Below are 113,594 nucleotides of genomic sequence, written 5' to 3'. Positions count from 1 at the left end.
CCTCGTCATCGACGCATTCGTCCGCGTCTCGCTCGTGGGCATCGAGATCATCACCATCGACGCCCGGGTGGTGGTGGCGAGCGTGGACACCTACCTGCGTTTCGCCGAGGCGGTCAACAGGCTCGAGATCTCCACCACCGAGCCGAAAGGCCTGACGGACATCGTCGGCGGCCCGGCCGGGAAACTCACCGAGAAGGCCGCCGCGCACAAGACGAGAGGCGCCCTGGACTCCGCGGGCGAACGGGTCAGCGGCCTGCTCGCCGGCGGTCAGGACGAACGCGAGGCGGCGCCACGCAGGTCCCGGGACGGGTGACGTTCGTCGGCGGCGGCCGGTGGCACGAGCCGACGGCGGGAGCCCGAATTCCGGTCATCTCTACCCGGTTCCCCGGCGACCCGGAGCGGGTCTAGTCTCCTCCGGGTGAGAACACCCGCCGGCGCATCCGCGCCGTCCCTGCTGCGGCGACTGGCGGCGCGGGCGACCCTGACCCCGGTCAGGGTCGTGGCGCTGAGCTTCGCCGCAGCGATCGCCGTCGGCACGGCCGCGCTCCTCACCCCCGCGGCGCGCCGGCCCGACGCCGCGGCCTCCGTCGTCGACGCCCTGTTCACCGCCACCTCGGCGATGTGCCTGACCGGGCTGGTCGTCGTCGACACGCCCACCCACTGGTCCGGTTTCGGCCAGGGCGTCATCCTCGCCCTGATCCAGGCCGGGGGGTTCGGGATCATGACCATGGCCTCGCTCGTGGGCCTGCTGCTCGCGAACCGGATCGGCCTCAAGGCCCGACTGAACACCGCCGCCGAGGCGCGTGCATCCGGACTCGGCGACGTCCGCTCGGTCGTCGTCGGCGTCGTGCGGATGAGCGTGCTCATCGAAGCGGTCACTGCGGTGGCGCTCGCAGCGCGGTTCGCGCTCGGCTACGAGGAACCACCCCTGCGGGCGGTGTGGCTGGGGGTGTTCCACTCCGTCTCGGCGTTCAACAACGCCGGCTTCGCCCTCTACAGCAACAACATGATCGGCTTCGCCGAAGATCCCTGGATCTGTGTGCCGCTCATGATCGCGGTGATCCTCGGCGGAATCGGGTTCCCGGTCCTGTTCGAAGTGACCCGGCACCTACGGGGCCGCAGCACTCGATGGAGCCTGCACACCCGGCTGACCGTGACCGTCACCGCGGTGCTGCTGGTGGTGGGACCCGCGCTCGTGCTGATCCTCGAATGGACCCGCACCCTGCAGCACTACCACTTCGGCCAGAAGTTGCTCGTCGCCACGTTCCAGGGCGTCATGCCCCGCACGGCGGGGTTCAACAGCGTCGACTACGCGCAGGTGGACGACGCGACGCTGCTCGTGACCGACGTGCTGATGTTCATTGGCGGCGGCAGCGGCGGCACCGCAGGCGGGATCAAGGTGACCACCTTCGTGCTGCTGCTGTTCGTCATCGCGGCCGAGGCCCGTGGTGAGCGTTCGGTGACCGTGTTCGACCGGCGCATCGACACCCGGGTGCAGCGCCAGGCGCTGTCGGTAGCGTTGATCGGCGTCGGTCTGGTGGCGGTGCCGACCATCGTCCTGCTCGCCGGCACCGGATTCGATCTCGACGTGCTGCTGTTCGAGGTCACCTCCGCGTTCGCCACGGTCGGGCTGTCCACGGGAATCACCGCTCAGCTTCCGGCCTGGGGACAGCTCGTCCTGGTACTGCTGATGTACCTCGGCCGGATCGGCTCGATCACCCTGGTCAGCGCCCTCGCCGCCCGCGAACGCGGACGGCGCTACGAACTTCCCACCGAAAGGCCCTTCATTGGCTAGGAAACCTGCCTCCGACGTCGTGGTCGTGCTCGGACTCGGCCGCTTCGGCAAATCACTGGCGCTGGAGTTGATGGCCCAGGGCACGGAAGTGCTCGGCATCGACTCGAGCGAGGCGGTCGTGCAGAAGGTCGCCCACCGCCTCACCCATGCCGTGGTCGCCGACACCACCGACGAGGAATCGCTGCGGCAACTGTCGGTGCACGAGTACGGGCGCGCCGTCGTGGGCATCGGTTCCGACCTCGAGGCCAGCCTGCTGACGGCCTCGGCGTTGATCAACATGGCGGTGCCGAACGTGTGGGCCAAGGCCATCAGCAACGCGCACGCGAAGATCCTCAGCCAGATCGGCGTGCACCACGTCGTCCGGCCCGAACACGACATGGGCAAGCGCGTCGCCCACCTGGTCCGCGGCCGGATGATGGACTACATCGAGTTCGACGACGGTTTCGCGATGGTCAAGACCACCCCGCCCGCATTCGCGATCGGCCGGCGTCTCGGCGACACCGCCGTCCGCTCCGATTTCGGTGTCACCGTCGTGGCGATCAAACGCCCCGGCGAAGGCTTCACCTACGCCACCGCCGACACCGTGCTCGCTCCGGGCGACACCATCATCGTCTCCGGCCAGGTCCGCAACACCGAGCGCTTCAGCGAACTGACCTGACGGCCGTCGGAACGACGTAGGCTGCTGACGATGTCTCCGACAGCGCACCAGGCGCCCCCGGGCCCCCGCCGGGCCGCGGCACCGAACGAAGCCGGCCGTGCCCGGTAGCACGCTCCGGGCCCGGTTCAGCCGCTCCGACACCCTGACCGAGCGACCCGATTTCGCACTGGTGGGCATCCTGCGGGTGCCGCAGTTGCAGACCAGTCCGGGCCGCGCGATCGTGCGCCGAATCGGGTACGCCCTGATCGCCCTGACCCTGGTGGTGCTCGTCGTCTACCTGGACCGCGACGGCTACTCCGACAACCAGGACAACGAGCTGTCGCTGCTGGACTGCATCTACTACGCGACAGTATCGCTCTCGACCACCGGCTACGGCGACATCACTCCCATCACGCCCGCGGCCCGTCTGGTCAACGTCCTGGTCATCACCCCGCTTCGGATCTTCTTCCTCATCATCCTGGTCGGCACCACCCTCTCCGCCCTGACCGAGAGTTCCCGGCAAACCTTCCGCATCCAACGCTGGCGACACGGGGTGCGCAACCACACTGTGGTCGTCGGCTACGGCACCAAGGGCCGCACCGCGGTCGATGCGATGCTCGGCGACGGCGCCGCGCCCTCGGACATCGTCGTCGTCGACACCGAGCCGGTGGTGCTCGACGCCGCCAACGGCCGGGGTCTGGTCACCGTGCAGGGCTCGGCGACCAAATCGGATGTGCTGCGTCTGGCCGGGGTGCCGCACTGCAACTCGATCGTCGTCGCCGCCAACCGCGACGACTCCGCGGTACTCGTCACCCTCACCGCCCGCGAACTCGCCCCCGCCGCCAAGATCGTCGTGGCCATCCGCGAATCGGAGAACACCCACCTGCTGCGCCAGTCGGGCGCCGACACGGTGGTGATCTCGTCCGAGACGGCGGGCCGGTTGCTCGGAGCCGCCACCATCACCCCGAACGTCGTGGAAATGATCGAGGATCTGCTCACTCCGGAGGAAGGCTTCGCGATCGCCGAACGCGACGTCGAAGCCGACGAGGTCGGCGACTCACCGCGGCACCTGCCGGATATCGTCCTGGGCATCGAACGCAACGGCCGCCTGCTGCGTGTCGGGTCCCCGGAGGTGGAGACGGTCATGACCGGCGACCGGTTGCTCTACATCCGGCGCGTCTCGGACTGACGTGCTGCCGCTATCCGGCGGGCGCGCACAGCTTCGCCGACAGCTCCCAGAGCCCACGGGCGACAGCCTCGTCGTGCGAGCGGGAGTTGGATTCGACACGCTCGGGACTGCCGCGCATCTCGAACAGTCCGCCCGGCCCGTAGTACCCGCCGGGTTCGACGCCGGGCGCGGTGGCCGCATACAGCAGTGGTAGCGCGCCGGTCTGGGCGGACTGCCCCACCAGCTTGTTCGCCACGCCCAGGAACAGGTCCTGGATCGACTCGGTGTGCGACTGCAGGTTCGTCGACGAGTACCCCGGGTGGGCGGCCACCGCCACGACCGCGGACCGCCGCTCGGTGAGCCTGCGCTGCAGCTCCTGGGTGAACAGCAGGTTGGCCAGCTTCGACTGCCCGTACGCCAGCCACCGGTCGTAGCGGCGGTACACCCAGTTCAGGTCGTCGAGGTCGATGCGACCGATCCGGTGCATGATGCTCGACATCGTCACCACGCGGTCCGTGACGCGGTCGAGGAGCAGGTCGGTGAGGGCGAAGTGGCCGAGGTGGTTGGTCCCGATCTGCATCTCGAATCCGTCGACGGTGCGACGCAGCGGCACCGCCATCACACCTGCGTTGTTGACCAGCACGTCGACCTCGTCGATACCCGCTGCGAACTCCCGCACCGACGCCAGGTCGGCCAGATCGAGGCGCCGGACCTGCGCGGCGGGCCCGATCTCCCGGGCGACGGCCTCGCCCGCGGCCACGTTCCGGCACGCCAGCACCACCCGCGCCCCCGCGGCCCCGAGGGCACGGGCGGCCACCGCGCCCAGCCCGCTGTTCGCGCCGGTCACCACGAAGGTGCGGCCGTCCTGCTTCGGGATGTCGCGTGTGGTCCAAGCCGTCATGTCGGCCACCCTACGGTGAGCGGACTACGCGGGGGAAGGAACGCGTCCCGGGTCGGCGCCCCGGCCGGACGCAGCGCGGCGCCCCCGGGACCGTGACCTTCCACCCCGACGGGTCACGACATCACGGCGTCCCCGTCGACGCCGCAGGCCGGCGCCGTTCGCTACAGGCGCGTTCGCTACAGGTCGAACCGCACGCCCGTGAGCTGCTCCGACAGCTCCCACAGTCGCCGGGCGGTCTCCGGATCCGCGGCGTGTCGGCTGTAGGCGGCCACGGTCGGCGGGCCGTACAACTCGAAGAAGCGGTCCGGTCCGATGTAGCCGCCGGTCACCTCCGGATCGGTGGCGGCGACCACGACGGATTCCGCGCCCTCGGCGGGGGTGCGTCCGAGCACCTTCTTCCCGAGTCGGAACAGCTGGTCGAACCACGTCCCGGTGTGCGTGCCGACCTCGGTGGCCGCGTACCCCGGGTGCGCGGCCACGGCCTTCAGCGGCGAGCCGGCGGCCGCCAGCCGCCGGCCGAGTTCGAGGCTGAACATCAGGTTCGCCAGCTTGGACTCCGCGTACGCCAGGGAACGGCTGTAGTGCCGCCGGCGCTCCCAGTTCAGGTCGTCGAGGTGGATCCGGCCGAACCGGTGACTCGTGCTCGAGACCGTCACCACCCGATCGGTGAGCCGATCGAGCAGCAGCCCGGTCAGCGCGAAGTGCCCGAGGTGGTTGGTGCCCATCTGCATCTCGAAACCGTCCGCCGTGCGGCTCAGCGGCACGGCCATCACGCCCGCGTTGTTGACGAGCACGTCGGCGGTCTCGATGCCCGCCGCGAACTCCCGCACCGACGCCAGGTCGGCGAGATCGAGCCGTCGCACCTGCGCACGGGGACCGATCTCCGCCGCGACCGCTTCACCTCGGGCGACGTTCCGGCACGCAAGCACCACGTCGGCACCGGCGGCGCCGAGGGCCCGGGCGGTGGCCTCACCGAGGCCACTGTTCGCCCCGGTCACCACGAAGGCGCGGCCCTGCAGGACGCCCGGGGCCGGCGGGGAGAACCGTTCAGGCACCGATGGAGGACTTCATCATGGGCAGCATCGCCCACAGCTGGTCCTGCCAGTAGCCCCACGTGTGGGTACCGGCGGCCGGGAAATCGAAGTGGGCGGAGTTGATGCCCAACGTCGCCAACCGCACCTGGAACGCGCGGTTCTGCGCCAGGGCGAGCGCCTCGAGTCCCATCGCGTTGCCCGTGTTGAACACGCCGATCGCGGAGTTCGGCCGATCGTGCTGGCCGGGCAGGCCGCTGCCCGCGGAGATCCACATCGGCAGCCCCCGCATGCTGGGCGCGGCGACGAACGGATCGTTGCGCAGCCACGCCGAGTTCCACGGCGGGCCCCACATCGAGTCGGCGTTGTAGCCACCGGAGTCGAGCATCGCCAGGCGGATCGCCTCACGCATGCCCGGCGCGGACAGGTTCAGGTAACCGGACATCGAGCCGGCGAACCGGAACTGGTCCCGGTGATAGGCCGCGAGAATCAGCGCCGCGTTGCCGCCCATCGACAGACCCACGACGGCGTTGCTGGACCGGTCGATGCCGTACGTACCGGCGAGGAAGTCCGGCAGGTTCTCGGTGAGGAAGGACTCCCACTTGTAGGTGTAACGCTGACCGTTGAGGTTGCTCGGCGCATACCAGTCCGTGTAGAAGCTGGACTGGCCGCCCACCGGCATCACGACGTTGACGCCGTGGTCGGACAGCCACGCGGCGTTCGTCTCGTGCTCCCACCCGCTCACGTCGTCGGTGGCGCGCAGACCGTCGAGCAGATACATGGCCTTGTTGCTGCCGTTGTTCGCCAGCCAGATACGGACCTTGATCTGGCCGACACCGCCCGGCGCGGGCACCCAGTGCTCCCGCAGGCGGGAGTACGGGTCCGCCGACGCGGTGCCCGCGCCGGCGAAGGCCACGGCGAGCGGTAGCACGAGCGCCGCGATCAGGAATCGGACGAGCGCCCGAGCCCCCCGAGGTCCGGCCTTGGTTCTGGAAGTATGAGTCACACCAGGCTCCATCAGCACATCATGTATCAACAACAACTGGGGCCCCGACAGTTACGCAACAACACGGTAGAGGTCCACGTCGGCCCGTACGAGGCTTGCACATAATCGTTATCGAGCAAAGCCGAACCGAAAGGCAGACGCAATGAGCAGCGACCGCGGCAGGCCGCCCGTCACCGCCGGAATCGACGGCTCGGACGCCGCGAAACAGGCCGCCACCTGGGCCGCGGCCGTCGCCGAGCGGCTCGGCACGGACCTGCAGCTCGTCCACGCGCTGCCCGGCCCCCGGAATTATTTCAGTGACGCCGCGCTGCGCGCGCGGGCCGAATACAGCCAGCGTCTCGCCGAGTGGGGCCGCGAACTGCTCGACGACACCGCGGCCGAGCTGCGCCGGCAGCGCCCGCATCTCGAGGTGGTCACGACCGTCCACCCGGGCCCGGCCGATCTGGCGCTGCTCGAACACGGCGACCGCAGCCGGATGCTGGTGCTCGGCGCCACCGGCTCGGGTGCGCTCGGGTCGCTGCTCGCCGGTTCGACCGCGCTGCGCGTCGCCCACCGGTCCACGTGCCCGGTCGTCCTCTGGCGGGGCGATCCGGCACCCGAACCGGGCACGGACCGCCGGCCGGTGCTGGTCGGCATCGACGGCAGCGCGGACGCCGGCCCACTGGTCACCGCTGCGTTCGACATGGCGGCGGCGCTCGGGGTCGGCGTCCTCGCCGCCCACGCGTGGGGCGCCGGCGACGTCGCGGACCGCACCGCGGCGCTGGAGCTGATCGACTGGGCGGTCGTCGAGGCCGAAGAGACGGCCTTGCTGTCCGAGTGTCTCGCCGGGCAGCGCGAGCGGTACCCGGACGTGCCGGTCACCGAGATCGTCGAGCAGATCGGCGCCCGGCACCTGCTGCTGAGACTGGCGAAACGGGCCCAGCTGAGCGTCGTCGGCAGCCACGGCCGGGGCCTGCTCGGCGGCCTGCTCCTGGGCTCGACGAGTCAGGCGCTGCTGCACCACGCGCCGTGCCCGACCATGATCTGCCGACCGGGGGTCTGACGATGCTGCGCGGATCGGTCCGGCTCGGCCGGGTCGCGGGGATAGAGATCCGGGCCCACTGGTCGCTGCTCGCGACGCTCGGGCTGCTGTCGTGGCTGCTGGCCGCGACGATCCTGCCGGCGCGGATCAGCGGTCCGAGCACCACGCAGTTCTGGATCGCGGGCGTCGCCGCGGCGCTGGGCCTGCTGGTATCGCTGCTCGCCCACGAGCTTGCGCACTCGGTGGTGGCGGGCCGCTACGGAGTGGGGGTGGACGGGATCACCCTGTGGCTGCTCGGCGGGGTGTCCGAACTGCGCGACGAGCCGCCGAGCCCGAAGGCCGATCTGCGGATCGCGCTGGCCGGGCCGCTCGCGAGCGTCGTGATCGGCATCGTGGCGCTGGCGGCGGCCTCGTTCCTCGGTCCGCCCGTCCCGGCGCTGGTGACCGCGACGATCGGCTGGCTGGGCGCGACCAACCTGGTACTCGCCGTGTTCAACCTGCTGCCGGGTGCGCCGCTGGACGGTGGGCGGGTCGTGCGGGCGGTGTTGTGGCGCCGCACCGGCGACCGGCTCGCCGCCGCGAGCGGCGCCGCCCGCGCCGGCCGCGCGGTGGGGTTGGCGCTGATCGTGCTCGGCGCCGCCGAGACGCTCGCCCTCGGCAGCGCGGGCGGCCTGTGGATGATGCTCCTCGGCTGGTTCCTGCGGACCGCAGCCAACGCCGAGCTGGCGAACGCCTCGCTGGGGCACCAGCTCGGCGACACCCGGGTCGGTGACGTCATGACGGCGTCGCCGGTGACCGCACCCGGGAGTGCGAGCGTGGCGCAGCTCCTCACCGTCGCGGCCCGCGGCACGCACCACCGGGTGTTTCCTGTGGTCGACGACGGGAACCGGCCCATCGGCGTGGTGTCGCTGGCCGACCTGACCCCCGTCCCGGAGGGCGAGCGCACGGTCGTCACCGTCGCGGACCGGGCCCGGCCGCTGCCCGCGGCGGCGCGAGTACCGGCCGACGCCTCGCTCGCCGAGGTCGCGAGCCGGGTGCTGCTGCGGCCGGGGCTCGACCTCGTGGCCGTCGTGTCGGGAGACCGCCTCGTCGGCATCGTCACGGCAACCGACCTGGTGCGGGCCTGCGATCGCAGCGCCCTCGGCCTGCCCGTCCGCCGCACTCCGCCGCCGGACGAGCAGCCCCGGCCGGAGTAGTCCCTAGCTGCGCCGGACGACGAGCAGCGGGCACGGCGTCGTGTGCAGCAGTGCCCGGCTGGTCGAGCCGAGCAGCATGCCCTCGAAGCCGCCGCGGCCGCGGCTGCCGACGACCAGCAACCGGGCGTTCTCCGCCCGTTCGAGCAGGTGGCGCACGGGCCGGTCCCGCACCACGACCCGTTCCACCTCGACGTTCGGATAGTCCTGCGCGCGTCCGGCGAGGGACTCGGCCAGCACGACGCTCTCCTGCTGGTCGACGTCGTCCCACGTCGCTCCGGGCGTGCCGGCCACCACGTCGACGAGGTCACGGTCCGACCAGGCGTGCACCGCCACCAGCGGCGCCCCGTAGCGGTCGGCGGCCTCGAAAGCGACGTCGAGGGCGTGCAGGCTCGCCCGCGAACCGTCGACGCCGACCACGACGGGACCGTCCGCACCGCGTCCGGCCTCGTCGGGGCCGGGGATCACCGCGACGGGGCAGCGTGCATGCGCGACCACCGCCGAGGTCACCGATCCGACCAGACCGCCGGTGAACTCGCCGAGCCCACGTCGGCCGAGGACGAGCATCCGTGCCCGGCCGGAGTGCCCGAGCAGCGCCTGTGCGGCCACCAGACTCGACTGCTCGGTGCGGACGGACAGGTCCGGGTGCTCCCGCTGCACGGACTCGGCGGCGGACGCCAGGTTCCGTCGCGCGGTGAAGCGCAGTTCGTCGACGAACGGCGACGAGGCGCCGATTCCGCCGGCGTTCGCGCTGGAGACGAGCAGCAGCGGCACGTCCGTGGCGGCGGCCTCGGCGGCTGCCCACTGCAGCGCGGCGCGCGCGGGCGCCGATCCGTCGATACCGACCACGATCGGCGCATCGTCCATTGCCCGCTCCTCAGTCTCGTCCCGCCCGGTTGTTCCGACACCAGTGTCGCCATACCCCGGTCGCTGCGCGGACGGTTGACGGAAACAGTTACCGTGCGGGGGTGCGCCGCGCTCCGCTGCCCGTCCGCGACGGCCTGAATCCGACCCGCCTGCGGCTGCCCGACGGCGGCTCCTGGGCGACGGTGGCGGAGTTCCTGTCGGCGCGGTTCCCCGCCGACGTCGCACGCGTGCGGGAGAAGGTCGCAGGCGGCGAGGTCGTCGACGGCGCGGGCACGGCGATCACCGAGGACACCCCGTACGCGGCGGGCCGATTCGTGTACCTGTACCGCGACCCGCCGGTCGAGGAGCGGGTGCCGTTCGAGATCGACGTGCTGCACCGCGACGAGCACCTGCTGGTGGTGGACAAGCCGCATTTCCTGGCGACGACGCCGCGCGGGTCGTGGGTGGCCGAGACCGCGCTGGTGCGGTTGCGCCGCGAACTCGACCTGCCGGAACTGAGTCCGGCGCACCGGCTCGACAGGCTGACGGCGGGCGTGCTGGTGTTCACCGTCCACGCCGGCGCGCGCCGGGCCTACCAGTCGCTCTTCGATGCGCGGCGGGTGGACAAGGAGTACGAGGCCGTCGCGCGGCACGTGCCCGGTATGCGGTTTCCGCGGGAGGTGCGCAGCCGCATCGTCAAGGAACGGGGCGTGCTGCAGGCGCGTGAGGTGCCGGGCGAGGTCAATGCCCTCAGCCGGGTCGAACTGCTCGACACGGACGCCGGCCTGGGCCGTTACCGCCTGCTGCCACGCACCGGCAAGACGCACCAGCTGCGCGTCCACATGAATTCCCTCGGTCTGCCGATCCTCGGCGACAACCTCTACCCGAACGCATACGACGTTGCGCCCCAAGACTATTCGAATCCCCTGCAGCTGCTGGCCCGCGCGGTGGAGTTCGACGATCCGTACACAGGTCGGCGGACCCGCTTCGTCAGCGCACGAAACCTGGCAGCATGGAGGCACAGCACACCAGGACCCCGTTGATCGCGCGGGCTCACGTCTTGGAGGACCCCATGGATAACGGCATCGTTTCGCGCACCTACGACGGTCGCGTCGCCCTGCGCTTCCAGCATGCCTTCGCCCATCCCCCGGACCGCGTATGGCGGGTCATCACCGACCCCGAGTATCTGCGCGCCTGGTTCCCGGCCCGAGTGGAACTGGATCTGACCCCCGGTGCCCAGCTCGTCTTCCATGCCACCGAGCAGCAGGCCGAGCGCCTCGGGCTGCCCGCCGACCACACCGCCACGGGCACCGTCATCGCCGTGCACCCCGGACGCATTCTCGAATACATGTGGGACGCCGAGGTGCTGCACTGGGAACTGGTGCCGGACGGTTCCGGCGGCTGCTGGCTGACGCTCACGCACACCGTCGAGGACGAGGACTCTGCCTACGCACACGGTGCCGACTGGCACGCCGGATTCGAGGTCCTCGAAGCCCAGCTGGAAGGTCGCGACGTGGACTGGTCACCGGGAGATCGTGCCCGGGAACTCGCCGAGATGTACCGCAACCCGTCCGACTGACCTGCCCGCCCGGGACTATCCGGCCCCTCCGCTCCGGTCGACGAAGACCTCGTCGACCGGACGCCGCGACGTGGTCGGCAGCCCGCGGGCGCTGCGTGCCCCCAGCCGGATCACCACCTGAGGGAATCCTGCGACCTCCCCGGTCCGTGCCGTCGCCGTGCGCACGATGCCCCGGCTGGCCTCGATCTCCGTCACGTGGGTGAGCGGGCACGTCGCCAAGTGCGCCGCGGTGGCTTCGAGCAGCACCGCAGACATCGCCTCCCCGGCCCGCAGCCAGTCGATCCGTTCGTCGCTCCGGGTGCTCAGGACCGCCAGCGCCGACGCGTCCACCTTCGGCTGCACGGTGTCCAAATTCCCTGCGCCCGTGGGAAATCGACGCGCAACGTCGACGTCCCCGGCGGCTTCGTCGTCGAGCAGTGCGGATGCCGGAACGCCGGTGTCGCCGGGTTCCGCGCGACCGGTCCACCAGGCCAGCTCCTGCCGGTAGGCGTCGTCGCCCTCGCGGATCGCCGTACTCAGTTCCGACGCCCGCGCGAGATCCGAGCGGGCACCGGCGTCGAGGATCGACAGCGATGCACCCTCCCGGCGGGCGGCGTTCTCCAGGTCCACCAGGCTCTCGCGCAGGGTCGTGGGCGCCGCGAACGGCCGCCGGTCGGTGTGCCGGGCGTCGATCGCGAGGGCGAGGGCTGCGTCACGGGCGTCGACCGTGTGCGGCCGGTCGAAGTCGAGCACGGCCAGCAGGTCCGGCCGCGACGGATCCGGAAGCCGGGTCACCGTGGGGATCCACGACGCGGCGGACAGCGCCACGCGGACGTGGTGCAGCGCCGCACCGCAGCCGAGGAGCAGCTGCCGGCCGCCGGGATCGGTGCGACCGAGCATCCGCTCGGCCACGGCATACAGTTCGAGTCGTCCGCCCGTCCACTCCCAGCGCCACGGCTGGCTGTTGTGCAGGGACGGCGCCCGGCACGCCGACTCGACCGCATCGCGGATCGTGGCGACGTCCGGCCGGATCTCAGTGACCATCGCTGTCTCTCCCCCAGCCGCTCGACTCGACCGCCTGCCGCCCCACGGACTCGACGATCTGCGCCGCCCAGTTTCCGATCGCGTCCCAGTCCCGGAAGTCCCCGGTACGCCCTCCGGTCATGCGGGCGACCACGCGTTCGCCGGCACCGAGGACCTCCGGATCCAGCTTCCCGGCGAACATCCGGTGTTCCCGCGCGCCGGTGCGCTCCGACGCGTGCGACGCGTCGTACGGCCTGTTCACGGGCCGGTCCTGATCGCCGATGGGGCCCGAGGAGAACAGGAAGACCGCGCGCTCCCGCAGGGCGCCGGCATGCCGATCGACGAAGGTCTTCGCGGGGTGCAGCCAGTGCCCGAGGTAGACGGCGCTGCCGAGGACCACCGCGTCGTAGCCGTCCACGGCGTCGACCTGCTCGGGGGCGACGACGTCGACGCGCGCTCCCTTGTCGCGCAGGGCGGCCGCGAGAGCTGTGGCGATCTCCGTGGTCGAGCCGTGCCTGCTCGCCGCCGTGACCAAAATCCTCATCTGCGTCCTCCCCGGCCCAGGTTATTCGATGATCGCCCGGCGGGCACGCGGTCGGCCAGAGTCGAAGGACCCGCGCACAGGCCCCGCAGCGGCGTCCGGCGGCGGGGGCGCTGCGCCGATCGCCGGCGACAGGCGCAGGGGGGCGACCGGGTGGCAGAGTGGTCTGACGGACGCCGCCGACGCGCGCGGAGAACACCAGGGAACCTGCCGGAACAGGAGTCGGACGCATGACCATGCCGCCCAGGATCGACACGGTCGAGGAATCGGAACGCAAGTACACGGTCGGGCACGGGCAGCAGCTGCCGGACCTGTCGGGCCTGCCCGGCGTCGACGCTCACCCCGAACCCGAACTGCAGCAGCTGTCCGCGCGGTACTACGACACCGACGACCTGCGGTTGCTGCGCGCCGGGATCACCCTGCGCCGCCGTGAGGGAGGGCACGACGCCGGCTGGCACACGAAGCTCCCCGCCGGCACCGACACCCGGACGGAGGTGCGCTTCCCGCTGGGCGACGACACCGACCGGCCCCCGGCCGAACTGCTCGCCCTGTTGCGCGGGGTGCGCCGTGCGCGTCCCGTCACGCTCGCGGCGGCGCTGAACACGCAGCGGTGGCGCCATCGCCTGATCGACGAGGAGGGCCGGGTCCTCGCGGAAGTCGTCGTCGACGACGTCTCGGCGACGCGGGAGGAGGGCAGCGAACCGCAGCAATGGCGCGAGATCGAGGTCGAGCTCGCGTCGGGCGGCACCGAGCTGCTCGACGCCGTCGAGGAGCGGCTGACCGAAGCCGGAATCACGCGGGCACCGAGTCCTTCCAAGTTGCATCGGGCGCTGGCCGATCTGCTGCCGGCCGAGGAGCAGGTGCCCGGTCCGGCCGGACACCTGCGCGATTACCTGCGCGGCGAGCTGCGCACCCTCGAACTCGCCGAGATCGGCGTGCGCCGGGACGCTCCGGACTCCGTCCACAGCATGCGCAAGGCCCTGCGCCGGATCCGCAGCGCGCTGCAGACGTATGCGGGAACGTTCGCGATCGACGACGGCCTGGTCGAAGAACTGCGTTGGACGGGAAGGAAACTCAGCCCCTCGCGGGACCTGGAGGTGCAGTGGGAACGCCTCGTGGGCCGCATCGCGGAGGTGCCCGTGGAGGCGCAGCGTGAGGCCATCCGCGCCCGCGTCGACGAGTACTTCTCCGCCCGGTCGGACGCGGCGCGACTCGAGGCCGTCGCCGCCCTCGACTCGGACCGTTACGCGGCTCTGCTCGAGGCGCTCGACACACTGATCGACGGGCTCGCGGCGGGGACGGTCAGGTCCGGCGCCGGCCGGGAGGCACGGCAGGTCCGCCCGAAGGATCTCGACCGCGCGCTCGCGCGTCTCGCGAAGAAGGTCTCGCGCCGGGTGCGTCACGCCGGGGAGGCCGCGACGCACGTCGAGCGGGACGAACTCGTCCATCGGGCCCGCAAGGGCGCCAAGCGGATGCGCTACGCCATCGAGGTGCTGCGGCCGCTGCACCGCAAGCGCGCCGAACGCGCCCTCGATCACTTCGACGACTTCCAGGATCTGCTCGGCGAGTTCCAGGACTCGGTGGTCGCGCGCGAGCACCTGCTCGAGATGGTGTCCGAGCAGGAGCACACCGCCGAGTCGAGCTTCGGTCTCGGGGTCGTCTACCAGCGCGAACTCGAGGTCGGCGAGGAGCAGGTCGCGCACCTCGAACGTGCCTGGAAACGGGCGCGGCGAGCATCGAAACCCCTGTGGAGGTGAACCACCCGCGTCCGGGTCCTTCTCCCCTGGCCGACCACCGCCGCGAGGGGGCATGCTGAGCCCGGACGACGGAAGGAGACGCCCGTGAGCACCCACGGAGAGATGCGGGCATGGCGGGTCGACCGGCCGCGGCCCGCGGCGGAACACCCGCTGCGGCCGGTTCGGGAACCGATCCCCGAACCCGCTTCCGGGGAACTGCTGGTGCGAGTCCTCGCGTGCGGGGTGTGCCGGACCGACCTGCACGTGAGCGAGGGTGACCTGCCGGTGCACCGGCCGCACGTCGTCCCCGGCCACGAGATCGTCGGCGAGGTGGTCGGCGGCGACGTCGGCACACACCGGGTCGGCGACCGGGTGGGCATCCCGTGGCTGCGCAGTACGTGCGGCCGGTGCCGGTACTGCCTGCGCGGGGACGAGAACCTGTGCCCGAACTCCACCTACACGGGCTGGGACGCGGACGGCGGATACGCCGAATATGCCACCGTCCCTGCCGCTTTCGCCCTCCCCCTGCCGTCCGGGTACTCGGACGCCGAACTCGCCCCGCTGCTGTGCGCCGGCATCATCGGCTATCGGGCTCTGGAGCGTGCCGAGGTTCCGGAAGGCGGCGTGCTCGGTCTGTACGGCTTCGGCGGCAGCGCCCACCTCGCCGCGCAGGTCGCTCTGGCCCGGGGTGCGCGCGTGCACGTCATGACCCGCGGCGAGACCGCCCGGCGGCTCGCTCTGGACCTCGGTGCGGCCTCGGCTCAGGGCGCATACGACGCGCCGCCCGAGCCGTTGAACTCGGCGATCCTGTTCGCCCCCGCCGGGGAACTGGTGCCCACCGCGCTCGCCGCACTGGACGCCGGCGGCACCCTCGCGGTCGCCGGCATCCACCTCAGCGACGTGCCGCCGCTGAACTATCAGCAGCATCTGTTCCGCGAACGGCAGGTGCGCAGCGTCACGGCCAACACCCGCTCCGACGCACGCGAATTCCTCGGCTTCGCGAACGAACACCACCTGCACGTCACCACCACCGCGTACGGGCTCGACCGGGCCGACCGCGCGCTCGAGGACCTGTCCGCGGGCCGTTTCGGCGGCGCGGCGGTCCTGGTTCCGTGAAACACTCGTCCTGCGCCCCGAGCGCGGAGAACGCACCGAGAAGGAGAACGAATGAGCACACTTGCCAACCGGAATGCCGTCGTAGCGGGCGTGGACGGTTCCGCCGTCGCCACGAGTGCGGCCCGGTGGGCGGCCGCCCTCGCCGCGCGGCTGGGAGCGCCCCTGCACCTGGTGCACTCGCTGCCCAGTGAAGGGATCTTCTACAGCGAGGCCGCGGTGCTCATCCAGTCGCAGATGGTCGACCAGCTCCGGGAGGACGGCGAAGCGATCCTGGCGAGCGTCACCGACGTGATCCGCTCCGACCATCCGGATCTCGAGGTGCAGGGCTTCATGGGGCCGGGCCCCGCCGCCAACTCCCTGCTCGAGGCCGCCGAGGACGCCCGGCTCGTGGTGATGGGCGCCACCGGCGCCAACGCCGTGGAGAACTTCCTGCTCGGCTCGACCGTGCTGCGCGTGGCCAACCACGCCCCGTGCCCGGTGGTGGTGTGGCGCGGCGACACCGAACGTCCGTTGCCGGACACCCGTCCCATCGTCGTCGGCGTCGACGGCAGTGAGCTGTCGACGGCGGCGGTCGGGCACGCCTTCGAGTACGCAGCCCTGTTCGGTGTACCGCTGGTCGCGGTGCACTCGTGGATCGGCGACGCGGCACTCGGCGTCGGCACGGTCGCGACGCTCGTGGACTGGGAGGCGGTGGGCGAGTCCGAATCCGCGGTCCTGGCCGAGACTCTCGCCGGCTGGCACGAGAAGTTCCCCGACGTGGAGGTCCGCCGCGTCGTGGACCGGGGTCCCGTCGCCAAGGTGATCCTGCGGCAGCTCGAGGACGCGCAGCTCGTCGTGGTGGGCAGTCACGGTCGCAGCCAGTTCACCGGGGCGCTGCTCGGGTCGGTGAGCCAGAATCTTCTGCACAACGCGCCCTGCCCGATCATGATCAGCCGCAAGAAGTGACGACCGTCCGGTGCCGCCCGTCCCGGGGCGGCGCCGGGCTCAGGCCGTCGCGGTCCCGAATGCCAGACCCACCGCGTACGTCACGATCATCGCGAGCGCACCGCCGATCACGACGCGGGACATCGCCCGCCCGCGCCGCGCCCCACCGAGCCACGCGCTGACCGAGCCCGTCAGGGCCAGCGCCACGAGCACCGACACGAAGGTGACGGGAACCCGCAGGTCCGCCGGCGGCAGCACGATCACGAGCAGCGGCACGAGTGCGCCGACGGTGAACGCGACCGCCGACGAGAGCGCCGCGGCCCACGGATTCGCCAGCGCCCCGGGGTCGATACCGAGTTCGACCTCGGCGTGTGCAGACAGCGCGTCGCGCTCGGTCATCTCCTTCGCCGCGGTGCGCGCCGTCACCCTCGACATCCCCTTGCCTTCGAGCAGCGCGGTCAGCTCCTCGAGCTCGGCGTCCGGCATCTCCTCGAGCTCGCGGCGTTCCTTGTGCAGCAGCGCCCGCTCGGTGTCCCGCTGCGCGCTGACCGACACGTACTCCCCCAGGGCCATCGACACCGCACCCGCCGCGAGGCCGGCGAAACCCGCTGTGAGAATGGTCGATTCGTCGGTGGTGGCGGCAGCGACACCGACGACGAGACCGGCCGTGGAGACGATGCCGTCGTTCGCGCCCATGACGCCGGCGCGCAGCCAGTTCAGTTTCGCCGAGATGCCGCCGGAATGCGGTTCGACGTCGGCGTGGCTGAGCGAGGGATCGGTCGACATGCCCTCAGGCTAGGGCGATTCCACCCGTCGCGGTAGCAATGCGAGCCTGTCCTTACCACGGCCGGGGGCCGAGTTCCCGTTCGAGCCACGCGCCGTCGGGAAGGCTGTCGCCGCTCGTGTCCACGACGCGCGCCGTGGGCCATTCGTCGCGCACGTGGAGCTGGTCGTCCAGGACCGCGGGCGTGGCATCCGACGCGTCGCCGCCCCGCTCACGCCGGGCCACGATGCGGCGGACCAGCACTGCCGGGTCCGCCCGGCACTCGATCTCGACGAGGTCGGCGGTCGCGGCGGCGGCGACCGCCCGCGCCGCCTCCCGCCGGGGCTCGGTGAGCCACGTCGCGTCCAGGACGACCGACTCGCCGTGACCGAGGGCGACGGCGGCGCGGCGCAGCAGCTCGTCGTAGGTCTCGTCGGTGTGGGCGGCGCTGTAGAGCCCGGCACCGACGGCGGCGGTGGCATCGGCGGTCGGGGCGAGACCGGCCAGTTCCTTTCGGACCACATCGCTGCGCAGCACGGTCGCGCCCAGGTGCTGCCCCGCCAGGTGCGCCACGGTCGTCTTGCCGGTGGCGGACAGACCCCCGACGACGACGAGCCGGACGCGGCCCCGATCGAGGTTGCGCCGGGTCTGGTCCAGCAGCGCGAGCGCGCTGCCCCGGGAGTGCTCGTCGCCCTGCTCGTGCCGCAGCGCGGCGACCTTCGCCCGGACCACGGCCCGGTACGCGATGTAGTGGTGCATCAGCGACGACGGGAACGCGTCGGCAGAGAACTCGGCGTAGGCGGGCAGCAGTTGCCGCGCCGCCGCCTCACCGCCGAGCCGTTCGAGGTCCATCGCGAGGAAGGCGATGTCGAGAGCGGCGTCGCCGTAGCGCAACCGGTCGTCGAACTCGAGACAGTCGATGATCCGGGGGCCGTCGTCGAGGCAGAAGATGTCGTCGGCGAGCAGATCCCCGTGCCCGTCGACGGCGCGCCCCGCGGCGATCCGCTCGTCGAGCAACCGCTCGCGGCCCGCGAGATAGCGGCCGGCCATGTCCCGGATCGCGGTGAGCAGGTCCGTCGCCTCCGCCCCGACGGGCAGCCGGTCGAGGTGATCCAGGCTCTCCCGCCACAGTCCGCCGAGGAACTGCGCCGTGGCACACTGGTCGATCGCCGGCTCGTGCGGCGACGCGGCGTGCAGGGCGGCGACCTGCCGCGCGACGGCGGTGACGACCGCGGCGACGGGCTCGCCGCGCTGCACCAGGGCGGCGAGGCGACGGTCGTCGGGCAACCGGCGCATCTCGACGAGGTGCTCGCACACCAGACCGTCGGGCCCGTGCACGTCGGCGACGCCGAGGTAGACGTCGGGGGCGAGACGCCGGTTGAGTTCGACCTCACGGTGGCAGGCCCGCTCCCGCGCCTGCCGGGTCCGGTTGTCGAGGAACCCGAGGTCGAGCGGCTTCTTGAGCTTGTGCACGCGGCCCCCGACGAAGAACACCACGGAGGTGTGGGTCTCCCGGATCGCCGCGTACGCCGGTTCGGATCGGTCGGTGCCGGTCACGGAGTTCCTCCCCGATGAAGCCTGTCGAACTTCGGTACGTTGCCCACCTTGCCTCAGCGTGGACCGGATCGCGCGCCGGCAGAAGTGCCGAAGGTCTCTCGTGTGGTTGTGCCGGAGCGGGCGGCCGATCCGCGGTACGTTTCATTCGGACTATCCGGGAATGGGGAGACATGAGCACGAACGGGCGGGACTCGGACATCGGCGGGCACCCGACGGTGGTTCTCACCGAGACGACGACACCGATCGAGCGCAGGTTGATCTCGCACTGGCTGCGGTCGGACGAGGTGCCGGCAGAGTACCGCGCGGACGGGCCGGTCGAGGAGATGGACCTCGACCCACGTCGTCTCGCGCAGGATCTCGTCGGCCGGGACGACGATCCCCTGGTGCTGCCCGTGGGAGTGGTGTGGTTGCCGGAGGCCCGCGACGGCGAGCGGCGGGTCCGGTTCTCCGACATCGTGGCGCTGACCAACCCGCGCAATCCGAACCGGTTCCTGCAGAAGTGGCTGGTCGGGCGTTCCCCCGACCGATTCCGGATCGTCCTCGCCGAGCCGGCACGGCTGAGCGAGTTGCGGTCCCGGCACCTCGCCGAGGACGGCGATCCGGCACCCGAGTCGTTCGCCCGGTTCGTGACCCACCGCGCGGTGGTGGGTCTCGATCGCGCCGAGCGGGCCGTCATCGGCGACCGGTACAAGGTGCCGAAGCTGGTGGCGGAGCAGATCATGGATTCGGCGTCGTTCCGGCGCCGGCTCGACGCGATCGGCACCGAGCACAACATCGCGCCCGAGGAGGTGCGGGCACGCGCGACCTCCGCGCTCGGGGAACTCGTCGCCGTCCAGTCCCGGCTGGTGACGGACCTGTTCACCGAGATGATGCGGCCGCTGCACTCCGCGGCGTGGACCGTGCACGCCGATGAAACGGGGCTGCGGAGTCTGCGCGACCTCAACCGCCGCTACCCGCTGGTGTTCCTGCCGTCGCACCGGTCCTACGCGGACGCCTTCGTGCTCGGCGACGTGCTGGCCCGGAACGACTTCCCGCGGAACCACCTCATGGGTGGCGCCAATCTGACGTTCTGGCCGATCGGTCCGATCGCCCGGCGCACCGGCACCGTGTTCATCCGTCGCAGCTTCGGTGACGACGCCGTGTACAAGGCGGCGCTGGAGGAGTACTTCGCATATCTGCTGACGAAGCGGTTCAACCTGGAGTGGTACTTCGAGGGGGGCCGCACCCGCACCGGCAAACTCCGCTCGCCCCGCTACGGCCTGCTCAACTACGTCGCGAACGCGATCCGGGGCGGCCGGGTGGAGGACGCGATGCTCGTGCCGGTCTCCATCACCTACGAGGGGCTCGCCGAGGTCGCGGCCGTCGCGGCCGAACAGACCGGCGCCCAGAAGAAGCCCGAGGGTCTGGCCTGGCTGGCGAGGTACGCGCGCAACCAGCGACGCCGCGCAGGCAACGTGTACGTGCGGTTCGGGGAACCGCTGTCGATGCGCTCGCAGCTCGCCGCGAGCGGGGACCCGGAGCTGTCCGGCGAACCCGCCGCGGACGAGACCGAATACACCGAGCGCAGCCGCAAGGCGCTGCAGAAGGTCGCGTTCGAGGTGGCCGTGGGCATCAACTGCCACACCCCGGTCACCGTGAACTGCCTGGTCACGCTCGCCCTGCTCGGTGTCCGGGACCGGGCGCTGACCCTCGACGAGGTGCGGGCGGTCATCGCACCGGTCCGCCGGTACATCGACGCCCGCGGGATACCGCAGGGCGAACTCGACGTCCTCGACGTCGAGGGCGGCCTGGAGAACGTCCTGTCCGCGCTGAGCGATGCCGGCGTCGTCACCACCTACGCCGGTGGGGACGAGCCGGTCTACTCGATCCAGCCCGGGCAGCACCTGGTCGCCGCGTTCTATCGCAACAGCGGCGTGCACTGGTTCGTCAACCGCGCCCTGATGGAGCTGGCGGTCCTCCACGCGCACGCCAATCCCGGCCTCGATCCGGTGCGGGCGGCGTGGGAGGAGGCCAAGGCGGTGCGCGACCTGCTCAAGTTCGAGTTCTTCTTCCCCGACCGGGACCGGTTCGAGGCCGACATGCGCGACGAGATCGCCCTGCTGATGCCGTCCTGGCGTGACGCCCTGCCGGATGTGGAGCTGGCGCTGACCGCGCTGCTCGAAACCGGGTTCTTCATGGCGCACCGCGCGCTGCGGTCCTTCTTGGACGCGCAGCTCGTCGTCGCCGAACGCCTTGCCCGGCGTGACCCGGCCCTGCAGGTCGACCGCAAGACGTTCCTGGACGAGTGCGTCGCCGTCGGCCGGCAGATGCTGCTGCAGGGCCGGCTGTTCGGGCCCGAGTCGGTCTCGTCGGAACTGTTCGCGACGGCGCTGCAGCTTGCCGCCAACCGCGGGCTGCTGGAACGTGGAGGCGACGAGATCCGGCAGCGACGGGAGGAGTTCGCGGCGCAGCTGCTCGCGGTGGGTGAGCGGGTCCGGCTCGCCGAATCTCTCGACGTATCCAACAGAAAGGCGGAGCGGTGATCCTCGAGGAAGCGCTCGAGCGGGTGCGAACCGGGCCGAAGGGTCCGGAGATCGCGGCGTTCTTCGATTTCGACGGCACGATCGTCCACGGCTTCTCCGGCCTGCACTTCTTCCGCGACCGGTTGCTCGCCGGGAAGGTCGGCGCCGCCGAACTCGCCGCCACCATGCTCAACGGTTTGCGTGGCCACGACACCGAGGCGGACTTCGAGCGGTTCGTCGCGGTGGCGTTCAAGGCGTGGGGCGGGCACACCGAGGACGAGCTGTACGAGATCGGGCGCCGGTTGTTCGCGTCCACGATCGCCGGCCACATCTATCCCGAGGCGTGGCAGCTCATCCGGGCGCACCAGGCGGCGGGGCACACGGTGGTGATCGCGTCCTCGGCGTCGCGCTACCAGATCCAGGCGACGGCGGATGCGCTCGGCGTCGAGCACGTCCTGTTCAGCCCGCTCGAGGTGCGCGACGGGGTGCTCACGGGTCGGGTGGACGGAAAGTCGTTGTGGCGCAGCGGCAAAGCGCAGGCCGTGGCGGCGTTCGCCGAGGCGAACAACATCGATCGCGAGCAGAGCTACACGTATTCCAACGGGGGCGAGGACGCCGACTTCCTCGCCACGATGGGCAATCCGACGCCGACCAACCCGGACCGGAACCTCGAGCGCACCGCCGCCGCGCAAGGCTGGCCGATCCTGCGATTCAGGCCGCGCGGAACGCCGGGCACCAAAGAGGTGGTCCGCACCCTCGCCGCGTACGGCGGCCTGTTCGGCTCGGTGTGGACCGGTGTCGGCCTCGGCCTGCTCAACCGCAACAAGAAGGTGGCGCTGGACTCGATCGCCACCCTGGCGGGCGAGGTCCCGCTGGCCCTCGCCGGCATCGATGTCGACATCCGGAACGAGGCCAACGCCTGGTCACAGCGTCCCGCGGTCTTCATCTTCAACCACCAGAGCCAGCTCGATCCGGTGATCATGGCGCGGGTGCTGCGGCACAGCTTCACCGGGGTCACGAAGAAGGAGATGGCGAGCGACCCGCTGTTCGGGCTGGTGCTCCGCTTCGTCGGGGCCGCGTTCGTGGACCGGGCCAACACCGAGCAGGCGAAGGCGGCACTCGGTCCCGTGGTCGACACACTGCGCGAGGGCACCTCGGTGATCATCGCGCCGGAGGGCACCCGCTCCCTGACCCCGGAGATCGGCCGGTTCAAGAAGGGCGCGTTCCACATCGCCATGCAGGCGGGCGTCCCGATCGTGCCGGTGGTGATCCGCAACGCCGGGGAGGTGCTGTGGAAGCACTCCACGGTACTGCGGCCGGGAACCGTCGACGTGGTGGTTCTCGACCCCATCGACGTGAGCGACTGGACGCTCGACGAGCTCGGCGCGCGGGTCGCGGAGGTGGAGGACCTGTACCGGAAGACGCTCGCGAATTGGCCCGCATGACCGATGCGGGTGAGAACGGGGACGCGGCCGTGGGAGAACACGACCGCACCCCGGGCCACGGCAACGGCAACGGCAACGGCAACGGCAACGGCAACGGCAACGGCAACGGCGGAATGTCGCCGACCCGGCGCCGGCGCCTCAAGTGGCTGCTCGGACTCGTGCTCGTCGTCGTCCTCACCGTCGAGGTCGTCCTCGTCTGGCCGGAGCTGAAGACCAGCGTCAGCAACCTCTCCGACCTGCGCTGGTGGTGGGTGGGCGCGGCAATCCTGGCCGCACTGACCGAGATGTCGAGCTTCGCGCGCGTGCAGCGCACCCTGCTGTCCGCGGCCGGGGTCACGGTGACGCAGCGCCAGTCCCTGTCGGTGGCGTACGCCGCGAACTCGATGAGCGTGACCCTGCCGGGCGGCCCGGTGGTGGCCACCACCTTCACGTACCGGCAGATGCGCAAGTGGGGGGCGAGCCCCGTCGTCTCCACCTGGCAGCTCGTGATGGCCGGTCTGCTGCAGGCGGCAGGACTGGCACTGCTCGGCATCGTGGGCGCGCTGCTCGTGGGCGCCACCACCAACCCGTTCTCGCTCATCTTCTCCCTCGGCGGGTTCGCGGCGTTCGTCGTGCTCGTGCAGTACGCGGCCAGCCGGCCCGATGCATTCGAATCGATCGGCATCATCGCGCTGCGCGGCGTCAACCGCCTGCGCAAGAAGCCGGCACAGGCCGGTGCCCGGGCCTGGAAACGCATCGTGGCTCAGCTGCGGGCGGTCCAACTCGACCGCACCCACGCCGCCCGGGCGTTCGGCTGGTCGCTGTTCAACTGGCTGTGCGACGGCGCGTGCCTCGCCTTCGCCGCGTACGCGATCGGCGGCAAGCCCAGCCTGGCCGGCATCGCCGTCGCATACGCCGCGGGGACCGCCGCCAGCCGCGCGATCCCCCTCCTGCCGGCCGGGCTCGGCGTGATGGACGCCGTGCTCGTGCCCGCGCTGACGGCCAGCGGAATGACCGGCGCGCAGGCCCTGTCCGCGGTCGTCGTGTACCGGCTGGTGAGCTTCCTGATGATCGCGGCCATCGGCTGGGTGATCTTCGCCCTGCGCTACCGCGGGGCCCCGCCGGACGAGGAACCGGGCCCCGAACTCGACAAGCTGTGGCAGGACTGAGCCCCGCTCCGACACGCCGTGCCCGTCCGCCCGGATCACCCACGGAGCAGGCCCGCGGGCGCTAGCGTCGACAGTCTGAAACCGAGGAAAGGTACGTCAGTGACTGAGGACGCAGCGGTGCGCACGAGAGAGGTCTGGTCCGGCCGGTCGGTGTTCATTCTCGCCGCCATCGGCTCGGCGGTCGGACTGGGCAACATCTGGCGCTTCCCGTACATCGCGTACGAGAACGGCGGCGGCGCATTCATCGTGCCGTATCTGGTGGCCCTGCTGACCGCGGGCATTCCCTTGCTGTTCGTCGACTACGCGATCGGGCACAAGTTCCGCGGGTCGCCGCCGCTGGCGTTCCACCGCCTCAAGCGCGCGACCGAGAGCCTCGGCTGGTGGCAGGTGGGCATCTGCTTCGTCATCGGCGTCTACTACGCGGTGATCATCGCGTGGGCGCTGCGCTACACGTTCTTCTCGGCGACCCGGGCGTGGGGTGACGACGCGGAAGCCTTCTTCCTGCAGGACTTCCTGCAGATGGATGCCGACGCCACGTTCGGCCTCGACTTCGTGCCGGGTGTGGCGTGGCCGCTGCTCGGGATCTGGGTCGTGGTGCTCGTCATCCTGGCGCTGGGGGTGCAGCGCGGCATCGGGGCCGCGAACCGGTTCTTCGTGCCGCTGCTGCTGCTGTTGTTCGCCGGCATGGTGGTGCGGGCGCTGACCCTCGACGGCGCCGCGACCGGTCTCGACGCGTTCTTCCGGCCCAACTGGTCGGCGCTCACGGACACCGGCGTGTGGATCGCCGCCTACGGCCAGATCTTCTTCTCGCTGTCCGTCGCCTTCGGCATCATGGTCACCTACTCGTCGTACCTCAAGCACCGGACCAACCTCACGGGCTCCGGTCTCGTCGTCGGCTTCTCCAACTCGAGCTTCGAGATCCTCGCCGGCATCGGGGTGTTCTCGGCGCTGGGCTTCATGGCGCAGGCGCAGGGCGTGGGTGTGGACGAGGTGGTGAGCGGCGGGATCGGCCTTGCGTTCATCGCGTTCCCGACGATCGTCTCGCAGATGCCCGGCGGTGCATTGTTCGGCCTGCTGTTCTTCGGCTCGCTCGTCTTCGCGGGTTTCACGTCGCTGATCAGCATCATCCAGGTGTGCGTATCGGCGGTCGAGGACAAGACCGGCCTTACCCGCGTGCCGGCGGTCCTGCTCGTCGGCAGCGTCGCGACGATCACGTCCGTTCTGCTGTTCCCGACCACCACCGGCCTGAACACCCTCGACGTCGTCGACCGCTTCGCCAACCAGTTCGGCATCGTCGGGGTCGCTCTCGCCACGCTCGTCGTGCTCGCATGGGGCTTGCGCCGGCTGCCCGAGCTGCAGGATCACCTGAACTCGGTGTCGTCGTTCAAGGTCGGCCTCCTCTGGCGGATCTTCGCCGGCGTCCTCACCCCGGTCGTGCTCGGGTACATGCTGATCAGCGAGATCGTGGACCGGATCGACGAAGGTTACGGCGACCTGCCCGACGCGCTCGTCGCCACCTTCGGATGGGGTGTGCAGGTGGCGGTGATCGTGATCGCGGTGGCGCTGTCGTTCGCCCCGTGGGGGTTGACGGACGCCGAGTTGGCGCACACCGAATCGACGGAAGCGGGAGAGAGACTGTGAGCGGATCTGCGATCGCGATGATGGTCGTCGCACTGGGGTTGGTGTGGGGCGGTCTCGCCGCCAGCCTGATGCATCTACGCCGGAATCCGGACGACACCTCGGGCCTGGAGTCGGCCGAACGCCCTCACGAGTGAAATGTCCGGTCTCGAACCGGACACGACTCGTTTCGTTTGCATAACACCACGCCGCGCCGGACTGGCCGGTCTGTTCTCGCTGTGTTCTGCTTGATCCCACCAACACCACGAGTCACACAGGTAACACGTGACTCGCAGGTCTCCGCCCCGGAGCCGTCGCACGACTACGGGGCGGACGGTGTTCCGGTTCCGACCACGTACAGGAGCGAAGCATGACCACCAGGACCACCCCGCGCGGGCTGCGCCGGCTCACCGCCGCAGCCTCCCTCACCGTGGCCGCTGCCCTGGCGCTGCCCGCCGTCGCGGCCGCCGAACCCCCCGCGGACCCCGTCGTCGCTGCCGCGCCGGCACCCGATCCGCTCGTCGGCGCCCTCGAGACGCTCCGGGCCCAGCCGGGCGCCGATGCCCTCGCGGTCGCCGCCGCCGAGGCCATCGGCTCCGCGCGCGGGGGCGCCACCGACGTCGCCGAGGACTCGCCGCTCTCCGCCTACGAGGACGCCGTGGAGTTCCTGCGCGGCCTCGGCATCGAACCGTTCCTCTACCCCACCGGCGCGCCCTTCTGCACCGAGGGCGGCAGCCTGCCGCTCGGCATCGCCCCCGCCGTCGCCGGGGCTGCCCCCGGCCCGTGGCCGAACCTGAACATCCCGATGGTCGGGCCCGTCAACGCCGTCGATCCCGGGGAGACCCTGTTCGCCTTCGTGCCGATGGGCGTGGAGAAGGACGGCGCGAACACCACCGGGATGCAGGTCGCGTGGTTCAACGTCAACACCTTCCAGGGCGGGTTCGTGCCCATGGGCACCATCGCCGAGGCCGCGGCGCTCGCCGTCCCCGGGGGCGTGCCCGAGTTCGCCCGGCCGCTCGTCGCCACCGCGGTGCAGAACTTCTTCGCCGGTGCGGTCCCGCTCGGCGGAGTCCGCGCAGCACCGGTCGCCACCGGCTCGGGAACCGTCCTCGCCGCCGTGTTCGGCACGGTGCAGAACGGCGAGACGTCGTGCTTCTTCCTGCCGACCGTGGGCATCGTGGAGGTCCCGGCCTGATCGTCCGCGTCCGGGGTGTGTGTGCACGCCCCGGACGCGGACGATCGCGTCAGCCGATCGCCTGCAGCTTCTCCAGCCGGTCGAACACGAGCCGGACCACACTGTCCATGTGCGCCATCACCTGGTCCGCGGTGGCCCGGCCGGCCGCCCAGCTCACCAGGTTCGACATCCACACGTCGGCGATCACGTGCACCGCGTTGAGCAGTTGCTCGCTCACCACCTCGACGCCCGCCGCGCGGGCGTACATCCCGGTCATGATCGCTCCGAGCCGGTCGAGTTCGGCCGAGGACGACGCGTCCGCGAACATCGCTGCACGCACGAGCGCGTCGTAGAGGTTGTGGTCGCTCTCGAGCCGGCCGATGTAGCCGTGCAGCACCGACATGATCCGCTCGTGCGCCGAGTCACCGGGGATCTCGGTCTCGCCGAACCGGTTGCTCAGGTCTTCGAACAGCAGCACCATCGCCACCACCAGCAGGTGGTTCTTGGACGGGAAGTAGCGGTACACGGTGCCCAGGGCCACGCCCGAGCGCTCGGCGACGGCGCGCATCTGGACCGCGTCGTAGCCGCCTTCCGAGGCCAGCTCCTTCGCGGTCTCGATGATCCTCAGGTAGCGGGCGCGCTGGGCCGGCTTCAGGTCCGCGCCCAGAAACGACGCGGGCCGCACCTTCGATCGCGATGCTGCGCTCGCCTCCGCCATCGTCCTCACCTTTCGTACGTCTGTCCGCCAGCGTAGTGCGCTCCCCGTCCCGCGGCGCCCGGACCCGTGCGGATTGAATGGACAGCTGTCTGGAACGAGTTCCACCGCACACTAGAACGCGTTACAGTTGCCTGGACTCGACCAGTAGGGAGGCAGCGTCCGTGCGTCACGGCATCACCCTGTTCACCAGCGATCGCGGCATCCGGCCGGAGCGGGCCGCCCGGGCAGCCGAGGAACGCGGCTTCGACGCGTTCTACGTCCCCGAGCACACCCACATCCCCGTGCGCCGCGAATCCGCACATCCCGGCACCGGCAACGAGACGCTGCCCGACGACCGGTACCGCCGGACCCTGGATCCGTGGGTCGCGCTCGGGCTCGCCGCGGCCGTCACCTCGACCATCCGGCTCGGCACCTCGGTCGCCCTGCCCCTCGAGCACGACCCCATCACGCTGGCCAAGACCGTCGCGACCCTCGATCACCTCTCCGGCGGGCGGGTCGTCCTCGGCGCCGGATTCGGCTGGAACGCCGAGGAACTCGCCGACCACGGCGTACCGCCCGGAAAACGGCGCACCGCGCTGCGCGAGTACCTCGAGGCGATGCAGGCCCTGTGGAACGAGGACGAGGCGGCCTACGCCGGGCAGTTCGTCTCGTTCGGCCCGAGCTGGGCCTGGCCCAAACCGATCCAGCAGCCCCGCCCACCGGTGCTGATCGGCGCGGGCGGCACCGACCGCACCTTCGCGTGGATCGCCCGCTCCGCCGACGGCTGGATCACCACCCCGATCGAACGCGACATCGACGACCGCGTCGAACGGCTGCGGACCACCTGGACCGAAGCCGGCCGCGACGGCGCCCCGGAGATCGTGGTCCTCGCCGGCCGGCCCGACCCCGCCCGGCTCCAGCGGTGGCGCGACCTCGGCGTGACCGAAGTGATGTTCGGCCTGCCCGACCGCCCCGAGGACGAGATCCTCGCCTACCTCGACAAGCTCGCCGCCACGCTGGACTCGACCCGCTGACGGTCCACGACAGAGAAGGAACACCTCCATGACCACTGCCGCCTTCCGCCCACTGCGCGCCGCCGAGATCACCGCCTGGGACCACGAGGCCGACGTCGTCGTCGCCGGCTACGGCATCGCCGGGGTCTCGGCCGCCATCGAGGCCGCCCGCGCCGGCGCCGACGTGCTGATCCTCGAACGCACCGGCGGCTGGGGCGGTGCCGCGGCCCTGTCCGGCGGCATCGTCTACCTGGGCGGCGGCACACCGCTCCAGCGCGAACTCGGATTCGAGGACACCCCCGAGAACATGAAGACGTTCATGCTCGCCGCCCTCGGCCCCGGCGCCGACGAGGCCAAGATCGCGGACTACTGCGACGGCAGCGTCGAGCACTACCGGTGGCTCACCGAGAACGGAGTGGTGTTCAGATCGGCGTTCTGGGGCGAGCCCGGCTGGGAGATCCCCGGCGACGAGGGCCTGATGTACTCGGGCGGCGAGAACTCCGCACCCTTCAACGAGATCGCCACGCCCGCTCCGCGCGGCCACGTGCCGCAGATGAGCAACAAGCGCACCGGCGAGCAGGGCGGCGGGTACATGCTGATGAAGCCGCTGGCCGAGACGGCCGAATCCCTCGGGGTGACACCGGTGTTCGACATCCGGGTGCAGCGGTTGATCGTCGACGACGCGGATCGGGTCGTCGGGATCGCCGCGAAGAAGTTCGGCGACGAGGTCTTCGTGCGGGCACGTCGCGGCGTCGTGCTCACCACCGGTAGCTTCGCGTACAACGACGCCATGGTCACCGCGTTCGCCCCGCAGCTCATCGGCCGGCCGGCCGCCGCGATCGAGGAGCACGACGGCTGCTCCATCCGGATGGCTCAGGCCCTCGGCGCCGACCTCGCGCACATGGGCGCCACCGAGGTGGCGTTCTTCGCCGATCCGCAACTGATGGCACGCGGCATTCTCGTCAACGCCCGCGGCCAGCGGTACGTCCCCGAGGACACCTACCCCGGACGCGTCGGACAGCTCACCCTTCTGCGCAACGACAACCAGGCGTACCTCGTCATCGACGAGGCTTCCTACGAAGAAGGCTGTGCCACCACCAGTTCCACTCCGTACTTCCGGTTCCCGCCGAAATGGGCGGCGGAGACGGTCGCCGAACTCGAATCCGACATGGGCCTGCCGGAGGGCACTCTGCAGGCCACCGTCGAGGTGTACAACCGGCACGCCGCGGCCGGCACCGACCCCGTCCTCGGGAAGAAGCCCGAGTGGGTCAGACCGATCGGGACCCCCGTCGCAGCGCTCGACCTGCGCAACTGCACCGCGGGCTTCACCCTCGGCGGCCTGCACACCACCGTGAACTCGGAGGTCCTGCACGTCTCCGGCGAGCCGATCCCGGGCCTGTACGCCGCGGGCCGCTGCACCTCCGGTGTGTGCGCAGGCGGCTACGCGAGCGGCACGTCGCTCGGGGACAGCAGCTTCTTCGGCCGCCGCGCCGGCATCGCCGCCGCCGCGACCTGAACGTTCCCCCACCCCGTCGGTGTGGCCGAATGTCACATCGGTTCGATCGAATCGAACCGATGTGACATTCGGCCGGTACGGGCCGGACGGATGGGGGCGGGGCGTTCAGACGACGGTGAGCGGCAGGGGGATTCCCCGGTCGGCGAACGCGAAGGTCGCGCCGGTGCTGAAGCGGGTGATCGCGACCTCGCCGCACTCGCTCGCGGGTTCGGCCTCGCGGATCACCTCGACGGTGAGCGCGTGGGCGTCCTCGGACACCACGCGCGCGGTGAAGTGCGGGTCGACGCCGCGCACCAGCGCCTGCAACGGCCCGAGGTGGTCCCCGTCGATCAGGGTGGGCCACGATCCGTCCGCGTCGGCACCCCCGGACCGCCCGAGGCGCAGGTGCAGCCTGCCGGGCTCCCAACTGATCTCGCAATCGACGTACTGCCTCGGCGCGAACACAGGGTGGACCGAGAGCACCGTCGCCAGTCCTTCGACGTCGCGCGGCAGGCCGAGGGCGTCGCGTAGCCGCTCGGACGCCAGCCCCGCAATGCCGGTCAGCTGCTTGCGGGCGAGGGACAGCGCGGTGTCCTCGTCGGTGCGTTTGCGCACGCCGAGAAGGAAGCCCAGCGTGAGCAGATGCTGTTGCAGGCACACCTCCTCCGCGATCCGTACGAGGGCCGAGTGCGAGAAGTCCGCGAACCGCAGGTCGGCGAGCAAGGGGCCGGAGTAGTCGCCGCGTCCCTCGTCCGCCGGGTCGATCGGACCGAGTTCCACCGCGACGGCCGCGGTAAGGCCGATCGCCTCGGTGTGCGGGGCGGTCTCCGGCGGCACGTGCGACGGGTCGATCGTCACCGTCCACGCGCAGTGCGGGTGGCGGTCGGCCGGCCGGCGCGGGGGCCGGTGGATCGGCCGCACCTGCGCGTGCGGGTTGGTGGCGAGGGCGGTCGCGTCGAAGGTGGGGTCCTCGATGTCGTGGCACATGGCCGTCACATACGCCTCGCCCAGCGGCTCGACGTCCATGAGCGCGCCGCAGTGGTCGAGCCGGAACTCGCCGTGGTCGTGGTCGTCGACGCGGAACCGGAAGTCCATGAACTGTGGCGGCGCACCGATGTCGAGCTGCAGCCCCTTGAAGATCGTCTCGACGCCGTCGCCCTCGTACCGCAGGGCGCGCTGCATGCGCCGGGTGTACCACGGGCTCGACGCCTGCCACTCCTCGACGGCCACCTCGGCCATCCCCTGCCGTCCGAACGCCGAGATCAGGTGGGCCATCCCGGACCGGTCGACGAGCTGGCCGCACAGAAGCAGTTCGGGGACGAGGACGGCGAGGTCCGACCGGGTGAGCGCGGCGAACGAGTCGCGGACGTTCACCGGGCTCACCACAGCGGCACCGGTGCCTGTCCGGCCGGGTACCAGCCGGGCAGGCGTTTCGTCGACGTCGACCGTTCGATCCGCCTGTTCATGCCGTCGGACAGGGTGCCGGCCGTGATCATCTCCAGGAACAGGTGGGAGACGTTGCCGAAGTCGAAGAAGTCGCGCTGCCAGGACCACTGGAAGTCCCCGCCGTAGCGGAACCAGCTGCCGCCGAAGCCGTACACCTCGTAGTGTGATCCGTCGTCGCGGGTCGCGTCGGCGACCTGCTTCCAGAAGCCGATGACGTCGCCGGTCCGCTCGTCCACGACGAACCGCTGGTAGGGGTACTGCCATCCCTCGAGACCGGCCATCTCCTGGCCGAGGGCGAGTTCGCGGATCTCCGCCCTTCCGACGGCCATGAAGTCGTCCTTCGGGCCGTAGTTCCAACCGTAGGTCGCGTCCTCGGTGTACATCTCGGCCAAGGGCTTCCAGTCGCCGGCTGCCTCGGCCTTCATGTTCGCTCCGATCCAGCGTTCGATCATCTCGTCGAGTTCGGCTCGGTCGAACGGTGCCATGACGTGTCTCCTCGGGATCAGTCCTCGACGATGCGGAGGGCTCGGGTGGGGCAGTACCGGACGGCGGATTCGACGTCGCCGCGCAGGTTTTCGGGTATGTCGTCCATCAGGATCCGGACCGTGCCGTGCTTTGGAACGTCGAAGACGTCCGGTGCTTCCAGCGCGCACATCGCATGCCCCTGACACAGGTCGAGGTCTGCTTCCACTTTCACGGGGGGTGTCCTCACATCCGACGGCGGTAGCGCACCGCACACGGCTGCGCGAGCTGAACCACCATCTTGGAATGGTCGTTGCGGTAGGTTCCGGACGGCTGGGACATCTCGAATTCGTAGTCCCGCAGCAGGACCGAGAAGATCGCCTTGAGCTGCATGAGGGCGAACGCCGCGCCCACGCACCGGTGCCGGCCCGCCCCGAACGGAATCCAGGTCCAGCGATTGACGATGTCCTCCTGCCGCGGATCGATGTAGCGGCCCGGATCGAAGGAATCGGGCTCCGGGAAGTCCTCCGGGATGCGGTTGGAGATCGCCGGGGTGGCGCCGACGAGATCGCCCTCCCCGATCCGGTAACCCTCGACCTCGAACTCGCCGCGCGCGACGCGCAGCAGCAGGATCAGCGGCGGGTGCAGCCGCAGCGTCTCCTTCAGTACCGCCTCGAGCAGCGGGATCTGCCGCAGCGCATGGTAACTCACGCCCTCACCGTCGGCGTAGAGGACGTCGAGCTCGTCGGTGACCCCGCGCAGGTACTCCGGATTGCGCAGCAGCTCGATCAGCGCCCAGGCCGCCGTTCCCGACGTGGTGTGGTGGCCGGCGAACATCATCGAGATGAAGATGCCGGTGATCTCGTCCGCGCTGAACCGCTTGGCGCCGTCCTCGTCCTCGATCGAGACGAGGACGTCGAGCATGTCGCGGTCCTCCCTGCCTCGGGGCGGGTTCGCGATGCGATCGACCATGATCTCCTCGACGAGGGCGACCAGCCCGCGACGAGCCTCGTCGCGGCGACGGAAGCTCTCGATGGGCGCGTAGGGGTCGACGAAGGCGAGCGCGTCGGTGCCCTTTTCCAGGTCGTGGTACAGGCGCGCGAACCGGCTGTCGAGCTGGCCGCGGAACTTCTTGCCGATCAGGCAGGCCGAGGACGTGTAGATCGTCAGCTCCGCGAAGAACTCCAGCAGGTCGATCTCGCCCTCGTCGCCCCAGCCCGCGACGATGTCCCGGACCTCGCGCTCGATCGTGGCCGCGTGACCCTTCATCTGCTCGCCGCGCAACGCCGAGTTGTGCAGCATCTCCTTGCGGCGCTCGGGGCTGGCGTCGAAGACCACACCCTCCCCGAAGACCGGCTTCATGAACGGGTACGCGGCCTGCTGGTCGAGGTCCTCGTCGGCGGAGCGGAAGAAGAACTCGTTGGCCCGCGCGCCGGAGAGCAGCACGACGTTGCGGTCGGCGAGCTGGAAGACCCCCACGTCGCCGCACTCGTCGCGGACGCGCTGCATCAGTCCGATGGGGTCGGTGCGCAGCTCCTCGAGGTGGCCGTGTTCGTGCTCGCCCCCCGAGACACGCGTGGGAGTGACGATCGTGGTCATTCAGGGTCCTTTCCCCGAGAGTCCTTCAGCAGCGGCGCTTCCGGTTGCACTTCGGTCAGTACCAGGTGGGTTCCGCGCGGGGCCGACACGACGGCGACGACGGCGTTCGCGATCTCGGAGGCGCGGAGGAAGTAGGAGTGCCGGGCGAAGCCCCATCTGGTCCAGTCGGCGAGCAGCGGCTCGATGACCTCCGCGGGGGCGTCGAGCCCCATCCCGGTCTGTGTCGGGCCGGGACGCACCACCGACGCGCGAACCCCCGTGCCCTCGAGTTCCATCCGCATCTGGCGCACGAGCGCCTCGAGACCGGTCTTGGCGGCGACGTAGGCGCCCATGCGGGGCCGCGCGACGTCGGCGCAGTCCGAACCGATGACGACGAAGTCGCCGCGGCGCCGTTCGATCATCCCGGGGAGCACGCGATGGGCGAGACGCTGCGTGCCGACGAGGTGGACGTTCACCTGGAACTCGAACCGGTCCGGATCCATCTCGTGCACGAGCCGGAAATCCATGTCGCCGGCGCCGGACAGGACGATCTCGGTGGGGCCCAGGGCGTTCTCGGCGGCGGTGACGAACTCGTCGACCGAGTCGGTGGACGACACGTCGAGGAAGTGCGCGACGGCCTCGCCGCCTTCGCCGCGGATCTTCTCCGCGAGGGCCTCGCACTGTTCGACGCGCCGGGCGCCGAGGGCGACCGGGTGACCGAGGGCGGCGAGTGCGAACGCGGTGGCCGTACCGATGCCGGAGGAGGCGCCGCCGACGATCGCGGGCCGGCGCGGCGGATTGGGCTCGAATCTAGGCATGGCGCCGGGTCACCTCTACGGGCAGGGCCGCGAGGCCTCGGACATTGGTCGAGTGCACGCGCTCGCAACGGTCGAAGTCGACGTCGTAGTCGGCGACGCGCGCGGCGAACTGTTCGAGCGCGATGTTCGCCTCGAGGCGCGCGAGGTGGGCACCGAGGCAGAAGTGCACGCCGCCACCGAAGCTGGCGATCCTGGACGCGCTGTCGCGGCCGATGCGGAAGGTGTCGGGATCGGCGAACACCTCGGCGTCGCGGTTTGCCGAACCGATGAGCAGCAGTACCTTGTCGCCCGCGCGGATGGTGCCGTCGTGCCGTTCGATGTCGGTGGCGGCGGTGCGCGCGACGATCTGGCTGGAGGTGTCGTAGCGCAGTGTCTCCTCCACCCAACCGGAGACGGCGTCCGGGTTGCCGAGGACGCCGGCCAGCTCGGTCTTGTTCTTCGCACCCCAGTACAGCGCGTTGCCGAGAAGTTTGGTGGTGGTCTCGTTGCCCGCGACGACCATCAGGAACATGAAGCCGATGATCTCGTCGTCGTCGAGGCGGTCTCCGTCGACCTCGGCGTCGAGCAGGGCCGAGGTGAGGTCCTCGGTCCGGTGTGTGCGGCGCTGCGCCAGCATGTCCGCGTAGTAGCCGACGAGGTTCAGCGACGCCTCCATCGCCGCGACGGGCACGTCCAGCACGCCCTGCTCCCGGTGGACCACGAGATCCGCCAGCCGGCGCAGTTCGGCGCGGTCGGCCTCGGGCACACCCAGCAGTTCGGAGACGACGTCCATCGGGAGCTTGCCCGCGAACTCCGCGATCCAGTCGAATTCGCCCGTGTCCAAGGCGGTGTCGAGGTATCGGAGGGTCAGCTCGAGGATGCGGCCGCGCAGGTCGGCGACCCGGCGCGGGGTGAAGCCCTTCGAGACGAGCCGGCGCATGCGCATGTGGTGGGGGTCGTCCATCGCGAGAAACGACATGACCTTGTGGGCGTGGGGTCCGTAGGCCGACGGGTCGAGGGAGACCCCGTTGGCGCTGGAGAGCCTGGTGTGGTCGCGGAAGCCCGCGACGACGTCGGCGTGCCGGGACAGGGCCCAGAAGCCGAGGTCGTCGTTGCGATAGAGCGGCGCCTCCTCGCGCAGACGCCGGTAGACCGGGTACGGATCCTCGTGGAAGCCGTAGTCGTAGGGATCGAACAGGAGCGGTTCGAGCGAAGCCTGGGTCATGCGCTACTCCAATAGAAGTGCGGCGGAGGTCTCCAGCCGATCGGCGATCTTCTCGTAGGTCTCGTATCCCATGCCCGCGCGGACGAGGGCGCCGGCGTAGAGCATTTCCAGCGCCTCGATCTCGTCGGGATCGGCGTCGGGGCCGAGCGCGGTGGCGAGCCGCGCCCGGATGTCGAGGCCGATGCGGGCGCGCAGGTGTTCGACGTCGGGGTCGCGGCCGAGCAGTGCGCTGGTGACCGCGCCGGCGAGTTCGGGCTCGTCGGCCATCATCAGCGCGACGTTGCGCAACACCGCGACCACCCGGGCGACGCGGTCGGTCGTGGCCGCCTCGGGTTCGGGCGAGGCGGCGAGCCGGCGCCAGAACACTTCGGCGACAAGGTGTTCCTTGGACGAGAAGTAGGTGTAGGCGGTCGCCGGTGCGACACCGGCCCGGGCGGCGACGTTGCGTACGGTCAGTCCTGCGAACCCCTCTTCCCGCAGGACCTCCACGGCAGCGCGCGTCAGGCGATCCACGGTGTCGGCCTGCCTCTCGGTGAGACGGCGGCGGGTGGATTCGAGATTCACATTTCTGGACACGTGTCTGGACATTACTACGGTCGACTGCCCGGGGCAACGATCTCCGTACACCGGTCACCCCTTCGGGTACACGCGTACGGGCATGGATTTGATGCCGTTGACGAAGTTCGAGCGCAACCGCCGGACCGGGCCCGCGGGCTCGACGCGCTCGATCCGGCGTGCGAGCGTCTCGAACAGGATCCGCAACTCCAGCCGCGCCAGGTGCGCACCCAGGCAGAAGTGCACCCCGGTGCCGCCGAACGCCACATGCGGATTGTGGGTGCGCCCGATGTCGAAGACGTGCGGATCCTCGAAAACGTCCTCGTCCCGGTTCGCGCTCGGGTAGTAGACCACCACCTTGTCCCCCGCCTCGACGGGCTGGCCCCCTATCGTCGCCGGGCACGTCGGCGTGCGGCGGAACCCGATCACCGGGGTGACCCACCGGAGGATCTCCTCGACCGCACCGGCGGCGAGTTCCGGCTCGGCCTGCAGGCGGCGCCACTGCTCCGGATGGTCGACGAAGGCCTGCATGCCGCCGGCGGCGGCGTTGCGCGTCGTCTCGTTCCCGGCCACCACCAGCAGCACGAAGAACATGTCGAACTCCATCTCGGTCAGCGTGTCACCGTTCTCGTCCGGCCGGACGAGCCGGGAGACGATGTCGTCGCGCGGCTCCGCCCTGCGCGCCGCGGCGATCTCGTTGGCGTACAGGAAGATCTCCGCGGCGGCGAGTTCTCCGTCGGCCCGGGTGTTGCCGAATTCCGGGTCGTCGAACCCGATCATCCGGTCGGACCAGTCGCAGAGCCTGTCGACGTCCTCCCCGGGTGCGCCGAGCAGGGCGGCGATCACCTCGAGCGGAAGCGGAGCGGCGGCCACCGGTACGAAGTCGACGACCGCGCCGTCGCGGCCCCGCTCGACGAGATCGTCGACGACGCGGTTGCAGATGTCGCGGATGTGTCCCTCGAGCGTCCGGACCGCCCGGGGAGTGAATCCGCGGCTGACGAGCTGGCGCAACCGGGTGTGCTCGGGCGGATCGAGGTTGACGAGCATCGCCGCCTGTTTGCGGCGGGTCTCCTCGTCGAACTCGTCGATCTGCGTCGTGCCGAGCGCCGACGAGAACGTGGTGCTGTCGCGCGAGACCGCGGTGACGTCCGCATGCCGCGTCACCGCCCAGTAGCCGGGTCCGTCCTCCTCGTCCTGCCGGTAGACCGGGCAATTGCGCCGCAGCTCGGCGAAGACGTCGTGAGGGACGCCCTCGGTGTAGAGGTCGGGGTTCTTCAGGTCGATACGGGATGCCGTCACGGGACCACCTCGCACGTGTCTACGAATGACCGTCGTTTACAAGCTACACACATTCGTTTGAAATGGAAGATCCGTAGGATGGCTGCATGGGGACCGGAGAGCACAGGCCGATACGCCGTCGGAATCTCAGCCGCGAGAAGGTGATCGACGCGGCCTCGGCGGTGGTGGACGAGTCCGGCTGGGAGCAGCTGACGATGAGCACCCTCGCCGGCCGTCTCGGCATCGTCACCGCCTCGCTCTACAACCACGTCCGCGGACTCGACGACGTCCGCGGTGAGATCCAGGTGCGGACGATGACCGAGCTCGGCGCCCGGCTCCGCGAGGTGGCAATGGGCCGCAGCGGGCCCGAAGGCCTGCGCGCTCTCATCGATGCGCACCGGGCGTGGGCCGCCGAGCATCCGCACCGCTACCAGGCGCTGACGGTGGCGCCGGGCGACCGCAGCGCCCTGCTCGCGGCGGCCCTCGACGCGAATTCGGCCCTCCGCTCGATGCTCGCCTCGTGCGGGGTGCCGGAGGAGGACACGCTCGAGGCCGCGGTGAGCCTGTTCACCGCGATGCACGGGTTCGCCGTGATCGTGCGCAGCGGCTTCCTCGGCGACGAGCTCGACCTCGACCGCATCTACGAGAACGTGGTCGCGGGCGCCCTGGCCGCCGCTCGCGCGGCCTCCGCGCGATCCTGAGTCCGTCCCACGCCGTCGCCGGAGGAGAAACTGCCGGCCGTCCCGAGTGCCCGTGCCGGCGCGTCCCTGCCGCCGCGCGGACCGGTCCGGCGGCATTGCGCCACCCCCCTGGCCGAACTATAGTCCAGACAGCTGTCCAGAAAATGAGGGGCCTCACATCGTGCCGCCCGGCACTCGACGCCCCGCCGGACCCGTTCCGATACCGCCCGCCACGCCGCCCCGACGAACGGAAGCACCGATGTCCCTGATTCCGACCGGCAGCTCGGCACTGCTCATCGACGGCAAACTCGTTCCCGGTTCGGGAGGCACGTTCGAGGTCGTGAACCCGGCGACGGAGGAAGTCCTCGGCACCGCCGCCGACGGCACCGCCGCCGACGCGGACGCCGCGATCGAGGCGGCCCGTCGCGCCTTCGACACCACCGGCTGGTCCCGCAACCATTCCTTCCGGGCCCGCTGCCTGCGTCAGCTCCGCGATGCGCTGCGCGGTCACCTCGAGGAACTGCGGGCGATCACCATCGCCGAGGCCGGCGCCCCCCGATTCCTCACCACCGGAGCCCATCTCGAGGGCCCCGTCGGCGACCTCGGGTACTTCGCCGATCTGGCCGAGAACTACGCGTGGCGCCAGGATCTCGGCAACGCCGCGCCGATGGGCATCCCCACCCACCGCTACGTGCTCCGCGAGGCGGTCGGTGTCGTCGGGGCGATCACCCCGTGGAACTTCCCGCACCAGATCAACTTCGCCAAGCTGGGCCCCGCGCTCGCCGCCGGCAATGCGATGGTGCTCAAGCCCGCGCCCGACACGCCGTGGTGCGCCGCGGTCGTGGGCCGGATCCTCGCCGAGGAGACCGACATCCCGCCGGGCGTGGTGAACATCGTGACCTCGAGCGACCATGCCCTCGGCGCCCTGCTCGCGACCGACCCGCGGGTGGATCTCGTGTCGTTCACCGGATCCACCCCCACCGGACGGTCGGTGATGCGCGCCGCCTCGGACACCGTGAAGAAGGTGTTCCTCGAACTCGGCGGCAAGTCGGCGTTCATCGTGCTCGACGACGCCGATCTCGGCGCCGCCTGCTCGATGGCCGCCTTCACCGTGTGCACCCACGCCGGGCAGGGGTGCGCCATCACGACCCGCCTGCTCGTCCCCCGCGGCCGCTACGAGGAGGCGGTCCGCGTCACCGCCGACGCGCTGCGCGGCATCCGGCCCGGCGACCCGGACGACCCCGGCACGGTATGCGGTCCGCTGATCTCCGAGCGCCAGCGCGCCCGGGTCGAGGGCTATCTGCGGCTCGCCGTCGAGGAGGGCGGGACGATCGTCGTCGGCGGTGGCCGCCCCGCCGAGCACGAGCGCGGCTTCTTCGTCGAACCGACACTGATCGCCGGGGTCGGCAACGACGCGCGGGTCGCCCGGGAGGAGATCTTCGGGCCGGTCCTCGTGATCCTCCCCTACGACGGCGACGACGAGGCGATCCGCATCGCGAACGACTCCCCCTACGGCCTGTCCGGAGCCGTCTGGGGGACCGACGAGGACCGGATCCGCCGGGTCGTCGAGGGGGTCCGCACCGGCACCCTGAGCGTCAACGGCGGGATCTGGTACGCCGCCGACGCTCCCTTCGGTGGCTACAAGCAGTCCGGGATCGGCCGCGAGATGGGTGTGGCCGGCTTCGAGGAGTACCTGGAGACCAAACTCGTCGCCGAACCCGCGGCGAAGCAGAGAGGCTGACGAACATGATCCGCAGCACAACGCGTTTCGCCGACCGTACCGCCATCGTCACCGGGTCGGCCCAGGGCATCGGCGAGGCGTACGCCAAGGCCCTTGCCGCCGAGGGCGCCTCGGTCGTCGTGGCGGACATCGACACCGAGCGCGGCGGGCACGTGGCCGAGCAGATCGTCGCCGACGGCGGGACCGCCGTCTTCAAGACCGTCGACGTGTCCGATCCCGGTTCGGCCGGCGAACTCGCGGCATTCACGGTCGAGACGTTCGGCGGCATCGACCACGTCGTCAACAACGCCGCGATCTACGGTGGCATGAAACTCGATCTGCTGCTGACGGTTCCGTGGGACTACTACAGGAAATTCATGAGCGTGAACATGGACGGCGCGCTGAACGTCACCCGCGCGGTGTGGCCGCACATGACGGCGAACGGCGGCTCGCTCGTCAACCAGTCGTCGACCGCCGCATGGGTGTACTCCGGCTTCTACGGCCTGGCCAAGGTCGGCGTCAACGGACTCACCCAGCAGCTGGCCACCGAACTCGGCGGCTCGAACATCCGCATCAACGCGATCGCCCCGGGCCCGATCGACACCGAGGCCACCCGCACCGTCACACCGGGAAACATGGTGGCGGACATGGTTTCCAGACTGCCACTGAAACGGATGGGCACCCCCGGGGATCTGGTGGGCATGTGCCTGTTCCTGCTCTCCGACGAGGCGGACTGGATCACCGGGCAGATCTTCAACGTCGACGGCGGCCAGGTGATCCGCTCGTGACCCGGCTCGGCTGCATCGGCCTCGGCAACATGGGGGCCCCGATGGCGAAGCGACTGCTGGACCGGCCGGGTGGGCTCACCGTGCTCGACACCCGGCCCGAGGCCGTCGCGCCGTTCACCGCGGCCGGCGCGCGAGCCGCCGACGACCCCGCAGACCTCGCGCGCGAATGCGACGTCGTCTGCGTCACCGTCGTCGACGATGCCCAGGTCCGCACAGTCGTCGCGGGACTGCTCGGCGGCGCGCGGCCCGGCACGGTCATCGCGGTCCACTCGACCGTCGCCGACACCACCGCCGTGGAACTCGCCGCCGCATGCGCCGAGCGCGGGCTCGAGCTCGTCGACGCTCCCGTCAGCGGCGGGGCCCCCGGCGCCGAGCAGGGCCGGCTCGCGGTGATGGTCGGCGCCTCCGACGCGGCGTTCGACATGGTGCGCGAACCGTTCTCGTGGTTCTCCGACCTCGTCGTGCACGCCGGTCCGGTCGGCGCGGGCACCCGGATGAAGCTGGCCCGGAATCTGCTGCACTTCGTGTCGTTCACCGCTGCCGCGGAGGCGCAGCGGCTCGCCGAGGCGGCCGGGCTGGACATCACCGCGCTCGGGAAGGTGGTCCGCCACACCGACGCGATCAGCGGGGGCGTCGGGGCGATCATGCTCCGGGACACCACCGCACCGATCCCACCGGACGACTTCTGGTTCCCGATCCTCGACCACGTGCGTGCGCTGGGCGAGAAGGACCTGTCGCTGGCCCTCGGTCTCGGCGCTCGGCTCGGCGTCGACCTGCCCCTCGCGGCGCGCGCGCTCGGCGACCTCGGTCCGGGTCTCGGGGTGGGCCGGGGAGAGAACGCACGACAGGAGGAGCCCGCATGACCGACGACCGCCGCCGCCGCGGCCTGGACATGATGTCGCAGGTGTACGGCTGGGAGATGCAGGACGGGCCCGGCGACCATTTCGCCGTCACCGCAGACCACCTCTTCGCCGACATCTGGTCCCGGCCCGGGCTGAGCATCCGCGACCGGCGGCTGCTGTTGCTCGGCGCGCTCACCGCACAGGGGCTGATCGACGTGGCCGAGATCCAGGTCGGGGCCGCACTCCACAACGAGGAACTCGACGAACCGCAACTGAAGGAGATCGCCCTGTTCCTGTGCCACTATGTCGGATGGCCGCTCGGCACCGAACTCGACTCGATGATCGGCGGCGTGCTCGCCCGGCGCCGCAAGACGTGAGCCCACCGAGGGAGTTCCCCGAGCCCGCTCGGGGCCCCGCGGCGCGAGAACCGAAGGAGTGAGCAGTGCAGGACTTCGCGGACCGCCCGGGCGCGGCCCTCGTGGCCGGCGGCACCGGCGGGATCGGCCGGGCGGTGTGCCGGATGCTGGCCGAGCGCGGCAGCGACGTCGCCTTCACGTTCCGCCGCAACGACGGGGCCGCCGCCGCACTGGCGGCGGAACTGCGCACACTCGGGGCGAAGGCGCTGCCGCTGCAGGCGGAGCTGAGCGACAGTGCCGCGGCCGCCGGGGTCGTGGACGCAGCCGTCGCGACGTTCGGTGCACTGCACACACTCGTCCACGCGGCGGGACCGCACGTGCCGATGGTGCACCTGAGCCGGGTGACGCCCGCGCAGTTCCGCGACCAGCTCGTGGGCGACGCGGGCGCGTTCTTCAATCTCGTCCACCCGGTACTGCCCCGGCTGCGGGAGTCGCGGGGCAACATCGTCGCGGTGACGACGGCGGCGACCCGCCGGTTCCCGGTCCGGGACGGCCTGTCGGCCGGACCGAAGGGTGCGATCGAAGCCCTCGTGCGGGCGCTGGCGGCCGAGGAAGGGCGATTCGGGGTGCGGGTCAACGCGGTGGGGCCGGGCATGCTCACCGACGGCACCGCCGCCCGGCTGATCGGGTCCGGCGAACTCGACGAGCGCGCACTGTCCGTCGCGCGCAACAACATTCCCCTGCGACGCTTCGGCGACGCCCACGACGTCGCCGAGGCCGTCGCCTTCCTCGCCTCGGACCGGGCGGACTTCGTGTCCGGGCAGATCCTCGACGTCGACGGCGGCTACGGCGCCTGACCTGCATCCGGCGGCTTGCCGGGTGGCCCGCCGGAACCGGTGGGTACTGTGGTTCCGATACGTACCGCTTCCGAGCACACCGTGGACCGCAACGAACGGAGACCGATCATCATGACCCGCACCACCCTGCCCCGGGAGACGATCGAGCTGGCCGAGGCGACACCGGGTTTCATGCCGATCGACGAGGGCACGGCCCTGCACGACGCCGCGGTCCGGTATCTCGGCGACGGGGTCGGCGTCGAGATCGGCACCTACTGCGGGCGCTCGACCGTCTATCTCGGAGCCGCCGCGAAGGCCACCGGGGGAACCATCGTCACGATCGACCATCATCACGGGTCCGAGGAGCACCAACCCGGATGGGAGTACCACGATCCGGCCCTCGTCGACCCGCACACCGGGCATCTGGACACGGTGGGACGGTTCCGCCACACCCTGGCCGACGCGGACCTCGAATCTCATGTCGTGGCGGTGCTGGGACGATCCGGCCAGGTCGCGGAGTTCTGGCGGACCCCGGTGTCGTTCGTGTTCGTCGACGGTGGTCACAGCAGTGAGGCGGCGCAGGCGGACTACGCGGGCTGGGCGCCGTGGGTGCGTGTCGGCGGCGCCCTGATCATCCACGACGTGTTCCCCGATCCGAAGGACGGCGGCCGTCCCCCGTACGAGGTCTACCTGCGCGCGCTCGGGAGCGGCGAGTTCACCGAGGTGTCGGTGACCGGTTCGCTGCGCGTGCTCGAACGCACTTCCGGCACCGCCGGAATGCTGCCGGGCTGACGGCTCAGACCGTCACCCGGCAGTCCTCGTGACAGCTCTCGGCGGCGACCCATCCGGCGGGTGCGGTGGCGTCGCGGAACACTCCGTTGCCGGCGGTGCTGCGCGAGAGCGCGTCGGCGGCGAGGATGACCGCAGCGCTGGTCCAGGAGCTCTTCTCCACGGGCCAGCGCTTTCCGTCCGTGAACACCATTCCGGTCCAGTAGGACCCGTCCGGGTCGCGAAGATGCTGCATGGCGGCCAGCAGGATCCGGGCCGTCGTGGCCTCACCGATCGCGTCCAGGGCGAGGACGAGCTCGCACGTCTCGGCACCCGTCACCCACGGCCGGTGGTCGACGCAGCGGATGCCGATGTCGCCGACCACGAAATCGTCCCAGCGCTCCCGGATCCGTTGCCGGGCCGGCGCACCGCGCACCGCCCCGCCGAGGATCGGGTAGTACCAGTCCATCGAGTACTCCGGCTTGGGGGTGAATGCCTCCGGATGCCGTCGCAGCACGTGGCCGAGCCGGTACCACGCGACCTCCCAGTCCGGATGGGGGTCGCCGACCACCTCCGACAGGCGCAGCCCGCACTGCAGACTGTGGTGGATGCTCGAACACCCCGTCAGCAGAGCCTCGTCGGCCGTGCCGTGTTCGCCTCGAGCCCAGTAGATCTCGCCTCCGGGTGCCTGCAGCTCGAGCACATGGTCGAGGGCCGCCCGCACCGTCGGCCACAAGCGCACCACATGGTCGGTGTCGCCCGTGACGAGGTAGTGGTGCCACACCCCCACCGCGATGTACGCGGTGAAGTTCGAGTCGGCGTCGTGGTTCTCGACGGCGTCCCCGCGGAACTGCATGGGCCACGAGCCGTCCGGCCGCTGGGTCCGACGGGACCAGTCGAAGGCCGCCTCGGCCTCCTCGAACAACCCCGCGGCGGTGAGCGCCATCGCGGACTCGATGTGGTCCCACGGGTCGGTGTGACCGCCGGGGAACCACGGGATCGCTCCGGAGGACTCCTGCATGTCGGCGATCGCGCGGGCGGTTCGCAGGCACTGATCCTCGGACAGCACTCCCGGCACGGCCGGAACCGCGTGCCGTGCCCCGCCGGGGCGGAAGTCAGCGGCCGACAACGGGAACCGTCGGCTTCTCGAGGTAGAACACGACGCTCTTGCCGAGCACCGGATTCAGCAACGATTCCGCCGTGCGCGTCAGCCACGGCCCCTGCATCAGGTCCCATACGAGGAGACGGTGATACGCCTTCGTCAGGGGGTTGTCGTCGTTGTCGACGCCCACGGCGCATTTGAGCCACCAGTACGGCGAATGCAGGGCATGGGCGTGGTCCCGGCCGCGCACCGTCAGGCCTGCGGCCGTCAGCTTCGCTGCCAGTTCGTCGGCCTTGTAGATCCGCACGTGGCCGCCCTCGACCTCGTGATACGCGTCGGACAGCGCCCAGCAGATCTGCTCCGGCAGCCACCGCGGGACGGTGACGGCCGCGACGCCGCCGGGTTTGAGCACCCGCACGAATTCGGCGATGGCGCGGTCGTCTTCGGGCACGTGCTCGAGCACCTCGGAGATCAGCACCACGTCGAAGGTCTCGTCGTCGTAGGGCAGGGCGAGGGCGTCGCCCACCTCGGCCCGGGCCAGTGCTCCCTCGGGTACCTGGCCCTCGAGTTCCATCGCCGCGAACATGTCGCCGACGGCCTTCATGTCCTCCGCGCTGCGGTCGAACGCCACCACGTCGGCGCCCCGGCGGTAGAGCTCGAACGAGTGCCGTCCGGCGCCCGCGCCGATGTCGATGGCACGGTCACCGGGTTCGACCCCCAGCCGGTCGAAATCGACTGTCAGCATCAGACTTCGGTCCTTCCTGCCTGGGCCGCAACGGTATCCCGGTAGGCCTGGGCGGTCCGGGCGGCCACGGCCGCCCAGCTGAATCGCTCGAGCACCCGGGCCCGCGCCACCGACCCCAGCCGGGCCTGTTCGGCGGGATCGTCGAGAACCCGTGCCAGCGCCGCGGCCAGCTGTTCGCTGTCACCCGGGGGCACGAGGATGCCCGCATCGCCGACCACCTCGGGAATCGCACCGGCGCGACTTGCCACCAGCGGCGTGGCGCAGGCCATGGCCTCGACCGCGGGCAGCGAGAACCCCTCGTAGAGTGACGGGACCGCGGCCACCTGCGCCGAACCGAGCAGTCCGGCCAGCTCGCCGTCGTCGATCCCGGAGACGGTGCGTACCGAGTCCCCGATGGCGAGCTGCTCGATCAGCTTCTCGGTGACGCCGCCCGCGGCCAGCTTGGTGACGAGCACCAGCTCGACCTGCCGCTCGGTGCGGAGCTTCGCCACCGCCTCGAGCAGATTGGCGACGCCCTTGAGCGGTGCGTCCGCGCTGGCCACGCACACGATGCGGCCGGACACGCGTTCGGTCGACGGCGGGGCGAAGATCTCGGTGTCCACTCCCAGCGGGATCGTGCGCAAGCGCCCGTCGGGGATGTCGAACGCGGTACGGATGTCGTCCTCGGAGGATTTCGAGACGGTGAGCAGGGTCGGGATGCGCCGCGCCACCCGGGCCTGCATGCGCAGGAATCCGTACCATCGGCGCAACGTGATCCTGCGGCGCAGCGTCGGGGCGCTCGCGAGGTCCAGCTCCCGGTCGCGGGTGATCGGATGGTGGATGGTCGCGACGAGCGGCAGGCCCGCATCCGCGATCCGGAGCAAGCCGTAGCCGAGGCACTGGTTGTCGTGCACGACGTCGAACTCCCCGGCCCGGTCGCGCAGCAGCCGGGCCACGCGCAGACTGAAGGTCAACGGCTCCGGGAACCCCGCCGTCCACATCGTGCCCAGCTCGAGCAGGTCGATCGCGTCGCGGATCTCCCGCGGGTGCGGAAAGCGGAACGGGTCGTCGTCGCGATAGAGGTCGAGGCTCGGGACCTTCACCAGGGTGACCCCGTCGTCGAGCTCGGGATACGGCTGCCCGGAGAACACCTCGACGTCGTGGCCGAGTGCCGCGAGTTCGCGGCTGAGATGTCGAACGTACACGCCCTGACCACCGCAGTGCGGCTTGCTGCGGTACGACAGCAGAGCTACTCGCACAGATCACCTCGTTCGTCGTGTCACCGGAGTGCGTCCGTCCGGAAGATCGAACTCACTCTAGAACATGTTCTCATCCGACGCTCGACCCGGCTCCGCCCTGCGGATCAGCGCCGGAACCGCACCGGGTCCGGTGCAAACTGAACGTACAGGGTGGCGACCCGTTCCGCCGTCGAAGACCCGCCGAGACGACACCGGCCCAGGCTCTGCGGTGCGCATCACGAGCGGGCGGCGCGCCCTCGTCCTCCGCGGGTTGACACCTCGAGATGTGACCTACACCATAAGCGAACGCTTACCGTACGAACGCTCGGTGAGCGGCAACTGCACCTCGACCCCCGAAACAGGAGACGGTATGTCCGACGCCCCGTCCATGCGCGAACTGCTCGGCGACGACGCCCCCAGCAACTGGGGACGCTGGGGCGCCGACGACGAGATCGGAGCTCTGAACTTCCTCGGCACCAAGGAGGTTCTCGGCGGAATAGCCGAGGTCGAGTCCGGCGACGTGTTCACCCTGCAGATCCACATGGGCCGCAAGGAGGCCCCCGGCGATCCCCTGTGGCCCAGCCGCAGCGGCATCGATCGCCGCAACACCCTCGACGAATCGTCGTGGGACGGCGAGGACGCCCCGCAGTTCCCCGGCGGACTGCACTACGCCGACGACACCGCCACCCTCTTCCTGCAGGGCTCCACCCAGTACGACGCCCTCGGCCACGTCTGGTACGACGGCAAACTCTGGAACGGATACGACGCGCGCAGCACCGTCGGCAGCATGGACAAGGCCTCGGTGCTGCCGATCGCCGAGAAGGGCGTCGTGGGCAGGGGGATCCTGATCGATATGGCCCGCCACCGGGGCAAGGAGTGGCTCGACGCCGGCGAGACCTTCGACCACAACGACCTCGAGGCGGCCGCCGCCGCCCAGGGCGTGACCATCGAGCCGCGCGACATCCTCGTGATCCGTACCGGCTGGCTGAAGTACTGGTACAGCCTCGAAGACACCACCGAGTTCTACGCCGATTTCTGCGAACCCGGCCTGACGTACAGCCGCGGACTCGTCGAATGGTTCCGGAACCGGGAGATCCCCAACCTGGTCACGGACACCATCGCCAACGAGGTGACCACCGACCCGGCCAGTGGCGTGGCGCTGCCCCTGCACTGCGCGCTCATGCGCAATCTCGGCGTCGCCCTCACCGAGATCGCCTGGCTCGAGGACCTCGCCGACGCGTGCGCCGCCGACAACCGCTGGACCTTCCTGTACACCGCGGCCCCGCTGAAGGTCGTGGGCGGCACGGGCGCCCCGGTCAATCCGGTCGTCATCCGATGAGCGCAGCCGGACCCCGCGACGCGCACACGGGCGTCTACGACAGCAAGCCGTGGCTCGCGCGCTACGCGCCGGGCCTGCCGACCCACATCGAGCCGGAGTACACCGACGCGCTGGAGATGTTCCGCGCCACCGTCGCTCGCGACCCGGACGCGGACATCATCCGCTACTTCGACGGGCGCCTGACCCGCCGTGAACTCGACGAGCAGTCCGACGCGTTCGCGGCCGCACTGACGGCCCACGGCTTCTGCCCGGGTGAGCGGGCGGCGCTGTTCCTGCAGAACGTCCCGCAGTTCGTCGTGGCGCAGCTCGGTGTCTGGAAGGCCGGCGGTATCCCGGTCTCCGTCAACCCCATGAACAAGGAACGCGAGCTCGGCGAAATCCTCCTGGACTCGGGGGCTACCGTGCTCGTTGCACTCCAGGGGCTGTACCGGGACGTCGCACAGCACGTCGTCGCCGGCACCGCCGTCCGGATCGTGATCACCACGTCCGAACTGGAATACCAGACGCGTGGAGACGAGCGGATCTTCTCCGGCATCGAACGCCTCGATCTGCCCGGCACTCTCGACCTGCAGGCGCTCCTGGCCGAGTTCCGGGGACGGCCCGTCCCGGTGCACGCCCTCGGCCCGGACGACATCGCGTTCCTCACCTACACATCCGGTACGACCGGACCACCGAAGGGTGCGATGACCACTCACCGCAACGTGGTGTTCAATGCCCGCACCTACCGGGAATGGGTGGGACTCGGCGCGGACGACGTCGTGCTGGGCATCGCCCCGCTGTTCCACATCACCGGGCTCGTCGGGCACATCGCCGTCGCCCTGCTGACAGGCGCGCCCCTGGTGTTGATGTACCGGCTCGACCCAGGCGTGACCCTCGAAACGGTGGCGGTGGAACAGGCGACGTTCACGGTCGGCTCGATCACCGTGTTCATCGCGCTGATGAACGTTCCCGGCGCCCGCGGTGAGTCGCTGAAGACGCTGACCAAGATCTTCTCCGGCGGAGCGCCGATACCGCCGAGCACCGTCGCGGCGTTCGAGACGTTCTCGGGGACGTACATCCACAACATCTACGGCCTCACCGAGACCACCTCTCCCTCGCATGCAGTTCCGTTCGGCACCCGGGCTCCGGTGGACGAGGCCTCCGGCGCCCTGTCGGTCGGAGTCCCGACCTTCGACACCGTCGTGCGGGTCGTCGACGAGGACGGCAACGACCTTCCCGTCGGGGAGGTGGGCGAGCTCGTCACGTCGGGGCCGCAGGTGGTCGCCGGCTACTGGAACAAGCCCGAGGAGACCGCGACCGCGCTGCCCGGGGGTGCCCTCCACACCGGGGACGTCGGGTACATGGACGCCGACGGCTGGTTCTACATCGTCGACCGCAAGAAGGACCAGATCAACGCCGGTGGGTACAAGGTCTGGCCGAGAGAGGTCGAGGACGTGCTCTACGAGCACGATGCGGTGCGCGAGGCCGCGGTCGTGGGGGTGGTGGACAGCTACCGCGGCGAGACGGTCAAGGCGTTCGTCAGCCTCCGTCCGGGGCACTCGGTCACCGAGGAGGAACTGATCGCCTTCGCCAGGGAGAGGATGGCGGCGTACAAGTACCCGCGGCTGGTGGAGATCATCGACGAGATCCCGAAGACCGTGTCCGGCAAGCTTCTTCGCAGGGAACTCCGGGCCCGCGGCTGAACCGGGCAGGACGGCGAAGGCCCGGTCCGTGTCGGGACCGGGCCTTCGCCGTGAAGCGACCCTGACGGGACTCGAACCCGCGACCTCCGCCGTGACAGGGCGGCGCGCTAACCAACTGCGCCACAGGGCCGTGTGCATCCCCGAAGGGGATTTCCACAGAAAACCCACCGCCGGGCGGTGGGCCTACCGTATGAAGTTGTGTGGTGGCCAGGGCCGGGATCGAACCGGCGACCTTCCGCTTTTCAGGCGGACGCTCGTACCAACTGAGCTACCTGGCCGGACGGCACCCGAACCGAATGCCAATTGCCAACTCTGCGACCCTGACGGGACTCGAACCCGCGACCTCCGCCGTGACAGGGCGGCGCGCTAACCAACTGCGCCACAGGGCCATGCTCTTCACTTGTGGTCAAACCGTACTGCATGCGGCGATACTGCTTCCGCAAGCGTACCCCCTACGGGATTCGAACCCGCGCTACCGCCTTGAAAGGGCGGCGTCCTAGGCCGCTAGACGAAGGGGGCCCGCCGGATTACTCCGACCCGCACCCTCAACGGGTTCGCGTTCCGTTGGGAGCTTGGATAGCTTAGGACACCGGTTTCCGGATTCACAAATCAGCAGGTCACGCCGATTGTTCGCCCTCCATGGGCGACTCCGGCGCCCCGCGCCGCCGCTCGAGCCACTCCGGCGCGGCCGTCGCCTCGAGGCACACGTCCAGGCATTCCGCGAAGCGGGCCCGCACGTCGACGTCGGTCGCGGTGAGATCGTGGAAGTAGCGCTGGCCGGCCAGGCACGCCCCGAGCACACCCAGGAACCGTTCGAGGTCGACGCCGGCACGGAACAGCCCCGCGTCCCGCGCCTCGACGGCCAGCCGGCGGCCGGCGGCTCCCCACACCGAGCTGCCGCGCAGCTTCGCCTCGGCGTCGAACTCGGGTTCGGTCACGAGCTTGAACTCGGCCCGGATGATGACGTCGCCCTGCAGGGCGTCGGCGAGATCTCCGACGAGGCCGTGCAACCGCTCGAAGGGATCCAGCCCCGGCGCGTGCAGCCACCGCTCGGTGATCACCCGATAACGGTCGAGGCCCTCCGCGAGCACCGCCCGGGCGAGCTCCTCCTTCGAATCGAAGTGGAAGTACATCGCGCCCTTGGTCGCCCCGGAGTGCTCGAGAATCGCGTTGACCGAGGCTGCGCCGTATCCGCGCCGGGCGAATTCGATCGCCGCGGATTCGACGATGGACGCGCGGGTGCGCCGCGCCCGCTCTTGCTGACGTGACATGGGGGGTTCGTGCCTCCGAACGTGACCTGCGGTCCCCCCGATCGCCACTGTAGCCGCCGGGTGACCGGCACGCGCACAGCCAGGCATTTCCCGTCTTCGCACAGAACACACCAAGTGGTATGCTTTTATCCGGCTCGGGTGCGCCGCAGGGGGTGCGCACCCGAGCCTTCGAGCGGCACGGCCGTCCGATACTGTTGACCGGCGCGATGCAGTTAGACTGTGCGCCCACGCCCCTATAGCTCAGTTGGTAGAGCTACGGACTTTTAATCCGCAGGTCCCAGGTTCGAGCCCTGGTGGGGGCACTGTGACTTCGAACCCTGGTGGGGGCACTGGACACTGCCGGCCGGAGTGCGCCCGCAGTGTTCGACACACCTCGTCGTCGCCTGCTAGTCCGGCGCGCCGGCCACCCTGCCCGGACGGTCGCTTCGCAGCTCCGACTCCTGCTGGGCCCGCTCCCGCTCGAGGTCGCGACCGCGTTTGCGGTACATGAAGCTCAGAGCGGCGAACACGAGGAACATGACCGCTCCGAGGACGGCGCCGACGAGCGTCGCGCCCCGGAATCCTGGGGCGTCGACGTCGAGGATCCGCTCCCCCGCGTGCGCCGCGTTCCCGCTGCCCAGCACGATGCTCGAGGTCATCAGGTTGGGAATCGCCACGATGACGGCGGCGACGACGAACACCACCTGCAGGACGCGATGCCGCCGCCACGTCCTGATCCGCCACACCGCAGCGAAGAGGGCCAACGGCACGAAGGTGCACACGAATCCGAACAGCAGTCCCCAGGCCGTTCCACGAGCGAAACCGGCGTCGGCCAGCCCGGCGACACGCTGCGCCCACCATCGGGGGACGAACGCCGCCAGCGCGAAGTACGCGGCCACCAGCGTGAGCACGGCAGCGACGCTCCACAGGGCCTTCTTCGCCCACGGGGGAAGCCCCGACCGCTGCGCCGTCTCGTTGCCCGCCATCACGTAGTTCCCCTTCCGGGTCCGGGTGTGCCGTCTCTTCAGACTACGGATCCGCACACCCGACACGGCGTCCGAATCGCCGGTTCTGCGCTGCTGCCGCACCCGAAGTGTGGTTAGGGTGGCATCGCTCACGAAACCGATCCGGCGATCGATGGGAGTGGCGTGCGCAGCTTCGTGGACCTCGGCCTGTTCCTGTCTGCCGTCGCCCTGGGAATCGGCTCGTTCCTGCCGGTGGTGGCCGGGGCCCGGCCGACCGAGATCCCGTTGACCGACCTGCGCGACGGGATTGCGGCCGGCGACGTCTCCGCCCTCGGCGCAGCCGACCTTCCGGTCCATCAGGCACTCGCGGCACCGCTCGTCCTCGCCGCCGTCCTGCTGCTCCTGGCCGCCCTGTTCGATTCGGCGGTCGCAGGCTGGGCCGGGGTGGTCGTCGGTCTCGTCGCGACCGGCGCCTTCGCGGTGCGGGTCCACCAGCGGTTCGACGACTACGTGCGCGCGAACCACGCGACGGCGCTGACGAACCAGACGGGGTTCGTGCTGATTCTCAGCGGGTTGGGGGTCGCGTTGCTGTGCGCGGTGATCGCGGGACGGCGGACGTCCGCGTAGCCGCAACGCCGACGCGGAACGCCGACCGGGGTGGCGACGGCGGCTACCCTCGGTGCCCATGCCCTCACTCGACGAACTCCTCTCGCAGATCCCGGTCGACCAGATCGCTCGTCGACTGGGCGTGGACGAGCAGACGGCGGCCACCGCGGTGCGGGCCGCCCTGCCCACGCTCGTCGGCGGCCTCGAGGCGAATACCCGGAATCCGGACGGCGCCACGTCCCTGCTGTCCGCGCTCGACCAGCACCGCGGCTCACCCCTGCTCGACGGCGGAGTGAACGTGAGCGACGTGGACACCGAGGACGGCGACCGGATCGTGTCGAACGTGTTCGGCGACAACAAGGACCAGGTCGTGCAGACGCTGGGCCACGCCGACGGCGCGGGCGGCAGCGACCTCGTCGCGCGACTGCTGCCCATTCTCGCTCCGATCGTGCTGACGTACCTGGCCCGCCAGGCCGGCGGGAAATCCGGCGAGCCGGGTGGCCTGAGCGATCTGCTCGGCGGGCTCCTGCGCAGTGCGTCGGGCGGCGCGGGCAGCGGGGGCGCCTCCGGCGGCCTCGGCGGAGTTCTCGGCAGCGTTCTGGGGGGCAACGGCGGCGGCCTGGGCGATCTGCTCGGCGGACTCCTCGGTGGCGGCAAGCGCTGAGGTTTCGGAGAGGACACGGGCTCACTCCCGCGCGTCGCGCCGAGGCACCCGTGTCCACCCGGTAGGATGGCCGGATCACCGCATGTGAAGGATCCCATCGGCGGTCGGGCCGGGGTCGGCCGAATTTGGAGCACGTCACAGACATGGCGGCGCCCAACCTACGGTGCCGTAGCCTGTAATTCGTTCGTGATACGCACAGTTATGGAGAGGTAAACGGAATGACGCGAGTTCTGACTCAGCTGGAGCTTCTGCGCGAGCTGGAGCCCGTCGCCGAGGCGAACGTCAACCGCCACCTTTCGATGGCCAAGGACTGGCACCCCCACGACTACGTGCCCTGGGACGAGGGACGCAACTTCGCCGCGATGGGCGGCGTGGACTGGGAGCCCGAGCAGTCGAAGCTCGACGAGGTCGCCAAGGCCGCGATGATCACCAATCTGCTCACCGAGGACAACCTGCCGTCCTACCACCGCGAGATCGCCGAGAGCTTCTCCCGCGACGGCGCGTGGGGAACGTGGGTGGGCCGCTGGACCGCCGAGGAGAACCGCCACGGCATCGTGATGCGCGACTACCTCGTCGTCACCCGCGGCGTCGACCCCGTCGCTCTCGAGAATGCCCGCATGGAGCACATGACCAACGGGTTCGCCTCGCCCAACGAGGTGGGGATGCTGCACTCGGTGTCGTACGTCACCTTCCAGGAGCTGGCCACCCGCGTCTCGCACCGCAACACCGGCCGGGCGTGTCACGACTCGATCGCCGACAAGATGCTCCAGCGCATCGCCGCCGACGAGAACCTGCACATGATCTTCTACCGCAACATCTGTGAAGCGGCTCTCGACGTGGCCCCGGATCAGACTCTCGCGGCGATCACCGATGTGCTGACGAACTTCCAGATGCCCGGCGCCGGCATGCCCAACTTCCGCCGCAACGGCGTGCTGATGGCCAAGCACGGCATCTACGACCTGCGTCAGCACCTCGACGAGGTGGTCATGCCGGTGCTCCGCAAGTGGCGCATCTTCGAGCGTGAAGACTTCGGTGCCGAGGGCGCCCGCGTCCTCGACGAACTCGGCACCTTCCTCGAGGATCTCGAGAAGCAGGCGGTGAAGTTCGAGGAGATGCGCGATCGGTCCCTCGCCCGCGACGCCGCCCGCCGCGAACGCAACGAAGCCGCATCCTGATCCTCGCCGGTGCGTGATTCGGGGGCGGCGTCCCCGAACAGCTATCCTGTGCCCGGTGCCGGATTCGGTGCCGGGCACAGTTGTACGCACTTCTTCTTCACGCCGTCTTCGAGGTTCTTCATGTCACCCCTTCGCATCGGCTCGCTCGAGTTGAACAGCCCGGTCGTGCTCGCGCCGATGGCGGGAATCACCAACGTCGCCTTCCGCACCCTGTGCCGCGAGCTCGAACTCGAGCGTTCGGGAAGCACGTCGGGGCTGTACGTGTGCGAAATGGTCACCGCCCGGGCACTCGTCGAACGTCACCCCGTCACGATGCACATGACGACATTCGGCCCCACCGAGACGCCCCGGTCGCTGCAGCTGTACACCGTCGACCCGGACGTCACCTACCAGGCCGCGAAGATGATCGTCGACGAGAACCTCGCCGACCACATCGACATGAACTTCGGCTGCCCTGTGCCGAAGGTCACCCGCAAGGGGGGCGGCTCGGCCCTGCCGTACAAGCGACGCCTGTTCGGCAACATCGTCGCGGCCGCCGTCCGCGCCACCGAGGGCACCGACATCCCGGTGACCGTGAAGTTCCGCATCGGTATCGACGCCGATCACCACACCCACCTCGACGCGGGCCGGATCGCAGCGGCCGAGGGCGCCGCCGCCGTCGCGCTCCATGCCCGCACCGCCGCCCAGCGGTACTCGGGTGAGGCGGACTGGAACGAGATCGCCCGGCTCAAGGAGCACGTCACCGACGTACCGGTCCTGGGCAACGGCGACATCTTCGCCGCCGAGGACGCGCAGAAGATGATGGAGCAGACCGGTTGCGACGGCGTCGTCGTCGGACGCGGATGCCTCGGCCGGCCCTGGCTGTTCGCCGAACTCAGCGCCGCCCTGAACGGCACGCCCATGCCCACCCCGCCGAATCTGGGCGAAGTGGCGGGCATCATGCGCCGGCACGCCGAACTGCTCGCCGACCACCACGGCGAGGACCGCGGCATGCGCGAGATCCGCAAGCACATCGCCTGGTATCTGCGCGGCTTCCCGGCCGGATCCGACGTGCGCAACGCCCTGGCGCGCGTGTCCGGCCTCGCCGAACTCGACGAGTTGCTCGGCCGCCTCGACCCGACGGTGCCCTTCCCCAAGGACGCGGAGGGCCCTCGGGGCCGCCAGGGCTCCCCCGGTACCGTCGCCCTGCCGGACGGCTGGCTCGACGACCCCGAGGACTGCATGGTGCCGGCAGGCGCCGACGTCATGCACTCGGGCGGCTGACGTCGGCTCAGCCGTTCGGACCGGACGAACCGGACCGCACCGGCCTGTCGCTCGGCGGACACCTCGATCCGGATCGAGGCCGCCAGTATCATGACGGGATCGCCGTGGTGGCGGGTGCGTACGAAAGCGGAACATCCGCGGAGAGGCGAGGGAATCGGTGGGTGAGGAGCACGATTCGGGCCTGCCCGACAGTCGCGCTCCGTGGGAACGTCCTATCGCCGACTCCGGGTATCGCAGCTCACACACCGGCCGGACACGCCGACGCCCGACGGATCTGCCCGGTGACGCCGGACCGCCGCCGCCGGTGCGCGGTGCCGAAACCGGCCGTCCCCGCCGCTCGGCCACTCCGGGCGAGAACCCCGACCAGGTCACCGTCGCGGCGCTGATGAACAAGGTGGGGCGCGACAGCACCCCCGTCCGCCGTCCCGAACCCGGACCGGCCGCGCCGAACCCGCAGCCCGTCCGGCCGCCGCGGACACCGCCCGCCGACGACGACCCCACCGAGAAGATCCCGCCCGTGGGCGCCGCGCCGCCGGACAGCCCGCCGCCCACACCCCCGCGCGACGACCGCGCCGACGAGCAGAACGACGAGCCCGAGCAACCGGTCGCGCTGCCCCGAGCGGTCGGGGACAACGGTCCGAGCAGGCTGGCTCTGAGCAAACGGCGCAAACGCCGGCGCCTCGCGACGGCGGGCCGCACCGTCCTGGCCCTGCTGTCCGTACTGACCCTCGTCGGCAGCGGCCTGGTGTGGGGCTACGTGCGTTCCACCGAGGCAGGATTCGCCCAGATCGCGGCGCTGGACACCGAATCCACCGACATCGTCGACCCCGGCGGCCAGACCGGCGACGAGACCTATCTGATCATCGGCACCGACACCCGTGCCGGGGCGAGCGGTGCGGTCGGCGCCGGGACCGAGGCCGAGGCCGAGGGCGCGCGCGCAGACACCGTCATCCTGGTCAACATCCCCGCCGACCGCAGTCGCGTCGTCGCCGTCTCCTTTCCGCGCGACCTCGACGTGACGCGGCCCGTGTGCCGGGGCTGGGACAGCACCACCGGCGAGTACACGTCGGAGACGTTCCCCGCCGCCGAAGGCGACAAGCTCAATGCCACCTACGCGCTGGGCGGACCGAAGTGCCTGGTGAAGGTGATCCAGAAGCTGTCCGGCCTGAAGATCGGGCACTTCGTCGGAATGGATTTCGCCGGCTTCGAGAGCATGGTGAACGAGGTCGGTGGCGTCGAGGTGTGCACCCCCACCCCCCTGGTCGACGGGGAACTCGGCACCGTCATCGAGACCGCGGGCACCCACACCCTCAGCGGCCGGCAGGCGCTGGACTACGTGCGGGCGCGGAAGGTCGAGTCGGAAGGAAACGGCGACTACGGACGCATCACCCGGCAGCAGAAGTTCCTGTCGTCGCTGTTGCGCTCGGCGATGTCGAACAGGGTCCTGTTCGACCCCGGCAAACTGAACGGGTTCATCAACGCGTTCACCCGAGCGACGTTCGTCGAGAACGTCGACACCGAGTCGCTCGTCCGGCTCGGGCGCTCGCTGCAACGGGTCGAAGCCGGAGCCGTCACCTTCCTCACCGTGCCCACGGCGGGAACCAACGAGTGGGGCAACGAGATTCCGCGTCTCGACGACATCAAGGCGATCTTCCACGCGATCATCGACGACGAACCGCTGCCCGGGGAGAAGCGGGAGGCCCCGGAACCCGATTCGTCCGCGCCGCCGCCGGTGTCCGTTCTGCCCGACCGGACCGCGGTGGATCCGTCGACGGTGTCGGTGCAGGTGTCCAACGCTTCCGGCGCGTCCGGCCTCGCGGCCCGGACCGCGGAAGAACTCGGCGCCTACGGTTTCCCGATCTACAGCGTCGGCAACTACTCCGGCACGAGCAAGGAGACCGTCGTCCGCTTCTCGCCCGGGCAGGAAGCCGAGGCGCTGACACTGGCGTCCGCGGTGCCGGGGGCGGTGCTGCAGGAATCCGCGGACCTCGGCGGCATCGTGGAACTCGTCCTCGGCACCGGATTCGCCGGCAGCATCACCGCGCCGACCGAGGCGGGGTCGGTCCTACCGACGGTGCCCATCCAGGCTGCCGAGGAGAACGAACTGCCGGTCGACCTGTCGATCACCAACGCGGGCGACGATTCCTGCGCTTGAGCGGGTCGTCGCGCCCGGCCATTCACCCTGCGTTCACCCGCTGCTCGTGACCCGGCTGTGTGTGCGCCGTAGTCTGTGTCATTATGCGCGTCGTATACCACGAACAGATGACCGAGCTCGCCGATCTCCTCGGAGAGATGGCGGGCCTTGCGGGCCTTGCGATGGAGCGGGCCACCCAGGCACTGCTCCAGGCGGATCTCGCGCTCGCCGAGACCGTGATCGGTGAGCACGACAAGATCACGGACCTGAGCACGCAGTGCGAGGAGAAGGCATTCTCGCTGCTCGCCCTTCAGGCGCCGGTCGCCGGCGACCTGCGTTCCGTGGTCAGCGGCATCCAGATCGTCGCCGACATCGACCGGATGGGTGCGCTGGCCCTGCACGTCGCCAAGGCGACGCGGCGCCGGCACCCCAATCACGTTCTGCCCGAAGAGGTCAACGGCTACTTCGCCGAGATGGGCCGGATCGCGGTCTCCCTCGGCGCAGCGACCAGGGAGATCCTCGAGACGCGCGATCCCGAGCGGGCGGCCCGGCTGCACCAGGAGGACGAGGCGATGGACGATCTCCATCGTCACCTGTTCACGGTGCTGATGGACCGCGAATGGAAGCACGGCGTGGCCGCGGCGGTGGACGTGACGCTGCTGGGACGGTTCTACGAGCGGTTCGCCGACCACGCCGTCGAGGTGGGTCGTCGCGTGATCTTCCTGGTCACCGGCAAGCTGCCCACCGACGAGGACTTCCGGGCGATGCGTGAACGCGTCGACAAGCTGACGGTGTATCCGCAGGACCAGTAACCCGACGCGGAAAGGCCCCGCCCGGATTTTCCGGGCGGGGCCTTTCCGCGTCCGCGGTGCCGAAGTCGCAGCCGGCTCAGCCGAAGCGACCGGAGATGTAGTCCTCGGTGGCCTTCTGGGTGGGGTTGGAGAAGATCTTCTCGGTGTCGTCGATCTCGACGAGCCGGCCCGGCCTGCCGGTGGCCTCGAGGTTGAAGAATGCGGTCTGATCACTCACGCGCGCCGCCTGCTGCATGTTGTGCGTGACGATCACGATGGTGTAGTCCTGCTTCAGCTCGGCGATCAGATCCTCGATGGCGAGCGTCGAGATCGGGTCGAGAGCGGAGCACGGCTCGTCCATCAGCAACACCTCCGGCTGCACCGCAATGGCGCGGGCGATGCACAGGCGCTGCTGCTGACCACCGGACAGGCCGCCACCGGGCTTGTCGAGACGGTCCTTGACCTCGTTCCACAGGTTCGCGCCGCGCAGCGACCGCTCGGCGATCTCGTCGAGCTTGTTCTTGTCGCGCACGCCCTGCAGCTTGAGGCCGGCGACGACGTTGTCGCGGATCGACATGGTGGGGAACGGGTTGGGGCGCTGGAACACCATGCCGATCGTCTTTCGGACGCCGACCGGATCGACGGACGAGTCGTAGATGTCCTCGCCGTCGAGCAGCACGGAGCCCTCGACGCGGGCACCGGGGGTCACCTCGTGCATTCGGTTGAGCGAGCGCAGCACGGTGGACTTGCCGCAGCCCGACGGTCCGATGAACGCGGTGACGTTCCGCGGCGGCACGGCCAGCGTCACGTCGGCGACGGCGTGGAACTTGCCGTAGAAGATGTTGACGTCCTTGAGGTCCAGACGCTTGGCCATTACCGGCTCCCTACTGGTGTATCGAAATCGGGGGATGTGTGCACGAGGAGGCCTACTTGGTCCGCACCTGGGAGTAGTGGCCGATCACCTTGGCGACGATGTTGAGGACCGCGATGACGAGGATGAGCGTGAGGGCAGCGCCCCAGATCCGCATCGTGCCCGCGTCGGTCGGGTTGTTCATCTCCGCCACCATGACGCCCGGCAGGCTGCCCATCTCGCCGCCGAACAGGTTGAAGTTGATGAACGGCGCGTAGCCCACGAGGATCAGCAGCGGCGCGGTCTCGCCCATGACGCGCGCCAGGGCCAGCATGACGCCGGTGATGATGCCCGGCAGCGCGGTCGGGATCACGATGCGCGCGATGGTCTTCCACTTGGGCACGCCGAGGGCGTAGGAGGCCTCGCGCAGGTCCTGCGGCACGATCCGCAGCATTTCCTCGGTGCTGCGCACGACCACGGGAACCATGAGCAGGACCAGCGCCAGGGACACCGCGAAGGCGGACTTCGGGAATCCGAACGTGGCGATCCACAGGGCGTAGATGAACAGTGCGGCAACGATGGAGGGGACGCCGCTGAGGATGTCCACCATGAACGTGGTGATCCTGCCCAGTCGCGTGCCGGCGCCGTACTCCACGAGGTAGATCGCCACGAAGATGCCGATCGGGATGGAGATCACCGCGCACACCAGGCCCTGCAGCAGGGTTCCGACGAGGGCGTGGTAGATGCCACCGCCCATCGCGGACGCGGACAGCCCGCTCAGGGAGTTCGTGAACCAGGTGGCGCTGGTCAGGGCGGGAATGCCCTTGGCGATCACGGTGATCAGGACCCATGCCAGCGGCACGAGAGCGACCAGCACCGACACCGTGACCAGCACGGTGGCGGCGAGATTCGTTGCGCGCCGACGGGTGCCGACGCCCCGGAAGGTGGGGCCCTTGACCGGCGTCTCGAGGAGTGTGGTCGTCATGGCTTCAGTCCTTCTTTCCTGCGACGACCGCACGCGCCGCGGCGTTGACCACGAAGGTCAGCACGAAGAGCACCAGGCCCGCGGCGATGTAGGCACCGGCCTGGATGTCGTTGTTGAACTCGGCGTATCCCAGCGCGATCTTCGAGGCGATGGTGGCGCCGCCGTCGAACAGCGACCACGAGAACGGCTGCGACGTGGTCCGCAGGATCAGGTACAGCGCCATGGTCTCGCCGAGGGCGCGGCCGAGGCCGAGCATCGACCCGCTGATGTAACCCGACTTGCCGAACGGGATGACCGTGGTCCTGACGACCTCCCAGCGGGTGGCGCCGAGGGCGAGCGCTGCCTCGATGTGGGGAGTCGGCGTCTGCACGAACACCTCCCGGCTCACCGCGGCGATGGTGGGCAGGATCATCACGGCGAGCACGATGCCCGCAGTGAAGATCGTGCCGCCGCCGAGGATCGAACCCGAACCGGAGGCGAACAGCGGGAACCAGCCGAGGCTTTCGTTGAGCCACGTCGCCAGCGGGCGGATCGCCGGGGCCAGGACGAGCAGGCCCCACAGGCCGTAGACGATGGACGGCACGGCGGCGAGCAGATCGATGACGTACGCCAGGGGCTTCTTCAGGCGCGCGGGGCAGTACGAGGTGAGGAAGATCGCGATGCCGAGGGCGACCGGCATCGCGAGGACCAGCGCGAAGAACGACACCAGGACGGTCACCTGGAACAGGTCGAGCACACCGAACGACATCTCGGCGATGTCCTGGGTGACCCACTCGCGGCTGGTGAGGAAGTTGACGGTGTTGCGCTGGAGCGCCGGCACCGCGCGCCAGACGAGGAACACGCCGATGGCCGCGATGATCACCGAGATGAGGACGGCGGACCCGGAGGCCAGCGAACTGAAGATCCGGTCGCCCGGTCTGGTCAGCGGTTTGCTGTCGCCGCGCGCTGGGGTGGTAATCGTGGCCTCCGGGATGTTGCCGTGCGGACCGCCCGCCCCGGACCCGGCGTCGTCGCCGGACCCGGAAGTGCGAGGTGCGGATTTGGTGGGCGCGTCACTCATCTGCGCTCGCAATCTCTCTCTGCTCGTGATCGACGGTACGGTCCGCGGCGCTCATCGGCTAGGCGATGGCGTTGATCGACTCGGTGAGCTTCGCCTTGAAGGACTCGGGCAGCGGCACGTAACCCTGCTCGGCGAGACCCTCCTGGCCCTCGTTGGCGGCGCTGACGAGGAACGACTTCACGGCCGCGGAGGTGTCGGCGTCGTAGCCGGCCGAGCACACGATCTCGTAGGTGGCGAGCATGATCGGGTAGGCCCCCTCCTGCGTCGTCCCGAAGATCGAGCTCAGGTCGAGCGTCAGGTCGCCCTCCCCGGTGGGCGCGAAGGTCGCGGCCTCGATGGCCTTGCCGGCGGACTCGTCGGTCAGCTCCACCGCGCCGGACCCGTTGTCGATCTGCGCGATGCTCAGGCTGTTCTGGTCGGCGAAGGACTTCTCGACGTAGGTGATCGAGCCGGGCGCGCTGGCGACGGCCTGGGCGACACCGGCGGACCCCTTGGCGCCTTCACCGATGCCGCCGGTGAAGTCGGAGCCGGCGCCGGAGGTCCAGGCACCGTTCGAGGCGGCCTCGAGGTACTTCTGGAAGTTGTCGGTGGTGCCCGACGAGTCGGAGCGCACGATCGCGGTGATGGCCGAATCCGGAAGGCTCACACCCTCGTTGAGAGCCGCGATGGCCGGATCGTTCCACTGCTTGATGGTGCCGTTGAAGATCTTGGCGACGGTCTCGCCGTTCAGCACGAGGTTGTCGACGCCGTCGACGTTGTACGCGATGGCGACCGGACCGAAGACCAGCGGCAGGTTCCACGCGGGGTTGCCGGCGCACCGCTCGGCGGCCTGGGCGGCCTGCTCGTCCTTGATGGCGGAGTCGGAGCCGGCGAAGTCGATCTGGTTCGCGATGAACTGGGTGCGTCCGTCACCGGAACCCGACGGGTTGTAGGCGACGTTGACGTTCTTGCCCTTCTCCTGGCAGACCGCGATGTAGGTGGACACGAACTGGTCCATCGCGTTCTTCTGCGCGGACGACCCGGCGGCGGACAGCGTCTCCTTGCCCTCACACGTCGCAGCCGAGGCGGACGCGTCCACGTCCGTCGAGGCGGCATTGTTGTCACTGCCGCATGCGGCCAGGGTGAGGGCACCTGCAGCCACCACACCGAGCAGGGCGCCATTGCGCTTGAGGTTCACTCGTTCTCCTCCGGAATTCGCGACCGGCACGCCCGCGATACGGGCGGCGGCATCAGGCGCGGGGCGATCCCGGCGCCGGACCGGCATGCTGCGGCCCGTAATGGAAAGTTAATGAGGACGGGTTGACGGTTGGACGCCCGAAGGTGAACGCGGCGTGAACGCGAAAAGTACACCTGCAGTCCGTATGGTCGATGTCACACGACGAAGACGGGACGGACGCGTGCGGTACGTGCGCCGTTCACGCGCCGACGTAGGCGAGATCGACGTGGAATCGCTCGAACCCGAGCCGGCCGTAGGTGTGCAGGGCGGCGGTGTTGTCACCCTCGACGTACAGCAGCACCGCGCCGAGGCCGCACTCCTGCAGGTACCGCAGCCCGGCGAGGGTGAGCAGCCGGCCGAGACCGCGTCCCTGCGCTCCGGGGTCGATGCCGACCACGTACACCTCGCCGATCGCCGGTCGGTCCGCCGTGGCGGCGTGCACCTTCGTCCAGTGGAAGCCGAGGAGCCGGTCCGGATCCTGTTCGTCGAAGGCGAGGAACACCCCCTCCGGGTCGAACCAGGACTCGCTGCGGCGCTGCGCGAGATCGCGCTCCGTCCACCGGCCCTGCTCGGGGTGCCAGGCGAAAGCGGCCGCGTTGACCCGCAGCAGTTCGGCATCGTCCTCGGGTCCCCGGTACGTCCGCAGGAGCAGACCGTCGGGGACCTGCAGGGCCGGCAGTTCGGGCTCGCCGAGCGGGCGCCGCAACTGCAGGAGCTCGCGGACCGGCGTCAGGCCGAGCCGCGCCGCGAGCGCCCGGGCGGGCTCGAGGTTGCCGTGCGCCCACACCCGGGTGCCGGCACCTCCGGCCTCGAGCGCCGCGGCGACGAGCCGCGACCCCACACCGTGCCGGCGGTGCGGCGGATCGACGACCACCTCCGCCATGGCCGGGTGCTCCCCGTGGCCGGGGACGAGGTTGGCGTAGCCGACGATCGTGGCGTCCGCCACGGCCACCAGATGCTGCTCGTCACCGTCGCCGGTGAGGGAGTGCAGCACCTGCTCGGACACCGGGGCCGTTCCGTCGGCAGCGTGCGCGCGGGCGACGAGTGCCCGCACCTCGGCGGCTTGCTCGGCGGACAGTCGACTGACGAATTCCACGAGGCGAGCCTAGTCGGCGAACTCGGCGTCCTCGAACTCGACGCTGGTGGAGCCGCCCTTCCCGGTCTTGGTGGTGGGACGCACCGCCTTGTAACCGACGTTGCGGACCGTGCCGATCAGGGACTCGTACTCGGGGCCGAGCTTGGCGCGCAGGCGCCGCACGTGCACGTCGACGGTGCGGGTACCACCGAAGAAGTCGTAACCCCACACTTCCTGCAGCAGTTGCGCGCGGGTGAACACCCGGCCGGCGTGCTGTGCGAGGTACTTGAGGAGCTCGAACTCCTTGTACGTCAGGTCGAGGGGACGGCCGCGCAGCCGAGCGGTGTAGGTGCCCTCGTCGATCGAGAGCTCCCCGAGCGTGATCTTGCCGCTGTTCTCGGGGCCGGCTGCAGCGCCGGACCGGCCGACCAGCAGTCGCAGTCGCGCGTCCAGCTCGGCCGGTCCGGTGGTGGTGAGCAGGATGTCGTCCAGCCCCCACTCCGGGTTCACCGCCACCAGGCCCCCCTCGGTGAGCACGGCGACGACCGGGATCGCCGAACCGGTGCTGCCCAGCAACCGGCACAGGCCGCGGGCGGCAGCCAGGTCGGTGCGGGCATCGACGACCGCGATGTCCGCGGACCCCGCCTCGAGGAGCGACGACACCTCGGTCGGCGCCGGGCGCACCGAGTGCGCGAGCAGCGACAGCGAAGGCAGGACCGCCTCCGGGTCGGGATCGGAGGTCAGCAGCAACAGCTCCACCGTGCCTCCATTCTTCGCGGGCTGCGCGAAACTCGTGTGAACGACGCGCTACAGATTAGCGCCACGAGGGCGTTCACCGGGCAACCGCGCTCGGGAAGCGGTGCGAGCCGTCCGTCACAATGGTGCGGTGCGCAAACTCATCCTCGCTCTCGTGACGCTCGTCGGAGTCGCACTCCTGATCGATTTCGGCGCCGCGGCGTGGTCCGAGTACCGGGTCTCGCGGGCGCTGCGGGAGGGTGGTGCGCTGACGGCGGACCCGGCGGTGACCATCCACGGGTTCCCGTTCCTGACCCAGGCCCGGGCCGGCCACTACGAGAACGTCGAGATCCGGGCGCAGGGTGTGCCCAGCGGGACGCTCGGTGACATCACGATCGAGGCCAACCTGATCGGTGCCCACGCGGACGCGGGCGAGCTGCTCGACGGTTCGATCCGCACGGTGCCGGTGGACCTGCTGTACGGGCGCGTGATGATCGACGCGACCGAGCTCGGTCAGCTCTACGGCATTCCCGACCTGCAGGTGTCCGCTCCCCCGGCCGACAAGTCCGACGGCACGGGCGGGTCCGGCGGCTCCGGACGCACCACCGCGGGCGGGGTCGTCCTCACCGGCACGGTTCCGGTGGGCCCGGTCTCCGCGGAGGTCAGCGTGCAGGCGAACCTGCTGCTCGAGGGCGACACGGTGCGCATCGTGGCGTCGGACCTGTACTTCGGTCCGGAGGGACAGGCGGACTTCACCGTCCCGGATCCTCTGAAGCCGACGGTGCTGGGTCTGTTCACCACCACGATCGAACCCCAGAATCTGCCGTTCGGGGTGCGCCCGACCGCGGTCGAGGCCCGCGGCTCGACGATTGTGATCGAGGGTGAGGCACACCGGACCACGATCGATCTCGAGGAGGTGCAGCGCCTGTGACCGCTGTCGTCGTCCTGCTGGTGGTGGTGGCTGCCGCCCTGATCGTCGGGACCGTCCTGCGGGCCCGCGAGGGCAAGGTCCGCGTCGTCGATCCGGCCCCGGTGCCGGGGCCGGATCCGCTGTTGGCGGCGGTGGGGGTGGGCACCGGCGATGCGCCGGTGGTGCTGCACTTCTCCGCGGACTGGTGTGGACCGTGCGCCGCGGTGCGCCGGGTCGTCGCTCAGGTGGTCGCCGACCTCGCGGCCACCGGCGACGGATTGCCCGTACCCCGCGATCTCGAACTGGACATCGACGAGAACCCGCAGCTGGCAAAGGAACTCGGCGTGCTGTCGTTGCCGACGACGTTCCTGTTCGACGCCGCCGGCACCGAGAGGTACCGGGTCTCGGGGGTGCCGACCGCGGCCGACCTGCGGGCCGCGCTGGTGCCGCTGCGCACCCCCTAGGCCCCCGATCCGGCGAGACGTCGGCTAAGCTGCCTGCCGTGTCGACCTGCCGAGAGCTCATGCTCACCCGACGCCGCACAGTCGATCTGTGCCGCCTCGGCGGCTTCTGCTGTACCTGCTGCTGATCCCCCGGCCGAGACGTCCGACCGTCTCCGCGGCATCCGCTGCCGTCCCCGGTGTGATCCCCGCGGTTGTCACCGCGACGGTCCGCCCTCACGCGTCCCCTCCCAGCAGGAGCACCACCCATGTCCACCTCTGCCACCACCACCACCACCGCCACCACCCACGGGAGCCGGCAGGTTGATGTCCGCGGCCCCCGGTTCGCGGCGTGGATCACCACCGCCGTCCTCGTCGTCGTCCTGGTCGTCGCGTCGGTCTCGACCGCGGTGGCCGGCGTACTGCTCGCCGCCCAGACCGTGGTGTTCGCGGCCGGCGCAGCCCTCGGGCCGCGCCGCAGCCCCTACGGCCTGCTCTTCGCGCGGTTCGTGGCGCCCCGGTCGAGCGCGCCCACCGAGACGGAACCGGTCGCCCCGCTGCGGTTCGCGCAGCTCGTGGGGTTCGTGTTCGCCGCCGTGGGGACCTTCGCCTTCCTCCTCGGCGCCGACCTGACCGGGCTGGTCGCCACCGGATTCGCACTGTTCGCCGCCCTGCTCAACGCCGCGTTCGGGGTGTGCCTCGGGTGCCGGATCTATCCGCTCGTGGCCCGGTTCCGGGCCGTCGCCGCCTGACCACCGTTCCCTCCGCACCGTTCCACTCGACCCGAGAGTGTCAGCACCGAAAGGAAACTCCATGGCTCGCTCCGACGTCCTGGTCTCAGCAGACTGGGCAGAGCAGAACCTCCACGCACCGAATACCGTGTTCATCGAGGTCGACGAGGACACCGCCGCCTACGACGGCGGGCACATCGAAGGTGCGATCAAGCTCGACTGGCGCAAGGACCTGCAGGACGGCGTCCGGCGCGACTTCCTGAACCGGGAGCAGTTCTCCGCCCTGCTGTCCGCGAAGGGCGTCGCCGACGACGACACCGTCGTGCTCTACGGCGGCAACAACAACTGGTTCGCCGCCTACGCGTACTGGTACTTCAAGTTCTACGGGCACCGGGACGTCAAGCTCCTCGACGGCGGCCGCAAGAAGTGGGAGCTCGACGGACGCCCGCTGTCCAAGGACGAGGTCACCCGCCCGGCCACCGAGTACAAGGCGCAGGAGCCGGACTACTCGATCCGCGCCTTCCGCGACGAGGTGATCGACGCGATCGGCACCAAGAACATCATCGACGTCCGCTCCCCCGACGAGTTCTCCGGCAGGATCCTCGCCCCGGCCCACCTGCCGCAGGAGCAGGCCCAGCAGCGCGGCCACGTCCCGGGTGCGATCAACATCCCGTGGAGCACCACCGCCAACGAGGACGGCACCTTCAAGTCGGACGACGACCTCGAGGCCCTCTACCGGGCCAAGGGTTTCGACGACAGCCGCGAGACCATCGCCTACTGCCGGATCGGTGAGCGCTCGAGCCACACCTGGTTCGTGCTGCAGGAGATCCTCGGCAAGAACAACGTCAAGAACTACGACGGCAGCTGGGTCGAATACGGCTCGCTCGTCGGAGCCCCTATCGAGTTGGAGGTTCGCTGACCATGTGTGGTGCACCCGTTCAGTCCCAGACCCTGCCCGCCGGCGTCGACGTCGAGAAGGAGACGGTTCTGACCGGCCGTGTCGTCGACACCGACGGCCAGCCGGTCGGCGGCGCCTTCGTGCGCCTGCTCGACGGCACCGGTGAGTTCACCGCCGAGGTCGTCGCCTCCGGCACCGGTGACTTCCGTTTCTTCGCCGCGCCCGGCGACTGGAAGGTCCGCGCGCTGTCCGGCCGCGGCAACGGTGACGTCGCCGTGAGCCCGACGGCCCCCGGCGTCCACCACGTCGAGGTCACGGTCGCGAAGTAGGACCGATCCGGCGGGGCCCGTTCCTTTCGGGGAACGGGCCCCGCCGTCGTTCGTCAGTTCTGCGGCTGTCCGCTCACCCGCTCGGCTTCGGCGAGCGCGACGATCCAGTCGACGATCCGCTCGCTGTCCCAGTACCAGGGATCGTGCGGGTTGGTGTTCCAGTAGCCGATGTGCTGGACGAAGCCCAGCAGGATGTACGGCTCGACGAACAGATCGACGATGCCGCTGTTGTCGTCGACGAAGCCGACTCCCTCGGCGCGCAACTTCTCCAGCACGATGGGCCGGCCCGGGCCGACGGCCCAGTCGCGGATCTCCCGCATCCGTTCGGGGCTCACGTCGGCGCTCGGATCCACGGGGTAGGTCTTGTCGACGACCTTGCGCAGCACGTCGAGGAGGGATTCGTCGGACTCCCACCAGTCGTCCCGGGTGACGATGTGCGCGGCGGCGCGGGCCGCCGTCACCGCCACCGTGCGTCCCAGGTCGTCGACGGTCTGCATCGGGTCGATCAGGGTGAACCGCATCTGCCCGAGCATGCCGAGGGCCAGCTCGAGGACCGCGATGTCCTCGGGGGCGTCGCACGCCACGTCGTAGCGCCGGCACGAGTACACCACCCGGTCGGCCAGCGCTCCGTAGTCGGCGGGCTCGGAGGACATGAATCCGCCGCCGCGCGGACCGGCCCCGCCGAGCGAGTCGACCCCCGCGGGGCGGTACGGGTCACCGACGAGGACGACTCCGGCGATGTCGTCCGGGGCGACATGGGCGTCGTCGGGCCGGTGCCCGAGTTCGCGGCTCACCCGTTCGATCACCTCGGCGCCGACGCTGTACCCGACGAGGGCGAACCGGGTGCGCTCCCCGCAGGCGCGCTTGCGTTCGTCGAGGATGCGGTTGGTGGACGCGACACCCGCCGCCACCGAGTCCTGATAGGTGGGCACGTCCTCGAACAGGCCGAGACCGTAGGTGGCCGGGTACGGAACGTACATCCAGCCGATCGTGCCCGGCCGGTCCGCGGTGGCCTCACCGGCCGGGACCGTCACGTTGCCCACCCAGTTCGACCACAGCTGACGCGACTCCTCGACCACGGGGTCGCGGTCGGCCTCGGAGTCGGTGGCGCCGGAAACCGCCACGATCAGCAGATCGGGGCACTCGAGTGCGTAGTTGTCGGGATGGACGCCGGGCCCGGACGAACCGCTGTTCGACCCCGCCCCGGGGACGGCGACCGCGTCGGGCGGGATCAGCGACAGGGCCGCGAGGACCGCGGCAACCGGCAGCAGCAGACGGATGGAGCGCACACGACCTCCGAATCGGGCTTTCCGGGCGAAAGGCCCGCCCGGCCCCGTGCACGGTACTATCCCGCGCGCCGCGTCGCGCGCCCGGTGGGGACGTCGGTTTTCGCGCTTTCCGGACGCCGTCTAGGATATGGCCGTGGTCATCTTCTTCGAAGCGCTCCTTGTCCTGGCGGCCGTGCTCATCACATGGTTCGCGGTGTACGTCCTCTACCGTCTGGTGACCGATCAGCCGTGAGTGCCGAGTCCGGTGAGGAACGGGAAGTCGTCCGCGGCAGCGGCGACAAGGCCGTCGCCGACGCCCTCGAACGGGCCAAGGCGACTGCCGACAAGAACGTCCCGATCCTGAGCGGTCTGCCCGTCCCCGACGACACCGCGAATCTGCGCCTCGGTCCGGACATGCATCCGGAGCTGCTGGCGCTGCTGCCCATGGTGGGTGTGTGGCGGGGCGAGGGCGAGGGCAACGACCCCCGCACCGGCGACTACCGCTTCGGCCAGCAGATCGTGGTCACCCACGACGGCGGCAACTACCTCGTGTGGGAGGCCCGTTCGTGGCGCCTCGACGAGGAGGGCGCCTACAGCGGTCCGGATCGCCGGGAGAGCGGCTTCTGGCGGGTCGCCGGCACCGGCGCGCCCGGCAGCGAGGATCCGGAAACCCTCGAGTTGCTCCTGAATCACAGCTCCGGCGTCGTCGAGCTGTACTACGGCACCGCTCTGACCCAGTCGTCCTGGGAACTGGCGACCGACGTGGTGATCCGCAGCCAGTCCGGCGAGGTGGTCGGCGGCGCCAAGCGCCTGTACGGCATCGTCGAGGGCGGCGACCTCGCCTACGTCGAGGAACGGGTCACCGCGGACGGGGACCTGCGGCCGCACATGTCCGCGCGGCTCGCTCGCTACATCGGTTGATCCTCACGGGTTGATCCTCGCGCCGGGGAATCCGTTCCGTCACCGGGCTCGGCGTCCGGATCCGGCACGGCGCGGGTGACGACGACGGGCTCCGGAGCGGGCCGCTGCTCGGCGGCCTCGAGTTCCTCGGCGGTGCGCACCCGGCTCCACTGCCGGGTCACCGGCTCGGCCCGCTCCCCCAGGTCGTCGCGGATCCCCTTGACGAGGCTGTACATCATCACGAAGCCGATCACGAAGAACGGCAATCCGATCACCGTGATGACCTGCTGCAGCGCGTCGAGACCGTCCTTCCCGGTGGCCACGAGCATGGTCGCGGCGACGAGACCCATCAGGACCGCCCAGAACAGGCGCTGGTGCAGCGGCACCCGTCCCTCGTTGCCGGCGGCCATCATGTCCAGGACCATCGCGGCGGAGTCGACCGAGGTGATGAAGAAGACCACCACGATCACCACGGCGAAGAACGACATGACGCCGGCCCACGGGAAGTTGCCGAGGAACTCGAACAGGGCGCCGGGAATGTCGCCGTCGCCGACGACCCGGTCGGCGAGACCACCCGAGCCGTTCAGCTCGATGTCGAACGAGGCCATTCCGAACACGCTGAACCAGATCACCGAGAACAGCACCGGCAGCCCGAGGACGCCGGCGACGAACTCGCGGATGGTGCGGCCGCGGGAGATGCGGGCGATGAAGATCCCGACGAACGGCGCCCACGTGATGGTCCACGCCCAGTAGAAGACGGTCCAGGTGTTCTGCCAGCCGGTGTCGCCGAACGTGTCGTTCCAGAACGCGAGCCGCGGCAGCATGCTGCCGTAGATGCCGACGGACTCGATCATGCCCTTGAGCAGGAACAGGCTGGGGCCGGTGACGAGGACGAAGGCCAGCAGCGCGACGGCCATGCCGATGTTGAGGTTCGACAGCCGCTTGATGCCGCGATCGAGACCGAGCGCCACCGACGTCCCCGCCGCCACGGTGACCACCGCGATCAGGACGATCTGGACGAGCCCGTTCTCGGGGAGGCCGAACAGCTCGGCGAGGCCGGCGTTGACCTGCAGAGTCCCCAGTCCCACCGACGTGGCCACGCCGAACACGGTGCCCACGATCGCGATCACGTCGATGGTCTTGCCGATGGGTCCGTAGATCCGGCCACCCAGGATCGGGGCGAAGATGGAACTGACGCGCGGCGGCAGCTTGCGCTTGTAGATGAAGTAGCCGAAGCACAGGCCGGGCAGCGCGAAGATCGTCCAGGTGTGCAGCCCGAAGTGGTAGAGCGTGAAGCCGATGGCCTCGGTGGCGGCGGCCGCGGACCCCGGTTCGACGTCCTGCATCGGCGGGTTCGCGAAATGGGAGATCGGTTCGGCCACGCCCCAGAACATCAGGATCGTGCCGATGCCGGCGGCGAACAGCATTCCGAACCACGCCGGAGTGGAGTGTTCGGGCCGGTCGTCGTCGCCGCCGAGCCGCACCCGGCCGTAGTGCGTGAACGCGAGACCGACCAGGAAGACCAGGAAGGTGGACACCCCCAGGATGTAGAACCAGCCCAGGTTCGTCATGATCCAGCCCGACACGGAACTGAACAGGTTGTCGACAGCCGTGGTGAACGCGATCGTCACGACGACGAACACGAGGGCGATCAGCGCGGAGGCGAAGAACACCCCGGGCGACGTACGAAGGCGTAACAGGCCGTGCGCTCGCTCGAGCATGAGGACACCTTTCGTTCGGGACGCGAGGCGCACGCGCCGCCTACCGCGAACGGGGGTACCCCGAACTGCGCGTTCGCACACCTGCCGGACACGCAAACGGCCCCCGAGCCGTTCTCCGCGGACGCCTGGTCGGCGGATTCCGGTCGGACGGACCGGATGGCTCGGGGGCCGGGTGACTGCGTGGTATTCGCCGGCCGCTGGGCGGTCGACAATCCCGTCGTCGATGACAGCGGCTAGCGCGCAGCCACCTCACGTGTCCGATACTTCAATTCAGACCACCTCCTTTCTCGTGTACGCCCGAAAGTACGCGCCGCTCAGACCGCGGGCAACGAGTTTTTCCCCAGGCGAACGACGAGGTCGGCTGAGGTGTCGCCGGGCAGCTGGTGGGTGACGACGACGACGGTGCGCTCAGGTGCGACGAATCCGGCGTCCCGGTCCAGCAGCAGTCGTTGCAGCTGCGCACCGTCCGCGGCGTCGAGGTGCTCGGTGGGCTCGTCGAGCAGCAGCACCCGCGCGGGGGACACCAGGGCCCGAGCGAGCAGCAACCGGCGCCGCTGGCCCCCGGAGACGGCGCGCGCCCCGCCGACGAGCGTGCTGTGCAGTCCTTCGGGCAGCCCGGCCACCCACTCCCCCAGCCCGACGACGCCGAGCACGGCCAGCGCCTCGGCCTCGGTGAGGTCGCCGCGGGCCACCCGCAGGTTCTCGAGCACGGACGTCTCGAACAGGTGGGCGTCCTCGGCGAAGAATCCCACCGTCCGCCGCAGGGCGGCCGGGTCGAGTTCGGCGAGCGGCACACCGCCGAGGGTGACCGTCCCGGCGACGGGTTCGAGCAGTCCCGCGAGGGTCATCAGCGTGCTGGTCTTGCCGCTGCCGCTGCTCCCGACGACGGCGACGCGCGTGCCGGGTGGCAGGTCGAGCGTGAGGGGCCCGGCGGCGGGGCCGCCGGGCCAGCCGCTGCGCACAGCGACGGCACGCAGGTGGCACGGTTCGACGACGGGCCGGGTGCCGTGCGGCACCGGCCGGTCGGCACGGTCGAGCAGGTCGACGATGCGGCGTGCCGCGATCCGGGCGCGGGTGAGGGTGACGGCAGCACCGGGCAGCGCCGCGGTGGCTTCGAACGCGGACAGGGGCAGCAGCACGAGGATCCCGAGGGACATCGGACTCGCACCCCCGTCGGCGTAGAGCGCGATGCCGACGAGCAACGCCCCGAGAACACTTGCTCCGACCGAGAGGGGGACGGCGGCCTCCGCGTAGGCCGCGGGGAAGGCCGCCCGGTCGGTGGCGCGCACCGCGTCGGCACCGGCGCGGCGGGCCCGGCCGACGGCCTGCGGGAGCAGGCCCGCGACCCGCAGTTCTGCGGCGTGGTCGAGCGCGGTGACCGCGTCGCGGGAGAACCGGAGGCGGGCGGCGGCGCTGTCGGCTTCGGCGCGGGCCGCGGCGCGGGCGGACACCCAGGGGGCTACGACGCCGGTGACGAGCAACGCGACGGCGAGGATCGCCGCGGCGGGCGGGGAGATCAGCGCGAGCCAGCCGACGGCGGCGAGGGCGAGGACCGCGGCGACGGCGATGGGCACCAGTGCCCGCACCACCACGTCGCCGAGGGCGTCGACGTCGGCGCCGGTGCGGGCGAGCAGGTCCCCGCGGCGCAGACCGGCGGAGGCCACCGGGTCGCCGTCGGCGAGGCGCCGGTAGACCCGGGTGCGGGCGGCGGTGGTCCCCCGGAGGGCGGTGTCGTGGCTCGCGATTCGCTCGAGGTAGCGGAACAGCCCGCGGGAGATGCCCAGGGCCCGGACCGCGACGACGGCGACCGTCAGGTCCAGCACCGGGGGCATCTGCCACGCCCGGATGATCAGCCAGGCCGACAGGCCGGCGAGCGCGAGGGCGCTGCCCAGGGTGGCGACGCCGGCGGCGACGGCGGCGGCGACCCGTCCGGGGCGCAGTTCGAGCAGCGCCAGGGCCCGGCGCAGATCGTTCATCACCGCTCCCCCGTACCGGGCGCCGCGTCGCCGTGGGAGACGACCCGCACGCCGGAGTCGGAGACGACCCGCACGCCGGAGTCGGAGACGACCCGAACGCCGGAGTCGGAGACGACCCGAACGCCGGAGTCGGAGACGACCCGAACGCCGGAGTCGGAGACGACCCGAACGACGGAATCGGCGATCGCGAGGATGCTGGGGCGGTGCGCCACGATCACCACGGTGCGTCCGCGACGCGCCAGTTCCCGCACCGTCTCGAGGACCGTGGTCTCGGTCGCGTCGTCGAGGTGGGCGGTGGGCTCGTCCAGCAGCAGGACGGGACGGTCCGCGGCGAGGGTGCGGACGAGGGCGAGCCGTTGCCGCTGCCCGAGCGACAGTCCGCTGCCCTCGGCGCCGACGACGGTGTCCCAGCCGTCGGGCAACTCGTCGAGCACTTCATCGAATCGCGTTGCCGCACAAATCTCTTCGAGTCCGTCGGTGGTGAGATCCACGCCCGTGAGGCGCAGGTTGTCCGCCAGCGTACCGGGGAGCAGCACGGGCCGCTGGGGCAGCCAGGCCACCTGCTCCCACCATGCGTCGTCGGCCGTCACGGGACGACCACCGACCTCGACGCTCCCCTCCGCCGGCTCCGCGAGTCCGAGGACGGCGAGCAGGGCCGTCGACTTGCCGGCACCGTTCGCCCCGGTCAGCACGGTCACGGCGCCCGGCCGGCACACCGCATCGAGCCGGTGCGGGGCGTATCCGTCGCGGCTCGCGACACTGAGATTCGTCAACGTCAGCTCGGCCGAGGTCGCGTCGAATCCGGCACCGGCGGTGGCCGAAGGGGTGGCGGCCGCGCGGTCGAGGATCGTGAATGCGCGCTCGGCAGCCGCCTTGCCGTCCTCGGCGGCGTGGAACTTCGCGCCCACCGTGCGCAGCGGCAGGTACGCCTCGGGGGCGAGGATCAGCGCAACGACGCCGGCCTCGAGGGCCATGTCGCCGTAGACGAGGCGCAGACCGATGCTCACCGCGATCAGCGCGACGGAGAGGGTGGCGAGCCATTCGAGCACGGTCCCGGACAGGAACGCCACGCGCAGCGCGGACATGGTGGTGCGACGGTGGTCGTCGCCGAGCTCGCGCACCTTCTCTGCCGGGCCCTGTTCCCGGCCGAGTGCGCGCAACGTGGGCAGACCGGCGATCAGGTCGAGCAGCTGGGCCGAGAGCGTCGTCATGGTCTGCAGCGTGCGGTCGGCCTTGCCCTTGGTCAGCAGCCCGATGAGGATCATGAACGCCGGGATGAGCGGCAGCGTCACGACGACGATGATCGCCGAGGTGAGGTCCTGGAATGCGATGACCACCACGGTGATCGGGGTGAGCGTGACGGCGAGCAGCAGGGCCGGCACGTATCCGGTGAGGTACTCCGACAGCCCGCCGAGCCCGCGGGTGAGCACCGTGGCGATCTCGTCGCGGCGTGGTTCGAGTTCCCGCGGCGGCAGCCGGGTCGCCGCCGCGAGCACCTCGTGCTCGAGTTCGGCGACGACCCGGCTCGCCGAACGGTGCGCGAACCGGGACTGCACCCACGTGACCAGGGTGCGCACGGTGACGGCCCCGGCCAGGACCAGCAACTCGGTCCGCCATTCCCCGAGTTCCGCGGTGCCGGTGGTGAGCACCCCCGCGAGGACCGCACCGATCGCGAGCGCGGACACGACGATCATCGCGACGTTGATCGTGGCCGTGACGAGGGTGAGCACCAGGTAGCCGCGGGCGGTGGCGGAGTAGCGCCACAGCCGCGGGTCGATCGGCCCGCGACGCCGTGGCGCATCCGCCGCTCCGGGAGCGGAGCCGAACGGACGCACCGCGGCGTCGGCGGGCGCGGTCATTTCGCCCCGAGCGACAGACCGATGGACTTCGGGATGTGCTTGGTGGAGATGCGCTGACGGAACACCCAGTACGTCCAGCCCTGGTAGATCAGGACCACCGGCGTGACGATCACCGCCGCCCACGTCATGACCTTCAGTGTGTACGGACTCGACGACGCGTTCTCGATCGTCAGCGACAGGGTGTCGCCCAGCGTGGACGGCATGACGTTCGGGAACAGCGATCCGAACAGCAGGACGACGGTGCCGACGATGGCGACCGTGGTGAACACGAACGCCCAGCCCTCACGCTCCGCGCGGGTGAGCGCGACGACGGCGAGCAGCGCAGCCGCCGCGGCGCCGACGAGCAGCCACGTCCAGGTCTTGCCGTAGGCGAGTTGCGTCCACAGCACGAAGGATCCGGCCACGACGACCGCCGGAACGGCGAGACGTGCGGCGAGGGCCACGGCGTCCTCGCGCACCTCGTCGGCGGACTTCAGGGCGATGAAAACCGCGCCGTGCAGCGCGAACACCAGCGCGGTGGTGGCGCCACCGAGCAGCGCGTACGGGTTCAGCAGGTCGAAGAAGCCGCCGATGTACTGCTTGTTCTCGTCGATGGCGACGCCGCGGACGATGTTCGCGAACGCCACGCCCCACAGCACGGCCGGTACCCAGGAGCCGAAGACGATGCCCCAGTCGCAGCGCCGCCGCCAGGTGGGGTCGTCGATCTTGCCGCGGTACTCGATCGCCACGACCCGGACGATGAGACCGAGCAGGATCAGCAGCAGGGGCAGGTAGAACCCCGAGAACAGGGTGGCGTACCACTCGGGGAACGCGGCGAACATCGCGCCGCCCGCGGTCAGCAGCCACACCTCGTTGCCGTCCCACACCGGCCCGATGGTGTTGAGCAACACCCGGCGGCGGGTGTCGGCCGTCTCGGTGCGGCCGCGGCCGAGCACCGGCATCAGCATGCCGACACCGAAGTCGAAGCCCTCGAGCACGAAGTATCCGGTGAACAGCACCGCGATCAGGACGAACCAGATCTCTTGAAGTCCCATGACCGATCTCCTAGTACGCGAAGGACAGCTGCTTGGGCCGGCCGGTGTCGTCGGGTTCGTCGTCGTGCTCGCCCGGCGGGTGAGCGTCGTGCGGCAGCGGGCCCTCGAGGGTGTAGCGGCGGATCAGCCAGAACCACACGACGCCGAGCGCACCGTAGACGACGGTGAAGGCCACCAGGGAGGCGATCACGGCGCCGGCCGAGTTGTTCGACACGCCCTGGTCGACGGTCAGCCGGATCATGTCCACGCCCGTCGGGTTGGGGTGCACGACCCACGGCTGGCGGCCCATCTCGGTGAAGATCCAGCCGGCGCTGTTGGCCAGGAACGGCGTGGGGATGGCGAGGATGCTCAACCAGCCGAACCACTTCTGGTCGGGGACGCGGCCGCGGCGGGTCACCCACAGACCGGCGACGGCCAGCGCGGCCGACCCGGCGGCCAGGCCGATCATGGCGCGGAACGACCAGTAGGTGACGAACAGGTTGGGGCGGTAGTTGCCGGGACCGAATTGCTGCTCGTACTGGTCCTGCAGGTCTTCGACGCCCTGCAGGGTGACGCCGGTGAACTCGCCCTGCGCGAGGTACGGCAGCACGTACGGCACCTCGAGGACGTGGATGACGCCGTCGCAGTTGTTGTGCGTACCGATCGTCAGGACCGAGAACTTGGGGTCGGTCTCGGTGTGGCACAGCGACTCCGCGGACGCCATCTTCATCGGCTGCTGTTCGAACATGAGCTTCGCCTGGATGTCGCCGCTGACGAAGAGCGCGACACCGGAGACGATCATCACGAGCATGCCGAGCCGGGCGGCGGGCCGGAACATGCCGCGGGCCTCGCCTTCGAGCCGGTCGGCCTCGACCGGCTCGGCCTGCGCGGCGCGGCGCATGTTGCGCACCATCCACCAGCCGGCGATGCCGGCGACGAACGTGCCGGCGGTGAGGAACGCCCCGGCGACGGTGTGCGGGAACGCCGCGAGCGCGGTGTTGTTGGTCAGCAGTTCCCAGATGCTCGTCAGTTCCGCACGCCCGGTCTCGGGGTTGTACGTCGCGCCGACGGGGTGCTGCATGAACGAGTTGGCGGAGATGATGAAGTACGCGGAGGCGTTCACGCCGATCGCGACCAGCCAGATCGTCGCCAGGTGGACCAGTTTCGGTAGCCGGCCCCATCCGAAGATCCACAGGCCGAGGAAGGTCGATTCGAGGAAGAACGCCACCAGGCCCTCGAGCGCCAGCGGGGCGCCGAAGACGTCCCCGACGAAGCGGGAGTATTCGCTCCAGTTCATGCCGAACTGGAATTCCTGCACGATGCCGGTGGCCACGCCGAGGGCGAAGTTGATGAGGAAGAGCTTGCCGAAGAACTTCGTCAGGCGGTACCAGTGGTCCTTCTTCGTGACCACCCACATGGTCTGCATGACCGCGATGAGCGGGGCGAGACCGATGGTCAGCGGGACGAGGATGAAGTGATAGACGGTGGTGATGCCGAACTGCCACCGGGACAGGTCCAACACATCCATGGCTACTCCGAGGTAACGCCCAGGGACAGGCTCCGAGTCCGGGGCACGGGCTCGGGGCCTCGGACTCTGTGCACAAGGAACCATCCGCCGGACGCGTCGGTGACCTTGTTACTACTTACAGTAGTAGAAGTGGACAGGAGCGTCGACGGTGTCGACCGACACATCCCCGCGCTCGCGTGCTCCGGACCGGCCCACGACGGGGGATCCGGCGCTCACTCGACCGCGGCGTCCACCAGGGCCTCGACCTCGCCGACCAGGGACCGCCGGGACAGATCGTGCCCGTCGAGGGTGTGCACGCGCGCCGCCAACGCGACGCTCGAGACCAGCCAGACGCCATCTGCCACAACGAGATCCGCAGGACGGACCGGCTCGTACCGCACCACGAAGTTGTGGTCGCCCGCGACGTCGAACAGCGCCTGCTGGGTGGTGCCGGGCAGGATTCCCTGCTCGGGCGGCGGGGTGATCAGCGTGCGCCCGCGCGCGACGAGGACCGACGAACGTGGCCCTTCCAACACGAAACCCTCGCTGCTGATGTAGATCACATCGTCGGCCCCGAGGGACTCGGCATGCCGCAGCGCCGCCATGTTCGTCGCGTAGGACAGGGTCTTGGCGCCGAGCAGCTGCCACGGCGCCTTCGACGCGAGATCCACCGAATACCCGCGCTCGAGCGTCACCACGGACACACCGTCCGCGCGGGCCTTGTACACCCGTTCGGCCACCGGGGTCAGCAACAGGAACGCGGTCGGCTCACTGCCACCCTCCCGGCCGCGGGTGTACACCAGGCGCAACGCCCCTTCCCGCTCCGCGTCCCACTGCTCGACCGCGACGTCGATCGCCAGCCGCCAGTCGTCGCGCTCGGGCGTCGGCAGCCCCGCCGCCGCGGCGGAGGACACGAGCCGGCTCAGGTGCTGCTCGACGGTCCGTGCCCGCCCACCGCGCACGAGGAGGGTCTCGAACACCCCGTCGCCGCGCAGCACCCCGATGTCGTCCGCGTGCAGCAGCGGCACGTCCGCGTCCCGAACCTCGCCGTCCAGCGTCACCAGCACCCGCTCAGCCATGCGCACACCCTATCCATTCCGCCGGGCGCAGACCCGCGCTCCTAGACTGATGTCGTGGCCGACACTCCCTTTGTGACCGACAGCCCACTTCTCGCTCGTCCCGGTGCCGTTCCCGCGCCGGCCGGCACCCCGGACACGGGACTGCCCTGGCACTACGGCGATCCGTTCGGCGAACAGCGGGCCGCCCTCACCGGCGTGGCCGTCGTCGACCGTTCGACCCGGTTCGTCGTCGCGATCTCCGGCGAGGAGCGCCTGAGCTGGTTGCACACCATCTCCAGCCAGCACGTCGCGCAGCTGCCCGACGGCACCTCGGCGGAGAACCTCAGCCTCGATGCGCAGGGCCGCGTCGAGCACCACTTCGTGCAGACCGACCTCGACGGCGTCACCTGGATCGACACCGAACCGCAGCGCGGGCCGGACCTGTTGACGTTCCTCAGCAGAATGGTGTTCTGGTCCAAGGCCGAGCCGCGGGACGGCAACGAGATGGCCGTGCTGAGCCTGCTCGGGCCGCGCGCCGGCGATGCCCCCGTCCTGGCCGCGCTGGGCATCGACGCCCTGCCCGCCGACGTCTACGCCGCGGTCGCCCTGCCCGGCGGCGGGCTCGTCCGGCGCATGCCCTGGCCCACCGACGACGCGTGGGACCTGCTCGTCCCCCGCGAGCGGCTCACCGACGTGTTCGCCGCCCTGGTCGACGCCGGGGCCCGCCCGGCCGGAACGTGGGCGTTCGAGGCGCTGCGCGTCGTCGCGCTCCGCCCGCGGATCGGTCTCGACACCGACGAGCGCACCATCCCGCACGAGGCCCGCTGGATCGGCGGCCCGGCCGAGCACGGCGCCGTCCATCTCGACAAGGGCTGCTACCGGGGGCAGGAGACCGTCGCGCGGGTGCACAATCTCGGCAAGCCGCCCCGGCATCTCGTCCTGCTGCACCTCGACGGCTCCGCCGAGGGCCGGCCCGAACCCGGGGACCCGGTGACCGCCGACGGCCGCGCCGTGGGGCGGCTGGGCACCGTGGTCGACCACTTCGAGCTCGGCCCCGTCGCGCTGGCCCTGATCAAGCGGAACGTGCCCGTCGGCACGGCCCTCGTCGCCGGGCCCTGCGCCGCGGCGATCGATCCGGACTCGATCCCCGACGACGCCACCGTGCAGGCCGGCCGGCTCGCCGTGGAACGGCTCCGGGGTCGGTGAGCCACCGGAACCCGCCGACCGGACGGGTCGAGGCGGTCTGCACGGTGCACTCCGTCCGCGCCAGCGGCACCCGCCGTGTCGCGCACACGGCCATCGACAAGCGTCCCGTGACCGGCCCCGTGCAGGTCCGCCGGCTCGGCCTGGCCGGCGACCGGCAGTGCGACACCGCCCACCACGGCGGTCGCCACAAGGCGGTCTACGCGTACGCCGAGGACGAGGCACGTCGCTGGGCCGACGAGCTCGGCCGCGAACTGCCCGCGGGGTGGTTCGGCGAGAACCTGCGCGTGAGCGGGATCGCCGCCTCGGATGCGGTGATCGGCGAGCGCTGGCGGATCGGCGCGCTCGGTCTGCTCCTCGAGGTCACCGGGCCGCGCACGCCGTGCGGCACCTTCGGGGTGTGGGCGCAGGAACCGGGCTGGGTGCGGCGGTTCGCCGCGCGCGGCGACACCGGGGCCTATCTGAAGGTGCTCGCCGAGGGCCCCGTCGAGGCGGGCGACGGGATCTTCGTGGTGCACGTACCCGAACACGGCGTGACCGTGCGGGACCTGTTCACCGGCCGGGACCCGGCGCGGATCGCGGAGATGCTCGCGCAGCAGGACGACCTGTCCCCTAGTGTCGCCGACAAGGCTCGCAGACGAGTCGCCGGACGAGAGGTGCAGGTGGAGTATTGAGCGTCGAACTCGTGGAAGTGGTGCGATCGGGGTTCCGCGAATGCGTGCACCGCGGCTCGCTCGTCGTACTCGACCCGGCCGGCGACGTGCGGCTCGCACTGGGCGAGATCCGCACGCCGATCTATCCGCGGTCGTCGAACAAGCCGCTGCAGGCGGTGGCGCTGCTGCGGCAGGGCTTCGTGCCCCGCTCGACGGAGGAACTCGCGATCGCGACGGCCTCGCACGAGGGCGAGGCCGGGCACGTCCGGCTGGTGGACGCGCTGCTCGCCGGGCACGGATTCACCGAGGACGACCTGCAGTGCCCGCCGGATCTGCCGGGCAACGAACCGGCCCGGGCGACGATCGTCGCCGCCGGTCACCCCCGGCGGACGGTGTACATGAACTGCTCCGGCAAGCACGCCGCGATGCTCGCGACGTGCGCCGCGAACGGCTGGCCCGTCCGCGCCGGCTCGGACGAGCCGGGCTACCTCGACTCCGCCCATCCGCTGCAGCAGGCCGTGGTCGAGACGGTCCTCGACCTCGCGGGCGACGTCGAGGACACCGATCTCGGAATCGACGGGTGCGGCCTGCCGATCGTGCCGCTGCCCCTGGTCAATCTCGCCCGGGCCTATTCGCGGCTGGCGACGGCCGAGCCCGGGACGCCGGAACGGGCCGTGGCCGACGCGATCCGGAGTCATCCGCACCTCGTCTCTGGCACCGGCAAGGACGACGCCCGGTTGATGCCCGCGGTGCCGGGACTGCTGTGCAAGGCCGGGGCGGACGGCGTGCACGCGGGTGCCCTGCCGGACGGCACCGCGTTCGCACTGAAGATCGACGACGGCCACGAGCGGGCCCGCCTTCCCCTCACTGCCGCCCTGCTGCACCACCTCGGAGTGACGTGGTCCGAGGAGCACGCGGAGCTCGCGTCGCAGCCGGTGCTCGGCGGTGGGATCCGGGTCGGCACGGTCCGGGCGATCCCCGGAGTGCTCTGAACGCTCCCTCGTCCCGCATTTGCCCAGGTCGCCTGTGGGTGAGACCAATCGGACACCGGCGCCACCAGGTGTGTGGAGGCGGAACCGACTTTTCCACGCTAGAGTGGTGGCCAGGAAAATACTCAATTAACCGGGGCCGCCAAATTCCCCAGGCCGCCCCGTCAAGGCGCGAGGGGGTTAGCCATGGGCCGCGGCCGGGCTAAGGCAAAGCAGACCAAGGTTGCACGGGAGCTCAAGTACAGCTCACCGGCCACCGACTTCGAGAGCCTCCAGCGGGAGTTGTCTGGCGGTACACCCAACTCGCACCGGGACGAGGTCTTCGCAGACCAGCGTTCCGGACCGGACGGTCGTTCCCCCTGGGACGACGACTACGACGACGACTGGCGTCGCTGACCCGAGCCTCACGCACAGGAGGGGGGAGTCGGACCACCGACTCCCCCCTTCGCTGGCACCCTCCTCGCCGTCCGGATCTCGCACACCGCTGCGACACCCGGCCGGCAGGTGAGGCGATCCGGAAAACTTCGTCACCACGACGCGCAGCGCCCGGGCCGTCCTGCACGGCCCGGGCGCTGCGCGTATCGGTGCGACGCGTATCCGGTGTCGGATCCGGCTCCGGTGCCGACTCCGTTTCCGGTGTCGGCTCCGGACCGGCGCCGGGTCAGAACCGCGGGTGGTCGCCCACGAGCACGGCGCGCACGTCGTCCTGGTCCTGAGACTTGCGCACGGTGCCCAGCGTCCAGCAGTCGATGTGGCGCGCGGTGAGCACCGCGAGGGCCCGGTCGACGTCCTCGGGCGCGACGATCGCGACCATGCCGACGCCCATGTTGAAGGTCTTCTCCATCTCGGTCCGCTCGACGCGGCCGCGCTGGGCGATGAGCCCGAACACCGGGGCCGGGCTCCACGTGGTCCGGTCGAGCTCGGCGACGAGTCCCTTCGGCATCACCCGGGCCAGGTTGCCCGCGAGCCCTCCGCCGGTGACGTGGCAGAACGTGCGGACCTCGGTTTCGGCGGCCAGCGCGAGGCAGTCCTTCGCGTAGATCCGGGTCGGCTCGAGCAGTTCCTCGCCGAGGCTGCGGCTGAACTCGTCGACGTGCGCCGTCAGGCTCATCTTGCCGATGTCGAGAAGGACCTTGCGGGCCAGCGAGTATCCGTTCGAGTGCAGCCCCGACGAACCCATGGCGATCACCACGTCGCCCGGGCGCACCCGGTCGGGCCCGAGCAGCCGGTCGGCCTCGACGACGCCGACACCCGTGGCGGACAGGTCGTAGTCCCCGTCGGCCATCACGCCGGGATGCTCGGCGGTCTCGCCGCCGAGCAGGGCGCAGCCGGCCTGGACGCAGCCCGCCGCGATGCCGCCGACGATCTCGGCCACCCGCTCGGGCACCACGCGCCCGACCGCGATGTAGTCCTGCAGGAAGAGCGGCTCGGCGCCGCAGACCACGAGGTCGTCGACGACCATCGCCACGAGGTCGAGACCGACGGTGTCGTGCTTGTCGAGGGCCTGCGCCACCGCCAGTTTGGTGCCGACCCCGTCGGTGGACGCCGCGAGCAGCGGTTCCTTGTAGTCGCCCTTGAGCGCGAACAGCCCCGCGAATCCGCCGAGGCCGCCGAGCACCTCCGGGCGGGTCGCCTTCTTCGCGTGCGGCGCGAACAGTTCGACGGCTCGATCGCCGGCCTCGATGTCCACGCCCGCCGCTGCGTAGGAAGCTCCGGGGGTTGTGTCCTCGGTCATGGGTTGTCGGCTCCAGCCTCGAGTTGTGGTGAACAGGTGTATCGGCATCGCTGCCGGGCGCGCGAACGCACGCCGAAGCCCGCCGATCGCGCACCTCAAGGTACCCGACCGGGCCGGACCGCCGACGCGCGACGACGCGAAACCGGGGCCGCCGTCCTCGCGACGGCGGGCGGGTCTAGGGACGGCTCAAGGCGTCCGCGTTGTCGTTGTCGAGCGCCGGCGTGGCCCCCGCGGCCCCGCCGAGCATCCCTTCGAGCACGTTCTTCCCGACGGCGTGCTCCTTCGGCAGCGCGATCGGGTAGTGCCCGTCGAAACACGCGGCGCACAGGCGCGAGGCGGGCTGCTCGGTGGCGCCGATCATCCCGTCGATCGAGATGTATCCGAGGGAGTCCGCGCCGATCGACCGGCGCACCATCTCCACCATCTCGTCGAAGTCGTGCCCGGTCCGTTCGGAGGCGTCGCGGGTGCCGCCGCCGTTGGCGATCAGCTCGGCCGGGGATGCGAAGTCGATGCCGTAGAAGCACGGCCACTTCACCGGCGGCGACGCGATCCGCACGTGGATCTCGAGCGCACCGGCCTCGCGGAGCATCCGGATCAGGGCCCGCTGGGTGTTGCCACGCACGATCGAGTCGTCGACCACGACGAGCCGCTTGCCGCGGATGACCTCGCGCAGCGGATTGAGCTTGAGCCGGATGCCGAGCTGGCGGATGGTCTGGCTCGGCTGGATGAAGGTACGGCCCACGTAGGCGTTCTTCATCAGGCCCTGGCCGTAGGGGATCCCCGAGCCCTGCGCGTAGCCGACGGCGGCGGGCGTGCCCGACTCCGGCACCGGAATGACCAGGTCCGCGTCGACCGGGTGTTCCTTGGCCAGTCGCCGGCCGATCTCCACGCGAGTGGCGTGCACCGAGCGGCCGGCGATCGTCGAGTCCGGCCGCGCGAGGTAGACGTACTCGAACACGCAGCCCTTGGGCTCCGGGTTCGCGAAGCGGCTCGAGCGGACGCCGTCGGCGTCGATGGCGAGCAGCTCGCCGGGCTCGATGTCGCGCACGAAGGACGCGCCGACGATGTCGAGCGCGGCGGTCTCGCTGGCCACGACCCAGCCGCGGTCCAGGCGGCCCAGGCACAGCGGCCGGATTCCCCACGGGTCGCGTGCCGCGTAGAGCGTGTGCTCGTCCATGAAGGTCAGGCAGAAGGCACCGCGCAGGTTCGGCAGCAGCTCGAGGGCCGCCTGCTCGACCGTGCTGTCGGCGGCGGCGTGCGCGAGCAGCGCGCCGACGATGTCGGAGTCGGTGGTGGCCGTGACCGCCCGCCGGTCGTCGCCGAGGCCCAGTTCCCGGGCACGCTGGGCGAGTTCGGCGGTGTTGACCAGATTGCCGTTGTGGCCGAGCGCGACGCCGGTGCCGGCCGCGGTCGTGCGGAAGATCGGCTGGGCGTTCTCCCAGGTGGTCGACCCGGTGGTCGAGTAGCGACAGTGCCCGATCGCGATGTGCCCGGACATGGCGGCGAGGGTCTGCTCGTCGAAGACCTGGCTCACCAGCCCGAGATCCTTGAACACGAGGACCTGAGAGCCGTCGGCGACGGCGATACCGGCCGCCTCCTGCCCCCGGTGCTGCAGCGCATAGAGGCCGTAGTACGTGAGCTTGGACACATCCTCGCCCGGAGCCCAGACTCCGAAGACTCCGCACTCCTCACGAGGTTCGTTCTCGGGTTCCTCGGCTGCGAGGAGATTACGTGTGTGAACCGACAGATCGGCACTGGTCACCGGGGTGCTCCCTGGGGGCTGGACAAAAGAGAGGCAAGGCCATTCTACGGGTCGGCCGACGGTGCCCCGCTCCGACGGGTCACCGGGGCCTCCTCCGCCGTTCCCAGCCCTTGCGCTCACAACCGCAGCAGCGGCATCCAGTGCGCGATCTCCGCGGCACGGCTCCCGGACGCGTCCAGCGATCCCGCGGCGGCGGCGCCGGCGAAATCGACGAGTCCCGTGACCAGACGAAGCCACGTCCGCGGGCCGGTCTCGACGACGTTGGGCGGAGTCCCCCGGGTGTGGCGGGGCCCCTCGATGCACTGCACCGCCACGAACGGCGGCACCCGCACCTCGACGCTGGATCCGGGCGCCGCCTGCTCCAGGGCGCGAGCGGTCAGGCGCACCGCCGCCGCGAGGTCGGCGCGGGCCGGTGCGTCGACCGTCTCGTCCCGCAGCCACGGACCGACCCGCAGGACGGCGGCGCGGAGCTCGGCGGGGTCGACGGGTTTGCGCGGTGCCACGGCGAGCCAGCCTAGCTACGCCGGGCGGCGTCGTCGTCCTCGGCGGGCAGTCCCGCCAGCCGCACCGCCACGGCCCCGCCGACGTTGAGTGCCAGGTGCAGCAGGGCGGGTGCGAGGACGCTGCCGCTGCGGCGGCGCAGCCGGTCGAAGACCACCGCCGAGAGTCCGGTGACGAGCACCGTGCCGAGCACGTGATGACCGGCGTCCCGCGCGGGCTGCACGTGCCACAGCCCGAACGCCGCCGCGTGCAGACCGGACCCCGCCGTGCCCGGACCGAGCAGCGCCGCGAGAACGCTGCGGAACAGCAGCTCCTCGGCGGCGACGGTGCCGAACGGAATGTGCAGCCCCACCCATTCGTAGAAGTCCTCGCGTTCGGCACGGGCTTCGTCGACGAGCCGGGCCCGCAGCGACGGGACGGCGAGCATGCCTGCGTACGCGGCCAGCGGGACGGCGGCGGCGGCCAGACCCCACCGCGCGCCGGACACGAGATGCCGTGGATCCAGTCCCAGCATGCCCCGCTCGACGCCCGCGGCCCGGGCCGCGAACACCGCGGCGGTGCCGACGGTCGCCGAGAGCACGGCGCGCCCGCGCGGCCCGATCCGGGTGGCCGGCAGCACCGCGCCCCAGCCCACGACCGCCGCGGCGACCGCCGGACCGAGCCACGGCCGGCGGTGACTCCGTCCCGGCCGGCTCACTTCTCCGGTCCCTGCAGATCGTCGATGACGGTCAGCGCGAACCGCACCCGCTCGGTGTCGGCCTCGGTCCAGCCGTCGGGCGCAGTGACCGCGATCCAGCCGTCGAGCACCGTGGTGCCGTAGTTGTGACCGTGCCCGTCGGGCACCCCGGCGGCGTTGGTCAGATCCGCCGAGACCTGCCAGAAGGTCACGAACGGGAACCAGCGCATCTGCGGAAGCCGGTCGGGGCCGGGCGGTTCGGACAGCCAGTCCGGCCGGCTGACGATCAGGTCCGGGGACCACCACACCACCGGATCGGACGCGTGCTGCAGGTACAGGATCCGGGGGAACAGCCACGGGGTGTCGGGCTCCCCGATCGACGCGCGGTCGTCGGCGAAGCGCACCACCAGGCCGTCCGCGTACACCGGTTCGACCTCGGTCGTGCCCGGGTCTCGGCGGTCGACGAGCTGGCGCCACAGGCGGTTCGAGTTGGGCGGGCCGACCCACAGGACGCCGTCGACGGTGTCGCGGATCGCGGCAACCGTGCCGAAAGCGCCCTCCCCCGACTGGGTTCCGAGGCTCTCCCCGTACACATACAGCTCCGGCCGATGCTCGGCGGACTGGGCGAGCCACCGGTTGTGAACCCGATCGATGAGCATGTCGCCGGCGGCCGCGGCCTTCTCACGGTCGGCGAGGAAGGAGATCCAGCTCGGCATGTACGAGTACTGCCACGCGACGAGGGCGACGTCGCCGTTGTGGACGAGCTCCATCATCATCGCCGCGGTCGGATTGACCCATCCCGTTCCGGTGGTCGGGATGATCACGAGCACCTCGCGGTCGAACGCGTCGGTGCGTTCGAGCTCGTCGATCACGACGTCGGCACGCGCCTCGGGGGTGTCGGCGGTCTCGAGTCCCGCGTAGACCCGGATCGGTTCCCGGGCCGGGACACCGTTGATCGCGGTCAGCTCGGCGGCGTCGAGACCTCGGCCGACGAAGTCGCGCCCCTGGTAGCCGAGGGTGTCCCACGCCGCGAACGACTCGGGGCTCCCGGACTTCTCGGGCACGAGCGGCTGCGTGACTCCCGGCCGGGTCTCGTTGTTGTGGATGCCGAACACCCAGTTCAGTCCCGCGTAGGCGCCCCGGGCCAGCACACCGTCGATGAGCATGAACACCACCAGCACCACCAGCAGCGCACCGAGCGAACGCGCGGCCCCCGGCGGTATGCGCAGACGCCGCACCAGCTGCCACGCGACGATCCCCGCGAGTTCGCGCAGGCCGCGCCAGGTGGCGATCAGGGTGAGCGCGACGGCGGCGGCGAGCACCAGGGTCCGCAGATACCCGCTGGTCGTGGTGCCCTCGGCGTTCATCAGCGCGGCCAGCTGGCGTTGCTGCCGCGACGCGAACACCAGCGCCACCAGCGACGCGAGCACGGCGGCGACCGGGACCGCCACCTTGATCGCCCGCAGCACGGGCAGCGGCGGTGGCCACCACGGCCGCTTCGCCAGCAGCCGGTTGCCGGCCCAGCCGACGGCACATCCCACCCCGTAGCCGATGGCGACGTTGATGCCGCCGATCAGCCCCTGGAACAACCAGTCGCGAGGCAGCAGCGACGGAGTCAGCGACCAGCAGAAGAACAGGGCCGCGAAGGCGATGCCGGTGAAATCCAGGCTCAGCGCCCCCCACACCTGGGCGGTATGGGGGTGGCGGTCACCGAATTCGGTGACCGCGTCGATGATCCGGCCCTGCCGGGCCTCTATCGACGCCAGCCGATCGACCTGGGAACCGACCATCGCTCACCCGAACAACGCCGGAAGTGTGCCCTCGTAGACCTCGCGCAGTTCGGCCGTCGTGACCGAGAACAGACCCTGCACCTCGACGGAGTCGGAGCCCTCGTCGACGACCCCGATCCGCACCCACGGCATGTCGCGCGCCGTGCACATGCCGGTGAAGCGGGTCTCCTCGGTGCGCGGCACCGCCACCAGCACCCGGCCGGCGGACTCGGAGAACAGGGTCACGAACGGGTCCGCGTCCTCCGGCAGCAGGATCCGGCAGCCGGTCTCGCCGGCCAGCGCGGCCTCGACGACCGCCTGCGCGAGACCGCCCTCGGACAGGTCGTGGGCGGCGGAGACCAGGCCGTCGCGCGAGGCGGCGGTGAGGATCTCGGCGAGCAGCCGCTCCCGCTCGAGGTCGACCTTCGGCGGGACGCCACCGAGGTGATCGTGCTCGACCTGCGCCCAGATCGAGCCGTCGAACTCGTCGCGGGTCTCCCCCAGCAGGATGAGCGTCTCGCCCGGCTCGAGGCCGAGGCCGGTGGGGATGCGGCGGTGCACGTCGTCGATCACGCCGAGCACGGCGACGACCGGGGTCGGCAGGATCGGAGTGGCCCCGGTCTGGTTGTAGAAGCTGACGTTGCCGCCGGTGACGGGAATGCCGAGCTGCGCGCACCCGTCGGCGAGACCGCGCACGGCCTGCTGGAACTGCCACATCACGCCCGGATCCTCGGGCGAGCCGAAGTTCAGGCAGTTGGACACGGCCTTCGGGGTGGCACCGGTGACGGCGACGTTGCGGTAGGCCTCGGCGAGGGCGAGCTGCGCGCCGGCGTACGGGTCGAGCTGGGTGTAGCGGCCCGAAGCGTCGGTGGCGAGCGCGATCCCGCGGCCGGTCTGCTCGTCGACGCGGATCACGCCCGCGTCGGCGTGCTCGGCGAGCACCGTGTTGCCGCGGACGTAGCGGTCGTACTGCTCGGTGATCCACTTGCGGCTGCACAGCTGCGGCGAGCCGATCATCTTCAGCAGGGTCGCCTTCAGTTCCTCGGGCGTCTGCGGCCGCTTCAGCCCCGCAGTGGTGTCCGCGACGAGCGAGTCCTGGGACTCCGGGCGCTGCACCGGGCGGTGGTACACCGGGCCCTCGTGCGCGACGGTGCGCGGCGGCACGTCGACGACGGTCTCACCGTGCCAGTCGATGACGAGCCGGTCGCCGTCGGTGACCTCGCCGATCACGGTGGCCAGCACGTCCCACTTCTTGCACACGGCCATGAAGGCGTCGACGTTCTCCGGGGTCACGACGGCGCACATGCGCTCCTGGGACTCGCTCGAGAGCACCTCGGCGGGGGTCATGCCGGTCGCGCGCATCGGAACCCGCTCGAGCGCGACGTGCATGCCGCCGTCGCCGGCGGCGGCCAGCTCGGAGGTCGCGCAGGCGAGGCCGGCGCCGCCGAGGTCCTGGATGCCGACGACGAGCTTCTCGCGGTAGAGGTCGAGGCAGCACTCGATGAGCACCTTCTCGGTGAACGGATCCCCCACCTGCACCGCCGGCAGCTTCTTGCGGGACTTCGAGGGGCCGGCTTCCTGTCCGGAACCGGATTCGTCACCGTCGAAGGTCTCCGACGCCAGGACGGACACGCCGCCGATGCCGTCGAGGCCCGTGCGCGCGCCGAACAGGATGATCTTGTTGCCCGTGCCCGACGCGAACGCCAGGTGCAGGTCCTCCGTGCGCATCGCCCCGGCACACAGCGCATTGACCAGGGGGTTGCCGGCATAGGAGGCGTCGAAGACGGTTTCGCCGCCGACGTTGGGCAGGCCGAGGGAGTTGCCGTAACCACCGATCCCGCGGACCACGCCGTCGACGACGCGCCGGGTGTCGGGCGCGTCCGCGGCGCCGAAGCGCAACTGGTCCATGACCGCGATCGGACGGGCACCCATCGCCATGATGTCGCGGACGATGCCGCCGACACCGGTCGCGGCACCCTGGTACGGCTCGACGTAGGACGGATGGTTGTGGGACTCGACCTTGAAGGTGACCGCCCAGCCGTCGCCGATGTCGACGACGCCGGCGTTCTCACCGATGCCCGCGAGCATGGAGGCCCGCATCTCGTCGGTGGTGGTCTCCCCGAAGTACCGCAGGTGCACCTTGGAGGACTTGTAGGAGCAGTGCTCGGACCACATCACCGAGTACATGGCCAGCTCGGCATCCGTGGGACGACGGCCCAGGATCTCCCGGATGCGGGCGTACTCGTCGTCCTTCAGTCCCAGCTCACGGAAGGGCTGGGCGACTTCGGGGGTTTCGGCGGCGTGGGTGACGGTATCCACCTGCGGTGACACTGGGCGTCGGGTCCCTTCACTCTGGGATCGAAACGGCAGGCCGGGCGCGCGCTGCCGCGGCCAGTCTATCCGGGTGCACGCCCGGCGCCGTCCACCGGTGCGGACCGCTGGGGCGGCCGCACCGCCGTCAAGGCGTCGAGGTCCACGCTCACGCGGTGCCCCGCGACCGGGAGCGTCACCTTGCCCGTGTACTCGCCCTCGTAGCGATACCACCCGTCGTCGAGCACGAACACCCCGAGCGTGGCGGGCTCGACGAGGTCGATCATCCAGTACACGGGGATACGGGCCTCGGCGTACTCGGAGAACTTGGTGACGCGGTCGGTGCGGACGGAGCCCTCGGCCATGACCTCCACCACCAGCCGGACGTCGGTCCCCGTCGCGCGGTCCGGATCGGCATCCACCAGTGCGCGGTCGACGACGATGCCGTCCGGGCAGCGCACCGTCAGCGGGGTCTCGGTGAGCAGCACCTCCACGTCGCCGAGCACGGCGAGTTCCTTCGGCAGCTGGTCGGCGAGCTGGGCGACCAGCCCGAACGCGACGTGCTGGTGCAGGTACGCGGGCCGCGGCGACGCCGACAGGACCCCCTCGCAGACCTCGACGTGGAACTGTTCGTACTCGGGCAGTTCCGCCCATTCGGCGAGGGTCAGCAGATGGTCGGGGAACGACGGGCCGGTCACAGGATCACCACCGTTCGCGGTCGGGCGTGTTGTCCCCTCAGTCTGGCACCGGATGCCGCACCGTGCCGGTCAGTTGGGGGGAGTGAGGAACGCCTCGAGCGCGCGGGCGTACGCGGTGACGTCCTTCGTTCCCATGAGTTCGCGCGCCGAGTGCATCGCGAGCTGCGGGGCCCCGACGTCGACGGTCGTCAGTCCGGTCCGGGAGGCGGTGATGGGGCCGATCGTCGAACCGCACGGCAGGTCGGCGCGATGCACGTAGCGCTGCAACGGCACTCCGGCCTGCTCGCAGGCGAGCGCGAAGGCAGCGGCGCCGGCGGCGTCGGTGGCGTAGCGCAGGTTCTGGTTGACCTTGAGCACGGGGCCGCCGTTCACCGCGATGCGGTGGGCGGGCTCGTGGCGGTCGGGGTAGTTCGGGTGGGTGGCATGAGCCATGTCTCCGGAGGCCACCACCGAGCCGGCCATCGCCCGGAGGAAGTCCTCGCGGCCGCCGCCCCGGGCCAGCACGATCCGTTCGAGCACGGTGGTCAGCAGGTCGGAGAACGCCCCGCGGTCGGACATGCTGCCGACCTCCTCGTGGTCGAACAGCGCGAGCACCGGCGCCGGGCCACCGTTCCCGGCGACGTGGCCGACGGCCGCGAGCAGCGCCGCGGTCCCGGCGTAGCACGTGCCCTGGTTGTCCAGGCGCGGCGCGCTGAGCAGGTCCGCATCCGCCCCGATCAGGGTGGACGGGGCGAGATCGTGGGTCATCAGCTCCCAGCCCAGGATCGCGTCGGCCTCCACCTCGACGGCCTCCGCGAGGAAGGCGAGGAAGGACCGCGGCGCGGTGCCCACTCCCCACACGGCGTTCACGTGGCGCTGCGGATCCAGTTGCACGCCCTTGCGGTCCTCCGACAGGTGGATGGCGAGTTGCGGCACGCGCAGGATCGGCCGATCGACGCGCACGAGGACGTCCTCGGCCCCGGTGCCGGTCCGTACGGTGAGCCGGCCGGAGATGCCGAGATCGCGGTCCAGCCACGAGTTCAGCCAGGCTCCCCCGTACGGTTCGAGGCCGACCAGCTGCCAGCCCGCCGAGGTGAGGTCCGGATGCTGCTTGACCCGCAGGTTGGGGCTGTCGGTGTGCCCGCCCACGATCCGGAACGGGCGGGCGGGGTCGCCGTCGGCGCCTTCGGTGCTCCACGCGATCAGCGAACCGCCCCGCAGCAGGTAGTAGCGGCCGGGCTCGCTCGGCCACACCTCGGTCTCGGTGAGCTGCGTGAAGCCCGCGTCGGCGAGAGCGGCGGCGACGGTTGCGCACACGTGGAACGGCGACGGCGACAGATCCACGAAGTTGCACAGGCCCTGGGCGTCGGCGGCGGTGGTCGTAGGCATGGGTGCATCCTCGCACCGCCCGCACCGCTATACACCGCTAAAAGCACCAAAAGAACTAAAAGGAGCTAAAAATCCGGCTACGCTGGCCGGGTGCGGAACCCGTTCAGACCGTCGTTCGGGGTGACGCCGCCCCTGCTCGTGGGGCGCGGCGACCTGGTGGAGGACTTCGGCGCCTCGCTCGACGACGGTCCGGGCGCGCCCGGACGCGCCACCCTCTACACCGGTGCACGCGGGGTCGGGAAGACCGTGATGCTCAACCAGGCCGAGGAGCAGGCCCGCCGCCGGGGCTGGCTGGTGATCTCCGAGACCGCCACCCCCGGGCTCGTCGACCGGCTCACCCGCGAGCACCTGCCCCGGCTGCTGCACGAGCATCGCGACCCACCGGCCCGGCGCCGGCTGACCGGCGGGTCCGTCGCCGGGGTCTCGGTGAGCTGGACCGACGTCGCGGAGGGCCGGCCCGAGGCCGGCTTGCGCCGGCAGCTCGAGGAGCTGACCGGCATCCTGGCCGGCCACGGCACCGGGCTGCTGATCAGCGTCGACGAGATGCACCGCCGGCGCAGTGGCGACCTGCGCGAGCTCGGCGCCGTCGTCCAGCACGCGTTCCGGGAGGAGCGGGAGCTGGCGTTCGTCGGCGCCGGCCTCCCGGCCGCGGTGAGCGACCTGCTGAGCGACGACGTCGTCACGTTCCTGCGCCGCGCCGACCGGCACGTCCTCGGCCCCGTGTCCCTCGACGACGTCGCCGAGGCGATCCGCGTCCCCGTCGAGGAGTCGGGACGCTCGATCGCGGACGAGCAGTGCCGCACGGCCGCGGCCGCCACCGGCGGATATCCCTTCCTGATCCAGCTGGTGGGCCACAACGTGTGGCGCCGCCGTCCGGACCGGGAACACATCACCGCCGAGGATGTCGCCGACGGCATCGCGGCCGCCCGCCGGCGGATCGGCTCGCTCGTGCTCGAGCCGAGCCTGGCCGATCTGTCGCAGATCGACCGCAGCTTCCTCGTCGCCATGGCGGTCGACGACGGTCCCAGCCGGATCGGCGACGTCGCACGACGCCTCGGCGTGAACGGCACCTACGCCAGCCAGTACCGGCTCCGGTTGATCAACGCCGAACTCGTCGAACCCGCCGGCTACGGCCGGCTCGACTTCACCATGCCCTACCTGCGCGAGTACCTGCGCGAGCATGCCGCCTCGATGGGCGTGCCGCCCCGAGAAGGGTGAGACGTCAACGCTCTTCCGGAGAACCTCGACGCTCTTCCGACAGACCTCAGGGGGTGCTCGCCACGCAGAACTGGTTGCCGTCCGGGTCGGCGAGCGTCACCCACCGGAACCCGCCCATGTCCTGGCGGTGCACCTCGCTCGCACCCGCCTCGACGAGCCGGCTCACCTCGGCGTCGAGGTCGGGCGCCACCAGGTCCAGGTGGATCCGGTTCTTGCCCGGCATCGGATCCGGAACCTTCTGGAACCCGAGTTTCTGTGGAGTGCCGGGCATTCCGACGACGAAGAACCAGCCCTCGTTGTCCTGTTCGATCCGGCCGCCGGTCTGTTCGGCCCACCACGTGGCGAGCGGACCGGGGTCGGCGCTGTCGAAGGTGATCATGCCGATGTTCAGTGCCATGGCCGGGACGGTAACGGACGGGGCCGACAACGTTGCGCCGCAACGGCACCGGGTACGCCGTCAGCAGGCGGCGCGAACGAGTTGGGTGATGCGGTCCACCTGCTGATCGGTGGGGGCGACCGCACCGTTGGTGGACAGTTCGGCGACGTTGTCGCGGATCTCCTCGTCGCTCGCACCGTCGTCGATCAACGGACAGGTTTCGGTGACGATCGCCTCGATGGAGGCATCGTCCCTGCCGTCGGCCAGGTTCGGGTATCCCGTCCGGAACGTCGCGACGAACGTCCCCAGCTTCGCCGCGTCGACGGCACGTTCGACGACGCTGGAGGCGACGCTGCCGGCCGGGCGGGTCGTGCTCGCCGGCGCCGACGTCTCGTCGTCGGATCCACAGGAGGTGAGGAGGAAGAGGGCGGCGACCGCCGCCACCACAGCAGTCCGAGTCTTCATGGTTCGAGCGTGACACGCCGGGACGTTCCCGTGCCCGGAAAGGCGGAATTCGCGGCGGACCGCTGCGCTCGGGCACGTTCCGCCCCGGCGGCCGGACAGCCCCGAGGCCGGACAGCCCCGGGGAAAGATGCGTAATGCTACTCGAGACACGGACCGCGACATGCGGCATAGTGGTGCCCGGCACGGCCGATCGGGGGATTCGGCAGTGCCGGCCGGAGCCGGTTGGGGGCCGCTCCGGACCGGAGAAGAAGGGGCCCCGCCGCCGATCGGGACGGCGACGGGGTCCCTTTCTCGTCATGTTCTCTCGCCACGCCGGACGACGATCGGGTCAGCTCCCGGCTGCGATCTTCGCCGGATCCAGCTCCAACCGGCGCAGCAACTGCGCGTTGAGCGCCACGACGATCGTGGACACCGACATGAGCACCGCGGCGACCGCGGGCGGCAGCACCACCCCGGCGAAGGCCAGCACACCGGCCGCGAGCGGCACCGCGACGATGTTGTACCCGGTGGCCCAGACCAGGTTCTGCCACATCTTGCGGAAACTCGCCTGCGACAGGGCGATCACCGACAGCACGGCACGCGGGTCGTCGGCGGCCAGGACCACCCCGGCCGACTCGACGGCGACGTCGGTGCCCGCGCCGATGGCGATGCCGACGTCGGCGCGGGCCAGGGCCGGCGCGTCGTTGACGCCGTCGCCGACCATCGCGACGCGGTGCCCGCGGGCCTGCAGCTCGGCGACCTTCGCGTCCTTGTGTTCGGGCAGCACGTTCGCGAACACCTCGTCGATACCGAGGTCGGCGGCGACGGCGTCGGCCACCTGGAGCGCGTCCCCGGTGATCATGGCGACCTTCACTCCGCGTGCGTGCAGGGCGTCGATCGCCTGCCGCGACTCCTCGCGCACCGCGTCCTCGAGCGCGACGGCCCCGAGCACAGCACCGTCGCGCACGACGTGCAGCACCGACGCCCCGCGCGCGATCCAGGGTCCGGTCGCGGCCTCGACGTCGGCGGGAACGTGCGCCCCCAGGTCCGCGAGGACGGCCGGACCGCCGACGAACACGGTGGCCCCGTCCACCACGGCTCGCACCCCGCGTCCGGGCAGGGACCGGAAGTCCTTCGCCGGCACCGCGGCCCGGCCTCCGGCGGCGGCAACGACGGCGCGGGCGACGGGGTGCTCGCTGTCGGATTCGACGGCGGCCGCCAGGGCCAGCAGGTCGTCCTCGGTGGTGCCGGCGGTGGCGACGACGTCGGTGACGACGTGCCGGCCCTGGGTGAGGGTCCCGGTCTTGTCGAACAGGACGACGTCCACGCCGCGCATCCGCTCGAGCGACAGCCGGTCCTTGACGAGTACGCCGGCGCGGGCGGCGCGCTCGGTCGAGATCGCGATGACGAGCGGAATGGCCAGGCCCAGCGCGTGCGGGCACGCGATGACCAGGACCGTGACGGTACGGACGACGGCCTCGTCGAGGTTGCCGAGCAGCGTCCACACGGCGAAGGTGAGGACACCGGCGAGGGTGGCGAAGTAGAAGAGGAAGGCGGCGGCCCGGTCCGCGAGCGCCTGGGCTCGGGAGGACGAGGCCTGCGCGTCGGCGACCATGCGCTGGATGCCGGCGAGCGCGGTGTCCTCCCCCACCGCGGTGATGCGCACGCGCAGTGCACTGTCGGTGGCGATCGTGCCGGCGACGACGGTGTCGCCGACGGCGCGGGGCACGGCGCGGGACTCACCGGTGATCATCGACTCGTCCACCTCGGCGCGGCCGTCGACGACCGTCCCGTCGGCCGGGACGCGCGCACCGGCCCGCACCAGGGCGACATCGCCGACGGTGAGGTCGCCGAGCGGGACCGGCACCACGCCGTCCGCGGTCACCTTCTCGGCCGTGTCGGGCAGCATCGCGGCCAGGGCGTCGAGCGCGCGCGACGCCGAGCCCAGCGCCCGCATCTCGAGCCAGTGCCCGAGCAGCATGATCACGATCAGCAGCGCCAGTTCCCACCAGAAGTCGAGGTCGAACCCGCCCAGTCCGAGCGTGGTCACCCAGGACGCCGCGAACGCGACGCTGATGGCCATGGCGATGAGCAGCATCATTCCGGGCCGGCGGTCGCGCAGCTCGTTCCACCCGCCGACGAGGAAGGGGCTGCCGCCGTAGACGAAGACGACCGTGCCCAGGACGGGCGAGACCCATCCGGCCCACGCGGCGTCGGGCAGCGGGTAGCCGAGCAGGTCGGCGAACATGGCGCTGAAGACCACGATCGGAACCGCGAGGACCAGGCTCACCCAGAATCTGCGCCGGAAGATCTCACCGTGCGGCCCGTGACCGGCGTGCCGGTCCCGGCTGCGCCCGGTGTCGTTCCCTCCGGGTGGCGCGGTGTGGGCCCCGTGTCCGTGGTGTGCGAGCTGTGTCATGGCTTTCGCCTCGATCCGTTTCCGTTTCCGTGGACCCTTCCATTGATACCCCCAGGGGGTATCAATGGAAGGATTGGGGCGGTCACGATTCGGTCACGGCGGTGGAACTACTGCTCGAGCATGGCGCGCATCTCGTCGATCTCCGCCTGCTGTGTCGCGATGATCGACTCGGCGAGTTGCCGCGCCTCCGGGTTCACTCCCTCGGCCAGCTCGGTCTGCGACATCTCGATCGCACCCTCGTGATGGGCGATCATCATGGTCAGCCACATGCGGTCGAAGTCCATGCCGCGGGCCCCCATCATGGAATCCCACTCGTCGTCGGACATCATTCCCGGCATGCCGCCGGGCATCCCCATGCCGCCGTGCCCCATCCCGTCCTCGTCCGGTGCCTCCTGCCCCCACTCCGCGAGCAGCGACTCCATCTGCTCCATCTCGGGTTCCTGGGCGGCCTCGATGCGGGCGGCGAGGTCGATCAGTTGCGGATCCTCGCTGCGCTCGGGCACGGCCTGGGCCATCTGCACGGCCTGCGCGTGATGGGGGTACATCTCCTGCAGGAACTCGACGTCCGCGTCGGCGAACTGCGCCTGCGCGGCCGGAGCCGAGGTCTGGGACGTGCCCGGGGCCGACGTCCCTGCCTGTTGCTGCGGCTCGTCGCTGCCACACGCCGCGATCACCACAGCCAGCGGCACCGCTGCCGCCGCCGCTACTACTCTCTTGTTCCACAACATGATTCGAACGTACTCGTCGCATCGGCCGGGTCCGGTGCCGCAGGCCCTGGCCCGGCCGGTCCTTCATCGAAACTTCATCGTCCGCAGGGCCCGCCCACATGCGGCGGCGCGCACACTCGTCACAGGAGGTGCGCGATGATGGGTTGGTACGGCGGCGCGGGCTGGGCCGCGGCCCTCGCGATGGGTGTGTTCTGGCTGTTGCTCGCCGGGGTGGTGGTGTGGGCGGTGATCCGGGCCGCGGCACCACCGGATTCCGGCGACGATGCCCGCCGGATCCTGGATCGGCGGCTCGCCTCCGGCGAGATCGACCTCGAGACCTACCGGACCCTGCGCGACGAACTGGACGCGCGGTCTCCGCGACGGATGCGGCGATGACCCGCATGCCCGGCACGCGAGGCACCCCCTCGGTCGCCGGGCAGAGCCATCCGGTCGCGCACCCGCTCCGCGACGAGGAACGGGCGGCCGTGAGCGCTGGGTACCCTGGCCGCGTGCACACCCCCGGCCCGCGCATCCTCGTAGTCGACGACGAAGCAGCCCTGGCGAAGGTGGTGGCCAGCTATCTCGAACGGGAGGGCTTCGAGGTCGCACTCGCCCACGACGGGCCGACGGCCGTCGCGCTCGCCCGGCGAACGGATCCGGTGCTCGTCGTGCTCGACCTGATGCTCCCGGGTTTCGACGGGATCGAGGTGTGCCGGCAACTGCGGACGTTCTCCGACGCGTACGTGCTCATGCTCACCGCCCGGGGCGACGAGGTGGACAAGGTCATCGGCCTGTCGGTGGGAGCCGACGACTACGTCGTGAAGCCTTTCGGGCCGAGGGAACTCGTCGCCCGGGTACGGGCGATGCTGCGCCGGCCCCGCAGCGGCACCGCGTCGGAGGCACCGCGCCGCATCGGCGGGCTCGTCGTCGATCCGGTGTCGCGCACCGTCTCGGTCGACGACGCACCCGTCGCGCTGACACGCACGGAATTCGATGTGCTGCTGGCACTTTCGGATCGACCGTCGGCGGCGCTGTCACGGCGGCAGATCATCGACGAGGTGTGGGGGCCGAACTGGTTCGGCGACGAGCACATCGTCGACGTCCACATCCGTGCGCTGCGCCGCAAGCTCGGCGACGACGCCGCCGCCCCCCGCTTCGTCCGTACGGTGCGCGGAGTCGGGTACGCGATGGAGGCCACGGGGTGAACCGGCTGGGACTGCGGGGGCGGCTGCTGATCGCGCAGTTGCTCGTGCTGCTCGTCGGGGCGGCGACACTCACCGTGGTCGCGACGCTGGTGGCCGCCCCGCTGTTCCACTACCACCTGGCCCACGCGGGTGTGGAGAACGCGCAGGTGCGCCTGCACACCGAGGAGGCGTTCGCGCAGGCCGGGGCGGTCGCGCTCGCCGCCGGGGCGGCCGTCGCGCTCGGGGCCGCCGCGATCACGTCCGTCGTCCTGATGCGCCGCATCACCGCGCCGGTGAGCCGGCTGGTCGAGGCCACGGGCCATGTCGCCCGCGGCCGCTACGACGTGCCGATCACCCGGTCCGGCGACGCGGACTTCGCCCGGCTCGAGAACGCCTTCGCCGACATGGCAGGCCGTCTCTACACCACCGAACTCTCCCGACGCCGGCTCCTCGACGATCTCGCTCACGAACTGCGCACCCCCGTCGCGACGCTCGAGGCCTACCTCGAAGGCATCGAAGACGACGTACTGCCCGCCGACGCCACCTCGTGGCAGGTGATGCACGATCAGCTCGACCGATTGCGGCGTCTCGTGTCGGACCTGTCCGACCTCTCCGCCGCGGACGAGCACGCGCTCGACCTGCACCCCGAGGAGGGCGACCTCGCCGCGACGGTGGCGGCGTCGGTGTCGGCCGCGACCCCGCGGTTCGCCGACAAGCAGGTGGGACTCGAGGCGGAACCGCCCGAGGTGCTGCCGCCGGTCCGGTTCGATCCGCAGCGGGTCGCACAGATCCTGACGAACCTGCTCGAGAACGCCCTACGGCACACGCCGGCCGGGGGCCGGGTGGTCGTCACGTGCGAGCGCACGGACCGGGCGACCGTCCTGGTGCGGGTGCGCGACACGGGCGACGGCATACCCGCGGATCAGCTCGACGCGGTGTTCGAGCGGTTCCACCGGGTCGATCCGGCCCGCAGCCCCGGCGGCAGCGGCCTGGGCCTGACCATTGCGCGCAGCCTCGCCCGCGCCCACGGCGGCGACCTCACGGCCGCGAGCGACGGACCCGGGCGGGGCGCCCGCTTCGACCTGACCCTGCCTACGAACGGGTGTCAGGCGGAGACGACCGCGTCGAGAACGCTGTAGAACATGCCGAGCCCGTCGTCGCTGGGGCCCGTGAGCGCTTCGGTGGCGTGCTCGGGGTGCGGCATCAGACCGACGACGCGTCCGTTCGCCGACGAGATGCCCGCGATGCCGCGCTGGGAGCCGTTCGGGTTGTCGCCGGCGTAGCGGAACACCACGCGGCCCTCGCCCTCCAGTTCGTCCAGCACCTTCTCCGAAGCCTGGAACCGGCCCTCACCCGACTTGAGGGGCACCAGGATCTCGGCACCGGCCTCGTAACGGGTGGTCCACGCGGTGTTGTTCGACTCCACCTTCAGCCACTGATCGCGGCAGATGAAGTGCAGGCCCTCGTTGCGGGTGAGGGCACCCGGCAGCAGACCGGCCTCGCACAGCACCTGGAAGCCGTTGCAGATGCCGAGCACCGGCATACCGCCCCGAGCAGCCTCGACGACCTTGCCCATGACGGGGGCGAAGCGCGCGATGGCGCCGCAGCGCAGGTAGTCGCCGTAGGAGAAGCCACCGGGCACGATCACCGCGTCGACTCCCCTCAGGTCGGCGTCGCCGTGCCAGAGGCTGACGGCCTCACCGCCGGCGAGTTCGACGGCGCGGGCCGCATCGATGTCGTCGAGCGTGCCCGGGAAGGTGATGACCCCGACGCGTGCACTCATGCGTCACCGTCGATCCGGCGCACGGTCCAGTCCTCGATGACCGTGTTGGCCAGCAGCGCCTCGGCGATCTTCTCGACCTCGGCGTCGCCGACACTGCCGTCGACCTCGAGCTCGAAGCGCTTTCCCTGACGGACGTCGGACACGCCCGCGAAGCCCAGTCGCGACAGCGCCCCGACAATGGCCTGGCCCTGCGGATCGAGAATCTCGGCCTTGGGCATGACTTCGACGACGACACGAGCCACGTGCTGCTCCTCGGTAGTAGTGCTGGCGCCCGGGGACGGACACCGGACGCCCCGCAGTTTACCGGCCGACCCCGGGCGACCCGGAATCGGCAGGGCCGCACGCGGGCAGGTCCGTCACGGCTGCGGAGGCGGCGGCTCGGCGAGCGACGCCGTGAAGTTCTCGACGATCTCGGCCGCGAGCGTACGGACCTTCACGTTCGTCGCCTGGGACATCGCCGACAGCTGCGCGAATGCGGTGTCCGCGTCGACCCGGTGCGCTGCCATGAGCAGGCCGACGGCGCGGCTCGTGACACTCCGGGTATCCAAAGCGATCCGGAGCGAGGCGGCCTCGTGCGCACTCGCGGCGAGCAGCTCCTCCCGTAGCCGCGACATCTCCAGGTGCACCCGGACCCGCGCCGTGAGCTCGCTGGGATGGAACGGCTTGACGACGTAGTCGTCGGCACCGGCTCGCAGTCCCTCGACGGCGGACTCCGATCCGGCCCGGGCCGTGAGCAGGATCACCGGAAGCCGCGCCAGCCGTTCGTCGTCGCGCACGTCCTGCAGGAGCGACAACCCGCTCCGCCCCGGCAGCATGACGTCGGTGAGGAGCAGGTCGGGAAGCTCGGCCCGGATCCGCTCGAGCGCGGACTCGGCGTCGGCCGTGGCGTCGACGTGCCAGCCCTGGGCCGTGAGCAGACCGAGAAGGTGGTCACGCATGTCCGCGTTGTCCTCGACGAGGAGGATGCACGGTTGTCCCTCGCGCGGGCCGGCTGCGGGCACCGCGACGGGCCGCCACGCCTCGACCTCTCCCAGGTACGCCGCGCCCGCCGAAGCCACGACGTCGTCCGCGGCGCCGGGCGCCGGCTGGGAGCTCGGCACCGCGGGCACCGTCACCGTGAACACCGTCCCGTGCGGGGCGACGTCGTCGACGGACACCGAACCACCCAGGGCGGCGACGAACTGCGCGACGAGGGACAGTCCGATGCCCGACCCCTCGCGGCTGCGGCCGGACCGGTCGCCGATCTGGTAGAAGCGGTCGAAGATCTTGCCGCGCTCGGCCTCCGCGATGCCCGTGCCCGTGTCTGCGACGCGCAGCACCAGGTTCGCCCCGTCACCCCGCAGGGTCACCGAGACCGATCCCGCCTGGGTGAACTTGATCGCGTTGGACAACAGGTTCAGCACGATGTGTGTCCACATCGTGCGGTCGATGGCCACGTACCGGCTCGGCACATCGTCGACGTCGACCTCGAGGGCGAGCCCCGCACGGTCCGCCGCGTCCCGGAACAGCTCGGCTCCGTCGCGCGTCACCGCGACGATGTCGGTGGGCTCGCTGTGCGCGGCGAGCCGGCCGGCGTCGCCCCGGGCGACGTCGAGGAGCATGTCGACGAGCCGCTGCAGACGCAGTGCGGCCCGCCGCGCCGCGGCCACGGCGGCGACCTGGGCGGGAGGCAACGCGGCGGTGTGCTCGTCGAGCAGGGTCTGCAGCGGGCCGAGGAGCAGGGTCAGCGGGGTGCGGAACTCGTGGCTGACGTTCTCGAAGAACCGGCTCTTGGCGGCGTCGAGCTCGGCGAGCTCGGCCGCTCGCCGGCGTTCGGCCTCGTAGGCCTGCGCATCGGACAGCGCCGTGGACACGCGGACCGCGACCATGTCCAGGAACACCCGGTACTGCTCGTCGAGCTCGCGGAACCGGCTCGTTCCGAGGACGAGTGCACCGGCCGGGCCGCCCCCGGAGACCGGGAGGGGCAGGACCACCGCGGTGTCGCGGTCGGGACCGAGGTCCGCGACGGCCTCGGCCTTGCCGGACCCGGCCACCCGTGCGATCACTTCCGACAGGTCCGACACGACGCCGGGGGCGGCGCCGAACTCGGCCACCGTCACCATCACCCCCTCGCAGCACAGGTGGGCACTGCCGAACGGCAGATCGTCCTCGTGACCGCCGAGCAGACCGAGCGCGGCCCGGCAGGCGTCGTGGGCGGTGGCCGTCTCCGTCATCGCGAGCTGGCCGAGTTCCCGCAGGACGGCGGCCCGGCGCTCGGCGAGCACCTGCTCGGTGACGTCGGTGGTGGCGACGAAGATGCCGGCGACCGTGCCGTCGGCGGCGCGGACGGGGCTGTAGGAGAACGTCCAGTACGTCTCTTCCGTGTAGCCGAAGCGGTGCATGAACAGTTGCATCCGCTCCGACAGGGTCGGCTCCCCACGCTGCGCCTGGGTGACGAGAGCCCCGATGACGTCCCAGATCTCTTCCCAGCACTCGGCGGCTCGCTGGGCCGCCGCCGCCGGGAACTTCTCCCCGAGCAGGGGCCGGAAGGCGTCGTTGAAGATCTGCACCAGCTCCGGCCCCCAGCACAGCAGCATGGGCACCCGGGACGGGACGACGGTCCGCACGGCCGCCGTGAGTTCGGGGGGCCAGGTGTCGATCGGTCCCAGCTGGGTCGCCGCCCAGTCGGCGTCGCGGTGTACGGTCGCGGTGGGGTCCGGCCCCGGGAACAGGGTGCGGGCCGAAGTCTCGTCGTCCACCTCGGTGCCTCACATCGTGCGTCGTTCCTGTCGGAGCTTCTCAGGATAGAGCGGGCCCACCCGAGCCTCCGCCCGGGCGGTACGCACGATTCCGGGAGTCTCGGGGAAAGGACCGTCCCGGACTGGCGGAGTCATACCCCTAGGGGGTATAAAGGAAGCACACGACCAGAGGAGGATCGCGATGACCCGGCTCCTGCCCCTGACCGACACGGCCGGCGGCTGCCGCTGCGCCGACCACCCGACCGGACCGAGCAGTGAGGATCCCCGAATGAACACCCAGGCCTTCCCCGTCGTCGGCATGACCTGCGGCCACTGCGCCGGGGCCGTCACCGAGGAACTGCGCGCCCTGCCCGGCGTCGAGGACGTCCACGTCGAACTCGTCGCGGGCGGCGTCTCCACCGTCACCGTGACCAGCATCGACGGCCTCGACGACGACGCCGTCGCCACCGCGCTGGACGAGGCCGGCGACTACCACCTCGCCCCGCAGTGAACTGCGACGACACTGCGACGACACTGCGACCCAGCGACGACCCGTCGACTCGAGAAGGGACCCGTCCATGACCACGGGCGAGATGGTGCACGAGGTAGAACTCTCGATCGGCGGCATGACCTGCGCTTCCTGCGCGGCCCGCATCGAGAAGAAGCTCAATCGGATGGACGGGGTGACCGCCACCGTGAACTATGCGACCGAGAAGGCCAAGGTCGCCTACGCGGACGGGGTCGCCCCCGACGACCTCGTCGCGACGGTCGAGGCGACCGGCTACACCGCCGCCCTGCCCGCGCCGCCTCGGGACGAGGAGACCACCGAGGCCACCCCCGAACCGGACGAGGCTGCGGCCTGGCGGCAGCGCCTGACCGTCTCCGCAGTTCTCACCGTGCCGGTGGTACTGCTGTCGATGATCCCGGCCCTGCAGTTCGACAACTGGCAGTGGCTCACCCTGACGCTCGCCTCCCCCGTCGTCGTGTGGGGGGCGCTGCCCTTCCACCGCGCCGCCTGGACCAACGCCCGGCACGGCGCCGCCACGATGGACACCCTCATCTCCGTCGGCGTCACGGCCGCCTACCTGTGGTCGCTGTGGGCACTGTTCTTCACGCACGCCGGCATGACCGGCATGCGCATGTCGTTCGATCTGCTGCCCACCGGCGACTCCGAGCCGCACATCTACCTCGAGGTCGCCGCCGCCGTCACCACCTTCATCCTCGCGGGACGCTACTTCGAGGCCCGCGCCAAGAGGCAGTCGGGCGCGGCGCTGCGGGCACTGCTCGACATGGGTGCCAAGGACGTCGCGGTGCTACGCGACGGTGACCTCGAAACCCGGATCCCGATCGGCCGACTCGCCGTCGGCGACCGGTTCGTCGTGCGGCCCGGGGAGAAGATCGCCACCGACGGCGTCGTCGTCTCGGGCACGTCGGCGGTCGACGCGTCGATGCTCACCGGCGAACCCGTGCCGGTCGAGGTCGCGCCCGGCGACCAGGTCGTCGGCGCCACCGTCAACGCTGGGGGCCGCCTCGTCGTCCGCGCGACCCGCGTCGGCGCCGACACCCAGCTCGCCCAGATGGCACGCCTGGTGACCGAGGCGCAGAACGGCAAGGCCGAGGTGCAACGGCTCGCCGACCGGGTGTCGGCGGTGTTCGTCCCCATCGTCATCGGACTGTCGCTGCTCACCCTCGCCGCATGGCTGCTCACCGGCAACTCGGTGACAGCGGCGTTCACCGCGGCCGTCGCGGTGCTGATCATCGCGTGCCCCTGCGCGCTGGGTCTCGCGACCCCGACCGCGCTGCTCGTCGGCACCGGTCGCGGCGCCCAGCTCGGCATCCTCATCAAGGGACCGCAGATCCTCGAATCGACCCGCCGCGTCGACACCGTCGTGCTCGACAAGACGGGCACCGTCACCACCGGCCGCATGGCCGTCGCGGCCGTGCACACCGCCGACGGTGAGGACGACGGCGAGGCACTGCGCCTGGCCGGGGCACTCGAGCACGCTTCCGAGCACCCCATCGCGCGCGCCGTCGCCGAGCGGGCCGCGGCCACCGGCACTCTCCCGCCCGTGGAGAACTTCGAGAACCACGGTGGCCGAGGAGTTTCCGGTGTCGTCGACGGTCACGCCGTGCTCGCGGGCCGACGGTCGTGGCTGCGCGACGAGTGGTCGCTGACCGCCCCCGAATCGCTGCGGCGCAGCGCCGACGACGCCGAGGCCGAGGGCCGCACACCGGTGTGGATCGCCTGGGACGGACGCATCCGGGCCGTCGTCGTCGTCTCCGACACGATCAAGGACACCTCCGCCGCGGCGATCGCGGAGCTGCGCGAACTCGGTCTGCGTCCCGTACTGCTCACCGGCGACAACCGCAGTGCCGCCGAGACCGTCGCAGCGCAGGTCGGCATCGACGAGGTGATCGCCGAGGTCCTGCCCGCCGACAAGGTCGACGTGGTTGCGAGGCTGCAGAACGAGGGCCGGGTCGTCGCCATGATCGGCGACGGTGTCAACGACGCGGCCGCCCTCGCCCAGGCCGACCTCGGGCTCGCGATGGGCACCGGCACCGACGTCGCGATCGAGGCCTCCGACCTGACCCTCGTGCGCGGCGACCTGCGGGCCGCGCCCGACGCGATCCGGCTCGCCCGCGCGACGCTGCGCACCATCAAGGGCAACCTGTTCTGGGCGTTCGCCTACAACGTCGCGGCCCTCCCGCTCGCGGCGCTCGGGCTGCTCAACCCGCTGATCGCGGGGGCGGCGATGGCGTTCAGTTCGGTGTTCGTGGTGAGCAACAGCCTGCGGCTGCGGCGGTTCAGCCCGCGCTGAGCCGGCCCGGGCGAGGCCGACGCGGTGCTGCCGGGAGTCGTCGATTCCCCGGCGGCGCCGCGTCGCGCTGTGTCACGCTCGACGCATGCAGTCCGAGCCGGACCCGCTGCTGCTCACGGTGCGCAACCTCGCCCGCTTCCACCGCGAGCACGAGAAGTTCTATTCCGAATCGCCCTATCACGACGTGATCCGGCTCCAGCGCAGCTCCCGTGCCCTGAAGGCCCTCGCCGAGCGGTGGTCGGTGGTCGCACCGGCCGACGACACGTCGCCGAGCCCGTTCGCCGGGGCACCCGACCTCAACGACGACCGCGCCACCGAGACGCTCGGCATCCTGTTCATGGAGGGCGGCGGCGAACCGGCGGAGATCACCCGGCTGAAGACCGACCTGCGCGCACTCGCCGAGGCGAGCCGGACGACCGGGCAGTGGCTCGCGTCCGCCATGGCGACGGCCTGGGACATGCTCGAGGCACTGCTCACATACCCGGAGCTGGCGGACCTGCTCGCCGAACGGCACCGGATCGTCTCCCACGACTGGCAGTGCGCGTCGACGACCGAACTCGTCGCCCGCCACCTCGACCGGGCGGTCGCGATCCTCGAGCGGGTGGACTTCGCTCCCACCGCACTGCGGGCGGACCTCGCCGCCGACCGTATTGCCCCGCGCTACCTCTTCTCGGCCGCGGAGATGCTCGACCACGCCTCGGATCTCGCCGCCCACAGCGCCGTGCTCACACACGAGAACGAGCGTCGCTGGCGGATCTTCCACGAGCGTGTCGAGCAGCTCGTCGCCGGCACCGACCGGTAGGGGCACTCGGCGGTCGGCACCCGGAAACGGGGGCGGGCGGCCGAATGTCACATCGCGTCGATCTGACCGAACCGATGTGACATTCGGCCACGGGCGGCGGGACGCACCGTCGTCCGGATCCGGCCGGGGCGTCACCCGATCCAGCACGCCAGCTCGTCGGACCGCGGGTCCACCACCACCGGATCGCCCTCGCCCCCGAACACCCGGACCGGTCGCGAGGCACCGACCGGTGCCCACCCGGGATCTCCGGTGGTCGCGAATTGCACCCAGGCGCGGTGCATCTCGTCGGCGAGCGACTGCGGGGGCCGGTCTCCGGTGAGCCGGTGGGCGACGTCGAGACGGTCGAAGACGAACGCGATCTCGAGCGCATGGCACGCCCGCAGGTCCTGAACCGGGCTCGGCCACGCGAACTCGTACAACCGGGCCGTTCCACCGCCGCGGACGATCGCGTCCGCGAGGGCGACGGTGCCCGACCGGAACGCGTAGTCGGTGAGGATCGCGGCGAGCACGTCCCCGGGACTGGCCCCGGGACGGTGACCGGCGTACAGATCGGCGATCGCGGGATCGATCCCGTACCGGTGCAGGACGAACGGAAGGGTGTCACCGGTGATCACCGCGGCGATGCCGGTCGGCACCAGGAAGAACCGGAACTCGTCGGTGGTCGTTCCGGCCAGCACCGGCACATCCGTGCCTGCCCCCGCGGCGAGCGCGTCGATCGGCAGCGACGGAAGCACCTCACCGTCGATCGTGGGGAACAGGCTCATCACCCCCAGTCCGCGCTGCACCACCGACTCACCCCACCGGGCCGGATCCGGATTCTGTGCCAGTTCGAGACCGAGATCGTCCTGCGCGGACTGCAGGCGGCCGGGGTCGAGGGCACCGAATGCCGCGGCGGTGGCCGGCACCCCCAGGTTGCCGGCGAGGACGGCCGTCACCCGGCGCGCGTCCTCGACGTCCGCGGCCGCGGTGGCATTGCCGCTCTGCACGACGGCGCGGTGGAACAGGCCCGTCGCGGCGGGCGAGGCGAGCAACGCGGCCACGCTCATGCCGCCGGCCGACTCGCCGAACACCGTCACGTTGCCGGGGTCGCCGCCGAACGCCCGGATGTTGTCCTGCACCCAGCGCAGCGCGGCGATCTGGTCGAGCAGGCCTCGGTTGTCCGGCGCGCCGTCGAGCGAAAGGAACCCGGGGACTCCGAGCCGGTAGTTGACCGACACCAGCACCACCCCGTCGCGCGCGAAGGCACGCCCGTCGTAGCTCTCGATCCGGTTCGAGCCGCGGGTGAATGCGCCGCCGTGGATCCACACCATCACCGGCAGTGCCGAGGCACCCGGGTCCGGGGTCCACACCGACAGGTTCAGGCATTCGTCGCCGGGCTCGATGACGTTGCCGAGCAACGCGGCCGCGGGCGCGGCGTACGGCGACTGCGGACAGGTGGGGCCGGGTACGGTGGCGTCACGCGCCCCCTCCCACCGGGGTACCGGTGCCGGAGCGGCGAACCTCGCCGGTCCCACCGGGGCCGCCGCGTACGGGATGCCCAGAAACGCCCACACCCCGTCGACGACCGTCCCCCGGACCGCGCCCGCTCCGGTCTGCACCGTATCCGTCATGTCCCGTTCCTCTCCTCGCGGCTCCTCACAACGCCACCCACCCGAGCGAATGTATCGCTGATCTCCGCAGGAAAGGCCCGTTCGCTCGGTCCGACGGCTCCTATGCTGAGTGGGACGGTCATCGACTTTCCGCCCAGCCGAGGAGGCGCGGCATGCGAGCACTGGTGGTGTACGAATCGATGTTCGGGAACACCCGTCACGTGGCGGAAGCCGTCGCGCGCGGGCTGGGATCCGCGGTACGCACGGTTCCCGTCACCCAGGCACACGAGGAGAACCTGTCCGACTACGACCTCGTGGTGGTCGGCGGCCCCACACATGCGCACGGCATGAGCCGCGAGTCGACGCGCCACGGCGCGGCCGAGCAGGCCGAGAAACCCGACAGCGGACTGACGCTCGAACCCGACGCCGAGAGCGAGGGCGTCCGCGAGTGGCTCGATTCGCTGCCGTCCGGCGGCGGCAGGGCCGCAGCGTTCGACACACGCATCGACCTGGCGGCCGTGCTCACCGGCCGCGCGGGCAAGGGCATCGCCAAGAAGCTGCGCAAGCACGGGTTCGAGCTCGTCGCCGATCCGGAGAGCTTCCTCGTCGACAAGCAGTCGGCACTCGAGCCCGGCGAGGAGGAACGCGCCGAGCAGTGGGGCCGGTCGCTCGCACAGCAGGCGGCGAGCGGATCCGAAGAAGTGCGCTGACCCGCCCGTGGGCCGAGCGGATGTCCCGCTCGTCTCCGTGGGCCGACACGACGATACCTCCGCTCGGCGCACAGCCGCGCCCGACGGTCCATACTCGGGTCTATGCGACTGACCCACTTCGGACATTCCTGCCTGCTCGTGGAACACCTCGGCGCGACGATCCTGTTCGACCCGGGCAACTTCTCGCACGGCTTCGAGGGCATCACGGGGCTCGACGCCATCCTGGTCACCCATCAGCACCCGGACCACGCCGACCCGGCGCGGCTGCCGGCGCTGGTGGAGGCCAACCCGGGGGCCGCCCTGTACGCGGACCCGCAAACCGCCGCTCAGCTGGGCGGCGGCTGGCAGGCCGTGCACCCGGGCGACGCATTCACCGTCGGCGACGTGCGGGTGCGCGGCACGGGCGGCCGGCACGCCGTCATCCACCCGGAACTGCCGGTCATCGACAACACCGCCTACCTGCTCGGTGACGACGAGAACCCGGCGCGTCTGCTGCATCCGGGCGACTCGCTGTACATCCCGCACGAGAGGGTCGACGTGCTCGCGCTGCCCGCCGCGGCGCCGTGGTTGAAGATCTGGGAGTCGGTGGACTACCTGCGCGCGGTCAACCCGCGGGTGGCCGTCCCGATTCACCAAGGCATCCTCGCAGACCAGGCCACCGGCATCTTCTACGGCCGTTACTCCGAGATGGCCCCGGAGGGCACCGAGTTCCGGGTCCTGCCCGCCGAGGACTCGGTCGAGGCGTAGCCGCCGGTGCGTCCTTTGGGCTGCGGTAGCCGCCCAAAGGACGCACCGGCCGCGTCAGCGGCCGGCGGCGCGGCCGGCGGCGCGGCCGGAGAAGATGCAGCCGCCGAGGAAGGTGCCCTCGAGCGAGCGGTAGCCGTGTACCCCGCCGCCGCCGAACCCGGCGACCTCCCCCGCCGCGAACAAGCCCTCGAACACCGAGCCGCCGGTCGTCAGTACCCGGCCCGACAGGTCGGTCTCGAGCCCGCCCAACGTCTTGCGGGTGAGCAGGTGCAGCTTGACCGCGATCAGCGGACCGGCCTTCGGGTCGAGCAACCGGTGCGGGGCGGCGATGCGGGTGATCCGGTCCGGCACGTAGGCGCGGGCCGCGCGCATCGCCGCGACCTGCAGATCCTTGGTGTACTTGTTCGCGATCTCGCGGTCCCGGGCCTCGACGACCTGCCTGACCGCCGCATAGTCCAGGGGCGCGTCCGGGGTGATCTCGTTCATCCCTGCCACCAGGTCGGCGAGGGTGTCGCGGACGACGAAGTCGACGCCGCGCTGCTTGAACGCCTCCACCGGTGCCGGCGCGCCGGGCTTGACCCGCTGCAGCACCTTGCGGATGTCGCGGCCGGTCAGGTCCGGATTCTGTTCCTGGCCGGAGAGCGCGAACTCCTTCTCGATGATCTTCTGGTCGAGCACGAACCACGTGTGGTCGTGCCCGCTGCGCACGATGTGCTCGAGGGTGCCGAGGGTGTCGAAGCCCGGAAACAGCGGGACCGGCAGTCGCTTTCCGGTCGCGTCGAGCCACAGCGACGACGGGCCGGGCAGGATGCGGATGCCGTGGTTGGGCCAGACGGGGTCGTAGTTCGTGATGCCCTCGGTGTAGTGCCACATCCGGTCGCGGTTGACGATGCGCCCGCCGGCGCGCTCGGTGATCTCGAGCATCCGCCCGTCGACGTGTGCCGGCACGCCGGTGAGCATGTGCTTCGGCGGGTCTCCCAGCCGCTTCGGCCAGTTCTTCTTCACCAGGTCGTAGTTGCCGCCGATGCCACCCGAGGTGACGATCACCGCGCCGGCCGAGAATTCGAACTCGCCGGTCGCCACGCGCGACGACGCCACACCCCGCGCCGCCGACGACGGTTCGAGCACGGTTCCGCGCACCCCGGTGACGGCGCCGCCGGTGACGACGAGGTCGTCGACGCGGTGCCGGTTCCGCAGGATCACCCGGCCACGGTCGACGCCGTCGAGCACCGTGCGGGCGAAGATCTCGACGAGTCGCGGTCCGGTTCCCCACGTGATGTGGAACCGGGGCACCGAGTTGCCGTGACCGCCGGCGTCGTAGCCGCCGCGTTCGGCCCAGCCGACCATGGGAAACAGCTTCAGCCCGCGTTCCTTCAGCCACGCGTGCTTCTCGCCGGCCGCGAACTCGACGTAGGCCTGCGCCCAGCGGCGCGGCCAGTAGTCCTCGTCCTCCCGGTCGAACGCGGCACTGCCCATCCAGTCCTGCAGGGCCAGGTCGTACGAGTCGCGGATGCCGAGCCGGCGCTGTTCGGGGGAGTCCACGAAGAACAGCCCGCCGAACGACCAGAAGGCCTGTCCCCCGAGGTTGTGCGAGTTCTCCTGGTCGACCAGCACGACGGTGCGCCCGGCGTCGAGGAGTTCGGCTGTGGCGACGAGCCCGGCCAGACCGGCGCCCACCACGATCACGTCTGCGTCCATGCCCGCCAACCTACTGCAGGGTAGGTTCGCGTGGGCGGATCTCCGGGGTCAGGCCGCGCCGAGTGTGCGTGCGCGCGGCGGCCAGCGGTAGACCGAGGGCTGCGCCTCGAGGTGCAGGGCGAGGTCGACCGCGTCGAGCATCGCCTGCCGCGGTCCGGGACGGTCGAGCTGCTTGCCGGAGATGGACAGCCGCAGCAGCCCCCCGCGACGGGCGACCCGGCCGGCGCCGATCACCATCGCCCGGCACCACCACGGTTCGGCCTTGGCGCCCTCCCCGATGCCGAACACCCGCGCGTGGGTGACGGTGTCGCGGTGAAGGTCGTGGATCCCGGCGACGCCGGCCATCAGCCGGAACCCGGTGGCGGGCAGCGCCGCGACGGCCCCCGGCGAGGCGAGCCAGCGCGGCGGTGCGAACAACCGGGTCCGCAGTCCCGTCTCCTCGAGCACCCGGTCGGCGGCGAGCAGCCGCAGCCGCGCCTCGTGTTCGGGCAGGACCGCGAACTCGGCGCGCCGCCGCTTCGTCGCGGCCTGGTCGTAGCCGTGCAGCACGATGGCGTCGCCGCCCTCGCGACGCTCGAGCAGCCACTCCTGGGTGTGCGGGTCGCGTGCGAGCCGGTAGTGGTCCTTCATGCGCGGCGCGACCAGCAGCGACAGCGGCACGCCGCGAGCGTCCATCTCCCGGGCGAAGGCGTCCACCGCCGGGCGGGTCTCGTCCCTGATGCCCGACACCGACACGATCAGCTGGCCGCTCATGGGCTCCACGGTGCCAGGGCCGGGTGAACGTCAGGCGTCGCGCACCTGAAGGGTTTCGGCATGCACGGCGTCGGCGAGGGGCCGGCCGGTCCGCCATCCGAACCGCTCGAGGTCGGGCACGTCCTGCAATCGGGTCACGGGACCGACGCACAGCCACGCGATCGGCCGCACCGGGGGCCGGGCTCCGACGAAGTCGGCGAGGAACGCCTCGTCGTAGAACGACACCCAGCCGACGCCGAGTCCTTCGACGGTTGCCGCGAGCCACAGGTTCTGGATCGACAGCACCGCCGAGAACACGCCCACGTCGTCGACCGTGTGCCGGCCGAGGATGTGCCGCCCTCCGCGCGACGGGTCGTAGGTGACCACGATCCCGGTGCCCGACTCGACGATGCCTTCGACCTTGATGGGATCGAACGTGCGCCGCCGGTCCTCCGGCAGCGAGTCCGCGAACGCGCGACGGCATCCGGCGACGTGGTCGGCGAACTCGGCGAGCCGCTGCGGGTCGCGGACCACGACGAAGTCCCACGGCTGGGTGTTGCCGACGCTGGGTGCCGCGTGCGCCGCCCCCAGCACCCGCCACAGGACCTGCTCGTCGACGCGCTCACCGGTGAACTCCGCGCGGACGTCGCGGCGGGCACGGATCACGTCGTACAGCGCCGCCCGCGCATCGATGGTGTCGGTCATCGCGCTCAGCGGGGCAACGCGGCTTCGAGGGCGGCGATCACTTCGGGAGCGTCGGGCTCGGTGCGGGGCCGGAACCGGGCGACGACGTTCCCGTCGGGTGCGACGAGGAACTTCTCGAAGTTCCACTGCACGTCGCCGGCCTCGCCGTTCGCGTCGGGGTGCCGGGTGAGTTCGGTGTAGAGGGGGTGCCGGCTCTCGCCGTTGACGTCGATCTTCTCCCACAGCGGGAACGTGACGCCGTAGTTGGTGGAGCAGAAGGTCTGGATCTCCTCGGCGGTCCCCGGCTCCTGGCCCATGAACTGGTTGCACGGCACGCCGACGACGGTCAAGCCCCGGTCCGCGTACTCGACGGCGAGCTTCTCGAGCGCCGTGTACTGCGGAGTCAGGCCGCACTTGGAGGCGACGTTGACCACGAGGACCGCGCGACCGTCGAACTCGGCGAGGGAGGTCGGCACCCCGCCGAGGGTGTTGATGCCGATGTTCTGCAGAGAAGTCGTCATGCCGCCCGACGTTAGTCGCGACGGTCCCCGGGGCGGTAGTGCGCCCCGGGGCCGCCGCGGGCAGGCACGTCAGAGTGCG

The 113,594-nt window shown here is 70.8% G+C and carries 109 protein-coding genes and 5 tRNA genes (2 of these 114 cut by a window edge); 54 read left to right on the top strand and 60 right to left on the bottom strand.

All coding sequences use genetic code 11. From position 1 onward, the window contains the following. From gvpJ to F1734_RS06680, 4 genes are all read left to right on the top strand, one after another. Positions 1–313, top strand: partial view of a gas vesicle protein GvpJ gene (gvpJ, locus tag F1734_RS06695; protein ID WP_017680869.1) — the 3' portion only. It extends 98 nt beyond the left edge of the window; only the last 313 of its 411 coding nucleotides appear in the window; the start codon falls outside the window, past its left edge; its stop codon occupies positions 311–313. Positions 314–418: 105 nt separating this feature from the next. Continuing rightward, positions 419–1,795, top strand: a complete 1,377-nt coding sequence (locus F1734_RS06690) for a TrkH family potassium uptake protein (RefSeq protein ID WP_119699469.1) — start codon at positions 419–421, stop codon at positions 1,793–1,795. Then, complete coding sequence (locus F1734_RS06685; protein WP_225222243.1) at positions 1,788–2,453, top strand: potassium channel family protein; 666 nt, start codon at positions 1,788–1,790, stop codon at positions 2,451–2,453. The genes F1734_RS06690 and F1734_RS06685 overlap by 8 nt, the downstream gene beginning before the upstream one ends. A gap of 97 nt (positions 2,454–2,550) precedes the next feature. After that, positions 2,551–3,621: a potassium channel family protein gene (locus tag F1734_RS06680; RefSeq protein WP_124258858.1), complete on the top strand. Its 1,071-nt coding sequence runs from the start codon at positions 2,551–2,553 to the stop codon at positions 3,619–3,621. 10 nt (positions 3,622–3,631) lie between these two features. Here the strand turns inward: F1734_RS06680 and F1734_RS06675 are convergent, their stop codons facing one another. From F1734_RS06675 to F1734_RS06665, 3 genes are all read right to left on the bottom strand, one after another. Continuing rightward, positions 3,632–4,501, bottom strand: coding sequence for an oxidoreductase (locus F1734_RS06675; RefSeq protein ID WP_124258859.1), 870 nt, complete (start codon positions 4,499–4,501; stop codon positions 3,632–3,634). 176 nt (positions 4,502–4,677) lie between these two features. Next, positions 4,678–5,556 carry an oxidoreductase gene (locus F1734_RS06670; protein ID WP_048772385.1) on the bottom strand — a complete coding sequence of 293 codons (879 nt, stop codon included), beginning with the start codon at positions 5,554–5,556 and terminating at the stop codon, positions 4,678–4,680. After that, on the bottom strand, positions 5,549–6,550 hold the full coding sequence (locus F1734_RS06665) for an alpha/beta hydrolase (RefSeq protein ID WP_225222242.1): 1,002 nt from the start codon (positions 6,548–6,550) through the stop codon (positions 5,549–5,551). The genes F1734_RS06670 and F1734_RS06665 overlap by 8 nt, the downstream gene beginning before the upstream one ends. Positions 6,551–6,680: 130 nt before the next feature. Here F1734_RS06665 and F1734_RS06660 point away from each other — a divergent pair, with 130 nt between their 5' ends. Continuing rightward, positions 6,681–7,580 (top strand): universal stress protein, encoded by a 900-nt coding sequence (locus F1734_RS06660; RefSeq protein WP_010593930.1) that lies wholly within the window; start codon positions 6,681–6,683, stop codon positions 7,578–7,580. Continuing rightward, positions 7,547–8,755 carry a site-2 protease family protein gene (locus F1734_RS06655; protein WP_017680876.1) on the top strand — a complete coding sequence of 403 codons (1,209 nt, stop codon included), beginning with the start codon at positions 7,547–7,549 and terminating at the stop codon, positions 8,753–8,755. Before F1734_RS06660 ends, F1734_RS06655 begins: the two co-directional genes overlap by 34 nt. A gap of 3 nt (positions 8,756–8,758) precedes the next feature. Here F1734_RS06655 and F1734_RS06650 read toward each other — a convergent pair whose 3' ends face one another. Then, positions 8,759–9,619, bottom strand: a complete 861-nt coding sequence (locus F1734_RS06650; RefSeq protein ID WP_017680877.1) for a universal stress protein — start codon at positions 9,617–9,619, stop codon at positions 8,759–8,761. A gap of 101 nt (positions 9,620–9,720) precedes the next feature. Between F1734_RS06650 and F1734_RS06645 the strand changes: the two genes are divergently transcribed. Together F1734_RS06645 and F1734_RS06640 are read left to right on the top strand one after the other, a co-directional pair. After that, positions 9,721–10,641 carry a pseudouridine synthase gene (locus tag F1734_RS06645; RefSeq protein WP_017680878.1) on the top strand — a complete coding sequence of 307 codons (921 nt, stop codon included), beginning with the start codon at positions 9,721–9,723 and terminating at the stop codon, positions 10,639–10,641. A gap of 29 nt (positions 10,642–10,670) precedes the next feature. After that, positions 10,671–11,177: an SRPBCC domain-containing protein gene (locus tag F1734_RS06640; RefSeq protein WP_003936463.1), complete on the top strand. Its 507-nt coding sequence runs from the start codon at positions 10,671–10,673 to the stop codon at positions 11,175–11,177. Between the two features lie 15 nt (positions 11,178–11,192). On the opposite strand, the gene F1734_RS06635 is transcribed toward F1734_RS06640, so the two are convergent. Next, positions 11,193–12,200 carry an Acg family FMN-binding oxidoreductase gene (locus F1734_RS06635; RefSeq protein WP_010593924.1) on the bottom strand — a complete coding sequence of 336 codons (1,008 nt, stop codon included), beginning with the start codon at positions 12,198–12,200 and terminating at the stop codon, positions 11,193–11,195. Then, on the bottom strand, positions 12,190–12,723 hold the full coding sequence (locus tag F1734_RS06630) for a flavodoxin domain-containing protein (RefSeq protein WP_026137801.1): 534 nt from the start codon (positions 12,721–12,723) through the stop codon (positions 12,190–12,192). The genes F1734_RS06635 and F1734_RS06630 overlap by 11 nt, the downstream gene beginning before the upstream one ends. Before the next feature lie 227 nt (positions 12,724–12,950). Here F1734_RS06630 and F1734_RS06625 point away from each other — a divergent pair, with 227 nt between their 5' ends. The 3 genes from F1734_RS06625 (at position 12,951) to F1734_RS06615 (ending at position 16,517) form a co-directional block, all read left to right on the top strand. Continuing rightward, positions 12,951–14,477, top strand: a complete 1,527-nt coding sequence (locus F1734_RS06625; RefSeq protein WP_119699468.1) for a CYTH and CHAD domain-containing protein — start codon at positions 12,951–12,953, stop codon at positions 14,475–14,477. A 102-nt stretch (positions 14,478–14,579) separates the two neighbouring features. Further along, positions 14,580–15,572, top strand: a complete 993-nt coding sequence (locus F1734_RS06620) for a zinc-binding alcohol dehydrogenase family protein (protein ID WP_124258669.1) — start codon at positions 14,580–14,582, stop codon at positions 15,570–15,572. A gap of 51 nt (positions 15,573–15,623) precedes the next feature. Then, positions 15,624–16,517 (top strand): universal stress protein, encoded by an 894-nt coding sequence (locus F1734_RS06615; RefSeq protein WP_010593920.1) that lies wholly within the window; start codon positions 15,624–15,626, stop codon positions 16,515–16,517. Positions 16,518–16,556: 39 nt separating this feature from the next. Here F1734_RS06615 and F1734_RS06610 read toward each other — a convergent pair whose 3' ends face one another. Together F1734_RS06610 and F1734_RS06605 are read right to left on the bottom strand one after the other, a co-directional pair. Next, positions 16,557–17,282: a VIT1/CCC1 transporter family protein gene (locus F1734_RS06610; RefSeq protein ID WP_010593919.1), complete on the bottom strand. Its 726-nt coding sequence runs from the start codon at positions 17,280–17,282 to the stop codon at positions 16,557–16,559. 52 nt (positions 17,283–17,334) lie between these two features. After that, positions 17,335–18,816: a bifunctional aminoglycoside phosphotransferase/ATP-binding protein gene (locus F1734_RS06605; protein ID WP_040274103.1), complete on the bottom strand. Its 1,482-nt coding sequence runs from the start codon at positions 18,814–18,816 to the stop codon at positions 17,335–17,337. Between the two features lie 170 nt (positions 18,817–18,986). Here F1734_RS06605 and F1734_RS06600 point away from each other — a divergent pair, with 170 nt between their 5' ends. The 6 genes from F1734_RS06600 (at position 18,987) to F1734_RS06575 (ending at position 26,722) form a co-directional block, all read left to right on the top strand. Then, positions 18,987–21,338, top strand: a complete 2,352-nt coding sequence (locus F1734_RS06600) for a glycerol-3-phosphate 1-O-acyltransferase (RefSeq protein ID WP_203011448.1) — start codon at positions 18,987–18,989, stop codon at positions 21,336–21,338. Then, on the top strand, positions 21,335–22,762 hold the full coding sequence (locus tag F1734_RS06595; protein WP_010593915.1) for an HAD-IB family hydrolase: 1,428 nt from the start codon (positions 21,335–21,337) through the stop codon (positions 22,760–22,762). The genes F1734_RS06600 and F1734_RS06595 overlap by 4 nt, the downstream gene beginning before the upstream one ends. Further along, a complete protein-coding gene (locus F1734_RS06590) occupies positions 22,759–23,910 on the top strand; it encodes a lysylphosphatidylglycerol synthase transmembrane domain-containing protein (RefSeq protein ID WP_203011447.1) in 1,152 nt (383 codons plus the stop codon). The genes F1734_RS06595 and F1734_RS06590 overlap by 4 nt, the downstream gene beginning before the upstream one ends. 99 nt (positions 23,911–24,009) lie before the next feature. After that, positions 24,010–25,551, top strand: coding sequence for a sodium-dependent transporter (locus tag F1734_RS06585; protein WP_064065859.1), 1,542 nt, complete (start codon positions 24,010–24,012; stop codon positions 25,549–25,551). Then, the gene (locus F1734_RS06580; RefSeq protein ID WP_017680887.1) at positions 25,548–25,685 is read left to right on the top strand and encodes a methionine/alanine import family NSS transporter small subunit; all 138 of its coding nucleotides are present in this window, start codon (positions 25,548–25,550) and stop codon (positions 25,683–25,685) included. Before F1734_RS06585 ends, F1734_RS06580 begins: the two co-directional genes overlap by 4 nt. A gap of 212 nt (positions 25,686–25,897) precedes the next feature. Then, on the top strand, positions 25,898–26,722 hold the full coding sequence (locus F1734_RS06575) for a hypothetical protein (protein ID WP_119699466.1): 825 nt from the start codon (positions 25,898–25,900) through the stop codon (positions 26,720–26,722). A 49-nt stretch (positions 26,723–26,771) separates the two neighbouring features. Here F1734_RS06575 and F1734_RS06570 read toward each other — a convergent pair whose 3' ends face one another. After that, positions 26,772–27,419 (bottom strand): TetR family transcriptional regulator, encoded by a 648-nt coding sequence (locus F1734_RS06570; RefSeq protein ID WP_010593910.1) that lies wholly within the window; start codon positions 27,417–27,419, stop codon positions 26,772–26,774. Between the two features lie 161 nt (positions 27,420–27,580). On the opposite strand from F1734_RS06570, the gene F1734_RS06565 reads away from it, so the two are divergent. Together F1734_RS06565 and F1734_RS06560 are read left to right on the top strand one after the other, a co-directional pair. Continuing rightward, positions 27,581–28,432, top strand: coding sequence for an LLM class F420-dependent oxidoreductase (locus F1734_RS06565; protein WP_010593909.1), 852 nt, complete (start codon positions 27,581–27,583; stop codon positions 28,430–28,432). A gap of 28 nt (positions 28,433–28,460) precedes the next feature. Next, the gene (locus tag F1734_RS06560) at positions 28,461–29,927 is read left to right on the top strand and encodes an FAD-dependent oxidoreductase (protein WP_010593908.1); all 1,467 of its coding nucleotides are present in this window, start codon (positions 28,461–28,463) and stop codon (positions 29,925–29,927) included. 105 nt (positions 29,928–30,032) lie between these two features. Here the strand turns inward: F1734_RS06560 and F1734_RS06555 are convergent, their stop codons facing one another. From F1734_RS06555 to F1734_RS06520, 8 genes are all read right to left on the bottom strand, one after another. Then, on the bottom strand, positions 30,033–31,292 hold the full coding sequence (locus F1734_RS06555; protein ID WP_203011446.1) for a hypothetical protein: 1,260 nt from the start codon (positions 31,290–31,292) through the stop codon (positions 30,033–30,035). Then, a complete protein-coding gene (locus F1734_RS06550) occupies positions 31,286–31,837 on the bottom strand; it encodes a Cif family virulence factor (RefSeq protein ID WP_017680889.1) in 552 nt (183 codons plus the stop codon). Before F1734_RS06550 ends, F1734_RS06555 begins: the two co-directional genes overlap by 7 nt. 17 nt (positions 31,838–31,854) lie before the next feature. Beyond that, positions 31,855–32,049 carry a ferredoxin gene (locus F1734_RS06545; protein ID WP_010593905.1) on the bottom strand — a complete coding sequence of 65 codons (195 nt, stop codon included), beginning with the start codon at positions 32,047–32,049 and terminating at the stop codon, positions 31,855–31,857. Between the two features lie 11 nt (positions 32,050–32,060). Further along, positions 32,061–33,413 carry a cytochrome P450 gene (locus tag F1734_RS06540; RefSeq protein WP_040274098.1) on the bottom strand — a complete coding sequence of 451 codons (1,353 nt, stop codon included), beginning with the start codon at positions 33,411–33,413 and terminating at the stop codon, positions 32,061–32,063. Then, entirely contained in the window at positions 33,410–34,210 is an 801-nt protein-coding gene (locus F1734_RS06535; protein ID WP_010593902.1) for an SDR family oxidoreductase, read from the bottom strand. Before F1734_RS06535 ends, F1734_RS06540 begins: the two co-directional genes overlap by 4 nt. Further along, a complete protein-coding gene (locus F1734_RS06530; protein WP_203011445.1) occupies positions 34,203–35,414 on the bottom strand; it encodes a cytochrome P450 in 1,212 nt (403 codons plus the stop codon). The genes F1734_RS06535 and F1734_RS06530 overlap by 8 nt, the downstream gene beginning before the upstream one ends. Positions 35,415–35,417: 3 nt before the next feature. Beyond that, positions 35,418–35,978, bottom strand: a complete 561-nt coding sequence (locus F1734_RS06525) for a TetR/AcrR family transcriptional regulator (RefSeq protein ID WP_203011807.1) — start codon at positions 35,976–35,978, stop codon at positions 35,418–35,420. 66 nt (positions 35,979–36,044) lie between these two features. Next, positions 36,045–37,268 carry a cytochrome P450 gene (locus F1734_RS06520; protein ID WP_203011444.1) on the bottom strand — a complete coding sequence of 408 codons (1,224 nt, stop codon included), beginning with the start codon at positions 37,266–37,268 and terminating at the stop codon, positions 36,045–36,047. 86 nt (positions 37,269–37,354) lie between these two features. On the opposite strand from F1734_RS06520, the gene F1734_RS06515 reads away from it, so the two are divergent. The 7 genes from F1734_RS06515 to F1734_RS06485 all read left to right on the top strand — a co-directional run bounded on the left by F1734_RS06515 (position 37,355) and on the right by F1734_RS06485 (position 43,261). Then, positions 37,355–37,948: a TetR/AcrR family transcriptional regulator gene (locus F1734_RS06515; RefSeq protein WP_010593898.1), complete on the top strand. Its 594-nt coding sequence runs from the start codon at positions 37,355–37,357 to the stop codon at positions 37,946–37,948. Positions 37,949–38,186: 238 nt separating this feature from the next. Beyond that, entirely contained in the window at positions 38,187–39,668 is a 1,482-nt protein-coding gene (locus tag F1734_RS06510; RefSeq protein ID WP_010593897.1) for an aldehyde dehydrogenase, read from the top strand. 5 nt (positions 39,669–39,673) lie between these two features. Next, the gene (locus tag F1734_RS06505; protein WP_010593896.1) at positions 39,674–40,435 is read left to right on the top strand and encodes an SDR family oxidoreductase; all 762 of its coding nucleotides are present in this window, start codon (positions 39,674–39,676) and stop codon (positions 40,433–40,435) included. Continuing rightward, positions 40,432–41,298 carry an NAD(P)-dependent oxidoreductase gene (locus F1734_RS06500; protein ID WP_203011443.1) on the top strand — a complete coding sequence of 289 codons (867 nt, stop codon included), beginning with the start codon at positions 40,432–40,434 and terminating at the stop codon, positions 41,296–41,298. The genes F1734_RS06505 and F1734_RS06500 overlap by 4 nt, the downstream gene beginning before the upstream one ends. Next, positions 41,295–41,654, top strand: coding sequence for a carboxymuconolactone decarboxylase family protein (locus F1734_RS06495; protein ID WP_010593893.1), 360 nt, complete (start codon positions 41,295–41,297; stop codon positions 41,652–41,654). Before F1734_RS06500 ends, F1734_RS06495 begins: the two co-directional genes overlap by 4 nt. Positions 41,655–41,719: 65 nt before the next feature. Next, entirely contained in the window at positions 41,720–42,490 is a 771-nt protein-coding gene (locus tag F1734_RS06490; protein WP_010593892.1) for an SDR family NAD(P)-dependent oxidoreductase, read from the top strand. A 111-nt stretch (positions 42,491–42,601) separates the two neighbouring features. Further along, complete coding sequence (locus F1734_RS06485) at positions 42,602–43,261, top strand: class I SAM-dependent methyltransferase (protein ID WP_026137805.1); 660 nt, start codon at positions 42,602–42,604, stop codon at positions 43,259–43,261. Between the two features lie 4 nt (positions 43,262–43,265). Here F1734_RS06485 and F1734_RS06480 read toward each other — a convergent pair whose 3' ends face one another. From F1734_RS06480 to F1734_RS06470, 3 genes are read right to left on the bottom strand one after another with little or no spacing between them, the layout of a single operon-like run. Next, entirely contained in the window at positions 43,266–44,366 is a 1,101-nt protein-coding gene (locus tag F1734_RS06480; RefSeq protein WP_017680901.1) for a glucosidase family protein, read from the bottom strand. Further along, positions 44,353–45,084: a class I SAM-dependent methyltransferase gene (locus F1734_RS06475; protein ID WP_017680902.1), complete on the bottom strand. Its 732-nt coding sequence runs from the start codon at positions 45,082–45,084 to the stop codon at positions 44,353–44,355. The genes F1734_RS06480 and F1734_RS06475 overlap by 14 nt, the downstream gene beginning before the upstream one ends. Continuing rightward, positions 45,084–46,322 carry a glycosyltransferase family 4 protein gene (locus F1734_RS06470; RefSeq protein ID WP_026137807.1) on the bottom strand — a complete coding sequence of 413 codons (1,239 nt, stop codon included), beginning with the start codon at positions 46,320–46,322 and terminating at the stop codon, positions 45,084–45,086. The genes F1734_RS06475 and F1734_RS06470 overlap by 1 nt, the downstream gene beginning before the upstream one ends. Positions 46,323–46,671: 349 nt before the next feature. Here F1734_RS06470 and F1734_RS06465 point away from each other — a divergent pair, with 349 nt between their 5' ends. Further along, positions 46,672–47,640: a cyclase family protein gene (locus F1734_RS06465; protein WP_010593887.1), complete on the top strand. Its 969-nt coding sequence runs from the start codon at positions 46,672–46,674 to the stop codon at positions 47,638–47,640. After that, positions 47,637–49,322, top strand: a complete 1,686-nt coding sequence (locus tag F1734_RS06460; protein ID WP_140188324.1) for a class I adenylate-forming enzyme family protein — start codon at positions 47,637–47,639, stop codon at positions 49,320–49,322. The genes F1734_RS06465 and F1734_RS06460 overlap by 4 nt, the downstream gene beginning before the upstream one ends. Positions 49,323–49,378: 56 nt before the next feature. Here F1734_RS06460 and F1734_RS06455 read toward each other — a convergent pair. The 5 genes from F1734_RS06455 to F1734_RS06435 all read right to left on the bottom strand — a co-directional run bounded on the left by F1734_RS06455 (position 49,379) and on the right by F1734_RS06435 (position 50,593). Beyond that, positions 49,379–49,452: transfer RNA gene (locus tag F1734_RS06455), tRNA-Asp, on the bottom strand. A 71-nt stretch (positions 49,453–49,523) separates the two neighbouring features. Further along, positions 49,524–49,600, bottom strand: a tRNA-Phe gene (locus F1734_RS06450). Positions 49,601–49,637: 37 nt separating this feature from the next. Next, a tRNA-Asp gene (locus F1734_RS06445) sits at positions 49,638–49,711 on the bottom strand. A 57-nt stretch (positions 49,712–49,768) separates the two neighbouring features. Then, positions 49,769–49,841 (bottom strand) — tRNA-Glu (locus tag F1734_RS06440). Between the two features lie 98 nt (positions 49,842–49,939). Further along, complete coding sequence (locus tag F1734_RS06435; RefSeq protein WP_017680903.1) at positions 49,940–50,593, bottom strand: TetR/AcrR family transcriptional regulator; 654 nt, start codon at positions 50,591–50,593, stop codon at positions 49,940–49,942. Positions 50,594–50,822: 229 nt separating this feature from the next. Here F1734_RS06435 and F1734_RS06430 point away from each other — a divergent pair. Next, a tRNA-Lys gene (locus F1734_RS06430) sits at positions 50,823–50,895 on the top strand. Between the two features lie 84 nt (positions 50,896–50,979). On the opposite strand, the gene F1734_RS06425 is transcribed toward F1734_RS06430, so the two are convergent. Then, positions 50,980–51,558 carry a hypothetical protein gene (locus tag F1734_RS06425; RefSeq protein WP_010593884.1) on the bottom strand — a complete coding sequence of 193 codons (579 nt, stop codon included), beginning with the start codon at positions 51,556–51,558 and terminating at the stop codon, positions 50,980–50,982. A gap of 162 nt (positions 51,559–51,720) precedes the next feature. Here F1734_RS06425 and F1734_RS06420 point away from each other — a divergent pair, with 162 nt between their 5' ends. The 6 genes from F1734_RS06420 (at position 51,721) to phoU (ending at position 58,191) form a co-directional block, all read left to right on the top strand. Further along, complete coding sequence (locus tag F1734_RS06420) at positions 51,721–52,164, top strand: hypothetical protein (RefSeq protein ID WP_017680905.1); 444 nt, start codon at positions 51,721–51,723, stop codon at positions 52,162–52,164. A 58-nt stretch (positions 52,165–52,222) separates the two neighbouring features. After that, entirely contained in the window at positions 52,223–52,807 is a 585-nt protein-coding gene (locus F1734_RS06415) for a DUF937 domain-containing protein (RefSeq protein ID WP_017680906.1), read from the top strand. 218 nt (positions 52,808–53,025) lie between these two features. Continuing rightward, entirely contained in the window at positions 53,026–53,982 is a 957-nt protein-coding gene (locus F1734_RS06410) for an acyl-ACP desaturase (RefSeq protein WP_010593881.1), read from the top strand. Between the two features lie 120 nt (positions 53,983–54,102). Beyond that, the gene (gene dusB / locus F1734_RS06405) at positions 54,103–55,245 is read left to right on the top strand and encodes a tRNA dihydrouridine synthase DusB (RefSeq protein ID WP_010593880.1); all 1,143 of its coding nucleotides are present in this window, start codon (positions 54,103–54,105) and stop codon (positions 55,243–55,245) included. Between the two features lie 304 nt (positions 55,246–55,549). After that, entirely contained in the window at positions 55,550–57,400 is a 1,851-nt protein-coding gene (locus tag F1734_RS06400) for an LCP family protein (RefSeq protein WP_203011442.1), read from the top strand. Positions 57,401–57,483: 83 nt separating this feature from the next. Beyond that, the gene (phoU, locus tag F1734_RS06395) at positions 57,484–58,191 is read left to right on the top strand and encodes a phosphate signaling complex protein PhoU (protein ID WP_010593878.1); all 708 of its coding nucleotides are present in this window, start codon (positions 57,484–57,486) and stop codon (positions 58,189–58,191) included. 76 nt (positions 58,192–58,267) lie between these two features. Here the strand turns inward: phoU and pstB are convergent, their stop codons facing one another. The 6 genes from pstB to F1734_RS06365 all read right to left on the bottom strand — a co-directional run bounded on the left by pstB (position 58,268) and on the right by F1734_RS06365 (position 64,115). Next, a complete protein-coding gene (pstB, locus tag F1734_RS06390; RefSeq protein ID WP_003936505.1) occupies positions 58,268–59,044 on the bottom strand; it encodes a phosphate ABC transporter ATP-binding protein PstB in 777 nt (258 codons plus the stop codon). Positions 59,045–59,096: 52 nt separating this feature from the next. Then, complete coding sequence (gene pstA / locus F1734_RS06385) at positions 59,097–60,005, bottom strand: phosphate ABC transporter permease PstA (RefSeq protein WP_010593877.1); 909 nt, start codon at positions 60,003–60,005, stop codon at positions 59,097–59,099. 4 nt (positions 60,006–60,009) lie between these two features. Beyond that, positions 60,010–61,065, bottom strand: a complete 1,056-nt coding sequence (gene pstC, locus F1734_RS06380) for a phosphate ABC transporter permease subunit PstC (protein ID WP_010593876.1) — start codon at positions 61,063–61,065, stop codon at positions 60,010–60,012. A gap of 58 nt (positions 61,066–61,123) precedes the next feature. Further along, positions 61,124–62,242, bottom strand: a complete 1,119-nt coding sequence (pstS, locus tag F1734_RS06375; protein ID WP_010593875.1) for a phosphate ABC transporter substrate-binding protein PstS — start codon at positions 62,240–62,242, stop codon at positions 61,124–61,126. A 238-nt stretch (positions 62,243–62,480) separates the two neighbouring features. Beyond that, a complete protein-coding gene (mshD, locus tag F1734_RS06370; RefSeq protein ID WP_010593874.1) occupies positions 62,481–63,377 on the bottom strand; it encodes a mycothiol synthase in 897 nt (298 codons plus the stop codon). Positions 63,378–63,386: 9 nt separating this feature from the next. Continuing rightward, positions 63,387–64,115: a winged helix-turn-helix transcriptional regulator gene (locus F1734_RS06365; protein WP_010593873.1), complete on the bottom strand. Its 729-nt coding sequence runs from the start codon at positions 64,113–64,115 to the stop codon at positions 63,387–63,389. A 127-nt stretch (positions 64,116–64,242) separates the two neighbouring features. On the opposite strand from F1734_RS06365, the gene F1734_RS06360 reads away from it, so the two are divergent. The 5 genes from F1734_RS06360 to F1734_RS06340 all read left to right on the top strand — a co-directional run bounded on the left by F1734_RS06360 (position 64,243) and on the right by F1734_RS06340 (position 67,399). Next, a complete protein-coding gene (locus tag F1734_RS06360; protein WP_010593872.1) occupies positions 64,243–65,022 on the top strand; it encodes an LmeA family phospholipid-binding protein in 780 nt (259 codons plus the stop codon). Then, on the top strand, positions 65,019–65,465 hold the full coding sequence (locus F1734_RS06355) for a thioredoxin family protein (RefSeq protein ID WP_010593871.1): 447 nt from the start codon (positions 65,019–65,021) through the stop codon (positions 65,463–65,465). Before F1734_RS06360 ends, F1734_RS06355 begins: the two co-directional genes overlap by 4 nt. A 245-nt stretch (positions 65,466–65,710) precedes the next feature. Then, a complete protein-coding gene (locus tag F1734_RS06350) occupies positions 65,711–66,193 on the top strand; it encodes a DUF4395 domain-containing protein (protein ID WP_010593870.1) in 483 nt (160 codons plus the stop codon). 61 nt (positions 66,194–66,254) lie between these two features. After that, the gene (locus F1734_RS06345; protein WP_010593869.1) at positions 66,255–67,091 is read left to right on the top strand and encodes a sulfurtransferase; all 837 of its coding nucleotides are present in this window, start codon (positions 66,255–66,257) and stop codon (positions 67,089–67,091) included. Between the two features lie 2 nt (positions 67,092–67,093). Then, the gene (locus F1734_RS06340; protein WP_010593868.1) at positions 67,094–67,399 is read left to right on the top strand and encodes a DUF1416 domain-containing protein; all 306 of its coding nucleotides are present in this window, start codon (positions 67,094–67,096) and stop codon (positions 67,397–67,399) included. Between the two features lie 53 nt (positions 67,400–67,452). Here the strand turns inward: F1734_RS06340 and F1734_RS06335 are convergent, their stop codons facing one another. Beyond that, on the bottom strand, positions 67,453–68,688 hold the full coding sequence (locus tag F1734_RS06335; protein ID WP_017680913.1) for a cutinase family protein: 1,236 nt from the start codon (positions 68,686–68,688) through the stop codon (positions 67,453–67,455). 228 nt (positions 68,689–68,916) lie between these two features. Here F1734_RS06335 and F1734_RS06330 point away from each other — a divergent pair, with 228 nt between their 5' ends. After that, complete coding sequence (locus F1734_RS06330) at positions 68,917–69,588, top strand: heme-binding beta-barrel domain-containing protein (protein ID WP_017680914.1); 672 nt, start codon at positions 68,917–68,919, stop codon at positions 69,586–69,588. On the opposite strand, the gene F1734_RS06325 is transcribed toward F1734_RS06330, so the two are convergent. From F1734_RS06325 to F1734_RS06300, 6 genes are all read right to left on the bottom strand, one after another. After that, positions 69,576–71,288, bottom strand: coding sequence for a BCCT family transporter (locus F1734_RS06325; RefSeq protein ID WP_029539989.1), 1,713 nt, complete (start codon positions 71,286–71,288; stop codon positions 69,576–69,578). The genes F1734_RS06330 and F1734_RS06325 overlap by 13 nt on opposite strands. Positions 71,289–71,602: 314 nt before the next feature. Further along, positions 71,603–73,264: a thiol reductant ABC exporter subunit CydC gene (gene cydC, locus F1734_RS06320; RefSeq protein ID WP_203011441.1), complete on the bottom strand. Its 1,662-nt coding sequence runs from the start codon at positions 73,262–73,264 to the stop codon at positions 71,603–71,605. Further along, entirely contained in the window at positions 73,264–75,123 is a 1,860-nt protein-coding gene (gene cydD / locus F1734_RS06315; RefSeq protein WP_203011440.1) for a thiol reductant ABC exporter subunit CydD, read from the bottom strand. Before cydD ends, cydC begins: the two co-directional genes overlap by 1 nt. After that, entirely contained in the window at positions 75,120–76,157 is a 1,038-nt protein-coding gene (gene cydB, locus F1734_RS06310) for a cytochrome d ubiquinol oxidase subunit II (protein WP_040274077.1), read from the bottom strand. Before cydB ends, cydD begins: the two co-directional genes overlap by 4 nt. A 10-nt stretch (positions 76,158–76,167) precedes the next feature. Further along, entirely contained in the window at positions 76,168–77,664 is a 1,497-nt protein-coding gene (locus F1734_RS06305; RefSeq protein WP_017680647.1) for a cytochrome ubiquinol oxidase subunit I, read from the bottom strand. A 212-nt stretch (positions 77,665–77,876) separates the two neighbouring features. Then, positions 77,877–78,722 carry an aminodeoxychorismate lyase gene (locus F1734_RS06300; protein WP_010593857.1) on the bottom strand — a complete coding sequence of 282 codons (846 nt, stop codon included), beginning with the start codon at positions 78,720–78,722 and terminating at the stop codon, positions 77,877–77,879. A 54-nt stretch (positions 78,723–78,776) separates the two neighbouring features. Between F1734_RS06300 and ygfZ the strand changes: the two genes are divergently transcribed. The 4 genes from ygfZ to F1734_RS06280 all read left to right on the top strand — a co-directional run bounded on the left by ygfZ (position 78,777) and on the right by F1734_RS06280 (position 81,942). Further along, positions 78,777–79,907 carry a CAF17-like 4Fe-4S cluster assembly/insertion protein YgfZ gene (gene ygfZ, locus F1734_RS06295; RefSeq protein WP_102031006.1) on the top strand — a complete coding sequence of 377 codons (1,131 nt, stop codon included), beginning with the start codon at positions 78,777–78,779 and terminating at the stop codon, positions 79,905–79,907. Beyond that, on the top strand, positions 79,904–80,578 hold the full coding sequence (locus tag F1734_RS06290; RefSeq protein ID WP_010593855.1) for an MOSC domain-containing protein: 675 nt from the start codon (positions 79,904–79,906) through the stop codon (positions 80,576–80,578). The genes ygfZ and F1734_RS06290 overlap by 4 nt, the downstream gene beginning before the upstream one ends. Next, positions 80,575–81,549 (top strand): asparaginase, encoded by a 975-nt coding sequence (locus F1734_RS06285; RefSeq protein WP_048772587.1) that lies wholly within the window; start codon positions 80,575–80,577, stop codon positions 81,547–81,549. Before F1734_RS06290 ends, F1734_RS06285 begins: the two co-directional genes overlap by 4 nt. A 183-nt stretch (positions 81,550–81,732) precedes the next feature. Next, positions 81,733–81,942, top strand: coding sequence for a DUF3073 domain-containing protein (locus F1734_RS06280; RefSeq protein WP_003936528.1), 210 nt, complete (start codon positions 81,733–81,735; stop codon positions 81,940–81,942). Positions 81,943–82,207: 265 nt separating this feature from the next. On the opposite strand, the gene purM is transcribed toward F1734_RS06280, so the two are convergent. The 8 genes from purM to F1734_RS06240 form a co-directional block, all read right to left on the bottom strand. Then, positions 82,208–83,281 (bottom strand): phosphoribosylformylglycinamidine cyclo-ligase, encoded by a 1,074-nt coding sequence (gene purM, locus F1734_RS06275; protein ID WP_026137732.1) that lies wholly within the window; start codon positions 83,279–83,281, stop codon positions 82,208–82,210. Between the two features lie 175 nt (positions 83,282–83,456). Next, complete coding sequence (purF, locus tag F1734_RS06270) at positions 83,457–85,043, bottom strand: amidophosphoribosyltransferase (RefSeq protein WP_203011439.1); 1,587 nt, start codon at positions 85,041–85,043, stop codon at positions 83,457–83,459. A gap of 116 nt (positions 85,044–85,159) precedes the next feature. After that, positions 85,160–85,546, bottom strand: coding sequence for a sterol carrier family protein (locus F1734_RS06265; RefSeq protein ID WP_203011438.1), 387 nt, complete (start codon positions 85,544–85,546; stop codon positions 85,160–85,162). Positions 85,547–85,557: 11 nt separating this feature from the next. Then, the gene (locus F1734_RS06260; protein ID WP_048772588.1) at positions 85,558–86,241 is read right to left on the bottom strand and encodes a CPBP family intramembrane glutamic endopeptidase; all 684 of its coding nucleotides are present in this window, start codon (positions 86,239–86,241) and stop codon (positions 85,558–85,560) included. Next, on the bottom strand, positions 86,238–88,010 hold the full coding sequence (locus F1734_RS06255; RefSeq protein WP_010593849.1) for an alpha/beta hydrolase: 1,773 nt from the start codon (positions 88,008–88,010) through the stop codon (positions 86,238–86,240). Before F1734_RS06255 ends, F1734_RS06260 begins: the two co-directional genes overlap by 4 nt. 3 nt (positions 88,011–88,013) lie before the next feature. Further along, entirely contained in the window at positions 88,014–90,320 is a 2,307-nt protein-coding gene (gene purL, locus F1734_RS06250) for a phosphoribosylformylglycinamidine synthase subunit PurL (protein ID WP_010593848.1), read from the bottom strand. Positions 90,321–90,385: 65 nt separating this feature from the next. Beyond that, positions 90,386–90,997 (bottom strand): Uma2 family endonuclease, encoded by a 612-nt coding sequence (locus F1734_RS06245; protein ID WP_124259176.1) that lies wholly within the window; start codon positions 90,995–90,997, stop codon positions 90,386–90,388. A 69-nt stretch (positions 90,998–91,066) separates the two neighbouring features. Further along, positions 91,067–92,365: a M18 family aminopeptidase gene (locus F1734_RS06240; RefSeq protein WP_124259175.1), complete on the bottom strand. Its 1,299-nt coding sequence runs from the start codon at positions 92,363–92,365 to the stop codon at positions 91,067–91,069. Between the two features lie 120 nt (positions 92,366–92,485). On the opposite strand from F1734_RS06240, the gene F1734_RS06235 reads away from it, so the two are divergent. Further along, complete coding sequence (locus F1734_RS06235; RefSeq protein WP_228287179.1) at positions 92,486–93,583, top strand: ATP-binding protein; 1,098 nt, start codon at positions 92,486–92,488, stop codon at positions 93,581–93,583. A gap of 46 nt (positions 93,584–93,629) precedes the next feature. On the opposite strand, the gene F1734_RS06230 is transcribed toward F1734_RS06235, so the two are convergent. The 4 genes from F1734_RS06230 to F1734_RS06215 form a co-directional block, all read right to left on the bottom strand. Beyond that, positions 93,630–93,980, bottom strand: a complete 351-nt coding sequence (locus tag F1734_RS06230) for a VOC family protein (protein ID WP_017680640.1) — start codon at positions 93,978–93,980, stop codon at positions 93,630–93,632. Between the two features lie 60 nt (positions 93,981–94,040). Beyond that, positions 94,041–94,406: a hypothetical protein gene (locus F1734_RS06225; protein WP_010593842.1), complete on the bottom strand. Its 366-nt coding sequence runs from the start codon at positions 94,404–94,406 to the stop codon at positions 94,041–94,043. 346 nt (positions 94,407–94,752) lie between these two features. Next, positions 94,753–96,822, bottom strand: a complete 2,070-nt coding sequence (locus tag F1734_RS06220; protein WP_017680639.1) for a copper-translocating P-type ATPase — start codon at positions 96,820–96,822, stop codon at positions 94,753–94,755. A gap of 107 nt (positions 96,823–96,929) precedes the next feature. Continuing rightward, complete coding sequence (locus F1734_RS06215; RefSeq protein ID WP_010593840.1) at positions 96,930–97,511, bottom strand: DUF305 domain-containing protein; 582 nt, start codon at positions 97,509–97,511, stop codon at positions 96,930–96,932. A 174-nt stretch (positions 97,512–97,685) separates the two neighbouring features. Between F1734_RS06215 and F1734_RS06210 the strand changes: the two genes are divergently transcribed. The 3 genes from F1734_RS06210 to F1734_RS06200 are packed head-to-tail and all read left to right on the top strand — an operon-like array spanning position 97,686 to position 99,852. Beyond that, entirely contained in the window at positions 97,686–97,925 is a 240-nt protein-coding gene (locus F1734_RS06210; RefSeq protein WP_010593839.1) for an SHOCT domain-containing protein, read from the top strand. Further along, positions 97,922–98,734, top strand: a complete 813-nt coding sequence (locus F1734_RS06205; RefSeq protein WP_017680638.1) for a response regulator transcription factor — start codon at positions 97,922–97,924, stop codon at positions 98,732–98,734. Before F1734_RS06210 ends, F1734_RS06205 begins: the two co-directional genes overlap by 4 nt. Beyond that, positions 98,731–99,852 carry a sensor histidine kinase gene (locus tag F1734_RS06200; RefSeq protein ID WP_010593837.1) on the top strand — a complete coding sequence of 374 codons (1,122 nt, stop codon included), beginning with the start codon at positions 98,731–98,733 and terminating at the stop codon, positions 99,850–99,852. The genes F1734_RS06205 and F1734_RS06200 overlap by 4 nt, the downstream gene beginning before the upstream one ends. On the opposite strand, the gene purQ is transcribed toward F1734_RS06200, so the two are convergent. The 3 genes from purQ to F1734_RS06185 form a co-directional block, all read right to left on the bottom strand. Next, positions 99,819–100,496: a phosphoribosylformylglycinamidine synthase subunit PurQ gene (gene purQ, locus F1734_RS06195; RefSeq protein WP_203011437.1), complete on the bottom strand. Its 678-nt coding sequence runs from the start codon at positions 100,494–100,496 to the stop codon at positions 99,819–99,821. The genes F1734_RS06200 and purQ overlap by 34 nt on opposite strands. Next, complete coding sequence (purS, locus tag F1734_RS06190) at positions 100,493–100,738, bottom strand: phosphoribosylformylglycinamidine synthase subunit PurS (protein ID WP_003936546.1); 246 nt, start codon at positions 100,736–100,738, stop codon at positions 100,493–100,495. Before purS ends, purQ begins: the two co-directional genes overlap by 4 nt. 114 nt (positions 100,739–100,852) lie before the next feature. Next, complete coding sequence (locus tag F1734_RS06185) at positions 100,853–103,234, bottom strand: ATP-binding protein (RefSeq protein WP_203011436.1); 2,382 nt, start codon at positions 103,232–103,234, stop codon at positions 100,853–100,855. 181 nt (positions 103,235–103,415) lie between these two features. Between F1734_RS06185 and F1734_RS06180 the strand changes: the two genes are divergently transcribed. The 3 genes from F1734_RS06180 to F1734_RS06170 all read left to right on the top strand — a co-directional run bounded on the left by F1734_RS06180 (position 103,416) and on the right by F1734_RS06170 (position 106,834). Next, positions 103,416–103,724: a heavy-metal-associated domain-containing protein gene (locus F1734_RS06180; protein ID WP_017680636.1), complete on the top strand. Its 309-nt coding sequence runs from the start codon at positions 103,416–103,418 to the stop codon at positions 103,722–103,724. Between the two features lie 67 nt (positions 103,725–103,791). Continuing rightward, entirely contained in the window at positions 103,792–106,032 is a 2,241-nt protein-coding gene (locus tag F1734_RS06175; RefSeq protein ID WP_124259174.1) for a heavy metal translocating P-type ATPase, read from the top strand. 85 nt (positions 106,033–106,117) lie between these two features. Beyond that, on the top strand, positions 106,118–106,834 hold the full coding sequence (locus F1734_RS06170; RefSeq protein ID WP_010593832.1) for a hypothetical protein: 717 nt from the start codon (positions 106,118–106,120) through the stop codon (positions 106,832–106,834). A gap of 131 nt (positions 106,835–106,965) precedes the next feature. On the opposite strand, the gene F1734_RS06165 is transcribed toward F1734_RS06170, so the two are convergent. Beyond that, positions 106,966–108,444 carry a carboxylesterase/lipase family protein gene (locus F1734_RS06165; protein ID WP_017680634.1) on the bottom strand — a complete coding sequence of 493 codons (1,479 nt, stop codon included), beginning with the start codon at positions 108,442–108,444 and terminating at the stop codon, positions 106,966–106,968. Positions 108,445–108,596: 152 nt separating this feature from the next. Here F1734_RS06165 and F1734_RS06160 point away from each other — a divergent pair, with 152 nt between their 5' ends. Both F1734_RS06160 and F1734_RS06155 read left to right on the top strand, forming a co-directional pair. Next, on the top strand, positions 108,597–109,133 hold the full coding sequence (locus F1734_RS06160) for a flavodoxin family protein (protein ID WP_010593830.1): 537 nt from the start codon (positions 108,597–108,599) through the stop codon (positions 109,131–109,133). A gap of 102 nt (positions 109,134–109,235) precedes the next feature. Next, entirely contained in the window at positions 109,236–109,880 is a 645-nt protein-coding gene (locus tag F1734_RS06155; RefSeq protein WP_010593829.1) for an MBL fold metallo-hydrolase, read from the top strand. Between the two features lie 54 nt (positions 109,881–109,934). On the opposite strand, the gene F1734_RS06150 is transcribed toward F1734_RS06155, so the two are convergent. The 5 genes from F1734_RS06150 to F1734_RS06130 form a co-directional block, all read right to left on the bottom strand. Then, positions 109,935–111,578: an FAD-binding dehydrogenase gene (locus F1734_RS06150; protein ID WP_017680633.1), complete on the bottom strand. Its 1,644-nt coding sequence runs from the start codon at positions 111,576–111,578 to the stop codon at positions 109,935–109,937. A gap of 48 nt (positions 111,579–111,626) precedes the next feature. Further along, complete coding sequence (locus F1734_RS06145) at positions 111,627–112,331, bottom strand: DUF2334 domain-containing protein (RefSeq protein ID WP_010593827.1); 705 nt, start codon at positions 112,329–112,331, stop codon at positions 111,627–111,629. Between the two features lie 30 nt (positions 112,332–112,361). Continuing rightward, positions 112,362–113,015 carry a 5,6-dimethylbenzimidazole synthase gene (gene bluB / locus F1734_RS06140; protein ID WP_010593826.1) on the bottom strand — a complete coding sequence of 218 codons (654 nt, stop codon included), beginning with the start codon at positions 113,013–113,015 and terminating at the stop codon, positions 112,362–112,364. Between the two features lie 5 nt (positions 113,016–113,020). Next, complete coding sequence (locus tag F1734_RS06135) at positions 113,021–113,515, bottom strand: glutathione peroxidase (RefSeq protein WP_010593825.1); 495 nt, start codon at positions 113,513–113,515, stop codon at positions 113,021–113,023. 69 nt (positions 113,516–113,584) lie between these two features. Next, a protein-coding gene (locus F1734_RS06130) for a methylamine utilization protein (RefSeq protein ID WP_203011435.1) crosses the window boundary here: on the bottom strand, positions 113,585–113,594 show its final stretch. Its footprint extends 827 nt past the window's final position; only the last 10 of its 837 coding nucleotides appear in the window; its start codon lies beyond the right edge, outside the window; it ends in the stop codon at positions 113,585–113,587.

It is taken from the genome of Rhodococcus ruber, assembly GCF_016804345.1.
In the GTDB taxonomy this organism is placed as follows: Bacteria; Actinomycetota; Actinomycetes; order Mycobacteriales; family Mycobacteriaceae; genus Rhodococcus; species Rhodococcus ruber.
The sequence above is the reverse complement of the archived record's forward strand: the minus strand, read 5'-3'. Positions and strand labels throughout refer to the sequence as shown.

Excerpts from the sequence above, each read along its gene's own strand:
- F1734_RS06325 (WP_029539989.1), bottom strand. The coding sequence starts at position 71,288 with ATGCTCGAGCGAGCGCACGGCCTGTTACGCCTTCGTACGTCGCCCGGG.
- F1734_RS06240 (WP_124259175.1), bottom strand. The coding sequence starts at position 92,365 with ATGCCTACGACCACCGCCGCCGACGCCCAGGGCCTGTGCAACTTCGTG.
- F1734_RS06665 (WP_225222242.1), bottom strand. The coding sequence starts at position 6,550 with ATGGAGCCTGGTGTGACTCATACTTCCAGAACCAAGGCCGGACCTCGG.
- F1734_RS06280 (WP_003936528.1), top strand. The coding sequence starts at position 81,733 with ATGGGCCGCGGCCGGGCTAAGGCAAAGCAGACCAAGGTTGCACGGGAG.
- F1734_RS06425 (WP_010593884.1), bottom strand. The coding sequence starts at position 51,558 with ATGGCGGGCAACGAGACGGCGCAGCGGTCGGGGCTTCCCCCGTGGGCG.
- F1734_RS06300 (WP_010593857.1), bottom strand. The coding sequence starts at position 78,722 with ATGGCTGAGCGGGTGCTGGTGACGCTGGACGGCGAGGTTCGGGACGCG.
- F1734_RS06475 (WP_017680902.1), bottom strand. The coding sequence starts at position 45,084 with ATGCTGACAGTCGATTTCGACCGGCTGGGGGTCGAACCCGGTGACCGT.
- F1734_RS06590 (WP_203011447.1), top strand. The coding sequence starts at position 22,759 with ATGACCGATGCGGGTGAGAACGGGGACGCGGCCGTGGGAGAACACGAC.
- bluB (WP_010593826.1), bottom strand. The coding sequence starts at position 113,015 with ATGACCGACACCATCGATGCGCGGGCGGCGCTGTACGACGTGATCCGT.
- pstC (WP_010593876.1), bottom strand. The coding sequence starts at position 61,065 with ATGAGTGACGCGCCCACCAAATCCGCACCTCGCACTTCCGGGTCCGGC.
- F1734_RS06350 (WP_010593870.1), top strand. The coding sequence starts at position 65,711 with ATGTCCACCTCTGCCACCACCACCACCACCGCCACCACCCACGGGAGC.
- F1734_RS06210 (WP_010593839.1), top strand. The coding sequence starts at position 97,686 with ATGATGGGTTGGTACGGCGGCGCGGGCTGGGCCGCGGCCCTCGCGATG.
- F1734_RS06135 (WP_010593825.1), bottom strand. The coding sequence starts at position 113,515 with ATGACGACTTCTCTGCAGAACATCGGCATCAACACCCTCGGCGGGGTG.
- F1734_RS06230 (WP_017680640.1), bottom strand. The coding sequence starts at position 93,980 with ATGGCACTGAACATCGGCATGATCACCTTCGACAGCGCCGACCCCGGT.
- F1734_RS06495 (WP_010593893.1), top strand. The coding sequence starts at position 41,295 with ATGACCGACGACCGCCGCCGCCGCGGCCTGGACATGATGTCGCAGGTG.
- purM (WP_026137732.1), bottom strand. The coding sequence starts at position 83,281 with ATGACCGAGGACACAACCCCCGGAGCTTCCTACGCAGCGGCGGGCGTG.
- purQ (WP_203011437.1), bottom strand. The coding sequence starts at position 100,496 with ATGAGTGCACGCGTCGGGGTCATCACCTTCCCGGGCACGCTCGACGAC.
- F1734_RS06145 (WP_010593827.1), bottom strand. The coding sequence starts at position 112,331 with ATGAGCGGCCAGCTGATCGTGTCGGTGTCGGGCATCAGGGACGAGACC.
- phoU (WP_010593878.1), top strand. The coding sequence starts at position 57,484 with ATGCGCGTCGTATACCACGAACAGATGACCGAGCTCGCCGATCTCCTC.
- F1734_RS06660 (WP_010593930.1), top strand. The coding sequence starts at position 6,681 with ATGAGCAGCGACCGCGGCAGGCCGCCCGTCACCGCCGGAATCGACGGC.
- F1734_RS06155 (WP_010593829.1), top strand. The coding sequence starts at position 109,236 with ATGCGACTGACCCACTTCGGACATTCCTGCCTGCTCGTGGAACACCTC.
- F1734_RS06575 (WP_119699466.1), top strand. The coding sequence starts at position 25,898 with ATGACCACCAGGACCACCCCGCGCGGGCTGCGCCGGCTCACCGCCGCA.
- F1734_RS06650 (WP_017680877.1), bottom strand. The coding sequence starts at position 9,619 with ATGGACGATGCGCCGATCGTGGTCGGTATCGACGGATCGGCGCCCGCG.
- F1734_RS06675 (WP_124258859.1), bottom strand. The coding sequence starts at position 4,501 with ATGACGGCTTGGACCACACGCGACATCCCGAAGCAGGACGGCCGCACC.
- F1734_RS06175 (WP_124259174.1), top strand. The coding sequence starts at position 103,792 with ATGACCACGGGCGAGATGGTGCACGAGGTAGAACTCTCGATCGGCGGC.
- F1734_RS06610 (WP_010593919.1), bottom strand. The coding sequence starts at position 17,282 with ATGTCGACCGATCCCTCGCTCAGCCACGCCGACGTCGAACCGCATTCC.
- F1734_RS06485 (WP_026137805.1), top strand. The coding sequence starts at position 42,602 with ATGACCCGCACCACCCTGCCCCGGGAGACGATCGAGCTGGCCGAGGCG.
- F1734_RS06515 (WP_010593898.1), top strand. The coding sequence starts at position 37,355 with ATGGGGACCGGAGAGCACAGGCCGATACGCCGTCGGAATCTCAGCCGC.
- F1734_RS06560 (WP_010593908.1), top strand. The coding sequence starts at position 28,461 with ATGACCACTGCCGCCTTCCGCCCACTGCGCGCCGCCGAGATCACCGCC.
- F1734_RS06345 (WP_010593869.1), top strand. The coding sequence starts at position 66,255 with ATGGCTCGCTCCGACGTCCTGGTCTCAGCAGACTGGGCAGAGCAGAAC.
- pstB (WP_003936505.1), bottom strand. The coding sequence starts at position 59,044 with ATGGCCAAGCGTCTGGACCTCAAGGACGTCAACATCTTCTACGGCAAG.
- F1734_RS06505 (WP_010593896.1), top strand. The coding sequence starts at position 39,674 with ATGATCCGCAGCACAACGCGTTTCGCCGACCGTACCGCCATCGTCACC.
- F1734_RS06340 (WP_010593868.1), top strand. The coding sequence starts at position 67,094 with ATGTGTGGTGCACCCGTTCAGTCCCAGACCCTGCCCGCCGGCGTCGAC.
- F1734_RS06150 (WP_017680633.1), bottom strand. The coding sequence starts at position 111,578 with ATGGACGCAGACGTGATCGTGGTGGGCGCCGGTCTGGCCGGGCTCGTC.
- F1734_RS06255 (WP_010593849.1), bottom strand. The coding sequence starts at position 88,010 with ATGGTCGGTTCCCAGGTCGATCGGCTGGCGTCGATAGAGGCCCGGCAG.
- F1734_RS06635 (WP_010593924.1), bottom strand. The coding sequence starts at position 12,200 with ATGGTCACTGAGATCCGGCCGGACGTCGCCACGATCCGCGATGCGGTC.
- F1734_RS06615 (WP_010593920.1), top strand. The coding sequence starts at position 15,624 with ATGAGCACACTTGCCAACCGGAATGCCGTCGTAGCGGGCGTGGACGGT.
- F1734_RS06600 (WP_203011448.1), top strand. The coding sequence starts at position 18,987 with ATGAGCACGAACGGGCGGGACTCGGACATCGGCGGGCACCCGACGGTG.
- cydD (WP_203011440.1), bottom strand. The coding sequence starts at position 75,123 with ATGACCGCGCCCGCCGACGCCGCGGTGCGTCCGTTCGGCTCCGCTCCC.
- F1734_RS06465 (WP_010593887.1), top strand. The coding sequence starts at position 46,672 with ATGTCCGACGCCCCGTCCATGCGCGAACTGCTCGGCGACGACGCCCCC.
- F1734_RS06165 (WP_017680634.1), bottom strand. The coding sequence starts at position 108,444 with ATGACGGATACGGTGCAGACCGGAGCGGGCGCGGTCCGGGGGACGGTC.
- F1734_RS06205 (WP_017680638.1), top strand. The coding sequence starts at position 97,922 with ATGACCCGCATGCCCGGCACGCGAGGCACCCCCTCGGTCGCCGGGCAG.
- cydC (WP_203011441.1), bottom strand. The coding sequence starts at position 73,264 with ATGAACGATCTGCGCCGGGCCCTGGCGCTGCTCGAACTGCGCCCCGGA.
- F1734_RS06170 (WP_010593832.1), top strand. The coding sequence starts at position 106,118 with ATGCAGTCCGAGCCGGACCCGCTGCTGCTCACGGTGCGCAACCTCGCC.
- F1734_RS06530 (WP_203011445.1), bottom strand. The coding sequence starts at position 35,414 with ATGACCCAGGCTTCGCTCGAACCGCTCCTGTTCGATCCCTACGACTAC.
- F1734_RS06620 (WP_124258669.1), top strand. The coding sequence starts at position 14,580 with ATGCGGGCATGGCGGGTCGACCGGCCGCGGCCCGCGGCGGAACACCCG.
- F1734_RS06180 (WP_017680636.1), top strand. The coding sequence starts at position 103,416 with ATGACCCGGCTCCTGCCCCTGACCGACACGGCCGGCGGCTGCCGCTGC.
- F1734_RS06625 (WP_119699468.1), top strand. The coding sequence starts at position 12,951 with ATGACCATGCCGCCCAGGATCGACACGGTCGAGGAATCGGAACGCAAG.
- F1734_RS06410 (WP_010593881.1), top strand. The coding sequence starts at position 53,026 with ATGACGCGAGTTCTGACTCAGCTGGAGCTTCTGCGCGAGCTGGAGCCC.
- pstA (WP_010593877.1), bottom strand. The coding sequence starts at position 60,005 with ATGACGACCACACTCCTCGAGACGCCGGTCAAGGGCCCCACCTTCCGG.
- F1734_RS06570 (WP_010593910.1), bottom strand. The coding sequence starts at position 27,419 with ATGGCGGAGGCGAGCGCAGCATCGCGATCGAAGGTGCGGCCCGCGTCG.
- F1734_RS06160 (WP_010593830.1), top strand. The coding sequence starts at position 108,597 with ATGCGAGCACTGGTGGTGTACGAATCGATGTTCGGGAACACCCGTCAC.
- F1734_RS06305 (WP_017680647.1), bottom strand. The coding sequence starts at position 77,664 with ATGGATGTGTTGGACCTGTCCCGGTGGCAGTTCGGCATCACCACCGTC.
- F1734_RS06535 (WP_010593902.1), bottom strand. The coding sequence starts at position 34,210 with ATGCCTAGATTCGAGCCCAATCCGCCGCGCCGGCCCGCGATCGTCGGC.
- F1734_RS06630 (WP_026137801.1), bottom strand. The coding sequence starts at position 12,723 with ATGAGGATTTTGGTCACGGCGGCGAGCAGGCACGGCTCGACCACGGAG.
- F1734_RS06640 (WP_003936463.1), top strand. The coding sequence starts at position 10,671 with ATGGATAACGGCATCGTTTCGCGCACCTACGACGGTCGCGTCGCCCTG.
- F1734_RS06415 (WP_017680906.1), top strand. The coding sequence starts at position 52,223 with ATGCCCTCACTCGACGAACTCCTCTCGCAGATCCCGGTCGACCAGATC.
- cydB (WP_040274077.1), bottom strand. The coding sequence starts at position 76,157 with ATGGGACTTCAAGAGATCTGGTTCGTCCTGATCGCGGTGCTGTTCACC.
- dusB (WP_010593880.1), top strand. The coding sequence starts at position 54,103 with ATGTCACCCCTTCGCATCGGCTCGCTCGAGTTGAACAGCCCGGTCGTG.
- F1734_RS06540 (WP_040274098.1), bottom strand. The coding sequence starts at position 33,413 with ATGACCACGATCGTCACTCCCACGCGTGTCTCGGGGGGCGAGCACGAA.
- F1734_RS06460 (WP_140188324.1), top strand. The coding sequence starts at position 47,637 with ATGAGCGCAGCCGGACCCCGCGACGCGCACACGGGCGTCTACGACAGC.
- F1734_RS06550 (WP_017680889.1), bottom strand. The coding sequence starts at position 31,837 with ATGGCACCGTTCGACCGAGCCGAACTCGACGAGATGATCGAACGCTGG.
- F1734_RS06435 (WP_017680903.1), bottom strand. The coding sequence starts at position 50,593 with ATGTCACGTCAGCAAGAGCGGGCGCGGCGCACCCGCGCGTCCATCGTC.
- F1734_RS06220 (WP_017680639.1), bottom strand. The coding sequence starts at position 96,822 with ATGACACAGCTCGCACACCACGGACACGGGGCCCACACCGCGCCACCC.
- F1734_RS06510 (WP_010593897.1), top strand. The coding sequence starts at position 38,187 with ATGTCCCTGATTCCGACCGGCAGCTCGGCACTGCTCATCGACGGCAAA.